Below are 111752 nucleotides of genomic sequence, written 5' to 3' on the forward strand. Positions count from 1 at the left end.
CGATCGTCAACGGCGCCGGCAAGAAGGCCGACATCGAGGCGCGCGTGGCCCAGATCAAGGCGCAGATCGAGGAAACCACCTCGGACTACGACCGCGAGAAGCTCCAGGAGCGTCTTGCCAAGCTCGCGGGCGGCGTCGCGGTGATCCGCGTCGGCGGCGCGACCGAGGTCGAGGTGAAGGAGCGCAAGGATCGCGTTGATGATGCGATGCATGCGACCCGCGCGGCTGTCGAGGAAGGCATCGTCCCCGGCGGCGGCGTCGCCCTGCTCCGTGCTTCCGAGCAGCTCAAGGGCCTGCGCACCAAGAACGACGACCAGAAGACCGGCGTCGAGATCGTCCGCAAGGCGCTGTCGGCTCCCGCTCGCCAGATCGCGATCAACGCCGGTGAAGACGGCTCGGTGATCGTCGGCAAGGTGCTGGAGAACAAGTCGTACAATTACGGCTTCGACTCCCAGACCGGCGAATATGCTGACCTCGTCAAGAAGGGCATCATCGACCCGACCAAGGTGGTCCGTACCGCGATCCAGAACGCAGCTTCGGTTGCCGCGCTGCTGATCACCACGGAAGCCATGGTCGCCGAGCTGCCCAAGAAGGGCGGCGCCGGCCCCGCAATGCCCCCGGGCGGCGGCATGGGCGGCATGGACTTCTAAGCGACGAAGTCGTCCCGGACGCGGTGCAGCGCGCAGCGGTGCACCGCAGATCCGGAATCTCGCTCCAAAAATTACGAAACCCCGGCAGCGATGCCGGGGTTTTTGTTTTGTGGGCGAACTCTCTCGTCATTCCGGGCGCGCCCCCTTTGGGCGCGCCTCGGAATGACGGTGGCCTCACTCCACCTTTCCCAGCCGCTCCATGTGCGGCTCGCCGTCTTCGTCGAGCGACCAGAAGATCCGCGTCACCTTGCCGACCAGATTGTCCATCGGCACGAAACCGAACGCCGACATCATGCGGCTGTCGGTGGAATTGTCGCGGTTGTCGCCGAGCACGAAGACATGGCCTGGCGGCACCGTGTAGACGTTGGTGTTGTCGAGGAAGCCATTGTCGACGCAGTCGTAGGTCACATAGTTCGCGCCGTTCGGCAGGGTCTCGCGCCAGCGCTTGACCTTGACGCTGCCATCCATACCGCAGGCGGTGCCGGCGAGCCCGGACTCGACCGCAACGCGCGTCACCGGACGGTCGTTGAGGACGAGCCGCCCTTCCCGCATCTGGATACGGTCGCCGGGCAGCCCGACCACGCGCTTGACGTAGTCGACCGAGGTGTCCTTCGGCGCCCGGAACACCACGATGTCGCCGTGTTCGGGGTCGGCGGCAAGGACGCGGCCCGAGATCCAGAACGGCGCGAAGGGGAAGGAATAGCGGCCGTAGCCGTAGGCATATTTGGCGGCGAAGACGTAGTCGCCGACCATCAGCGTCGGGGACATCGAGCCGGAGGGGATGTTGAACGGCTGATACAGGAAGAAGCGAAACAGGAACGGCGGCGACCACAGCACCGGGATCAGCAGGATCAGGACGACGATCGCCTTCCATTCCCGCGATTGCGCCCTGGACGGCTGGGTCATTTCCGAAACACTGGTCATGCATTTGCCCTGATCAAGTCGCCTCGCGAGATTACGCAACCTTCGCGCGCGTGCAATCCCGGCTCCGTGATTTTGGTCGCATAGGCAGCGTCACGCGTTCATGGCAGGGCGACGACAACGGATATGTGAAGGGCCGCCCGTGGGCGGCCCCTCGGTTTCATGCGCTCTCGGGCGCCTTCAGGCGCACGAGCCGGGTCAGCAGGGCATCGAGGCCCTCGCCGTTGCCGGCGTGGAGATCGATGCGGCCGACCTTCTCGACCAGCCGCTCCAGCGACTCCAGCTCCTTGAGCCGCAGCAGCAGGGGGTTCTCCTCCATGAGGCGGGCGGTGTTCAGAAGCGAACGCGTCGCCGCGGTCTCTTCCTGCCGGCGGATCAGGTTCGCCTTCGCGACCCGCTCCGCCTCCACCACCTTGTTCACCAGCTCCCGGATCTCGCCGGGCAGGATCACATCCTTGACGCCGAGCTCGGTCACCTCGACACCGGACTCCGCGACGCGTGCGCGCACGTAGTCGCGCAGCTCCGCATCCAGTGCCGCCTTCGCAGACAGCACCTCGTCCAGCGTCCGGCCCGCCACCGCCTCACGGATCGCGAACTGCACCAGGCGGTACAGCCACGCATCCACGTCGGGCACGGTCGCAACCGTGCGCTCGGGATCGACCACCCGGCGGAACGCCGTCAGCGTCACCCGCAGCGCGATGCGATCCTTGGTCAGCATCTCCTGCGCGGTGATCTCGACCGCCTGGGGCCGCAGGTCGAGGCGCTTCACCTCGATCTTGCGGCCGACGGTCCAGAAGGCGTGCCGGCCGGGCGCGAGCCGCTCCACGAGCCGGCCCTCGACATAGAGCAGGCCCGCCTCGTGGTTCTCGACCACCGTCTCGCTCACGACGGTCGAACGGTTGCGCTCGATCATGGTCAGATGCCGCGCGTCGACCTTGACATCGCTGGACACATCGATGCGCTCGACATCGATGCGGGTCACGACCTTCCAGTAGACGCGCACCTGCCAGGGCGTCATCAGATGCACGGGCCGGCCGTCGAGGCTGACGATGGCAATCTCGTCCGCCTTGGTCTCGACCGCCTCGAACAGCTCGGCGGCGAGATCAGGCCGCGCGGTCTTCAGCACCGCGTAGCGATCCGCGGAGAATTCGCTGCGGACCACGTCGAGCACCTCGGCCTTCAGCTCATGCAGGGGATCGAACAGGCGATGCTTGCCGGGCGCGAGCACGCGCACGAGCTGCCCGTTGCGCGTGAGCAACGCACGCTCGCCATCCTTCACCGTCACGTTCAGCATCAGCAACTGCCAGTTCATGGCACGCCTCCTTCGTTTGCGCCCGGCCGGATGCCGGGCAACAGGTTTCGTTTGCAAAGGAATTGAGGACGCGGACGACGCTTCCCATGACATCGGCGGACCGGGGCTTGAGCTTGCACGATGACGGGCGCACGCGCGCGATCGCGCGACGCGTGTCGAGCGGTCATGCGGAGCCACCCGGCATCGGCGCAAGCGGTATCGACCCGCGGCGCAAAGCCGGTCTCACAGTGTCTAGGTTCGGACGGAAAGCCTTGCGGCAAAACGGCCGGACTGCGACTGAAGCGCGCGTCCGGTCCTCGTCAGAGGTGTCAGTTTTTCAGGCTGACCCGTAGCGCTGGAGCGGGATTCGAACCCGCGTCACGATGATTAACGTCACCTGCTCTACCCAACTGAGCTATCCTTTGTGGAGCAAGAAATCGGAATCGAACCGATGCCTTCGGAGTTTCAGCTCCGACGCTCTCCATGAGCTACATCCTGCGTCTTCATTCGGCGGAACACGAAACCGCAGAGCGGCCCGCGCCAGTCGGGATCTCAGAGAGCCCGAACCCATGGCCTAGCGAAGGAGGGCGCTAATAGACGAAGCTCGTTCGGGTTGCAAGGGGGCGGCCAGGATTTTTTCGTCGCGCCTTGCGCACTGTGACGCGGTGAGCACAACGCAATACGACGTCAGTTGCGCGACATGTCCTGGAAACACGCCCTCACCCAGTCGATCGTCACGCGCGTTGCGGCGTCGCGCTTGAGGTGGTTTTGCACGAGCAGCCAGACGTCGCGCCGTTTCGGCAGCAGCGTGGCGCGCAGACGGCGATCGCCGAGCAAATCCGTGCAGCTATGCTCCGGCAACACGCCCGCGGCCTGATGTGCGCGGATCAAATTGCGGATGACGCGGACGTTGTCGGTGACGCAGCGCGCGCGGGCTTTCTTCGTGCGCAGGAATTGCATCTCGGGAATGGCGCCCAACTCGTCCGGATAGGCGCACAGCACCGGCTCGCCTTCGGTCGCGACCGGCTCGAAATAATAGATGCGGATGTCGCCGAGCTTCGAGATCGCGAAGTCGCCCTTGTCCGGCTTGCGCAAGCGGATGGCGAGATCGGCCTCCCAGCGCGAGAACCTGACGTTCTCGCTCGACGTCAGGAATTGCAGCGTCAGGCCGGGATTGACGCGCAGGAAATCGCTCGCCCGCGGCGACAGCACTTCTTCCGCGACCGCATTGGTGGAGGCGATGCGCAGTCGTCCCACTGGCCCAGCCAGGCTCTCGCCGACGCGGCCGATCTCGGCTGCATGCGCGGCCATCGCCTCGACATGCGCGAGCACCGCCTCGCACTGCCGCGTCGGCTTGCGGACGCCGTCGGCGGCCTCGAACAGGCGCAGGCCGAGCGCGCGCTCGATGCGCGACAGCCTGCGTCCGACCGTGGTCTCGTCGATGCGCAGCCGTGCGCTGGCGCCGGCATAGGTGCCCTCGTCCCTGACGGCGGCGATGATGCGCAGGTCGTCCCAGTTCATGGCCGAAGGCTACATCGGCCGCGAGCCGCCTGCAAGATCGCAGCCACCCGCTGCAATATCCCTGCATATCGGCAGGCATTCCCGGAGCTATGTTGGCCCAGCCTTTCGCCCCGGAGATTCCAAAGATCATGACCACCGCAAAGACCCTGCTGCAGCTCGCCGGTGCCGACCTCAACCCGCCGCGTCTTGGCGACGCCGCGCTGGTGCTGATCGACATCCAGAACGAATATCTCGCGGGCCCCCTCGCCTTGCCCGACGCCCGGCCCGCGATCGCCCGGGCAGCTGCGCTGTTGGCCCGTGCGCGCGAGGCCGGCGCCGCGATCATCCACATCGCCCATCGCGGCAAGGCGGGCAGCCTGTTCGATCGGAGCGCCGACCGCGGCGCCATCGTCGCCGAGCTCAGCCCCCGTGCCGGCGAGCTGGTGATCGAGAAGGAGCTGCCCAACGCCTTTGCCGGCACCGATTTGCAGGCCCGCCTTGCCGCGACCGACAGGAAGAACCGCGTGCTGGCCGGCTTCATGACGCATATGTGCGTCAGCTCCACCGCCCGCGCTGCGCTCGACCTCGGCTTTCGCACGACGATCGATGCCGACGCCTGCGCCACGCGCGATCTGCCCGACGGACGCGGCGGCACGCTGGACGCCCGGACCATCCACGAGGTCGCACTGGCCGAGCTTTCGGACCGCTTCGCGATCATCGCGCGCGGCGACGCACTGACCTGACGGAGTGATGCGATGCTGCAACTCTATTTCTTTCCGATGGCCTGCTCGCTCTCGAGCCGCATCGCGCTGACGGAGGCGGGCCTCGACGCGCACTATCACCTCGCCCATATCTGGACCAAGACGATCGTGGACGACGGCAGCGATTTCCGCGGCGTGTCGCCAAAGGGCGCGGTGCCGGTCCTGGTGCTGGAGAACGGCGAACGGCTGACCGAAAGCGCGGCAGTGCTGCAATACATCGCCGACCTGAAACCGGAGGCAGGCCTTGCGCCGCGGTTCGGCGATCCCGATCGCTATCGCCTCCAGGAATGGCTGAGCTTCGTCGGCGCCGAGATCCACAAGGCCTTCCTGTATCCGACCTTCTGGTACAAGGACGACGCCTCGCTCGCCAAGCCGCGTGCGAGGATCGCGCAGACATTGTCGGTGCCATCAGCGCATCTGGCGGACCGCGAATTCCTCGTCGGCGATCGCTTCACCGTCGCGGATGCCCACCTCACCTGGACCTTGCTGCTGCTCCGTCCCGCAGGCGTCGACATCGCGCAATGGCCGTCGCTGGCGGCCTATCTCGAGCGCATGCAGGCGCGGCCCGCCGTGAGGGACGCGATCGCGACCGAGATGGCGCTGCGCAAGACAGTAGCGGCTAGCGCGGCGTGACAGGTCACTGGTGGAGGTGATGGCGATTAGGCTAGATCTTGTGACCGACTGACGTTTCACAACGGGAACAAGATCATGACATCGCATGGCACGGTGAAAATCCTGGCAGGCAAGGTTGCGCTGGTGACCGGCGCAGGGCGCGGACTCGGCCGCGCCTTCGCGGAGAAGCTCGCCGCGCTCGGCGCTGACGTCGCCATCCATGGCATGCGCGAGAACGGGCCGGCGGAATATGGCGAGGGCACCACCCTCACCGCGGTGGCCGCAGAGATCGGCCAGCAATTCGGCGTCCGCAGCCAGCGCGTGCTCGGAGATCTCACCAGGGGCGAGGACATCGCGCGCGTGATTGCCGAGACGGAAGACGCGCTCGGCCCGGTCGACATCCTCGTGCACAATGCCGGCGGCGACATAGCGGCCGCCGGCGGCAAGCCCGATCCGAACGACGCCGTGAACATCAAGGAGGCCGACGTGCGCGCAGTGCTGGAGCGCAATCTGCTCTCGACCATCCTGACCTGCCAGGCGGTCGCGAAAGGCATGATGGAGCGGCGATCCGGCCGCATCGTCACGCTCGGCTCGGTCGCCGCCTTCAAGGGGCGCACCCAGGGCTCGATCTACGCTGTGTCGAAGGCCGGCGTCACCCACTACACGCGATGCCTCGCCGACCAGCTCCGCCCCTACGACATCGCGGTGAACTGCATTGCGCCCGGCGATACCCGCACCGGCCGCTTCCTCGGCACGCGCGCGGTGGACCCTGACAGGATGGTCGAGACCGGCACGCTCGACCGGATCGCAACCGTCGACGAGGTCGCGCGCGTCGTCGAGTTCTTCGCAGGTCCCATGGGCGCCTTCGTCTCCGGCCAGGTGCTGCGGATCGACGGCGGCGGACAGTGCTGGCCGGGCTGAACGCTTCCAGCGAAACGCAAAAAGAAAAAGGGCCGCTACGAGCGGCCCTTTTACATTATGCGGAATGGACTGAAATCACTCGACCCGCGCCAGCACCGCGAGCTTGCGGATGCCCTTGTTGCGGTAGGCGTCGAGGAACGCGTAGTAGTCCTTGAACGACACGCAGCCGTTGGAGTCGCCGTTCGGTCCGAGCATGAAGGTGTGCGCGAGCAGGCCGTCGCGGCCATAGATCGCGCTCTCACCGCCGACCGGGGTCAGACGCAGCGCGGGCACGCCGTGGAACAGCGCTTCGCGCGGCTTCAGCGTGTAGATGTGCGGCGGCGTCACGCCGCGCATGCGGGTGCGCTGCGAGCGCGGATCGTCGAGATTGGAGCCGAGGCCGGAATGCGCCTCGAGCTTGGTGCCATCGGGCAGGTAAACAGTCTTGGCGGTGATGTCGTAGACCGCGGTGTCGCGCTCATAGGGCGGCGCGCCACCGAACATCGGGTTCTGCTCCTTCGGCGCGATCGACGCGGTGATGCTGGCATCGGCCGAGGCATAGGCGAGCAGCCCGCCGGACGGCTCGCGCTTGCCCCAGAGCTTTTCGACCATCGACTGGCGCGGACCGGTGATCGACATCACCGCGGCCTTGGCGCGATCGGCGAACGATTTCGGCTTCGCCTCGGGCGCCGGGACGATCTCGGCCGGATCGGCCGAAGCCAGCTGCATCGACGCCTCGCCGCGCTTGGCCTTGGCTACATCGGCAACCTTCTCGGTGACCTTGGCCGCGGCCGGCTTCAACACTTCCGCGACCTTCGCGATCACGCTCTGCTTCGGGGCGTCTTTGGCCACGGCAACCTGGGTTGCGGGCGCGGCGCCCGCCGCATTCGATGCCACGCCCTGGGTCGCGGCGGCGGCAAAGCGCTCGTTGAACATCTCGCGCGAGATTGGGGCTGCGACCTGGAGCCGGTCGGGCAAGAGCGCGAAGGTTTCCCTGATGGCCTCGCCGGCCTCGCGCAGCGCGACCTTGGGGGCGCGCTTGATCACGGGCTCGTCATAGCCGCTGCTGCCGACGGTCGGATAGACGCTGGCGCCGAAGACGTTGCTGTAGATGGTCCAGCCGGCGCCCATCACGACGCAGCCGATCGCGGCGGCGCCGAGCCAATTGGTGGAGGTCATTTTCCGGGAAGATTTCCGCGAATTGCTCTTCGAGAAATTTTTGGACTTCCGTGCCGCGTTACTCTGCGCAGCGATACTCGTACTCATTCGCCTTGCGTCCAGGACGGTGTCACTCAGTCCCCCTTCAAAGTGCCGCTGGTCACGATCCGGTCACAGCATCTCGCAGAGGGTCGGAGCGTCATTAAGGCGACTTTTAGTTAAATGCGGATTAAGTTCGGGCAGATGTGGGGCAACTCGTTAACGTCGTCCCATTTTGAGAAAAAGCCCGCAGAATTACGGACTTAGACGAGACTGTTAACTATAATTCTCGGCTGGATCGGGGCGGTGAGCGGACCTCTCAAGCTGCTCCCTTAAGCGCATCCAACCAAGTCCTTTTCGTGGTCATCAATGCCACCTGAACATAGCGGTGAAGCATTGCGCGAGGCTGGCGTGCCCGCCGACATCGGCCGCGCGCGATGTGCCGGCGGGAGCTCATCTGCGGCCCCGGCTCACGCGGATCGCACATCGCACAGAGCGCTCACGCAGCACGGCGCCCTGACCGAAAGTTGATCGCGCCGCTTCTGGAAAAGGTCGCTGCGAGAAAATAGCTGCCACCTCGGCACTTTTCAGCAGCCTCTGCGTGTGATACGGTACCGTATCAACATCGCCTTGAACTGTGCCGAGCACGCAAACGGAGGCTGGCATGAGAGGTATCGCGCGCGCCGGATTTTTCGCTCTGGCATGGTCGTCATTGTTGATCGGAGGCGCGGCCGCGCAGACTGCCAGTGCGGGTTGCACCGCGTCGCCGTCCGCCGCCGGCACGCAAACCTGGCGCTGCGACAACGGCATCACAATCGTTGCGGAAAGCGGCGCCAGATTTGAACTTAAGGACGCCAACCGCGACGGACATATAGACTCCGTGGAGTTGAGCAGCAAAGCGCTGCTGATCGAGGTGCCCAGGAAGCCCGGCGGCAATCCCTTCAAGGTGCTGACGCCGCAGGCGATCGCCGCAGTGCGCGGCACCAAATGGGCTGTCGATGTCGCTGACGCCAAGACCTCCGTCTTCGTCGCCGACGGCCATGTCGGCGTGAGCCGCAGGGCTCGTGGACGCGGCGTCGTGCTCGGACCGGGCGAAGGCGTCGATGTCGAGGCAACCGGCCCGCTGACCGTCAAGACATGGGGCCAGCCGCGCGTCGACGCGCTGATGGCAAGGCTGGGTCAATGAGGCCCGACGAGATTTGGACAATTGCGAGATTTGGATAATTGGAAAATTGCAGAACGACCGCATGAGTAGCCGACGCGTCCAGATCCTGGTGGCACTCGTCCTCACCGCGCTGTGGGGCGCGGGCATCTATGCCGCTCACGCCAACGGACATCTGCGCTTTCTCGACCGGCTCGAAGCGACATTGACGGACTGGCGAACCCAGATCCGCGGCGTGCAGTCTCCCCCGGATCTCGTCACCATCGTCGCAATCGACGATACCGTGGTGAAGCGCGGCGGCAGCTATCCGCTGCCGCGCGCCGATCTCGCGCGCGTCGTCGACACCATCGTGCAATTCAAGCCGAAGGTCGTGGCGATCGACCTGCTGCTGGTCGACCGCAGCGCCGCGATCGGCGATGCAACGCTGGCAAACACGCTGGCGACCGGCCCGATGGTCCTCGCCGCGGCAGCGATCTTCCCGTCCGCCAGCGAGACGGTGGAGCCCGGCAGCCAGGGCCCCCTCGCCGTCCTGCCGCAGGCCGAGCGCTTCCTGCTGCCGTTACCGGCATTCGCCGATCATGCCGAGGTCGGCGTCGTCAACGTCGCGACGGGACAGTCGGGCTCGCCGCTCTCGGTGCCGATGCTGTTCCGGACGCGCGACAAGGTCGAGCTGTCGTTCCCTTTGCGCGTCGCGACCCGCGCGCTCGACAAGCCGCTGACGATCGCGCCGGACCATCTCATGCTCGGCGACCGCGCGGTGCCGACCGACACCGACTTCGCCCTGCCGATCACCTATTACGGCCCGCGCCGCACCATCCGCACCGTCAGCGCTCAGAGCATCTTCGACGGCACGCTCAATCGCGCGGCGATCGAGAACCGGATCGTCGTGATCGGGGCCTCGGTCGCCGGCGGCGGCGACTTCTATCCGACACCGTTCGATTCCCTGATGCCCGGCGTCGAGGTGGTCTCGACCGCGATCACCCATCTGGTCGCCGGCGACGGCATCGTGCGCGACCGCAGGGTCCATGTCGCCGACGCGCTCGCCGCGATCCTGCTGCCGATGCTGCTGGTCGGCCTGCTCGCCTGGCGGCGCAGCGCGCTCGGCATCATGGCGGCGACCGCGGTGATGATCGCCTGGGCCGGCCTCAATTTGCTTGCATTCACGCATGGCGTCTGGCTGAACGCCGCAACCACGCTCGCCGCCGCCGTGCCGCCGGTCGCGGTCTTTGCCGGCGTGCAGCTGTGGGCGGGAGGCCGCCGCACGCAATATCTCGCCGCCAAGAGCAGGTCGCTGGCGCAATTCCAGGCCCCCGCGATGCAGGAATGGCTGGCACGCGATCCGAATTTCCTGTCCAAACCCGTCCGGCAAGACGCAGCCGTGGTCTTCATCGATCTCTCCGGTTTCACGACGCTCAGCGAACGGATCGATCCGGACGAGCTGCAGGATCTGCTGAAGGCGTTCCACGCGCGGATCGACAGAGCCGCGGTCGATTGCGGCGGCATGATCACCGGATTTCTCGGCGACGGCGCCATGATCCTGTTTGGCCTGCCCGGCGCGATGCCCGATGATGCGGCGCGCGCGCTGAAATGTTCGATCGACCTGTATCGCAGCGTCGATCGCTGGATCGCTTCGCTGCCATCAGCGATGCGCGGCCAGCTCGGTTTCAAGATCGGCGCGCATTTCGGCCCGATCGTCGCCTCCCGTCTCGGCGAAAGCCACCAGCACATCACGGCGACGGGCGACACCGTCAACGTCGCAAGCCGCTTGATGGAGGTTGCCGCCCAGAACCGTGCGCGGCTGGCGCTGACCGACACGCTGCTGGATGCGGCCGACTTCCAAGGCACTGTCCAAGGCGCTCCCGACGGCATCCTGTCCGGCCCCCTGCTCACGCAGGTCCGCGGCCGCTCCGGTGTCGTGACCGTCTGGTTCTGGCGGGATCAGGACGGGCCGAGCCAGCCTGCGGCGAAGGCTGAGATGATCGACTGAATAGCCGTAGCTATCCGCCTAACACTCCGCTGTCGTCCCGGCGCAGGCCGGGACCCATACCGCGTGATCTATCGATGAGCGCCGGTGCTTGTACCGCGCGAAGTCCTGCTCACTACCAGTCTTCACCAAACCTCTCCCTGGGGGTATGGGTCCCGGCCTTCGCCGGGACGACGGTGGGGAGGCAGTGAAGCCTCCTCGCGGACCGTTACCGCGCTTCCGGCGGCGGCGAGCGGTCCAGCACGTCGCCCTTGGCGCCTTCGAGCAGATCGATGCCGTAGGTCTCGACCACGAGCGGGCCGCGCTTGCGCTGCAATTGCGCGACCTGCGTGACCTTCGCAAAGAGGTCGTTGAGGACTGGGTGACCGCCGGGCCGGAGCTCGTCGACATAGATCAGCTTGCCGGCGAGCAGCTTTGGATCCGGCTCGCCCATATTGACCCAGCGGATGCGCTGGTTCTGCTGCACCACGCAGGTGCCGCGCGGCAGATAGAAGGCGAGCCAGCCCGTGGTGCCGTAGTCCGGCGCAAGCACGCAGGTCGCATTGTTGCTCACACGCGCGGCTTCGATCCCGGCGGCGAGCTCGCGCCAGCCGACGCCGACGCTGCGCACGGTCGCATCGCGGCGATAACCGGACAGCCAGCCGGTGTTGGCCTGCACGATGAGCGCGGCAAACATCACGATGCCGACGGGCGCGGCCCAGCGCAGGCAGAAATCCACCAGACGTCGCTCGCGCGGCTTCCACTGCACGAGGTTGGCAGCGGCGGCCGCGGCGACGACGAAGGGCGGGTAGACCGGCGCGAACCAGTTGGCCTCGACGCGGGCATGCAGCGAATGCCAGACGAAATAGGCAACGATGGTCCAGAACATCGTCTCGATCAGCACCCGCGAGGCCAGCGCGCCGGCCCGGCGCCAGGTCAGCGCGTGCAGGCCCATCGCGCCGAGGATGAAGACGAGCGGGGTCGCGAACGCGATCTGGGTCGGGATCAGCTCGGCGATGAAGACCGGGCGGAAATCCTCGATCTTCGCGCGGCCGAGCTGCTTTGCGAACGAGACCCATTGATGGTCCGCGTTCCAGAGGATCACCGGCGAGAACAGCGCCAAGGCAACGAGGCCGCCGAGATACGGCCAGGGCGAGAGAAACCAGCGCCGTAGTTTCGGCACGGCGGCGAGCCAAATCAGGATCGCGAGCCCAAAGAACATCGCGGTGTATTTCGACAGCAGCGCCGCGCCGACGGCGGCGCCGACCGCAAGCCACCAGGCACCGCGGCCGGTCTCCAGCACTTTGGCGAGGAAGAACAGCACGAAGCTGGAGGCGACCAGCAGCGGCGCATCGGGCGTGACGATCATCGTGCCGACGGAGGCCAGCAGCGTCACGTTGAGCAGGATGACGCTGGTTGCAGCCACGCGCGCACCGCCGAATAGAATCGCGGCGGAACGGTAGATCGCATAGCTCATCGGCAGCGCGAGCAGGATCGAGACCAGGCGGACGCCGAGCTCGGTGTCGCCGGCGATCATGGTGCCGGCGCGGATCACATAGGCGACCATCGGCGGGTGATCGTAGTAGCCTCCGGCGAGGCTCTTCGACCACATCCAGTAATAGGCTTCGTCGAAGGTGATCGGCGTGAAAGCGGCCGCGACGAGCCGCAGGCCGACCAGCGCAAGAATCGCCAGCGCCGTGTTGCGGACGATCCGCGCGTCAGCCCCGCCCATTACCCGTTTCCTCGGCGCGCTATTTCTTGCGCCAGACGAACAGTCCGGACATCGCGTAGTTCCACACCACGCCCATCAGGGCCCCGGCCAAGCCGGCCAGCCACCAGATCGGCTCCTGGTCGTAGACCGAGAAGGCGACGCCGACATTGGCGAGCAGGCCGACGCTGCACACGATGTAGAAGGCGATCAGGCCGCGCAGCAGCGCAAACCCCTTCAGCCGCTGGTCGCGATAGGTGAGGAAGTTGTTGAGGACGAAATTGCTGGTCATGGCGACGATGGCGCCCGCGGCCTGTGCCTCCGCGAACGGGGCCTTGAACAGCTGAAGGCCGATGAACAACGTGGTGAGATGCACGACGAGGCCGATGCCGCCGACCATCGCGAACAGGATGAAGCGCAGCGAGACGATGTCGTTGCTCAGCTTCGCCAGCACGAGGCCGAGGAAGTCGAGCGCGACCATGGAATCGAGCTTGCTCTCGCCGTGCTGGCGGGCGCCGAAGGTATAGGGAATCTCGACCGCGCGCAGGGTGCCGTGGGCGGTGGCGACGAGATCGAGCAGGATCTTGAAGCCGTGCACCGACAGTTTTGGCGCGAGTTCCTCGAAACGGTCGCGGCGAACCATGAAGAAGCCGCTCATGGGATCGGCGATCTCGACCCGCAGCATCTTCCTGGCGACCTCGGTCGCCACCGCGCTGGCGCCGGCGCGCTGCTTGTTGAAACCTTCGCTCTTGTAACCCTCGATGTAGCGGCTGCCGACCACGAGCTCGGCCTGGTCGCTCGCGAGCAGCAACAGCATCTTGGGCAGCTGAGTCTCGTCGTGCTGGAGGTCGGCGTCGATCACGGCCACATAGGGCGCGCTGGAGGCCAGGATGCCTTCGATGCAGGCGCCCGACAGACCGCGCCGGCCGATGCGCCGGACACAGCGCACGCGGTTGTCGCGCTGCGCCAGCGCGCGGACGACGTCCCAGGTGCCGTCGGGCGAATTGTCGTCGACGAACACGACTTCCCAGGCGACGTTGGCAAGCGTCGCCTCCAGCCGCCGGTACAGAACCGTGACGTTGTCGCGCTCGTTGAAGGTCGGGACGATGACCGACAGTTCCGGCCCTTCTTGAGCCTGCGGCGGGGAATCGGGGCCCGGTCTGATCGCTTCGTTCATGACGCCAGCGTATATCCGCCGCGTCCCGCGCTGCCAAGAACTTGCGTGACCAAGCCGGGTTTCTGTGGGAATGGCCCCAAAAGGGGGCTTAAAATGCCAACGACCCCGGAACGGCGGACCGCGCGTACATCCGGCGCAGCCCAAGCTATTCCAAGGTCGTCCCAGCGCCGGAGTTTTCGCTCAACGTCGCCGTTACAAGCTAAATGGGGACGGCAAAACCGCTTTGCAAGGGGCCGAAGCACCCTTTTTCAGGCCCGTTACTGGTTCGGGACTTCCTTGATCACCGGACCGCGCGGCGCGGGCGCGGCGGGTGCTACCGGCGCCGCAGCCGAGGCTGGCTCGACCTTGGCCGGCTTGGGCGGCTTGCCGTACTGGCCGATCGGCCCGAAGACGACGGCGACCGCAAGCACGACCGCCGCGACGATCGCGCCCAGAATGCCACCCACCGACTCAGACGCCATGGAAACCCATCCCTGCTCCAGATGCGCCCAGTGATACCATGGATGAGCGCAGAGCCGGAAGGGCTGCCCAAGGGCGAATAGCGAATGGCGAGTAGCGAATGAGGCAACCGGCCTTCCGCCCCCATTCCCTACTTCTGCGGCGGCCGGTGCCTGACGAAGGCTGTCACGATGTCCTTCTGCGCCGACTCCACCGCCCTGTTCGCGGTGGCGAGATGGGCGCCGCCGTCGATGTTCGGATATTGCGTGGTGAGATAGTCGAGCAAGGCCACCCGGTAATATTGCCGCTCCGACGGACAGGCGCCGGCGACCGAGCGACCGAAATCCTGTTCCGACATGCCTTGATTGCTGTCGCGCGAATATTCCCGCGCCAGGCAATGCCAGTAATCGTCTCGGCCCTGCATGGCGAGCTTCTGCGCGCCCTTGTCATCGTCGTCATCGGCCATGACTGAAGACATCATGGCAGCAGATGTCATCATGACGAGCGCCGCTCCCACCATCAGCATCCGCATCTTGTTCTCCTTTTTTGCAGATCCCGCTGGCGAGCTTAGACGGGACGTCGCAACTGGCCAATCACAACTGGTTTGACTAGGATGGAGGCCCTCCCCTCCGTCGATGCGAGATCCTCCCGTGGCCAAAGCAAAAACCGCGTCAAAAAAATCCGGCAACATCTTCATCGGCATCGGCGGCTGGACCTTCGAGCCCTGGCGCGGCGTGTTCTATCCGGAAAAGCTGACGCAGGCCAAGGAGCTGTCCTATGCGGCCTCGAACCTGACCTCGATCGAGATCAACGGCACCTATTATGGCTCGCAGAAACCGGAGAGCTTTCGCAAATGGGCGAGCGAAGTGCCTGATGGATTCGTGTTCTCGGTGAAAGGGCCGCGCTTCGCCACCAATCGCCGCGTGCTCGCGGAGGCCGGCGATTCCATCAAGCGGTTCTATGATTCCGGCGTGCTGGAACTCGGCGATCATCTGGGACCGGTGCTGTGGCAGTTCGCGCCGACGAAAAAGTTCGACGGCGCCGATTTCGGCAAGTTCCTGGAGCTGTTGCCGCGCAAGCTCGAGGGGCGCGCACTGCGCCACGTCGTCGAGGTCCGCCACGACAGTTTTTGCACGCCGGACTTCGTCGCGCTGATCCGCAAGTTCGAGACGCCGGTGGTGTTCGCCGAGCACGGCAAATATCCGGCCATTGCCGACGTCGCCGGTGACTTCGTCTATGCCCGGCTGCAGAAGGGCAATGACGAGATCAAGACCTGCTATCCGCCAAAGCAGCTCGACGCCTGGGCTGAGCGCTTTCAGGCCTGGGCCGAGGGCGGTGAACCGGACGACCTGCCGAAGGTTGACAAGGCCAAGCCCGAGAAAGAGCCGCGCGACGTGTTCGCATACGTCATCCACGAGGGCAAGGTGCGCGCGCCTCACGGCGCCATGGAACTGATCGCGCGGGTGAGCTGAGGATGGTTCATGGCAAAGGCGAAAAAGCTCTTCACGATCGGCTATGAGCAGACGCCGCCCAAGGCGGTGCTCGACGAGCTGGAAGAAGCCGGCGTCAAGCTCGTGGTCGACGTGCGCGCGGTGACGTCGTCACGGCGCCCGGGCTTTTCCAAGAAGCAGCTTGCCGCGGGTCTCGACGAGCGCGGCATCGCCTATGTCCATCTCGCCGCGCTCGGCACGCCGAAGGAAGGCCGCCTCGCCGCGCGCAGCGGCCAGTACGATGTGCTGGAGAAGATCTACTCAAAGCACCTGAAGACGCCGCAGGCCAAAGAAGAGATGGACGAGCTCTCCGCGCTGGTGAAGAAGGCCGGCCCCGTCTGCCTGCTCTGCTACGAACGCGACCACACCCATTGCCACCGCCAGATGATCGCGGAGATCATCGAGGAGCGCGATGGCGTGGCGGTGAAGAATCTGGCTGGGCGGCAGGTCTGATCGGCCTCACCGTCATGCCCGGGCATGACGACGGGAAAAACTATCTCACCCCTCCCCCGCCAGCCTGAACATCCCCTCCATCATCTGCACGCAGCTGCCGCCGACATGGGCGGAGACGATCTTGCCGTCCTGCTTGCGCACACGCGTCAGCAACAGGCTCGGACGACCCATGTCAAAACCCTGGCCGACCGTCAGCTTCAACTCGCCATCGCGCGTGGGATCGAGATCGGCGAACAGCGCGGCGGCTGCGACCGTCGCGCTGCCGGTGGCGGGGTCCTCGGCGAGGCCGCCGGCGCCACGCATGAACATGCGCGCCTGGCGCTCGCTGGGCGCCTCCGAGGCGGGCACATCACGGGTATAGAACCAAACCGAGCGGGCGTCGTCGCGCGGCAATACTCTGCCGAACGCGGCCGCGTCGGGCCTCGCCCGCTTGAGAGCATCGCGCGAATGCACCTCCGCCACCAGGAACGGCGTTCCGACGCCGACGACTTGCGGCGCGTGGCGATCGATCCTGATATCATCGGCAGTCAACGAGATGCAGGCCGCGACGTCAGCGGCGGAAACTTCCGCCAATCGCGACAGCGGCTGCGGCGCGGTCAGCTCGGTGCTGATGACCCTTCCCTGCTCGCGAAAAATGTCGACCGGCACGAGACCCGCTCTCTCCTCGAACAGCAGGCGCGGCTTCGGCTCCTTCGCGAGGCTCGCCAGCACGAAGGCCGTGCCGACATTGGGATGGCCCGCAAAGGGCATTTCCCTGACCGGCGTGAAGATGCGTACCTCGGCATCATTGGCCTTGTCGCGCGGCGGCAGCACGAAGGTCGTCTCGGAATAGTTGAACTCGGTCGCGATCGCCTGCATCTGCTGTGTGGAGAGCCCAGCGGCGTCGAGCACCACGGCAAGCTGGTTGCCGCCGAAGGCGCGGTCGGTGAACACGTCGACGGTGATGTAGCGGCGCTGCATCGTCACTTCCCCATGCAAGTCGCGGCCGCGACCGGCCGCATCGCGCGGCAGTCTACAAGCCGGCGACATCGCTCGTCATGCCCCAAAATTCGGAGCAATCGGAGCAATCGCGGAAGAGATTTTAGAAGCGGAAAAGCTGATACGGCGACGCGAGCACTTGTGCACGCTCGCTCTCGTCGACGATCAGCGCGTCCAGAAACTGCCGGTTCTTGTCGTAAGCCTGCGTAGCCTCGAACCGCGTGTGCGGCCAGTCGCTGCCCCACAGCAGGCGATCAGGCCCGTAGGCCTTGCGCAGCAGCGGATAAGCCGCCTTCGCAAACTCCTCGCCCGCCGCGCCGTTGCGATACGGCGCCGAGATCTTGACCCAGACGTTTTTCGTCGCCCCCAACTTCAGCACCGACTGAAAGCCGGGATCGGCGACGCCGAGTTTCGGATCGGGCAGCGCATAGTGATCGAGCACGACGGTGACGCCGTGGTCAAGCAGCTGCGGCGCGAGCAGCGCGAGATCGGACGCGTTGCGCTGGACCTCGACCTGCCAGCCCACGGCTTTCACATGTCCGAGCAGCGCCTTCCATTCGCTCGCCGCGAGATCGGGCAAGGGCTGGCCGACGAGATTAAGACGGATGCCTGCAACGCCGGCGCGGTCGAGCGTACGCAGCTCGTCCGCAGGTACAGTGGGATCGACCACGGCGATGCCGCGCAGGCGGCCGTTCGCCGCCTTCAGGCTCTCGACCAGATAGGAATTGTCGGTGCCGAGAAAGCTCGGCTGCACCAGCACGCCATGGGTCATGCCGTTGCGGTCGAGCTGCTCCAGATAGAGCGCCAGTGGTGCGTCGTAGTCGGGCGCGTAGCGCCGGCCCGGCGCGAGCTTGAGGCCGCGGTGAAAGACATGGGCGTGGGTGTCGATCGTCGGCAAAGCCGTCTCACTCCTGGCTGTGGTCGCGCTCGCCATCACGAGCGAGGCGAGGCTCGCACCAAATTGGCGGCGCGTCAGGCCGCGCTGGACGAATGTCATGGCTCTTGCTCCCCATCCGGCGTCAGGCGCGCGTTGCCACGGCCTGTTCAAAAACCTTGCCGCGGGTTTCGGGCAGCATCAGAACCGCGATCAGCACCAGCGAATAGGCAAATGCCGCATCGATGCCGATCGCCGGTCCGAGCCCGATGTGATCGCTGAGAAAGCCAACCAGGAAGGGGAATGCGGCGGAGACGATACGGCCGAAATTGTAGCAGAAGCCGACGCCGGTGCCGCGCACGCCGGCGGGATAGAGTTCGCTGAACAGCGCCGCCATGCTGGCGGGAATGCCTGCCGAGAAGAAGCCGAGCGGGAAACCAAGCACCAGCATCTGCGCATTGGTCAGCGGCGCGAAGATATAGATCAGCACGGTGACGATACAGGCGCTGGCGAACAACGCCACGTTGGCTCTGCGGCCGATCCGGTCGCTCACGATGCCGCTGGTCAGGCAGCCGCAGAAGAAGGCGATGATGATGACGGCGAGATAGCCGCTGGAGCCCAGCACCGACAAATGCCGCACCTCACGCAAATAGGTCGGCAGGAAGGTGGTGAGCGCGGCATAGCCGCCATGGGCGCCGATGCCGAACAGGCCGCCGATCAAGGTCGAACGCAGCACGTCGCGGTGGAAGATGCCGGAGAGCGTGGCGAAGAACGGTGTCTTCTCAGCTGCCACGGCACGCGGCGGCTCCTTAAGGCCGCGGCGGATGAAGATGATGAGGAGCGCCGGCAACAGCCCCAGCGCAAACAGCAGCCGCCAGGCGATATCCGCCGGCGCATAGGTGAAGACCAGCGCCGAGAGCAGCACGGCGGCGCCCCACCCGACCGCCCAGGCGCTCTGCACCGAGCCGAGCGCCTTGCCGCGATGCTCGGCGCGGATGATCTCGGCCATCAGCACCGCGCCGCAGGCCCATTCGGCGCCGAAGCCGAGGCCCTGGATCGCCTTGAGGATCAGCAGTTGGGTGTAGGTCATCGCGAACGCGCAGGCGAAGGTCGCGAGCGCAAAGGTGGCAACGGTGATCTGGAGCGCCTTGACGCGGCCGAAGCGATCGCCGAGCGCGCCGCCGAGCCAGCCGCCGAACGCACCGAAGAACAGCGTGATCGAGCTGAGCAGGCCGGCATCGGCCTTGCTGATGCCGAACGCCGCGATCAGTGCGGGAATGGCAAGGCCGAACATCTGGACGTCGAGCGCGTCCAGCGCCCATCCGCCAAAGCTTGCCCAGAACGTGCGCCGCTCCAGCGGCGAGCTTTCACTGTACCAGTTCGACATGTTTCCTACCCCTGTACTCGTTTATTGATTGGTGTCGTTGAAAGCCGCTTCAGCGGATCTCGGCGTGATAGCGGAAGCGATCGGCCGGCCCGCGCGAGCGGCGCCATTCGATCGGCCACCGCTCGAGGTCCAGCGCGAGGCGCTCGATCACGATCAGCGGCGCATGAGGCGCGAGCCTGAGCAGGCGCGCCTGCATCTCGTTGGCGGTCTCGACGGTGAGGATTTCCTCGGCCGAGACCACCACCTCGCCGCAGCGCTCCTCGTAGAGCGGATACAGGAGGTCGCCGAACTCGGCGGTGTCGATCTGAAGGATCGGCGCGAAGCGCGACTGCTGGAGCCAGATTTCTTCGGCGAGCAGCGGCACGTCGTCGATCAGCCGCAGGCGCGACAGGCTGATCACCGGCTCGCCGACGGGAATGCGCAGCGCGGATGCGACCGCCGATGTCGCCGGCACGCTTTTGCGCCGAATGATGCGGCTTTGCGGCACGCGCCGCTCGCCGCTCTCGGACTGGAAGCGGAAGAAGCGGAACAGCGAGGAGTTGAAGCGCGCGCGCCGCACGAAGGTGCCGCGGCCCTGCTGCCGCTCCAGCACGGCATCGGCAACGAGCTGATCGATCGCCTTGCGAACGGTGCCGATGGCGACGCCGTAATGCGCAGCCAGTTCGGCCTCCGACGGGATCGGCTCGCCCGGCCGCCATTCATTGCGGTTGATCCGCGCGGCGAGGTCGTCGCGCAGGCGCTGGTAGCGTGGCAGGCGGTCGTCAAGCGGCGCTGAATTCATGTAGTCATATAGATGACTACATGAAATCCAAGTCAAGGACTACTCGGATACCTCGGGGACAGATCCTGCCGTCGCCGTCTACGACGCCGGGCTGGCTGATTTCACCAGCCCGGCGTTTGCCGAGATCGTTAGTACGAATACGGGTAGGAAGACGCCGTGTTCGGCAGGCACGGAGGCTGCTTGTAGGGTGCGGAGGCATACGCGCCCTCCGCCGGAGCCCTGACGCAGTAGTCGGCCGTCGCCTCGGTTGTGGCGCGCGGCGGGGCGACGTGGCGCGCGGATGCGGCCTGAGTCTGGGTGACGGCGGCAGCGATCAGGGCGGCCGCAACAAGGGTCAATCGGGTCATTGGCTTTCTCCGGGTGACAAGTGAAAACCGAGATGTTTCGGCTTCCACGGTGCAGGACCCGAAAGCTACCAGGGATAGTTCATCACGCGTCTTCAACGACCCGCGACTCGCTTCAACGAAACGCGATTCACATTTGAAAGCGCGCTACCCGAGTTGAAATACCGCGACCGGCTGCTCGTAGCCGCGCACCTCGACCTCGCCGAGCGCGACGGCATCGTCGCCGTCCTTACCGAGCGCTTCGCGCACGGACGCGGAGATCAGCAGCTGCGAGCCGAACTCCTTGTTCAGCGCCTCCAGCCGCGAGGCGAAGTTCACGGTGTCGCCGATGACAGTGTATTCCTTGCGCCGGGGCGAGCCGATATTGCCGGCGACCACCTCGCCGAAATGGATGCCGATGCCGATGCGCAGCGGCCAGCTGGTCTCTGCGTTGATGTGGTCCATCGCGGTCAGCATCTCGCGGCCGGCAGCAACCGCGCGATGCGCGGCGTCGGCGGCCTCCAGCGGCGCACCGAACAGCGCGAGAAAGCCGTCGCCGAGAAACTTGTTCACGATGCCGCCTTCGCGGTCGAGGATGTCGACCAGCACGGCAAAGGCGCCGTCGAGCCGGTCGACCACCTCCTGCGGGGTGCGCGTCTGCGCGCCGGCGGTGAAGCCGCGGAAATCGACGAACATCACGGCGACACGCCGGAGATCGCCGCCTGCGCTGGTTCCCGCCGTCATCAGCCGCTCCACCACCTGCGGGGAGACGTGCTGGCCGAACAGATTGGTCACCCGGTCGCGCGCGGTGGCGGCCGCGATGCTCGCGGCGAACTGCCGCCGCAATTGCGCCCCGACGGCGCCCGCCAGCACGCCGCAGATCAGGATGACGGTGCTGCGCACTGCGTGGAAGTAGATCAGGGGCTCGCCGGCGTCGCTCACCGAATTGAAATACAGCGCGACGGCCAGGAGTTCGGCCCCGGCCACGAATCCCGTGAAGGTGGACAGCCAGAAATCGAGCCGCAGGGTCGAAAGAATGACGAAGATGAAATAGACCAGTGGCAGCACGAAACCGAGCGCCTGGCTCGCGCCCATGCTGCGGATCTGCAGGATCAGGATGATCGTCGGCAGCGACGTTTCGATAAAGGCGCCGATATAGCGCCGGATCACCGGCAGGTCGCGATCGAGCTTGAGGTTTCGCCTGATCTGGCTGTGGACCCAGGCCTCGAAGAGGATGAAGCCCCCCACGAGGATGTATTCGCGGACGAGGCCCTCCGTCCCGTGCCAGACCCGGTTCACGAGAGCAGGGTCGATCAGGAAGGTCGAGGTGAGGAACAAGATCATGACGCAGCCCGTGACGATCAGTGTCCGCACCCGCAGCAGCTCGGTGCGCAGCACTTCGCGCGTGAGCTCGCGCTCGAACTCCTCAGACATCACGGCATGTTGCCGGGCCTTCCTGCTCGCAAACTTGGCCATTCCACCCCTCGATTCCGGGGCATTGTGCCTCAATCCAGCGTGCGGCGGAAGCGCGTCACGGCGATGGTCATGGCGAGCGCCATCAGGGCTGCCAGCGCCAGCGTATCGAAGCGCAAATTCTGCATGCTCGCGCCCTTCAGCATGATGGCGCGGACGATGCGCAGGTAATGCGTCAGCGGCAAGGCCTCACCGACATATTGCGCCCAGGCGGGCATGCCCGCGAACGGGAACATGAAGCCGGACAGCAGAATGCTCGGCAGGAAGAACATCATCGACATCTGCATGGCCTGGAGCTGATTCTGCACCAGTGTCGAGATGGTGTAGCCGATCGACAGGTTGGTGGTGATGAACAGCGTCGAGAGCAGCGCCAGCAGAAACAGATTGCCGAGCACGGGCACGCCGAACAGGCCGACGCCGATGCCGATGATGAGGAAGGCCTGGAGGAAGCCGACCAGCACGTAAGGGATGATCTTGCCGAACATCACCTCGACCGGCTTGATCGGCATCGACAGCAGGCTCTCCATGGTCCCGCGCTCGACCTCGCGCGTAACCGAAAGCGCCGTGAAGATCAGCATGGTCATGGTGAGGATGGTGCCGACGAGGCCCGGCACGATGTTGAGGCTGGAGGAGGCCGCCGGATTGTAGCGGGCATGCGCGCGGATCTCGAACGGCATCTCCGGGGGATCGCCGATGTAGAGATCATGCTTGAGCGCGGTCTGCACGACCATGCCGAGCGAACCGATCGCGGCGCTCGCCGCGACCGGATCGGTCGCATCGGCCGCGACCAGCAGCGCCGGCCTGTCGCCGCGCCGCACCGCGCGCTCGAAGCCGCGCGGGATCTCGACGCCGAACAGTACCTTGCCCGACTTCAGGAGATTGTCGAAATCCTCGACGTCATGCACCTCATAGAGGAAGCGGAAATAGGCGGTGTTCTCCAGCGCCTTCAGGATCGAGCGGGCGAGATCGGAATCCTCCTGGAGCAGCACCGCGCTCGGCAGATGGTGCGGCGTGGTGTTGATGGCGTAGCCGAACAGCAGCAGCTGCATCACCGGGAGCATCACGATCATCGCGAACGACACGCGGTCACGCCTGAGTTGGATGAACTCCTTGATCAGCATCGCGTAGGAGCGCCGCAGGAAGCCGAAGCGTTCCCGGATTTCGTGCGATGGCGCGGAACGATCGACGGTGCTCATTGGAAATTGTCCCTGGAGCGGCCCATCAGCTCGATGAACACGTCTTCGAGCGAGGGATGCGACTTCTGCCAGTGCAGGCCGCTTTGCTCGTGCCACGGCGCGATGCTGGCTTCGAGCGCGGCGACGTCGCGCCCCGAGACGTGCAGCGAGGTCCCGAACGGCGCCACCATGTCCACGCCGGGCTTGCCGGTGAGCGCGGCCGCGAGCTCGTTCAGGTCCTCGCCCGTGACGGTGTAGGTCGTCAGCGCGGATTTCGCGATCACCTCCTCCACCGTGCCATGCGCCAGCAGATGGCCGTAGGCGATGTAGGCGATCTCGTGGCAGCGCTCGGCCTCGTCCATGTAATGGGTCGAGACCAGCACGGTGAGGCCGTCCGCGGCGAGCGCGTGGATCTCGTTCCAGAAATCGCGCCGCGCCTTGGGATCGACGCCGGCGGTGGGCTCATCCAGCAGCAGCAGTTTCGGACTGGGCAGCGTGCAGGCACCTAGCGCCAGGCGCTGCTTCCAGCCGCCGGAGAGCTCGCCCGCAAGCTGCTCCTCCCGCCCGGAGAGTCCGAGCCGCTTGATCATGTCGCGCGCAGCCCCGCGCGCGTCAGCGAGGCCATAGAGCCGCGCGACGAATTCGAGATTCTCGCGCACCGACAGGTCCTGGTAGAGGCTGAAGCGCTGGGTCATGTAGCCGACCTGGCGCTTGATCTTTTCGGCATCGCGGCGGATGTCGTAGCCGAGGCAGGTGCCCTCGCCGCTGTCGGGCGTCAGCAGGCCGCAGAGGATACGGATGGTGGTGGTCTTGCCCGAGCCGTTGGGCCCGAGGAAGCCGTAGATCGAGCCGCGCTTCACCTGCATCGACAGATCGTGCACGACCTCGCGGCCGCCGAACGACTTGGTCAGGCCCTTGACGTCGATCGCGATGCCGTTGCCGCCGTTCATCGCTTGTCCGCCACCGGGGTCTTCGGATTGAGATAGACGTCGATCGGCTGCCCGACGCGCAAGGCATCGGGCCGCGAGGGCCGCGCCTGGATCAGATAGACCAGCTTGTTGCGCTCCTCGAGGCTGTAGATGACGGGCGGGGTGTATTCGGCCGACGTCGCTATGAAATAGATCTTGGCGGTAAGATCGGCGGCGCAATTGTCGCAGCCGATGCGCACCGTGTCGCCGATCGCAAGCTTCGGCAGCTCGGTCTCGGGCACGAAGAAGCGCAGCTTCATGTTGCCGGGCGGCATGATCGACAGCACGGGCCGCTGCGCCGCCACCATCTCGCCCTCGCGAAAATAGATCTGCTGGATGGTGCCGGCGACCGGGGCAAAGCCCTTGCGCCGCGCCATCCGCGTCTCCGACGTCACCACCCGCGCTTCCGCGACACGCAAGGACGACACGGCAGAGTCGAGATTGGCCTGCGTGCCGGAACCGGTCTTGTTCAGCGAGGCCGCGCGATCATAGGTCTGCTGCGCGTTCGCCAGCGTCGCCTTGTTCTGGTTGAGATCGGCGAGCTGGAGATCGTCGTCGACGGAATAGAGGGCATCGCCAACCTTGACTTCGTCGCCTTCGCGGACGTTGAGCTTCGTCACCCTGCCCGCTTCGTCCGGGCTGACGAAGATCATGTCGGCCTCGACCCAGCCCTGGAAGCCGGGATCGCGCTTCTCCTTGCAGCCGGCAAGTCCGGTTGCAAGCACGAGTGCCAATGCAAATGCAGAAAATACCCGCGACGACGTCATGTCGTCCTCCGTTCGCCAAAAATCAGATCGAGATGGACGCGCAGCATCTCCTGCGCATCGAGCGGCGCATGCCGCGCAAACAGGCTCTGCCAGATCACCGCGATCATCGCCGGCGCGACCAGGATCTGCGGAAAACGCGCGAGGTTCCTCTCGCGTATCTCGCCGCGGGCAATGCCGAGTTCGATCAGCGCGCGCATGCCCGCCATCCCGCGCGAGACCACCTCGCGGTAGTAGAAATCGGCCACGGCCGGAAAGCGCGGTCCTTCCGCCACGATCAGGCGCACGAGATCGCCGCGCCTGGTGCCGATGACCTCCCTCAGGAAGTTGCCGGCGAAGGCCTCGATGAGATCGCGCACCGATCCCGTCGGTGGCGGCAGCGCATTGAGCCGCGCCACGACGGGCACGATGACGATGCGCACCAGCTCCTCGAACATCGATTCCTTGTCCTTGAAGTGCAGGTAGATCGTGCCCTTGGCGACGCCGGCGCGCTTGGCGATGTCGTCGAGCCGTGTCGCGGCAAAGCCACGGGCGATGAATTCGTCCATCGCCGCTTCCACGATTGCCGCACGGCGCTCCGCCGCACGCGCCGCGCGGTTCGAGGCGGGCGCCTCTTCGCCGGCGTCGGGCGCACGGCCCTGCGCATTGGCGCGAGCGGCGGATGACGTTGCGGATTTGGTCGGCTTCCTCGTCATTCTCAATTTATGACTGACTAGTCAGTCATAGTCAAGACAGCCACGCGAACCCAATCGATCAACGAATTAGTATTGACTAATGCATTAGCCATCGCTAATTTAATTCCCATGATCGAAGCCTCCACCAACCCCGTCACGACCGTGATGCGTGCCCTCGCCGACCCGACGCGGCGCGCCGTGTTCGAGCGCGTCTTCGAGAGCAAGGAGATCAGCGTCGCCGATCTGACGCGCGGCAGTGGCGTCACCCAGGGTGCGATCTCGCAGCACCTGAAATCCCTGAAGCAGGCCGGCCTCGTCGCCGAACGCGCCGAGGGCCGCAATGTCTACTACCGCGCCGCGCCGCAAGGACTCGAGCCTCTGGTAACCTGGATGGATCATTACGGCGTGTTCTGGCGCGAGCGCTTCCAGAACCTGCGTGACCTCTTGAAGGAGATCGATCCGTGAGTGCAGCCGCGTTGAAAGCCGAGACGAAAGACATCGTGATCGATGAGGTCTTCCCTCACGCACCCGCGACGATCTGGAAGGCGCTGACCAGCGCCCAGCTGATCGCGCGCTGGCTGATGCAGCCGACCGGCTTCGAAGCCGTCGAAGGCAACAGCTTCACGTTCCAGACCACTCCGGGCGGCAATTGGGATGGGGTGATCCATTGCCGGGTTCTCGAGGTCGTGCCGAACCGCCGCCTCGTCTACGCCTGGAAGGGCGGCGACAAGCGCAACACCGGCTACGGCGCGCCGCTCGACACTTTCGTGACGTGGTCCCTCACCCCGGTCGAAGCCGGCACGCGGATCCGCCTGGTTCACGCAGGCTTCGTCCTGCCGAGGAACGAGTCCGCCTACACGGTCATGAGCGGCGGCTGGAAGAAAGTCGTCAAGCAGCTCGACGAAATCAGCGGCGAAGAGTGAGGAGTTATCGCGATGACCAACCCTTTTACCGGCGGCTGCGCCTGCGGCGCGATCCGTTATTCGATCACCGATGAGCCGCTGTTCAGCAATCACTGCCAATGCCGGGACTGCCAGCGGGAAAGCGGCGGCGGCCACGGCTCCTACATGACCTTTGCGCGCGCCGGTGTCACTGTGACAGGTGAAGCCAAACACTGGGACATGGTCGGCGACAGCGGCAATGTGAAGACGCGCGGCTTCTGCACCCAGTGCGGCGTGCCTGTCTACCTGACGTTCGCCGCAATGCCCGACATCTTCACCATCCGCGCGGCAAGCCTTGACGAGCCTGCCCGCTACAAGCCGCAAGTCGTCACCTACGCCGCACGCGGGCATGACTGGGATCGGCTCGATCCCGACCTGCCGAAGTTCGCAGGCATGCCGCCGGCGTGAGGCGCTAGCCAAACTCCAGCACCATGCGGCCGTCGATCTTGCCGGCCTTCATCCGGTCGAAGACGCCGTTGATCTCTGCAAGCGGCACCTTCGTCACCTCGGCCTTGACCTTGCCGTCGGCGGCGAATGCGATGGCCTCTTCGAGATCACGGCGGGTGCCGACGATGGAGCCGCGTACGGTGATGCGCTTGAGCACGACGTCGAAGATCGGCGTCGGGAATTCGCCCGGCGGCAGGCCGACGAGACTGACGGTGCCCTTGCGGCGCACCATCTTCAGCGCCTGGGCGAACGCGGCGGTCGAGACTGCCGTCACCAGCACACCGTGGGCTCCGCCTCCGGTCGCGGCCAGCACCTTGTCCACGGCATCGGCCTCAAGCGCATTGACCGCGAGATCGGCGCTGGCCTCACGTGCAAGGGTGAGCTTGTCCTCGGCGATATCGACGGCGGCGACCTTGAGCCCCATCGCCCTCGCGTACTGGATCGCGACGTGGCCGAGCCCGCCGACGCCCGAGATGACCACCCACTCGCCGGGCTTTGCCTCGGTTTCCTTCAAGCCTTTGTAGGTGGTGACGCCAGCGCACAGGATTGGCGCGATGCCGGCAAAATCGATCGTCGCCGGCAGCTTTGCGGCGAACGCAGCCGAGGCAATGACATATTCGGCGAAACCGCCGTTCACGCTATAGCCGGTATTGTGCTGGTGCTCGCACAACGTCTCCCAGCCGGTCTCGCAATACTCGCACGACATGCAGGCATCGTGCAGCCAGGCGACACCGACGGCATCGCCGACTTTCAGGTTCTTCACGCCGGGCCCGAGCGTGGCGACGATGCCTGCGACCTCGTGGCCTGGGATGAACGGCGGGACCGGCTTCACCGGCCAGTCGCCCGAGGCGGCGTGCAGATCGGTGTGGCAGACGCCGCAGGCCTTCACCTTGACCAGGACCTCGCCGGGACCGGGCTGCGGAACCGGCACCTCCTCGATCACCAGCGGCTTGCCGAATTGTCGGACGATTGCGGCTTTCATGGTCGGCATGGATCTGCTCCTCTGCAAGATGCGAAGCAGAATAGCCAGGCCGCGCGCCGCTCCTTTGATGGGAGTCAAACAGCACAAAGTTTGCGCAGGCACTCGCGCCATCGTGACGCCGCGATGACAACGCGGCGCGAAGCGCGGGAGCCTTGTCAGCTATGGAACTTCAAGCCATCGACGATCTTGTCGATCACCTTGCGCTCGGCGCGCATCGCGATGCCGACGAGATTGAGATCGACCCGCGCCACCGCCCTCACCGCCTCGCGGTTGGCGGCATCGTGCGTCGTCGTGAACATGTCCTCGGTATAGACCGCCGGCTTGACGTTGCGCGCAAGCGCACGATCGAGCGCGCGTGACAGCGCAGGACCATCGGCACCGTAGATCAGGATCGGCTGGCCGATCAGCGAAAGATATTTCGTGCTTGAAGCGTCCTCATAGGACTCGCCGATGCATTCGGGAAACGCAGCCGCGATGCCACTGGTGAGAAAGGCCGCGACGTTGAGCTTCTGCCAGGCCTGGAGATCGGTCCGGATCACGACGGCGATCTTGGTGTCGAACTGCATGCAATTCCTCGTATGTCATTCCTGGGGCAATGCTACGCATCGCCCCGAAATGACGGCAAGAGGAATTAGCCCTTGGCGTCGCAGGCCCAGGCGCGGATCACGCATTCCTTGCCGCCGTATTTGTAGCATTCGCGCGTGGCGGCATTGAGCGAGGCGGAAATCTTCGGCTTCACGGCATAACCATAGGCGCCGCAAGGATTGGACAGATCGACCGACATCGCCGCGCAGGCGCGCTTCATCGTCACGGTCGTGCAATCGCCCTTGCACTGCTTCTGCGCCGCGGCGCGGGCTTCGTGCTCGGCGCCATAATCAAAGGCCTGGCCAAAGGTGCCGCACTTGCCGACCGCAAACGCACCGGCCGCATGCGCATCCGTGATATGACGAGCGCCCGCGACACACACCGACAGCGCAAAGAAAAACATCGCGCAACGGCGCGCGACGACGTTCGAAGTCATGGAAAAACCCCTCCCCCCAAGGCAGGTGGAGGCGACTGTAAGCGGCGGTCGTTTCCACTTGGTGAACGAGTGGTTGAAAAGCGATGCCGGAGTAGTGATGTCGAACCTACACTTTATAGTTGTATTTTCTGATCGTGATATTTAAGGTCGTCGAGCACCTAGCGGACAGCCGGAGGAGGCGACCATGCGTCCAATCAAAACAATGCTGTTGGGAATGATAGCGTCGGCCTGTCTGATCGGACTTCCACCCGCGCGTGCGCAGGCCGTGAACTGGACCTGGACCAACCAGTACGGCTCGACCCTGGCCATCACCGGCTTCGACCAGAACTCGGGCGCGATCACGGGGACCTACACCAACAACGCAACAAGCAGCTGCGATGAGGGCAAACCGCTGCCTGTGACGGGTTGGCTGGCCTATGGCAACACAGGCACTGCGATCAGCTTCTCGGTGAATTTCGTCGGCTGCGGTTCAACCACGGTCTGGACCGGACAGCTCAACGCCGCAACGGGTTTCCAGGGATTGTGGTATCTGTCCCTCGCCGAAGCCGCCGCCTGGAACGGCATCAGCGCAGGCGCCGACACATTCACGTTCAGCAGCGCAAACAAGGCTCAGCTCACGAAGAGCGGCGTCGAACTGAAAGCCGTCGGCGTCGAGAAGCTGTCGAATACCAAGCGGTAACCCGGACGCAACGACGATCGCCGCAGGGTGGCGAATGCGAAGCGCGCCCACCAATTGCAGCGTCGTAGGGTGGATTAGCGAAGCGTAATCCACCTCCTTTGTTTCCACCGATCCACAGTGGTGGATTACGCCTTCGGCTAATCCGCCCTACGGCACCTCTATTACGGCACCTTCATCCGCGCCTTGCCGCTTCCAGCGCCTGCGGCGTGTCGATGTCGAGGAAGGCGCTCTCGCCGTCGACGGGCACTTCGGCAACCGCCTCCGTGTGCTTGGCGATCAGGTGGCGGGCGCCGACATCGCCGTCGAGCGTCATCAATTCCCTGAAGAAGCGGCGCGACCACAGCACGGGGTTGCCGCGGCGGCCTTCGCTGACGGGCACGACGATCAGGTTGCCGCGGTCCGGCGCAAAACTGTCGATCAGGCGATCGATCAGACCGGCGTCGATCAGCGGCATGTCGCCGAGGCAAACCAAGGCGCCGTCGCAAGTCTCCGGCACGGCGGCGATGCCGGCCTTGACCGAGCTTGCGATGCCGCCCGCGAAATCCGGGTTCTTGACGAAGCGCACCTTCAGGCCCTGCAGCGCCTGCTCGACCAACTCGGTCTGATGGCCGGTGACGACAATCACTTCAGACGCCTTTGAAGCCAGCGCCTGCTCGGTCGCGATCCGCACCAGCTTCTTGCCGTCGAGCTCAGCCAGGAGCTTGTTCGGCCCGCCCATGCGGGTCGAGCGTCCCGCGGCGAGCACGATGGCGGCGACCTGGCTGTTGCCTTCGGTCTCGGGCTTGGCACGCGGCTGCGGCCGCGTCACGATCTCCATCAGCAGGCCGCCGACGCCCATGCCCATCAGTTCGGACCGCGTCACCTTGATGCCGGCGAGCAGCCGCATCAGCACCCAGTCGAACCCGTTCTCGACCGGCGAGCGCGCGCAGCCCGGCGCGCCCAGCACCGGCACGCCGCCGGCACGCGCGATCAGCAGGAGATTGCCGGGATCGACCGGCATGCCGAAATGCTCGATCTCGCCGCCGATCCCGGTGACGGCCGCAGGGATCACGTCGCGGCGGTCGGCGATCGCGGACGCGCCGAAGACGATGACGAACTCGGCCCCTAACCCAAGCAATTCCTTGATCGCGGCCGACAGTGCGCGTTCGTCGTGCTGCACGCGCCGCTCGGCGATGATGCTGGCACCGGCTGGCGCGAGCCGCTCGGCGGTGACGCGCAGGGTTTTGTCGATCACCTTGGAGGACAGGCCCGGCAGCAGCGTCGAGACCACGCCGACGCGCTGGATGACGTAGGGCGCAATCGTGAGGACATCCCTGCCCGCCGCCTGCACGGCGGCATCGCGCAAGGCGCCCTCGACGCCGAACGGGATGATCTTGACGGTGCCGACCATCTCGCCCTCGACCACCGGCTTGTAGGCGGAGAGCGTCGCAAAGGTGATGGCCTCGTCGATATTGTTGATGCGGTCGACCGCAGCGCGGTCGATCACCAGCACGCCCGGACGCGCTGCGAACAGATTGGCGCGGCCTGTGAAGGCGCGCTCGACATGGATACCCTCGCCGCCGATGGCAAGCGCAATGCTGGCCGCCGCGACGTCCTCGGAGACGTCACCCGCCTCCATGCGCACCACGACGACGTCTTTGATGCCGGCGCGCGTGAGCTGCTCGACCTCGGCAGGCCCGATGGTCGTGCCTTTCTTCAGCACCAGCGGACCCTGGCGCAGGGTGTGGACGGTCACCCCGCCGATCGCATCCTTGGGGCTCGCCGGACCGAACTTCATGCCGCTTCTTCTTTTTCTTTTGGTGGCAGCCGGAGCACCGCGGTGATCTCCGCCATGATCGACACCGCGATCTCGGACGGCGAGACCGCGCCGATCGCAAGGCCAATGGGCGCGTGAATGCGCGCGATGTCGCTTTCCTTGGCGCCCTGCGCCCGCAGCCGGTCGCCGCGCTTGGCGTGCGTCTTCCGCGAGCCGAGCGCACCGATATAGAAGCAGCCGCGTTCGAAGGCATGCAGCAGCGCGGGGTCGTCGATCTTCGGATCGTGCGTCACCGCGACGAAGGCCGTGTAGGCATCCACGTTGAGCGGCGGCAGCGCCGTGTCGGGCCATTCGGCCACCAGCGGAATGTCGGGGAAGCGCTCGGGGCTCGCAAACGCCGTGCGCGGATCGACCACGGTGACGTCGTAGCCGAGCGAGCGCGCAAGCGGCGCCAGCGCCTGGCTGATATGGACCGCGCCGATGATGACGAGCTTTGCGGTCGGCGCGTAGACGTTGAGGAACAGCTTCTTGCCACCGGCCTCGACATTGGCGCTCTTGCCCATGCGAAGCTGCTTGTCCAATTCGACGCGCAGCGGGTCCCTGGCGAAGTCCGCGGCCTTCACCAGGCGCTGCTCGCCGCTCTCGGTATCGGTCACCAGGATCACCGGCCGGCGCGCGGCGCGCTCGGCATTGAGTTCGTGCAGGATTGCGAGCTTCACGGCTAGCCGACCTTCTCGACGAAGACGCGGATGGTGCCGCCGCAGGACAGCCCGACATTCCAGGCAGTCTCGTCGGCAACGCCGAACTCCAGCATGCGCGGCTTGCCGCTCTCGATCACGTCCATGGCCTCGGTGACCACGGCGCCCTCGACACAGCCGCCGGAGACGGACCCTAAGAACGTCCCCTCGTCGTTGATGACGAGGCTCGAGCCTGCCGGGCGCGGCGCCGAGCCCCAGGTCTCCACCACGGTTGCCAGCGCGACGCCACGGCCGGCCTTCTGCCAGTCCTCCGCCGCCTTCAGAATATCCTCGTCGCGATCGAGCATGGTTGGCCTCTCAGGCTGCGGAGCGGATCAGGCTGCGGTGATGCGGCGGCAGCGGCCGGGAGAGCGTGGTGATCAGCTCCTGGATCGAACTCAAATTATGCACCGGCCGGAATTCGTCAACGTGCGGGAGCATCATTTTGATGCCCTGCGCCTTGGCCTCGAAGCCGCCGAACCGCAGCAGCGGGTTGAGCCAGATCAGCCGTCGGCAGGACCGGTGCAGCCGGTCCATCTCGAAGGCAAGCTTGGAATCGGCCTCCCGTTCCAGCCCGTCCGAGATCAGCAGCACGATGGCGCCCTGGCTGAGCACGCGCCGCGCCCACAATTTGTTGAAGTTGTGCAGCGAGGCCGAGATCCGCGTGCCGCCGGCCCAGTCCTCCACCGAGGCCGAGCAGCTCGCCAGCGCCTCGTCGGGATCGCGCTGGCGCAGCGCGCGGGTGACGTTGGTGAGCCGGGTGCCGAACAGGAACACCGAGACGCGCTTGCGCGCATCGCCGATGGCATGGAGGAAATGCAGAAACAGGCGGGTGTACTCGCTCATCGAGCCCGAGATGTCGAGCAGCGCCACGATCGGCGCCGGCTTCTCGATCCGGCCGAGGCGATGAAGGTCGACGATGTCGCCGCCGGTGCGCAACGATGCGCGCAGCGTGCGGCGCAAATCGAGACGAAGCCCGCGGGGATCGGGCCGGTGCCGGCGCGTCAGGAGCTCGGCCTGCGGCAGGTTCATCCGCTCGATCGCGCGGAGTGCCTCGCTGATCTCCGCCGCGCTCATCTGCGCGAAATCCTTCTTCTGAAGGATCTCCTTGTCGGAGACCGACAGGCGCAGATCCTGCTCCTGGTGCCGCGGGGTCTCCGTCATCCGCGGCTGCGACATCGCCTCCTGGACGCGGCGCGAGCCTGCCTGCGGCTTCTTCTTGGCCTGCTCCGGCAGCGGCACCGAATCCAGCATGTGCTTCCACTCTTCGGAAGGGCGGAAGAACAGGTTGAAAGCCTGCTTGAAGATCAGCGCATGCTCGTGGCGCTTGACGAAGATCGCCTCCAGCGTGGTGAAGACGTCGGCGCGGTTGCCGATATCGATCACCTGGAGCGCGCTCATGGCATCGATGACGGCGCCTGGGCCCACCGGCATGCCCGCCGACCGCAGCGCGCGGGCGAAGCCGACGATGTTGTCGGCGAACTGCTCGGTCTGCTCTGGGGCAAGGTGGTTGATGGCCATGGTCTAGCTATCCTCCCCGTCATTCCGGGGCGCGAGTAAAACGAGCGAACCCGGAATCTCGAGGTTCCGGGTTCGATGCTTCGCATCGCCCCGGAACGACGACGATCAATTCTCGCTCGTCGCTTCCTTCAGCACCTTCTGCAGGGTGTCGCCCTGCATCCGCGTGATGTCGTCCTGGTATTTGAGCAGCGCGCCCAGGGTGTCGCCGACCACTTGCGGGGTCAGCGAGCGGGCGTCGAGCTCGGACAGCGCGGTGGCCCAATCGATGGTCTCGGCGACGCCCGGCGACTTGTAGAAATCCTGGTTGCGCAGCGCCTGCACGAAGCGAACCACCTGCTGCGACAGCTTGGCGGAGATGCCGGGCACGCGCGTCTTGACGATCGCAAGCTCGCGCTCGGCGGCGGGATAATCGACCCAGTGATAGAGACAGCGCCGCTTCAGCGCGTCATGGATCTCGCGGGTGCGGTTGGAGGTGATGATCACGATCGGCGGGCTCGGCGCCTTCACGGTGCCGAACTCGGGAATGGTTACCTGGAAATCGCTGAGGATTTCGAGCAGGTAAGCCTCGAATGCCTCGTCGGCGCGGTCGAGCTCGTCGATCAGCAGCACCGGCGGACCGGCCACATCGGGCTGCAGCGCCTGGAGCAGCGGCCGCTTGATCATGTAGCGGTCGGCGAAGATGTCGCTGGAGAGCTGCTCGCGATCGGTGTCGCCGGCGGCTTCCGCCATCCGGATCGCGATCATCTGCGCGGCGCTGTTCCACTCGTAGACGGCGGAGGAGACGTCGAGGCCTTCGTAGCACTGCAGGCGGATCAGCTTGCGTCCGAGCGCCGCCGACAGCACTTTCGCGATCTCGGTCTTGCCGACGCCGGCCTCGCCTTCCAGGAACAGCGGCCGGCCCATGCGCAGCGACAGATAGGTCACCGTGGCCAGCGACCGCTCGGCGAGATAGCCGCGCGACGTCAGCAGTTCGAGCATCGCATCGACCGATGCCGGCAAAGCACCGGAAGTATTGGCCGCTGAAGTCATCAAATAGCCAGTCTCGCTGCGCCCTCACCGGGGGGCAAGTTTGGGCCAGGCCGTGAGGTCACCTCACGCCTTGGCGTTGGCGGCGTCGAGGGCGCGCCGCGTCAGCACGCCGATGAGATGCGCGCGGTATTCGGCGCTGCCGTGGATGTCGCTGTTGAGGCCTTCCGCCGGCACCTCGATGCCGTCGAGCGCCTTGGATGCGAAGCGTTTCTTCAGCGCTTCCTCGAAGGCGGTGACGCGGAACACGCCTTCGGAGCCGGCACCGGTGACGGCGACGCGCACGTCCGACGGACGCCGCGCCACGAACACGCCGACCAGCGCGTAGCGCGAGGCCTGGTTGCGAAACTTGATGTAAGCCGCCTTCTTCGGCAGCGGGAACATCACCTTGGTGATGATCTCGTCCGCTTCGAGCGCGGTCGTGAACAGACCCTGGAAATACTCTTCGGCCTTGAGGCGGCGCTTGTTGGTGACGATGGTCGCGCCGAGCGCAAGCACGGCGGCCGGATAATCCGCAGTCGGGTCGTTGTTGGCGAGCGAGCCGCCGATCGTGCCCTTGTGGCGCACGGCGGGATCGCCGATTCCGCCAGCAAGGCTCGCCAGCGCCGGGATCGCCTCACCGACGATCGCGGAGGTCGCGACCTCGGCGTGCTTGGCGGTGGCGCCGATCACGAGCGAACGGCCCTTCATCTCGATCGTGTTGAGCCCCTCGATATGGGAGAGGTCGACCAGATGCGGGGGACTCGCGAGGCGCTGCTTCATCACGGGAATCAGCGTGTGGCCGCCGGCGATCACCTTGGCGTCTTCGTTCTTCACCAGGAGGTTGGCGGCCTGCCGAACGGTCCCGGGGCGATGGTATTTGAATTCGTACATCTGAATGTCCTGGTCGCGGAATGCGCGCGCGGTTTAGGCGAGGTCGGATTTCGCCATCGCCTTGGCGCCGGCGGAGATCGAGGCGACGATGTTCTGGTAGCCGGTGCAGCGGCAGAGATTGCCTTCCAGCTCCTCGCGGATGATGTGGTCGTCGAGCTCGTTGCCCTTGCGGTGCACGATGTCGATCGCGGTCATGATCATGCCGGGCGTGCAGAAGCCGCACTGCAGGCCATGGTGCTCGCGGAAGGCCTCCTGCATCGGATGCAGCGGCGCGCCGTCGGCGGCCAGACCCTCGATCGTCTTGACCTCATGGCCGTCGGCCATCACCGCAAGCGTGGTGCACGACTTCACGGCCTTGCCGTCGAGATGCACGACGCAGGCACCGCACTGCGAGGTGTCGCAGCCGACATGGGTGCCGGTCAGGCGCAGATTCTCGCGCAGGAACTGCACCAGGAGCGTGCGGGGATCGACATTGGCCGTGACAGGATTGCCGTTCACGATGAGGGAGATTTTTGCCATAAGCACTCTCTATCAGCGCCCCGACGGGTCCCGTCGAAGCGGTTCTTATAATTATTCCAACCCATCATATGGGCCATTATCCCCGGGGGCAACATCGCCCGGGACGCAAGGCGCCATGCTGAAAGGCGATAGCCTTCAGCTCTGTACCGCCTTGGCGAAGTTCGCGAAAAACTCGTCGGCCAGTTTCTTGGCCGCGCCGTTGATCAGGCGCTGGCCGAGCTGCGCCAACTTGCCGCCGATCTGCGCCTCGACCTCGTAGGAGAGCAGCGTGCCGCCGTCCTTTTCCGCGAGCTTGACCACGGCGCCGCCCTTGGCGAAGCCCGCCACTCCGCCCTCGCCTTCACCGGAGATCTTGTAGCCGTTCGGCGGGTCGAGATCGCTCAGCGTCACCTTGCCCTTGAAGCGTGCCGACACCGGACCGACCTTCATTTTCGCGGTTGCGCGGAAGCCGCCGTCGTCGGTCTTTTCCAGCTCTTCGCAGCCGGGGATGCAGGCCTTCAGCACCTCGGGATCATTGAGCTTGGCCCACACGGCCTCGCGCGGCGCCGCAAGCTGAACCTCGCCGTTCATTGTCATGGCCATGGGGTGCCTCCCGGATCGCGTCACTATAATGCTGTTCAAGTAACGCAGGGGCGCCGCAAAGGAAAGGGCACCCCCCGATCAAGTGCAATGCATATTCGCAACTGCAAAAAGCTTGCGCTGACGGGTTTGGGATTGGCACAGGCGGGCCATGGTGGTTAGGTCCCGCACAATATGAGCACATCCCTCTCCCCCCTGCTTGCGCCGATGCTGTCGAGCGCGGCCATGCGCGCCGTCTGCGACGACCGCTCCACCCTCCAGAACATGCTCGATTTCGAGGCAGCCTTGGCCCGGGCCGAAGCTGCCACGGGCGTGATTCCCGCATCCGCGGTGGGCCCGATCGCGGCTGCGTGCAAGGCTGATACCTTCGACATGGCTGGGCTGGCCGTGGCCGCGACGCGATCGGGCAATCTCGCGATTCCCCTGGTCAAGACGCTGACCGCCAATGTCGGCAAGCTTGACGCGGAGGCCGCCCGCTACGTGCATTGGGGCGCCACCAGCCAGGACGTCATCGACAGCGCGACCATGCTGACCCTCCGCGCCGGCATCGATGCGCTGGACGCGGACCTCAGCCGTGCCATCAAGGGCTTTGCCGCGCTGGCGCGCAGCCACCGCAACACCGCGATGGTGGCGCGGACCTGGCTCCAGCATGCACTGCCAATGCCGTTCGGGCTGAAGGCCGCCGAGTATGCCGCAAGCCTCGCCCGCTCCCGCTGCCGCCTGCGGCGGCTTCGCCGCGAGGGGCTGGCGCTGCAATTCGGCGGCGCCGCCGGCACGCTCGCCGCCCTCGGCGACAAGGGGCTTGCGGTGGCCGAACGGCTGGCGCAGGAGTTGAACCTGCCGCTGCCGGAAGCTCCCTGGCACACCCATCGCGACCGCATCGCGGAGGCCGCCTCAAGCTTCGCGATCCTCGCCGGCAGCTGCGGCAAGATCGCGCGCGACGTCTCGCTGCTGATGCAGACCGACGTCGCCGAAGCGTTCGAGCCTGCCGGCGAAGGCCGCGGCGGCTCCTCGACCATGCCCCACAAGCGCAACCCGGTCGCCGCTGCAAGCGCGCTGGGCTGCGCGACCATGGCCCCGCAGCTCGCGGCCACGATTTTTGCCGCGCAGTTGCAGGATCATGAGCGCAGCGCGGGACCCTGGCACGCGGAATGGCCGACGCTGCCGCAATTGATGCTGGTCGCCTCGGGCGCGCTTGCCGCCATCGTCGACATCGCCGAGGGCCTCGACGTCGATGCCGCGCGCATGCGCAGCAATCTCGACGCGACGCATGGCCTGATCATGGCGGAAGCGGTCACCTTCGCGCTGGCTGACAAGATCGGCAAGAGCGACGCGCATCATCTCATCGAGGCCGCGAGCAAGCGCGCCGTCGCCGAGAAGAAACACCTGCGCGAGGTTCTCACTGCCGATTCGCTGGTTACCGCGCATCTGACGCCGGAAAAAATTACGGCATTGTTCGAGCCGATGGCCTATCAAGGGGCTTCCCAAGCCCTGATCGACCGCCTGCTCGACAGCCTCGAGCGCGAATAGAGCAGCCCGAGCGGAAATAGAACGGAGACGCCCGCATGCCCATGATCGATGCCGACGGTTGCCTGCTCAACGTCTCCGTCGAGGGCCGCGACGGCGGCCCGACCCTGATGCTCTCCAACTCGCTGGGCTGCACGCTGCAGATGTGGGAGCCGCAGATGAAGGCGCTGACGCAGGTGTTCCGCGTCATCCGCTACGACCGCCGCGGCCACGGCAAGTCGAACGTGCCGCCGGGCCCCTACACGATGGAACGCTTCGGCCGCGACGTGCTCGCGATCCTCGACGACCTCAACATCGAGAAGGTGCATTGGTGCGGCCTGTCGATGGGCGGCATGGTCGGACAATGGCTGGGCGCCAATGCGCCCGAAAGGTTCGGCAAGCTCATCCTCGCCAACACCTCCTGCTATTACGCCGAGCCGACCAAATGGCTGGAACGCATCGACGCGGTGAAGAAGGGCGGCATCGCGGCGGTCGCCGACGCCGTGATCGCGGGATGGCTGACGGCAGACTTCCGCGAGCGCGAGCCTGCGATCACCGCCAAGATGAAGTCGATGCTGCTGGCCTCGCCCGTGGAAGGCTACCTCGCCTGCTGCGAGGCGCTGTCGACCCTCGACCAGCGCGAGCTGCTCCCCAAAATCAAGAGCCCGACGCTGGTGATCGCCGGCCGGCAGGACATGGCGACGCCGATCTCGGCGGGTGAATTGATCCGCTCGAAGATCCCCGGCGCCAGCATGACCATCATCGACGCCGCGCATATTTCCAATGTCGAGCAGCCGCACGCCTTCACCGACGCGGTGGTCGGGTTCTTGACGCAGCGCTGATCTCTATCACCGTCATTCCGGGACGCCTCGAAGGAGGCGAACCCGGAATCTCGAGATTCCGGGTTCGATGCTTCGCATCGCCCCGGAATGACTTGCCCCGGAGGAAACACCATGGACGACCAGAAGCGCCGCGATGCCGGCATGAACGTGCGCCGAAAGGTTCTGGGCAATGCCTGGGTCGACAAGTCGATCGCGGGTCGCAATGCCTTCAACACCGATTTCCAGGACCTGATCACGCGCTATGCCTGGGGCGAGATCTGGACACGACCGCATTTCGACGAGCGCACGCGGCGGGTGCTGGTGATCGGCACCATGGTCGCGCTCGGGCAATGGGACGAATTCCGCCTGCATGTGCGCGCGGCGCTCGCCGAGGGGGGCTTTACCCCCGACGACATCAAGGAAATTTTGCTGCAGCAGGCGATCTATTGCGGCGTGCCGGCGGCGAACCACGCCGTCAAGGAAGCCTCAGCGATTGTGCAGGAGCTCGGCCTGCTCAAGACCTAGCGGCGCGGTGGTCTCGACGGTCTTCGGCGCCGTCTCGGGCCGCTCGATCACGATCACGATGGCAGCACCGAGCAAAAGCAGGAGCTCGGTGGCATGCAGCCGCAGCGCGGACATCTCGCCGACCTTCGAGGCCATGATCATGCTCGCAAACGAGATCACGCTGCCGATCGCCAGCGCGATGCCGAGCGCCTCGTCGCTGCCGCCATTGTTGCGGGTTCGGGGAATGCACAGGAGCGCGAGGTAGATCGCGAAGAACGCCACGACCGTCAACCGTCCCAGCGCCAGCAGCCACGCGGCGCGCACCGTATCCATCCCCGCCATATTGAGATGGTCGCTGAGGAACAGCGCCACCGCAACGCTCGGCCGCTCGTAGAGGCCGTGCACGGGCGCCACCATGATGTTGAAGGCAACAAGGGTCCAGGCCGGGATGAAATAGGCCGCCAGCAGTACACCGTTGACCGAGCCGATCCGCCAATTTCCGAACATGCCGCTTCCCGCTTCGCCCGCAATGCGCCTTCGATCGGAAGGCTTTGCCGGAGCTAACTCGCATCAGACTGTGGCGGCAATTTAAACCCTTTGTTTACCTTAACTGCCCCGGCGGTCATTCCGGGATGGTCCGAAGGACCAGACCCGGAATCTCGAGCCGGCTTCGATGCTTCGCCACGCCCGGAACGACTCCCCAACAGGAAAAAAGACCCCGCCTTTCGGCGGGGCCCTCCTCACTACTCTTGGTCAGTGCCCTTGGTTCCTGGGTCACAAGCTACTTGTCCTGGCCGTGCTGGCCACCCTGCTGCTGGCCGGGACGATCGCCCTGGCGCATCGGGTCGTTCTGCTGCTGCTGTCCGGGTTTCTGACCGCCGCCCTGCTGCTGCCCTGGTTGTTGACCTGGGCGCTGCTGACCGGGGTTCTGACTCTGCTGACCCGGATTCTGGTTCTGCTGCTTCGTCATTCGGGGAAACTCCCTTGTTGGACGTCAGAGAAAGGTAATAACGGCCAACATCCGCTTTGGTTGCCTTGCGGAACCCGGTTCCTCGCACGTGCGGGAACCGGGTCCAAATGATCTCTGTACAAGCCTTTATGCGGAGGCCGACCCAGTTGCAGCCGCCAGTTCCCTGCTGTTACAAAACGGGAAGAATGCTTAGGGGCTGCCGGGGCCCAAGAAACTCACTCTCCTAAGAGCTCCCTTTGAGCCCGCGTCAGGTTTGGTACGGCAGCCCATGGATTATTTCGCCCAGCAGCTCATCAACGGTCTCGTGCTCGGCTCGATCTACGGCCTGATCGCGATCGGCTACACGATGGTCTACGGCATCGTCGGCATGATCAACTTCGCCCATGGCGATGTCTTCATGATCGGCGGCTTCATCGCCCTCATCACCTTCCTGATCCTGGTCTCGTTCGGCCTGACCGCGATCCCGATCATCCTGCTCGTGGTGCTCTTGGTTTCCATGGCGATCACCGCGCTCTATGGCTGGACGATCGAGCGCATCGCCTACCGGCCGCTGCGCCACTCCTTCCGCCTCGCCCCGATGCTGTCGGCGATCGGCATGTCCTTCGTGCTGACCAACTACTCGCAAGTGGCGCAAGGCGCCCGCGTCAAGCCGATCCCGCCCTTCATCACCGGCGGCTACACGCTGCATGAGAGCACGGACGGTTTCGTGATCCAGCTCTCCAACATCCAGATCATGGTGGTCGTCACCACCGTCGTGCTGCTGGCGCTCTTCACCTGGCTGGTGTCGAGCACAAGGCTCGGGCGCGACATGCGCGCCTGCGAGCAGGACCAGACCATGGCGTCGCTGCTCGGCGTCGATGTCGACCGTACCATCTCCATGACCTTCGTGATCGGCGCAGCGCTCGCCGCGGTCGCCGGCCTGATGTACCTGCTCTATTACGGGACGGTCGATTTCTTCATGGGCTTCGTTGCCGGCATCAAGGCGTTCACGGCCGCAGTGCTCGGCGGCATCGGCTCGCTGCCCGGCGCCATGCTCGGCGGCCTCGCGATCGGCCTGATCGAGACGTTCTGGTCGGCCTATTTCTCGGTCGGGTACAAGGACGTCGCTGCGTTCTCGATCCTGATCGTCGTGCTGATCTTCATGCCGACCGGCCTGCTCGGTCGCCCCGAAGTCGAAAAAGTCTGACGGTTTCGCGCGTGACACCCATCCCGCACAAGGCCACCCACGCAAGTCGCACCGCCGGCATTCCCTCCCTCCTGAAGACGGCCCTCATCAACGCCCTGATCGCGCTGGTGCTGTTTTCGCTGATGGTCGGTATCCGCACCGAAGCGGGCTCCGACGGCCAGCTCACCTATTGGACGCGCTTCGGCGAACTCGCATCCCTCGTCGCGGCGGTATTCGGCGGCTCGATCGTAATTGATCTGCTCCGGCAATGGATCGGTCCGACCGGCGCCGAGAAGCTGGTGCCGCCGGCAGTACAAAGCGGACTATCGTTCGTCGGCCGCTACCTCGCGCCGGCGCTCCTGATCTTCACGCTGCTCGTGCCCGTGATCTTCTATGACCAGCGGTACATCCTCGACCTCGCGATCCTCGTGCTCACCTATGTCATGCTGGGCTGGGGCCTCAACGTCGTGGTCGGCCTCGCGGGACTGCTCGATCTCGGCTACGTCGCCTTCTATGCGGTCGGCGCCTATTCCTACGGACTTCTCGCCACCAATTTCGGCTGGTCGTTCTGGATCTGCCTGCCGCTGGCCGGCATCCTGGCGGCGTTCTGGGGCGTGCTGCTCGGCTTCCCCGTGCTGCGCCTGCGCGGCGACTATCTCGCCATCGTGACGCTCGCCTTCGGCGAGATCATCCGCCTCGTCATCATCAACTGGCAGGAACTCACCGGCGGCCCCAACGGCGTCTCCGGCATTCCACGCCCCACCTTCTTCGGCATCCCGCTCGACAACAGCGACGACGGGTTAGCCGCCAAGCTCGGTATCGAGTACTCGCCGACGCACCGCATCATCTTCCTGTTCTATCTGATCCTGGCGCTTGCCCTGCTCACCAACTGGGTGACGATCCGGCTGCGCCGCCTGCCGATCGGGCGGGCCTGGGAGGCGCTGCGCGAGGACGAGGTCGCCTGCCGCGCGCTCGGCATCAACACCACCACCACCAAGCTCACGGCATTCGCGACCGGCGCCATGTTCGGCGGCTTTGCCGGCGCGTTCTTCGCCACCCGCCAGGGCTTCATCAGCCCGGAATCCTTCACCTTCCAGGAATCGGCGCTGGTGCTCGCCATCGTCGTGCTCGGCGGCATGGGCTCGCAGCTCGGTGTCGCGCTTGCCGCACTCGCCATGATCGGCGGCTTCGAGCTGTTCCGCGGCCTCGAGACCTACCGCATGCTGGTGTTCGGCATGGCCATGGTGCTGATCATGATCTGGCGGCCGCGCGGCCTGATCGGCCATCGCGCGCCGACCGTGTATCTGACCAAGGCGAAGGCGATCTCGTCCGATCTCGTCAAGGAAGGGCACGGATGAGCGGCGACAAGATTCTCAGCGTCGACCGGCTCGCCATGCGCTTCGGCGGCATCGTTGCCGTGCAGGACCTCTCCTTCGCCGCCGAGCGGAAGAAGATCACCGCGCTGATCGGGCCGAACGGCGCCGGCAAGACCACCGTCTTCAACTGCATCACCGGCTTTTACAAGCCGAGCGGCGGCACCATTCGCCTCGCCCACGATGATGGCAAGGTGATCGCGCTGGAACGGCTGAACGATTTCCGCATCGCCAAGCAGGCCAAGGTGGCGCGCACCTTCCAGAACATCCGGCTGTTTCCCGGCATGACCGCGCTGGAAAACCTGATGGTGGCGCAGCACAACGCGCTGATGCGCGCCTCCGGCTTCACCTTCCTCGGCCTCGTCGGCGCCCCCGGCTACCGCGACGCCGAAAAGCACGCGATTGATCTCGCGACCGACTGGCTCAAGCGGATCAATTTGCTCGACCGTGCCGACGACGCGGCCGGCAATCTCGCCTATGGCGACCAGCGCCGGCTCGAGATCGCGCGCGCGATGTGCACCGAGCCCGCGCTTCTGTGCCTGGACGAACCCGCCGCCGGCCTCAACGCACGCGAGAGCGCAGCCTTGAGCGAACTCCTGCTCTCGATCCGCAACGAGCTCGGCACCTCGATCCTGCTGATCGAGCACGACATGTCGGTGGTGATGGAAATCTCCGACCACATCGTGGTGATGGACCACGGGGTGAAGATCGCGGAAGGCTCCCCGCGCGAGGTCCGCGACGATCCCAAGGTGATCGCCGCCTATCTCGGCGCCGACGAGGAAGAGGCCGTGGCCGTGATGGAGAGCGGGTCGTGACTGCGGCGCCCACGCCCCTGCTCGCGATCCGCAGCCTTCGCGCCGCCTACGGCAAGATCGAGGCGCTGAAGGGCGTCGACGTCGAGATCAATGCCGGCGAGATCGTCGCGTTGATCGGTGCCAACGGTGCCGGCAAGTCGACGCTGATGATGACGATCTTCGGCAAGCCGCGCGCCCGCGCCGGCCAGATCCTGTACGAAGGCCGCGACATCACCGATGTTCCCACCCACGAGATCGCGCAATTGCGCATCGCGCAATCGCCGGAAGGCCGCCGTATCTTCCCGCGCATGACCGTGGCGGAAAACCTCCAGATGGGGGCGGACGCCACCGGCTGCACCGATGCGGAGCGCAACGCGACACTGGAGCGCGTCTTCGCGCTGTTTCCGCGGCTGAAGGAACGCTACGGCCAGCGCGGCGGAACCCTGTCCGGCGGCGAGCAGCAGATGCTGGCGATCGGCCGTGCCTTGATGAGCCGCCCCCGCCTGCTGCTGCTCGACGAGCCCTCGCTCGGCCTCGCCCCGCTGATCGCGCGCCAGATTTTCGATGCGATCCGCACCCTGAACCGGCAGGACGGCCTGACCGTCCTGATCGTCGAGCAGAACGCCAACCATGCGCTCAAGCTCGCCCATCGCGGCTATGTCATGGTCAATGGCCTGATCACGCTGGCCGGGACTGGCGCCGAGTTGTTGCAGCGCCCCGAGATTCGCGCCGCCTACCTGGAAGGCGGCCGGCACGGCTGAGCGGAGCCGGATGCGGCGGAATGTGGCGAGATATCTCCGCCAATGCCCGTATTTTGCCGGTGACTTCTCCTCGAAATCATTCAAGAATGGCGCCGGTTTGAACCGGGCATGCCCGGCAACGTCCACAGGCGACCACCCGCGAGGTATCTCATGAAATCACTGAAGCTCATCGGTCTGGCATTCGGCGCGTCGCTCGCGCTGTCGAGCGCGGCATTCGCGCAGGATGTCACGATCGCAGTCGCAGGTCCGATGACCGGCGGCGAGTCCGCCTTCGGCCGCCAGATGAAGAACGGCGCCGAAATGGCCGTGGCTGACATCAACGCCGCCGGCGGCGTCAACGGCAAGAAGCTCGCGCTCTCCGTCGAGGACGATGCCTGCGATCCCAAGCAGGCGCGCTCAATCGCCGAGAAGATCGCCGGCGCGAAAATGCCCTTCGTCGCCGGGCACTATTGCTCGTCGTCGTCGATCCCCGCCTCCGAGGCCTATGCGGATGGCAACGTTCTTCAGATCACCCCGGCCTCGACCAACCCGCTCTTCACCGAGCGCAAGCTCTGGAACGTGGCGCGCGTCTGCGGCCGTGACGATCAGCAGGGCTTGATCGCGGCGCAGTACATCGCCAAGAACTTCAAGGGCAAGAACATCGCGATCCTCAACGACAAGACCACCTACGGCAAGGGTCTCGCCGATGAAACCAAGAAGGCGCTGAACAAGGCCGGCATCACCGAGAAGATGTACGAGTCCTACAACAAGGGCGACAAGGACTTCAACGCGATCGTCTCGCGCCTGAAGCGCGACAATATCGACCTCGTCTATGTCGGTGGCTACCATCAGGAGAGCGGCCTGATCCTGCGTCAGATGCGCGACCAGGGCCTCAAGACCGTGCTGATGGCCGGCGATGCGCTCGCCGACAAGGAGTACGCCTCCATCACCGGCCCCGCCGGCGAAGGCACGCTGTTCACCTTCGGTCCCGATCCGCGCAACAAGCCGACCGCGAAGAAGATCGTCGATGCCTTCAAGGCCAAGAACATCGACCCCGAGGGCTACACCCTCTACACCTACGCGGCGATGCAGGTCTGGTCACAGGCCGCCAAGAAGGCCGGCACCACCGACGCCAAGAAGGTCATGGAAGCCATGAAGGCCGGCAAGTGGGACACCGTGATCGGCCCGATCGAGTATGACGCCAAGGGCGACATCAAGCAGATCGACTACGTTGTCTACAAATGGGACGCCAAGGGCGGCTACGCCGAGATCAAGGGCAACGGCACCTGAGCGCGCTTGACCGGCCTCAAGCCACGATTCGAACATCACCACGCCCCGGCTTCCCCCGGGGCGTTTCTTCTTGCGACGAGCTCAGACGGCGGCGGGCAGTTCGCCGCCCGCTGCGGCCTGGGCCTTGCGCAGGGCTTGCAGGAGATCGTTCGGTCGAAACGGCTTTTGCAGGCAGACCACGTTGGCGAGGTGGGGCGATTGATCCATGAAATCCAGCGCTGTCATCCCGGACACCGCAATGACCGGGAGCCCCGGCGCCCGTTCGCGCAGGATCGCGATGACGTCGACGCCATTGGTGTCGCCAAGGAAAATATCGACGATCGCCGCGTCAAAGGGGCTTTCCTCGAAAGCTTTCAGCCCGGCCGCACCGCTCTCCGCCTCGACGACCTCGAAACGATTGACCCGAAGCACAATCGCGACCATCGCGCGGACGTCCTTCTGGTCGTCGATAACGAGAACGCGGGGCATGGGGAATAACTCCCGATGTTAGATCAAATCGACTGATTCAAACCCTGGAACCCGCCGCAGCCGAGGGCATTATGACACCGTCCAGTAAAGCGCATCTTACCCGATCCCTACTCCGCGTTCTCACCAAAATTAAGTAAGCTGTAACCTTCAGTTGAGTCGCGGTCGCATCTTGCAGAATGCGAGCCCAGAACCCGTTACCATGGAGCGAGGCTGCGGGAACCCGGATGACATCGGCAAAGATGGCCAAGGCAATGGTCAAGACCGGTCTGCGAGAGGTGGACGTGCCCGCGACGATTGACCGAGGCACATTCCTTTCGACCCTGCCGGCCACCTCGACCGACCGCACCGCGGCATTGGCGATCGTCGCCGTTTCCTCGATCCTGTTCGCCCTCACTGTGCCCTTCGCAGGTACCCCGCTCTTGCCGGTTCCGGCCTTCGTGGCCGCCTATCAATCGGCCCTCGCCGTGAGCGACATCATCACGGCAGTACTGCTGCTGTCGCAGTTCGTCGTCTTGCGAACCCGCGCGCTGCAGTGGCTTTCGACCGGCTACCTGTTCACCGCCGCGGCGGCGCTGGTCCATGCCCTCACCTTCCCCGGCCTCTTCGCGCCGACCGGACTGTTCGGCGCGGGCCGGCAAACCACCGTCTGGCTCTACATGATTTGGCACGCCGGCTTCCCGCTGTTCGTGCTCGGCTATGCCTGGCTGAAGGAAAAGGACGGCGGCCCCAGGATCCGGACCGCGACAAGCAACGCGATCTACGCCAGCGTGCTCGGCGTCGTCGTCGCCATGGCCGTTTTCACCTGGATCGTCACCGCCCAGCACGATCTGTTGCCGGTGCTGCTGCGCGACGGCCGCTACACGCCGACCATGATCGGCGTCGTGTCCTTCGTGTGGTCGCTGAGCTTCGCCGCACTCGTCTCGCTCTGGTTCCGCAGGCCGCATTCGGTGATCGACGTCTGGCTCATGGTGGTCATGTGCGCCTGGCTGTTCGACATCGCGCTGTCGGCGATCGTCAACGTCGCGCGCTTCGATCTCGGCTTCTATGCCGGCCGGCTCTACGGCCTGTGCGCGGCGAGCTTCGTGCTCGCCGTATTGCTGGTGGAGAATGTCCGCCTCCAGGCGAACACGGTGGGCCTCGTCGGCCGGCTGCGCGAGCAGTCCGCCACGGAGCGCGACTTCTACGCCAAGCGTCTGGCGCTCTACGGCGCCGTCGTGGAATCCTCCAACGACGCCATCATCACCCAGTCGCTCAACGGCATCGTGACCGGCTGGAACCGCGCCGCCGAGCACCTGTTCGGCTATTCCGCCGCGGAGGCCATCGGCAAGCCGATCGACCTCATCGTACCGAACGATCGCAAGCCCGAGGTCAGGAGCATTCTCAACCGCATCAGCAGCAACGAGTCGATCGCCCAGCACGAGACGGTCCGTGTCAGAAAGGATGGCCGCGAGATCGACGTTGTCCTCAATGTCTCGCCACTGCGGGCGGAGAGCGGACAAATCATCGGCGCCTCCAAGATTGCCCACGACATCACCGAGGAGAAGCAATCCCGGGAAAAGCTGCGCCAGGAGATCGAGGAGCGCCAGCGCATCTTCGAGACCTCGCAGGACCTGATCCTGGTCACCGACGGCTTTGGCAATTTCATCCAGGTCAGCCCGAGCGTGAAGGATATTCTCGGCTTCAGCCCGGAAGACCTGATCGGGCACAGCGCGACCGAGTTCATCCACCCTGACGACCTCGATAGAACGCGGGACGAGATGCGCGCGGCGCGGCGTGGCGCGGTCAAGCGCAGCTTCGAGGCGCGCTATTATCACTACGACGGCCACGAGGTCACGCTGAACTGGATGGGCACCTGGTCGGAGCCCGTGAGGCGCCATTTCTTCATCGGCCGCGACCTCACCGAAAAGCAGGCCGCCGAGGCCCAGTTCAGGCAGGTCCAGAAGATGGATTCCATCGGCCAACTGACCGGTGGAGTCGCCCACGACTTCAACAACGTGCTGACCGTCATCACCGGCACGATCGGCATCCTGGCGGACGCGGTGGCCGACCGCCCCGAACTCGCCGCCATCACCAAGCTGATCGACGACGCCGCGGAGCGCGGCGCGCAACTGACGAAGCATCTGCTCGCCTTCGCCCGCAAGCAGCCGCTCCAGCCGCGCGAAATCGACGTCAACGCATTGACGCTCGAGGCCGCAAAGCTCCTTCATCCCACCCTCGGCGAGCAGATCACCATCATGCCGCAGCTCACCGACGATGCGTGGCCGGCACTGGTCGATCCGGGTCAGCTCTCCACCGCGATCCTCAATCTCGCGCTGAACGCGCGCGATGCCATGCCCGACGGCGGCACGCTTGTGCTCGAGACCCGCAACATCTTCCTCGACGACGGCTATGCCAGCATGAATCCCGACGTCGTTGCCGGCAATTACGTGATGATCGCGGTCAGCGATACCGGCAGCGGAATTCCAGCCGACCTGATCGAGCGGGTGTTCGATCCGTTCTTCACCACCAAGGAGGTCGGCAAGGGCACCGGCCTCGGCCTCAGCATGGTGTTCGGCTTCGTCAAGCAGTCCGGCGGCCACATCAAGATCTACAGCGAGGAAGGCCACGGCACGAGCGTTAAGATCTACCTGCCGCGCTCCAGCGGCGTGCAGGAGACCGAGTTCGAGGTGCTCCAGAACGTGCCCGTCACCGGCGGCAACGAGAAGATCCTGATCGTCGAGGACGACGCATTGGTGCGGCAATATGTCGTGACCCAGATCAAGAGCCTCGGCTATGCCGCGCTCGAGGCCGCCAACGCCGCCGAAGCCCTCGTCATCATCGACGCCGACAGGGACATCGACCTGCTCTTCACCGATGTCATCATGCCGGGCGCGATGAACGGCCGCCAACTCGCCGATGAGGCGGCCCGCCGCCGACCCGACCTGAAGACGCTGTTCACCTCGGGCTACACCGAGAACGCCATCGTCCATCACGGCCGGCTCGACTCCGGCGTGCTGCTGCTGGCAAAGCCCTATCGCAAGTCCGAGCTCGCCAAGATGCTCCGGACCGCGCTCGCCAGTTGAGCCTGCGACGTCCCTGCGCTATCGCAGAGGCGAAATCCTTTCAGCGCGCGAGGCCACATTGAAAAATCTGCTCACCGACATCGCCGGCATCCGCGTCGGCCATGCCGAGGATGCGAAGGTCGCCTCCGGCACGACCGCGATCATTTTCGACCAGCCGGCGGTCGCGGCGATCGACGTCCGCGGCGGCGGCCCCGGCACGCGCGAAGACGCACTGCTCGATCTTGCCAACACCGTCGAGCGCGTCGACGCGATCGCGCTATCGGGCGGCTCCGCCTTCGGCCTCGATACCGGCGGCGGCGTGCAGGCCTGGCTCGCCGAGCAGGGGCGCGGCCACCGGGTTCGCGAAGCGCTGATCCCGATTGTGCCGGGTGCGATCCTGTTCGACCTTCTCAACGGCGGCGACAAGGCCTGGGGACGCTTCTCGCCCTATCGCGACCTCGGCTACGCCGCGGCGGTCGCCGCCGGCACCGACTTCGCGATCGGCAGCGTCGGCGCAGGCCTCGGCGCCACCACCGCGACGTTCAAGGGCGGGCTCGGCTCGGCCTCGGCGGTGACGCCCGATGGCGTGAAGGTCGCGGCGATCGTCGCCGTCAACGCGGTGGGTAGTGTCACCGTCGGCACCGGGCCCTGGTTCTGGGCGGCGCCGTTCGAGGTGGACGGCGAATTCGGAGGACGCGGCCTGCCCGACAAGTTCACCGACGACATGCTCCGCATGCGCATCAAGGGCGGTCCCGCGGCGACCGCGCGCGAAAATACCACCATCGGCGCTGTCGTCACCGACGCGGTGCTGACCAAACCCCAGGCCAAGCGGCTGGCGATGATCGCGCACACCGGCTTCGCCCGCGCGATCTATCCGGTGCATGCACCGACCGACGGCGACGTGCTGTTTGCGGCTGCGACCTGCGAGAAGCCAATCGAGCCACTGGTCGGCCTCACCGAGCTCGGCACGGTCGCCGCCAACGTGGTCGCACGCGCGATCGCACGCGGCGTCTACAGCGCGACGGCGCTGCCATTCCCTGGCGCGCTGCCGGCGTGGAAGGACCGGTTCGGCGGATAAGGAGCACGCCCTTCTCGCCACGAATCGCACGTCATCGCCCGGCGTAGACCGGGCGATCCAGCATTCCAAAGACAGAAGTGATTGGATCGAGAGGCCGCGGCGTACTGGAAGTCCCGCCGGAGCCTGCCATCGGGCTCGCCGAAGGCGAGGCCCGGTGGCGGGGCATGACAGCGTGCGGGCGTCACACGCTCATCGACATGGACGAGCCGGCAGTCGACGAGGCGCCCTGACCCTGCCCGCCTTGCCGCTGCATCAGCTGCGCAAACAGATCATAGGCCGAATTGCGGGAGGCGCTGGAGGCGCCGGGAACCGTGGTCGACATCGTGAAGCCGTCGGCATAGGTGACGGTGGTGGTGGTCGAGCCGTCGGCAGCGGTCGTCGTGGTCGAAGTCGATCCGCCGCTCGACGACGAGGAGGAATCCGAGCCGCTGCCGGACGCATCGCCCGCGCCCTGCGCATGATGATGCCCGTGATGGCCGCCCTTCAGCGCCTTCGACATCTCGTCGAGGCTGACACTGTCGTCGGAATTCGCATCCATCTTCGAAAACACGTCGTCGGCCTGTGTGAGGTTGGTGCCGCCGGCGCCGAGCGCGTCCTCGAACTCGGATTTGGTGATCTTGCCGTCGCCGTCCGCATCGATCTGCGAGAACAGGTCCTTCAGCGCAGCCTCCCGGCTCGTCGAAGTCGAGGAGCTCGAGCTCGACGAAGTCGACGAGGTTGAGCTGGCCGTGCTGCTCGTGCTGTCCGATGACTGGCTCTGCGCCGCGAACAGCGCGTTCATCGTCTCCGGCGAGATCTGCGGATATTTGCCCGCATTGACCGACGAGGTGGCACCGGTCGTGGTGTTATTGCTGCTGTCGATCGCGAACGGATTGGTCGACGCGCTTTGCGAAGACCCCGTCTTCTGGGTCGACGAGGACGATTTCGAGTTCGTCAGCGACTGGATCGCGTCGAGCGCGCTCGATACGGCGCCTAGGGCAAACAACATTGCTCAACTCCAACCGATGCGGCATGCCGCCGCCAATGTTCTGTCGGGTGAGGTCAGCAAGCGTCGTGCCAGCGCGAAAAGCTCAATGAAATCCGCCTCCGCCGCGCTTTGCACGGCCCGGGAACACCGGCAATTCATGCCGGTCGCGGCAGAAATTTCCGCCCACAGGAAGCACACCTCCCCTGCATTGCCGACCGCGGAGGCCCATGTTAGGCGAGGCCCATCGTCTTTCGGCCGCCACGGGAAACAGCGCCATGACCCAAGCCTTCGCCCCCCGCCCCCTGGCAATCGCGCCCTCGATCCTGGCCTCGGATTTCTCCAAGCTCGGCGAAGAGGTGCGCAGCGTCGATGCCGCCGGCGCAGACTGGATCCATCTCGACGTGATGGACGGGCACTTCGTTCCGAACATCTCCTACGGCCCCGACATCATCAAGGCGATGCGTCCGCACACCAAGAAGGTATTCGACGCGCATCTGATGATCTCGCCCTGCGACCCCTATCTCGAAGCCTTTGCGAAAGCCGGCTGCGACCACATCACCGTGCATGCGGAGGCCGGTCCGCATCTGCACCGCTCGCTCCAGGCGATCCGCGCGCTCGGCAAGAAGGCCGGCGTCTCGCTCAACCCGGGCACGCCGATCAGCGCGCTCGAATACGTCCTCGACCTCGTCGACCTCGTGCTGGTGATGTCGGTCAATCCCGGCTTCGGCGGCCAGGCCTTCATCCCCTCCGCAATCAGCAAAATCCGCGACATCCGCGCCATGACGGCCGGCCGGCCGATCGACATCGAGGTCGACGGCGGCGTCGGCCCCGAGGTCGCGGGCCCCCTGGCCGCGGCCGGCGCCAACGCGTTCGTGGCCGGCACCTCCGTGTTCAGGGGCGGCACGCAGGAAGCCTACAAGACCAACATTGCCGCGATCCGCAACGCGGCGCTCGGGGCGCGCGGCGAAGCCATCTGACCGCTATTCGCGGTCCGAACCGGCCTTGCGGCCGCTACGACCAACAGGAATGGACGAAATCCGCGCCACTCCGTTTTCCACGGGCCTGCGGCGCCTGCGCGCCGAGGCCCTGCAGGACGGCGAGCAGGTGATCTGGCAGGGCCAGCCCGACGGCGTCGCCCGCATGATCATGTGGCGATTTCTGTGGTGGATCGGATTGCCCTGGCTGTTGCTGACCATCGTCGCCGTTAGAGCCGATTGGATCGACCAGGCGGCCCGACCTCTCGCGATGCTCGGGATTGCGATGGTCGCGGCCCCGCTGGTGATGCTGCTGCAAGACCTGCAGACGCTTTATCTGATCACCGATCGCCGCGCGCTGATCCTGCGAACGGCCTGGGGTCGACGGACGGTCAGCCAGACGCCGTTCGAGGCCATGGACGCAGTCTTCGAGATCCTCGACGTCGGCGACGGCGCCGGCCACCTCAACTTCGCGTCGGGGCGATCGACCCGTTCGCTCGATACCGACTACACCGGCCGCTACGGGTTTCGCTGTGTTCGCGACGCTCCGCGCCTCCGCGACGTCCTCGAAGCTGCGCGCACAGGCAAGATACCGCGGTCGCACCCGGAAAAAGCTGCGGTTATTACGGGCGCGCCGGCGCGCAATGCCTAAAATTGCAACTACGACCCGTACTCATCCGGGCTTCACTGATTCGCGCAAATCACTGCAAGTGATTCCTGCCTGTTATCGCGGGAGCACATCATGACGACGACCCTGGTTTGGACTGGCGTGGCGTTGTGGATTGGTTTTTGTGCGTTCGTTGTGTTTGGCCCAACGGCTGGACCGGTCGAAGCCCCGGTACGTTCGGCCCGTAGCATCCGTCGCGACCGCAATCGGGCCTGACGCCCATGCAGATCGCCCTCGTGAAGCGCCAGCCGAAGCGCAGGTGCCGTATTCCGCGGCGTCCGCATCCGAACCTCGACTATTTCTTCGGCCGGCTCGAACGCCCCGAAGGCGAGCGGGGCGACGACAGCGGGCTAGAAGCGGCGGACCTGGACCATCCGTTCCAGTTGCCGCGCCGGCACTGATATTCTCTTTCCGGACTTGAGCCATGAAACCGCATTGCCCGAACTGCCTGAAGGAAATGACCAAGGCATCCGCGTCGCGTAACCTGTTCAATTGCGAGCCCTGCCGCGAGATCATCCAGTATTTCGGCGGCGGCGCGGATCACGGCGAGCCCGGTCCGCAATTCTCCTGGCCGATCCGCCGCAAGCGCGCCGCCTACACCGCCCACGCGGCCTGATCCCCGAAAACGCCAGGCGCGGGCTATCCCGCCGCCTCGCCGGCGTCCGCCTCTCCGTCATCCGCCGCCATCCGCGGCGGCCGCACCACGGTGACGGTGCAGGCCGCTTCCGAGGCCACCTTGGCCGAGACGCTGCCGAGCAGCGTGCGCCTGAACGAACTCTGCCGCGCGCCGATGATGACGTGGTCGACCTGGTTGACCTCGGCAAACTCCAGCAGCGCCGCGGCCGGATCGACCGCCTCCAGCACGTGAACCGAGAGCCTGCTCTCGTCGAGCTTCAGCGGTGTCGCCCAATGCCGGAGCGCCACCAGGCGGTCGATATGCTTGTTGGAGCCCTGCTCGTCCAGCGTCCGGTCGATCGCGATCCGGTTGAGCTTGAGGACGTTGACGCAGGCAAGCCGCGCCGAGGGCAGCGTCGCGAGAATGCGCTCGGTGGTGACGCGCAGCGCCTCGTTCAGCTCCTCCGCCCCTTCCACCGTGTCGAGCGCGACCGCGAGGATCGGGCTCGAGGCGATTTGCGCGGCGACATCCGATTTCGCGCGCGGCGTCATGATGCCCTGGTTGAAGCGCCGCCGCCAGGCGACGCCCAAGGGATCCCGCTTCAACCGCTCCGAGCGCGCGGTAAGCTTGACCTGGTCCGGATGGGCGAGATCGAAGGCGAGCTGGGACGCGGTCGGATAGCGCCACACCGGCTCGATCTCCAGGCACCGCAGCACGATTTCCTGGAGCCAGGGCGGATAGTCGGCGCGCAAGCCGCGCGGCGGATACGGATCGCGCCAGAGCCTCCGCCGCATCGCGCGCAACGTCTCGCCTTCGCCGAACGGCCGCTCGCCGGTGGTGAAGAAATAGAGCAGCACGCCAAGCGAGAACAGATCGCTGCGCGGATCGTCGCGGACGCCGAGGAGCCGCTCCGGCGCCATGTAGGGCGCGGTGCCGTAAGGCAGGCGGAACTCCTCCTGCAACAAATCTGGCAGATGATCGTGATGCGACAGGCCGTAGTCGATCAGCACCGCCTCGCCGCTCTCGCGGAACATGATGCTGCTCGGCTTGATGTCGTGATGGATCACGTTCTGCCGGTGCAGATCGGCGAGCGCGGTCGCGACCTTGGCGACGAGCTGCCGCGCCTCGTCATACGGCAGCGGCAGGTCCGGCAGCCGCTTGTAGAGCGTGGTCCCGGGGATGCGCTCGATCACGACGTAGGCCTGGTGCGCGAAGTCCCCGGTGCCGAAGCTGGCCGGCACATGTGGCCCCGCGAGCCGCGGCAGGATCATCATCTCCATCTCGAAGGAGACGATCGCGGCGGGGTCCTCGCCCTCCGACACCCGCGGAATCTTCATCAGCAAGGGCATGTCGATGCCGGGATGGGTGACCGTCCACAGCGTCGCCATGCCGCCGGCATGGACGCATTCGCCGATGGTGTAGCCGTCGATCTCGGCGCCGGGCTTGACCAGGGGTTTCGGCATCGGCCTCTAGCGCCCCTGCGACAGCCGGTCGGCGAGCCAATGCGGCAGGCCGTTCTCGCGGATCCGGTTCGCGGCCGTCTCGACATCGTAGGGCGCGCGGCAATAGGTGATCTGGCACGAGACCGTGTCGTACAGCACGAAGGCCGCGGATGGATCGCTATCGCGGGGCTGGCCGACCGAGCCGAGCACCGCCAGCCATTGCCGCCCGCGCAGCAGCGGCACGGCGACGTCGGTCTTGGGCACGAGGCCCGACATCTTTGCCGTCACCGACATCGAATAGAGCTGCGGACGATGGATGTGGCCGCAGAACGTGACATGGGCAGGCGTCGCGATCAGGCTCTTGGCGGCATCCGCCGTCGAGCGGATATAGTGCCAGCTTCGGGGGCTGGAGGCCTCCGAATGCACGAACAGGCGGTCGCCGTCCTCCACCAGCATCGGCAGTTCGGCCAGAAAACGCCGCTGCGCGGTGTCGAGCCGGCCGCGGGTCCATTCGATCGCGATCTGCGCCTCGGCGTTCATGGTCTCGGTCGAAGAGCTGACCGCCTGATCATGATTGCCACGCACGGCGACGGCGCCCTGCGCAACCAGCTCCATCACGGTCTCCACGACCCATTCCGGATCGGCGCCATAGCCGACGAAGTCGCCGAGCAGGATGAACCGCTCCGCGCCCTTCGCGCGGGCCACCTTGAGGCAGGCCTCGAACGCCTGCCGGTTGCCGTGGATATCCGAGAAGACAGCTAGGAGCACACACCCTCCACCCTCCAAATCTTATTGAAGGCCGATACGGCCAAATTGAGGGAGGTCAAGAACATGCGCCAGCGCAGCGCCGTTGACCAGCAGGCCACTGCGGCGATGGTGAAGAGCCTATTGCTCGTCCTTCGGCGGCATCCGGGGCGGCGGGATCGGTGTGAACACGGCGCCTTGCGCACCGGCCGGCGGGGCGTTGAATTCGCCGGTCGAGGAATCGCCGCCGCTGGTCTCCAAAATGGTCTTGGGGGTCACATATTCCCGGACCATGTCGATGAGACTGCCATCGCCGCCGCCGAAATCGGCCGCGCGCCCGCCCTGCGGATGCCCCAACGCGATCTCGTTCTGCGCCGCATGGGTCTTGTCGGCCAGCCTGTCGTCGTAGGGCACGCGGAAGGCCCGTGGGATGCCGCTCGGGCGATTGTCTTCATCCAGCTGCTCGACCCAGAGATAGATCGAGCCGGGATCGCCCTCCAGCGAATGCGGCTCGACGATGCGGGCCTGGAGCAACTTGAAGGAGGCCGGCAGCCGGTCGGCGCTGGCCCAGCCGAGCAGTCCGCGCATTTCCGTGAAGCTGATAACGTAGAAAGCGCTGGTCACGACCACCGCGACCGCCTTCAGCGACCAATGCAGCCGCGCATAGACCAGCACGACCAGCAGCAGCGCGCCGATGACGGCGTAGGCGACCGACAGCGTCAGGATGACCGTTTGCAGGCTAATCACGGCGCACCCTCGCAGTGTTCTTGCTCACACCGGTCTTGGGATCGAGATCGCCGCCGTTGCGCCAACTGCTGCGAAACGTCTCCAGCAGCGATTTCGGCCGCTGGTCCACATTGATCACCTTGCCCTCGGTATCGAGCCGGAACCGCACCGCGGTCTTCTCGTCGCCGGTGTGGTCGAGCATGAGCTTGTTGTCGAAGACCACCTGCGCGGTCGGATTGAGCTTCTGCACCTTCACATTGGCCTGGACCGGCTCGCCCGTCGTTGCCTGGAAATGCGAGACATTGACGGTGTATTCGCCGGCGACGATGCCGCGCACCGTGACGATCTCCTCGCGGATGGGCGAAGCGATCTTCTTGCCGTTGACCATGATGAAGTCGTTGGCCCCACCGCGGTCGTCGCGATCGAGGGTGAGGAAGCCGGCCTCGCGGTGGCGATACCAGGCAATGTTGCCGGCGGGATCCTGCACGAACAGGTCGAGATCGTCGGGATGACTGTCCGGCCAGTCCAGCGTGATCATGAACTCGGCCTTGGAGTCGATCTTGCCCTCCTTGGCGTCCGGGGAGACCGCGAGCAGCGCCAGAAAGAACAGGAACGCGATCACCTGGAGCGCCTTGAACAGCATCACGCCCAAAGGATCGAACGGCTCCTCGCGTGGATAGAGACCGAAATCATCCATCATGACGGCGTTCCGGAACGCTTGATTCCAGAACCCTTGCGCTCCAGCACCGGCGTCACATAGGTCTCGGTCAGCACCACCGCATCCGAGAACACCCGCTGGGTCGCGGCGTCCAGCATGTAATACTGGATGCGGACCAGGATCGAGCCGACGAGGCCCGCCAGCGTCGTGTACATTGCGACCGCCATGCCGTCGCTCATCAGCCCCATCGAGGAGCGCATCGCGACCTTGTCGGCGGCATCCAGCCCCGCGATCGGCGCCAGCATGATGATGAAGCCGATGATGGTGCCGAGCAGGCCGAGCTTCATCAGCGTGTCCGAGACGAAGGCGCCGAACCCGTTGGAGCCGCGCAGCCGGTCGGCCAGCGTCCGCAGCAGCAGCGTCTGGTCGACCGGACGATAGTCCTGCGTCGCTGCCTTGGTGACGAGGCTCTCGATGTGGTCGCGCACCAGCCCCCGCGGCAGCGATGTTGCGCTCGCGTCGAGCGCCTTGGTGCCGTCAGGCGCCGCGAGCGCCTCGCGACAGCGCCGCGCCGCGGCCCCTTCCCGCGCGATCGCCCGCGTACGCAGGAAGCAGTGACCGCAGGTCAGGACATAGAGCAGCGCGATCACGCTGGAAATGTAGGTCCGGTCCGAGGCCAGCATCAGACGGATCAGGCCGAAGCGCCACAGCAGCACGACGGCGAAGACCGAAAGCCCGGTGAAGATCATCCAGAACAGGAGCGCGCTGCGCTCGGATGGGTCGGTCGCGGTGCCCGCGATCGGTCCAATCGTCATCGAACTCATGCTGCACCGCTCCTGGATTGCAGGGACTGGCTTGCAGGGACCGGCCTGCAACGATTCCCCCACCGATTAGATCAAAGCCGCCGCGCCCGGTCCAAAGAGCCATGCCCAATCCGGCTTGGGAAATTTGCCCGAGCTGCAATCCTGCCGCACCCCGCAATTGGCAAGGCGCGGCGGCGTTGTTAGGCTGAGCTTACCAAACGTCGGGGATGATCGCATGCGCCTCGTGCTTCAGCTTGTCGCTCGTCTGCTCCTCATCGTCGTGCTTTGCCTGGGGGCTGCGACCGTGTGGGCCACGTTCGACGCCTATCGTAGCGTCGACCGGGCGACTGCGGCCTCCGCGCAGCGGGTCGCGCAGGCACTTCAGGCGCTGTATTGGCGCGAGCTTTTGTTGCGCAGCAGCAGAGCGCGGGAGCATCTGCTGCCGGTTCCGGACTGGCGCTCGCTGGAGACGATGAAGCTGATCTCGCCCGGCGTCTGCGTCGAGTTCCAGCCTGCCGCGGCATTCGAAAAGCCGCTCTGCGGCCAGAGCGAGGGACTGGGCAAGGCGCCGCCGCGCTGGTTCGCCGCCATCGTGCCCACCTTCCTCGGCAGCCATGCCGAGGTGGTGCGGCCCGTCAGTCCCCGTGCCGTGGCCGCCGGCACGGTGGTTGCGACGCCCGATGCCGCCGCCGCGATCTCGCTCGCCTGGGAATACATCCTCAACGTGATCGACGTCGCGCTTTTGATGGCGACGGCGATCGCGCTGCTCGCCTCGCTCGCGATCGCGCATGCGTTGGCGCCGGCGCGTGCGATCGTCACCGCGCTCCAGCGCATGGCGCGCGGCCAGTATCGCACCAGACTGCCGCGCTTCCGCTCGATGGAGCTGGCGATGATCGGCAGCGCCGTCGGCGAGCTCGGCGGGCGGCTGGAGGAAGCCACCGAACAGCGCGCGGCGCTGACGCGGCGCCTGCTGGAGATCCGCGACGACGAACGCCGCGCGCTCGCCCGCGAGCTGCACGACGAGTTCGGGCAAAATCTCTCCGCGATTCTCGCCTTCGCCAACACCATCGAGACCGCGAGCACCAAGGGAAACACCGACGACGCCATCACGCAGGACGCCCGCATGATCTCGCAGGCCACCCATCACCTGATGGCCTCGCTGCGCGATGCACTGAAGCGGCTGCGCAATCCCCTTCCTGATGAGCTCGGGCTCGAGGCGAGCCTCGTCAATCTCGTCGACAGCTGGCGTTCGCAGAGTGCGGCGCGGCCGACGATCCAGCTCGATCTCAGGGGTGATCTCGCCGACATCAGCGGGCCGGCCGCCACCACCGCCTATCGCGTCGCCCAGGAATGCCTGACCAACGCGCTCCGCCACAGCGCGGCGCGCGAGATCTCGTTGCGGGTCGAGCGGCGCGTTGGCGAGGACGACGCGCTGCTGATCCGCGTCGAGGACGACGGCGGCGGCGATGCCGCGCGCGTGGCGCAGTCGGCCGGCTTCGGCCTCACCGGCATCCGCGAGCGCGTGGCGGCGGCCGGCGGATCGCTGTCGATCCTGCCCGCCACGCGCGGCCTCAGCGTCGCCGCCACCATCCCGCTCGCCGCATGAGGCCGCGATGAGCGAGGTTGCGGCAACAGGCATCTCCGTGCTGCTGGTCGACGATCATCCGATCGTGCGGCAAGGCTACCGGCGCGTGCTGGAGAGCCAGGGCGATCTCCATGTCGTGGCGGAAGCCGACAATGCCGCAGATGCCTACGGCGCCTTCAAGGCACATGACCCCGACGTCGTCGTGCTCGATATCTCGATGCCCGGCGCGAGCGGGCTGGAAGCGATCCGCAACATCCGCGCGCGCAGCCCGCGGGCCCGCATCCTCGTCTTCACCATGCACAACGAGGCCGTGCTGGTAAAAGCCGCTTTCAGCGCCGGCGCCAGCGGCTTCGTCACCAAGAGCAGCGAGCCGCCCGCGGTCGTGACCGCGATCCGCAGCGTCGCGCGCGGCGAGCGCGCCATGAGCGACGACATCGCGCATATCTTGGCCGAGGACAGCCTGTCGGCGGGCTCAGTGCTGGATCAACTGGGAGAGCGCGAGATCGAGATCCTGCGCCAGTTCGCCGGCGGCGCAACCACCGAACAGATCGCGACGCATCTCAATCTCAGTGTGAAGACAGTGCAGAACTATCACTACCTGATCAAGACCAAGACCGGCGCGCGCACGGATGCGCAGCTGGTTCGGCTTGCGGCGACGTGTGGGCTGACGAAGATTTAGCAGCAGCACTGCCGCATTCGCTGAGCGACTTTGAGCTCTTCAATCTGAAGCGCGGATTGGAACGGAAACCGTCCAGTTCCAGTTGGTAGAGGAGTGAAGGAGTAGAACGTCATGAGTAAGGGTCATCACAACGTAGACGCCCATTCCCCGATCATCACTGTAGGCGATCTCATCGACGAACTTTGCCGCCTCCCGGACACAGCCGTCGTCCACTTCCGCTGCCCCATGCTCGATCAGGAGCTGACTTTCTACCGCCTGCGCAAGCGATCAAAGGACGCCGTGGAAATCGCGGTCAACGCATACCCGCAAAGTCCGCCGGTCGTGCCATCGTCCAACCCGGCCTTCCACGCGCACAGACGCTCAACCGCCTTGCCACCGGCTCACAATGGCGCCGTTCTTGACAAGGCGAGAGGTTGATCAGCGCGCTTTAGACAGGTACCGCGGCGGCCTATTCCGCCTTCAACCCGCGCAGCAGCAGCGCGAGCGTCGCATCGACGCGCGCAGGCAGGTCGGCGTCCTTCCACTCGTCGGCATGGGCCGGATGGTGGAAACGGACGGTCGCATCGAAGATCGCGCGCGCCATGGTCTTGGTGTCGGCGACGTCGAACACGCCCTGCTTCACGCCGTCGGTCAGGATCGCCGCGATCTGGTCGATCATGGTGTCCTTGTGACACTTGACGGCCGCGCAGGCCTCGCGTGCCAGCGTCAGATAGGTCTGGAACATCTCGGGGTCGTCGAGCACGCGCGAACGCTTGGCGGCAAACAGCGTGCGCAGCCAGCGGTCGAGCCTGTCAGGCGCCGGGCCCTGCTCCTCCGCGATCGCCCGCAACGGCGCGTCGATGCGGTCCAACCAACGTTTGGCAACGGCCTCGCGCAGCGAGGCCTTGCTCGGGAAATGGCGATAGACGCTGCCGTGGCTCACATCGAGCGCACGGGCAACGTCAACCACGGTGGCCTTGGCAAGTCCGTAGCGCCGCAGAACGTCCTCGGTGACTTCGAGGATCCGCTCCGGCGTCAAGACAACGGCTTCATTCATGCCAGCACCTTGTTCCCGTTCAGGGTTCACCCGGCGATGACGCTATCTCCGAAGCGCCGTAGCCGGTCGTTTCGGAAAGCTCTCGCCTTAATGAGGCAGTTTTGCAGCCTGCGCCGCGATCTGGCGCGCCACCAGCAAATTGAGCCAATGCCCAATCGTGCCGGTGAGATTGATGATTTCGGTCGTCATTGTTCTAAGTCTCCATTCGTCCACGGTCCCCACTTCTTCAATTCGTCCCTCGATCCGGGCTTGTTTCGGATGTCGGGGCTTTACGGGGGGTGCCGCGGGACGCCCAATCGGAGCGTCCGGGAACGGATATACACGTCTCGCTGACAGATTTCAATATCTGTCAGTCAATGATCCGTGATTGACAGTTAATTTCTGTAGGCGCCCCTCCCGCCACCCCGGTGGCCAGCACTCCCGATCTCCCGGCCCGTAATTCCGCTCTGCGAAATCAGCGACCTGCCGCTACCGTAACGCTGGTGCGCCCTTGCCAGCCCGATCGGCAGATTGCTGGTCGATCGCACCAATATGCAGAAGCCCCTCGGCGGCCTCGTGCATTCGGGTTACGCTAGATTCCTCCACCCTACGAACAAGAAACGGACCCTCACCTCATGCCCATCGTCAACCGCGTCGCCGCCCTCTCCGACGAAATGGCCGCCTGGCGCCATGACTTTCACGAGAACCCGGAATTGCTCTACGAAGTCCACCGCACCGCCGGCATCGTCGCCGACCGCTTGCGCGAGTTCGGTTGCGACGAGGTGGTGACGGGAATCGGCCGCACCGGTGTGGTCGGCGTGATCCGCGGCCGCAAATCCGCCTCCGGCAAGACCATTGGCCTGCGCGCCGACATGGACGCGCTGCCGATCATGGAAACCTCGGGCGTGCCTTACGCCTCCAAGGTCCCCGGCAAGATGCACGCCTGCGGCCACGACGGCCACACCGCGATGCTGCTGGGCGCCGCCAAATATCTCGCCGAGACGCGCAATTTCGACGGCACCGCGATTCTGATCTTCCAGCCGGCCGAGGAAGGCGGCGGCGGCGGCAAGGCCATGGTCGAGGACGGGCTGATGACGCGCTGGAACATCCAGGAGGTCTACGGCATGCACAACATGCCCGGCCTGCCCGAAGGCCATTTCGCGACGACACCCGGCGCGATGCTCGCCTCCTCCGACAACATCCAGATCACCGTCTACGGCAAGGGCGGCCACGCCGGCGCGGGTCCGCATAAGTCGGTCGACAGCGTGCTGATCGGCTCGCAGATCGTCAACGCGCTGCAATCGATCGTCGCGCGCAACGTCGATCCGCTGAAGTCGGCGGTCATCTCGATCACCCAATTCCACTCCGGCACGGCCTTCAACATCATCCCGGAAGTCGCCGAGCTCGGCGGCACCGTGCGCACGCTCGATCCTGAGGTCCGCGATCTCGTCGAGCGCCGCATCGGCGAAGTCGCCGACAGCATCGCCCGCGCCTATGGCGGCTCGGCCGAGACGAAATACACGCGGATGTACCCGGTGACGATGAACCACGCCCGCGAGGCCGGCCTTGCCGCCGACGTCGCCCGCGATATCGTCGGCACCGAGCGCGTCAACGACAAGTTCATTCCGATGATGGGCGCCGAGGATTTCTCCTTCATGCTGGAAGCGCGTCCCGGTGCGATGGTGCTGGTCGGCATGGGCGACGGCAACGAGTGTCACCACCCGGCCTACGTGTTCAACGACAACATCCTCGGCCACGGCGCCTCGTTCTGGGCGCGCCTTGTCGAGACGCGGATGCCGGCGGGTTAGAGCTGCATTCGCTGCTGCCGTAGCCCGGGTGGACGACACCCGGGACTACATTCCTGCAGAAGGATTGCTTACGCGAAAACCCGTCATCAGGCCCCGGAGCGATGCCCCGTTGGCTCACCCGCCCGCAACAGGCGAGACGCGGTCTCGTCTAGCGCGAGAGGCAGGGTGAACTGGAAGACGGCGCCCCGAGGCTCGTTTGCGCCGGCCCACATCCGCCCGCCATGCGCCTCGATGATCGAGCGGCAGATGGCGAGGCCCATCCCCATGCCTGTCGGCTTGGTGGTGTAGAAGGCGTCGAACAGGCACTCCACATTCTCTGGATCCAGCCCCGGACCGGAGTCCCGCACGGTGACGTGCACGCCGTTCGATGTATCCCTGCCGGTGCTGATCAGCAACTCGCGTTTCCCCTCGCCGACAGCGGCCATCGCCTCGACCGCGTTGACGATCAGGTTGAGCAACACTTGCTGAAGTTGAACCCGATCTGCCTGAATGGACGGCAAGCCTTCGGCAAATTGCGTTTGCACCGAGACGCCGTTCTTGAGCGCTTCGCTCCGGGTCAGCGCGATGACCTCAAGCACCGCCTGGTTGATCTCCATGTCCTCCTTTTGCGGGGGCGCCTTCCTGATAAGCGCCCGGATCCGGCCGATAATGTCGCCGGCTCGCATGCCGTCACCGGTGATCCAACCGAAACTCTGTCGAACCCGCTCCAGATTTGGCGGTTGGGCCTCCAGCCAATTCAGCCCGGCCTCGGCGTTCGCCACGATCGCGGCGATCGGCTGGTTGACTTCATGGGCAATCGAAGCGGTGAGTTGCCCCATCGTGGTGACGCGATTGGCGTGCGCCAGCTCCATCAGGGCTTCACGGTAGCGCCGCTCGTGTTCGCGAGCTTCGGCTTCCGCCCGCTTGAGAGCCGTCAGATCAAGAACAAAGCCGACCCCTTGATTTGTGGCTTCTCCAAACATGGTCCCGCCGATCAGAACGGGCACACGGCTTCCATCCTTCCGCACATATTCCTTCTCGAACGGATGGGCGGTCCCGCGCCCCTTCAATTCCGCCACGGTATGTGCGTCGCGGTCGCGCCATTCCGGTGGCGTGAGGTCCGTGCGATGCAGGCGTCCTGAGACGAGGTCCTCCCGGTCGTATCCCACGATGCGCAGGAATGCATCATTGGCCTCGAGAATGCGCCCCTCGACTTCCCAGATGATGATACCGATGATGTTGGCATCGAACAGACGCCGGATCTTGATGTCTCGCGCTGCAAGATCACTTTGGAGCTTGACGTTCTCCTCCGTCGCCTGTCTCCGCCGTTTCGTTTCGATCCGCGCGAGCGCCAGCGCCGCTCCGGCCAGCGCAACGACGAGGGCAACGGCGCCGGCGATCAGCCGGGTCCAGCGTTGCTCGAATGCTTCGGCGCGCGCCTCCCGGTCGGCCAGCCGAAAGCGCTCGTGATCCACCATCTGGTCGATCTGCGAGCGGATCTCATCCATGCTGCGGATCATCGCCAGCGCCGCCAGCCCGGACGTGCCGGCCGTCTTCAGCAGTTCGTCGATCTCGCGCAGCGTTGCTGCAACGGTCAGTGCCAGATGTTCGGCCCGCAGGCCCTGCAACGGATCGTCCGCGACCGAGATCTGCAGCGCCTGCGCCTCCCGTCGTACACTTTCGTCGGAGACGCCGTAGGCCTTGAGATAGGCGGGGTCGAGGGTCATCAGATACCCGCGCCTTTCGGTCTCCAGCTCCGCAACGATCGCCCGCAGCCGATCGAGCGTTTCGAGGACCTGGCGGCTGTGCTCGATGAAGTGATGAGCTGCTTGCCGTTCCTGCCAATATTGCAGGCCGAGGAAGCTGGACGCGACAAACAGGCTCACAAGCACTGCGACCGCAAGGATCAGCGGACGCGCAAACCACCGCAAAGACAGGGCCGGAGCAGGGGCTGACATTTGCCTAGCATCATGCTCGCGTGACGGTGCGTCTTCTGGTGCCAAGGCCAGAGCATTGCTAGAATGATAGCATGGATAGGCCCGCATGGTGAGCCGGAAACCCGACTAAGGTTACATCGGCTTCGGCTCCCGTAACTCGGCTGGCGAGGGCCACAATGTCGCAGCGTGCGGCCCCGCTCACGTGTCGTGAATGACTGCCTTGGTGAAGGAGCATTGGCATGACGCAGGGTGAAAACTCGCTGAACCGTCAAACGCCGGCCAGCCGGCGCAGTTTCGTCAAGGGATTGAGCGCGGCGGGGGCGTTGCTACCGGCCCTTGGCGTGCTGCCGCGGTTGGGTTTTGCCCAGGATGCCGCCGCGATCCACGCCAACGCCGCGATCGACTGGAAGCAATTTGCGGGACAGACGATCGCGCTTTCGGGCGCGATCCATCCATGGTCGAATGCGATCGCGCCGCTGTTGCCGGAGTTCACCATACTCACCGGCATCAACGTCACCATCGATTTCCAACTGGAAACCACCTACCTCGGCGCGCTGCCGATCAGGCTCGCCCGCGGCAGCAGTACGCCCGACGTCTTCATGTTCACGACCTATGGCCAGGGCATCTCGAACGGATGGCTGGAGCCCTTGAACGGCTATTATTCCAACAGGTCGCTGACCGACCCGGCCTGGTATGACGAGAGCGACCTGCTCAAGACGGCCCGAGCCTTCCCGCTGTGGTCGGACGGCGAACGGTACGCCGTTCCGATTACCTCGGAGGCGATGACCCTGTTCATCAACGGGGATGCGCTGGCAGCCAAGGACCACCCGATTCCCCAGACGTTCGAAGACCTGCTTGTTACCGCCAGGGCGGTCAAATCCAATGCGATGTCCGGGATCACCATGCGCGCCCAGGCTGGCGGCAATTCCTCGCCACCAGCCATGGGCTTCGTGTTCTCCTATGGTGGGGCCATGGTCGAGCACAACAAGGTCGTTTTCGCGAGCCCGGAGGCGATCGCGGCCGTCGAGATGTACGGACGGCTGCTCAGTGAAGCAGGACCTGCCGGCGTCGGCAGCTATGAATGGTACCATGTGCTGGACGACTTCCTGCAGGGGCGGACGGCCATGGCAATCGACAGTAGCAACTTCGCGACCGATATCTCCAATCCAGCGAAAAGCCGCGTCGCCAAGCAGGCCGGGTTTGCAACCTTCCCACATCTCGCCGGTCGCGGCCCCGTCCCCTTCATGTCGCACTGGCAGGCGTGCATCAATTCCAGATCTCGAAACAAGCGGGCGGCCTTCCTGTTCCTGCTCTGGGCGACGAGCAAGGCGACCTCGCTGCGGACTGCTGCGGCGGGGCTGGCGACGACACGCGTGTCGGCCTGGTCGAGCGAGGGCTTCAAGAAGGCGTTCGGCTCGCAAGCCGCCGAGGCGGCGCTGACCAATTTGCAGAATGCCGATGTCGACCGCGCCAAGGCGATCCTTTTTCATCCGCAATCGAGACCGATCCTGGACGCCTTCATGATCGGCGTCAATGAAGTGGTCAACGGTGCGAAATCGGCGAAGGATGCGATGACGGGCGCAGCCGAAAGAGCCAATGCGGCGATCCGTGGATAGCCGCGAGGCGCCGCGCTTGTAGCCGGGTGAGCGACCTGTCCGCCGTAGCTCAAGGAGCGAAGGCGGAAGCGACACCCGGTACAACTCTCCCCGGATTGCAGCAAGGTCCCGGATATCGCTGCGCTCGTCCGGGCTACGGTGCTTGGTCAGATCAGTTGCTGCATCGAAAGATAGTCTCGCTCGCCCACCTACCGATCAGTTGCAGATTTCAGCGGGTAATTTGTAGGCGGGATTGGAAGGATGACTGGCTGTTCCGAGCCGGCACCCCTTGGCGATCGGCCTGCATCCGGCGTTGTTGCAGATCATCTGTCCCGATGCCTGCGGCGCTGCTGGCGCGGCCTCCGTTTGTTTTCGATCGGTATCCCGCCTCCGCGAATCCTCGCGTGTCGCGACCGGCTTCTTCTCCTGGACCTTCTCGCATTCATTGTCGTCGCTGACGCGGTAGCCGGCACGGCAGGTGATCTTGGTGCATTGATCGCCGTCGGCTCGAAACCCGTGATTGCAGATGAGGGGGCAGACGCGCCCCGGCTTCGCCCTCAATGCGTCGAGCGCATCGCCACTCGCCAGTCCTACGTCAAAGTTCGTGCCGGCATATTTGTTGAACAGCGTCAGCGAACGCTGCGATGTCGCGTTCCAGTCGCCGTCGGCGCCGCCGGACAGGCAGCCGACACGGCGCAATTCGCTCTGCACGGACTTGGCCAGTTCGGTGGCTGATAAAGCAGGAGCCGGCGCAGGCGAGAGCGCGGCGACTTTTTGGTTCTCGACCTCAGGCATCTGTCGGTCGGCCGCCGGCTTTGCGGCCTGCTCCGCTCTCTGGGCAGCTTGCCTCGCGGCAACCTCGGCCTTGGCCTTCTCTGCCGCCTGCTTCTCTGCCAGCGCTTTCGCAGCCGCGGCCTCGGCGATCTTGCGCTCGCGCTCGGCCGCTTCGGCCTTCGCTTGCTCGACCTGCTTCTGCTTCTCCGCCGCGATGCGCGCCTCCTCGGCGGCCTTGGCCGCAGCTGCCGCCTTCTCCTGCTCGGCCTTCTGGGCGCGCTCGGCAATGAGCCTCGTCTTTTCCTGCTCGGCCGACTTGGCCTTTTGTTCGGCCGCAGCGCGCGTCTCTTCGGCAGCGATCTTGTTCAACTGCCCCTTGGCGAGGTTCGCGTAGAAGCCCTCGGGATATTGCGCCAGGAATGCCTCCCAGCCGTCGCGGGTAGCGAGTTGGAGCGCAAGTTCGTAGTCTCGCCTGAGTTCTGACTGTGGATTTGCCTGCGGACCCGTTGCGACCGGCTTGGCAGGCACCAGCGGCACGTCATCGCCGCCCAGCGAGCCGTATACGAAGGGTTCCTGCTTGTTCGCGGTGCTCCTCAGCACATCGTCTCGAACGAACCCGAACGCCTTGCGCAGGTCGAGCCCGGGTTTCGGCAGATGGTCGCTCAACGCCACCGCAAACGGGCTGTTGCGGGAGTCGCCATCGGACGCCGTCGAGCCGGCCTTGGCCGCGAACGCGATCATGGTGTTCGGGCTGGTCGGCTCGACCTTGGCAAGCCCGCGCCCGATCGCGCGCGAGGCCACGGTGCGCTTCATCGTCTTGGCGAAGGGATTGTCACGGCAGGCATCGAGGATGACGAGCCGAAGCTGCTTGGCAGGCTCGATGCTCACCAGCACGCGGTCGATCGGCAACGCCTCGTCGTAGACGTCGGTGTCGGTCTCGAGCGCGGCATCGATCGGGACCAGATAATTGGTGCCGTCCACCTCGATGCCGTGACCTGCGTAGTAGACAATTGCGACATCGGCATCCCGCGTCCGCGCGCCGAACTCACGCAGTGCCTTGCGCATTTCCGGCGCGTTCAAGTCCTGCCTGACGTCGATCGTGTCGAAGCCGGCCTTCGTGAACATGCCGCCGATCAGGATCGCGTCGTTCACGGGATTGCCAAGTTTGGGTGCGCTCTTGTAGGCGGAATTGCCGATCACGAGCGCGACACGCTTCTCGGCCTGCGCTGGCACCAAAGCGAGCCAGGTTGCAAAAATCAAAAATGCAATGAATCGATATGCGCTCAATCGCAGACTTCCTTCGTCCGGCCAGCCATCACGGAGCTCGCATCACCGGTGGCGGTTATTCTGCATCCCTTGCCGACAGGACGGCAGCCAGCGGAGTTGCAGAATATCTGGCCAGATGCCTGCGGCTTGGATGGCGCTGCCTCCGTTTGTTTACGGTCAGTATCCCGCTTCCTCGACTCTTCCCGCGTCGCGACCGGTTTTTTCTCCTGGATCTTCTCGCATTCGTTGTCGTCACCGACGCGATAGCCGGCACGGCAGGCGATCTTGACGCACTGGTCGCCATCGGCCTTGAAACCGAAATTGCAGACGAGCGGGCAAACCCGCCCCGGTTTCGCCTTCAGCGCCTCGAGCGCGTCGACGCTTGCGAGCTTCACGTCGAACTGGGCGCCGGCATATTTGTTGAACAAGGTCATCGAACGTTGTGCGGCCGACGTCCACTCGCTCTCCGCAGCCGACGCAAGGCAGCCGACGCGGCGCAATTCGCTCTGCACGGATTTGGCGAGATCAGCCGCGGACAATGTTGATGCCGGCCCGGGCGAGAGCGCGGCCACTTTCTGGCTCTCGACCTCGGGCATCTGCCGGTCGGCCGCCGGCTTTGCGGCCTGCTCCGCTTTCTCGGCAGCCTGCTTCGCAGCAAGCTCCGCCTTGGTCTTCTCCGCCGTCTGCCTCTCGGCCAATGCTTTCGCGGCCGCAGCCTCGGCCACCTTGCGTTGCTGCTCGGCGGCGTCGGCCCTCGCCTGCTCGATCTGCTTCTGCTTCTCCGCCGCGATGCGCGCCTCTTCGGCGGCCTTGGCCGCAGCTGCCGCCTTCTCCTGCTCGGCCTTCTGGGCGCGCTCGGCAATGAGCCTCGTCTTTTCCTGCTCTGCCGCCTTCGCCTTTTGTTCGGCCGTAGCGCGCGTCTCTTCGGCGCCGATCTTGTTCAACTGGCCCTTGGCAAGATTTGCGTAGAAGCCGTCGGGATATTGCGCCAGAAACGCTTCCCAGCCGTCGCGCGTCGCAAGCTGGAGCGCGAGCTCGTAATCCCTGCGAATGGCCTCCTGCGGGTTGGCCTGCGGACCGGTCGCGGCCGGCTTGACCACCAACGGCACGTCGTCGCCGCCAAGCGAGCCATAGACATACGGCTCCTGCTTGTAGCCCGTGCTCTTGAGCACGTCGTCGCGCACGAAGCCGAAGGCCTTGCGCAGGTCCAGGCCGGGCTTGGGCAGATGCTCAACCAGCGCGGTGGCGAACGGGCTGTTTCGGGCATCGCCGTCGGACGCCGTCGATCCCGCCTTGGCCGCGAAAGCAATCATCGTGTTCGGGCTGGTCGGCTCGACCTTGGCGAGCCCGCGCCCGACGGCGCGTGAAGCCAGCGTGCGTTTCATCGACTTGGCGAACGGGTTGTCGCGGCAGGCGTCCAGGATGATCAGGCGCAGCTGCTTGGCCGGCTCGACCGCAAACAGCGCTCGCTCGACCGGAATGGTCTCGTCGAGAACGTCGCCATCCGTCTCCAGCGTGGCGTCGGTCGGAATGAGATAGTTGGCTCCATCGAGCTCGATGCCGTGGCCGGCGTAATAGATCACCGCCATGTCCGCGTCGCGCGTCCTGCCGGCGAACTCACGCAGCATACGCCGCATCTCGCTGGCGCTGAGATCCAGCCTGACATCCACTGAATCGAAGCCGGCTTTCTTGAACATGCCGCCGACCAGGGTGGCATCGTTCACGGGATTGCCGAGCTTGGGCGCGCTCTTGTAGGCGGAATTGCCGATGACGAGTGCGACCCGCCGGTCGGCATGCGCCGATCTGCAGGCAAGGCCCATCACAAAAATCACCAAAACAAATAGCCGAAACGGAATCACTTGCGTCCCCCCGGATGCAATTCCATGAGACTATTCGGAGCATGGCAGAATGCCAATTCCCCCCTATGTGACTATTGTCACACAAGGTGTCCGGGACGCTCGTTGATCATGCGACGAGCGCCGCCCTTCGGTCCGACGGGGCCCAGGACTGGTCCAAGCCCTGACGTCGTCTCACCTCCTGTGGTTGCACCAGCACGTCGGCTCACGAAAATCGCGTGCCACTCACCCCTGATATTGCAGCACGTGCATGCCGGCATTCCAGTCGGAGACGAACATCAGCCCGTCGGGCCGGACATAGGCGTCACAGGTCTTGGCGGCGAGCGCGACGTTCGGGCGAGGGTCGATGAGCTTCTTCGGCGTCGGCGGCACCCAGTACGCGATCTCCTTCGGCGCAAAGGCGTCCTTGATGTCGAACACCCTGACGCCGGCATTGTTGTAGGTCGCGAAGATCGTCTCCTCGCTCTGGAACGCGCCTGGGCGGTTCTCGTGCAGATTATGCGGGCCGAAGGTGCCGTTCGTGCAAAAATCGCGGTCGCGCGGCGTCGGCAGCGTTGCGATCGGCACCGGGTTTTGCGGCGCGCGCACGTCAAGCACGAATGTGTGGAACAGACCCTTGGCGCATTGGTCCGCATTCGCTTCATCCGCGACGATCGCGAGCTGTCGCTTGGGCAGCGGCAGCGGCGTATGCGTGCCGCCGGCGAAGGGCGGCGACCAGTTGATGTGCGACAGCAGCTTTGGATTGGCGGGATCGCTGATGTCGTGAATGGTGAAGCCGCCATCGCGCCAGGCGGCATAGCCGCGATCACCCGCCGTGATCATGTGATGGAGCGCAAAGCGCTTGCCCTTCGGCGTCGCCGGCTCACCAGCCGCGCGGTTCATGCCCGGCAGCCACCATTTCGCGACGATCTCCGGCTTCGTGATGGTCTTGAGATCGACCACGCACAGGATGTGGTCGGTGAACCCGTCGAAATGCGCCGACACATAGGCATAGCGGCCGCCCGGCCACCACAGCCGGTTGATGCCGAAGCCGGGCATTTCGAGGAACGCGATCTCGCGCATCTCGTTCGGTTTCGAGATGTCGTGGATCGAGAGCCCGGAGCGGAATTTCTTGGCCTTGGTGATGCTGTCGACCAGCGTGTTCTCGAAATAGCCGCGCATGTTGTCGTAAGACTGCATCGCGACGATGTTGGCGCCGTTCGCGAGCAGCATCATGTCTTCCGCCACCTGGAGATGGTGGGTGCGGGTGTATTGCCCCGCGGTGAAGAAATTGACCGGCTTCAGCGCACGCGGATCGGACGCATCAAGGATGGTCACGCCGTCGCTGAACATATGCCCGACATAGACGTGCTGCCGGTTGAACATCACCTGCACGCTGTCGGGCCGGCCGCCGATGTCGCTGTAGGAGATATGCTTGATGCCTTTGCCGATGCCCTCGGGCGGAATGTCCGCCTCTGAAGCCGATGCCGGTCTCGACCAGGCTGACAGCGCGGCGGCCCCGAACGCACCCGACAATTGCTGAAGGTGGCGACGGCGAGAGAGTTGTAGCATCGATGTCCCCCCAAGTTTTTTGGGTGGATGATGCGCGCTTGCGGCGAGGCGTGCAAGCCTCGCGTCGCCCCTCTAAGCTACCCTTGTAAGTTTCCCTTGTAAGCTACCCTTGCACCACCTCGTGCCGCATCACGAACGGTGCGAGCAGCGCGTGCACCTCGCCGGCGACGACGTCGCGCTGGTCCGGCGGCAGACCTGCAAGCGTCACGGTGGCGATCGAGCCGTGACTGCCGTGGGCGCCGACCTTCACCTTGCAGTCGATGCCGCGCTCACTGAGCGGCGACAGCACCTTGCTGAACACCCGCTCGGCGGCGTCCCAGCGCAGCTGCGGCTTGAACACCTTGCCGACGCCTGTCACCGGCATCGGATCGATCGGGATGACCTGCACCGGAACGGCGGCGCGCTCCGGCGTGCGCTCGCGCACCCAGGTCTCGAGCTCGCCCGGCTCGATGGTCGCGCCGGGCTTCAGCTGCACGTAACCGACGGGCAGCTCGCCCGCATAGGCATCAGGCTGGCCGACCACCGCGGCGAAGCCGACGGCGGGATGGCGGAACATGATCTCCTCGATCGGAGCCGGATCGATGTTGTGGCCGCCGCGGATCACGAGGTCCTTGGCACGGCCGGTGATCCAGAGATAGCCGTCGGCATCGAGCCGGCCGAGATCGCCGGAATTGACCCAGACCTCGTCGACGAAGGCGCCCTTGTTGTGCTCGTCGTTGAGATAGCCGCCGAACACGCCGGGCCCGGCCATGATGACGACGCCGATCTCGTCCGGCTTGCAGTCGCGGATCCGGCGGCCATCGGCATCGAGCTGCACGATGCGCACGCGCGCGTAAGGCATCGGCAAACCGACCGAGCCGAGCCGGATCGGCCGCGAGGTATAGGCGAGCGTGTGGACGCTCGAGGTCTCGGTCATGCCGTAGACCTCGACCACCGGTAGCTTCAGCTTGTCCTGGATGGCCGAGCCGACCGCGACCGGTATCGCCGAGCCACCACCGGCGGCATATTTGAGGCTGGAGATGTCGGCGCTGCCTGATGGCACCGCGAGTGTTGCGGCCAAAACCGTCGGCACGCTCGACAGCGCCTCGGGCTTGAAGCGCTCGACCAGGTGCCAGATGTTCTTCACCGCATTCGGATTGCGCCAACCGCTCGGCGACAGCACGACCAGCGAGCCGCCGGCGGACAGCGTCGTCAGGACCTGCGTCAGCGATCCTCCGACGTGAAACAGCGGCATGCCGAACAGCATGTTGGCACCTGGCTTCGACTTCAGCAGCAGATTGAGCGCCCAGGCCTGATAGACCTGGTTGGCATGGGTGTGCCGCACCAGCTTCGGCGTGCCGGTGGTGCCGCCGGTGTGGAAATAGGCCGCGATGTCGCTGCCGGGAATCTTGCGCCCGCTGACAAGCCGGTCAGCCGGCTGCTGTTTGATCAGGTCGCCAAAGGCAAAGATTCCCTGCGCCGGATCGCCGCCGCCGAACACCTGCACGATCGCCTTGAGGTGCTTCAGTTGCGGCCTGATCTGCTCGACCTTCTGCCAGATGTCGGTGCCCGGCATCGGTCCGAGCGCCACCAGGATTTTCGTGTTCGCAGCCTCCAGGATCTCTGCGATCTGATGCGGCTCGAGCAGCGGATTGACGGGATTGGCGATGCCGGCGGCCTCCGCGCCGAACAGCGTGACGAAGGCGTCGGGCATCAGCGGCAGCATGAAGCTGATGACGTCGCCCTTCTCCGCGCCGAGCGCGTGAAACATGTTGGCGGCCTGCGTGACGCGCGCAATGAAATCGCGGTAAGTGATCACCAGCGGCGTGTCGGCGGGATCAGCATTTTGCAGAAACTGGATCGCGGGGCCGTCCGGGTTGCGCGCCGCACCAAGCTTGATGGCGTCATAGGTGCTCTCGGCCGCGATGCGATCGGCGTATGGGACCTGCTCGAAGGCTCGGACCTCCGCGTCCGTCGCCAGGTCCGGATAGTCATTGCCGATGAGCCGATCGAGCGCGTGGATGCCCGCCATGGAATTCCGTCCTCCCTCAGATTTCCCCGCCCCCTGTCTTTTGACATTTTGGTTTGGCGAGACCCGACCGATGGCCGGCCGGGCGGGAACACAATGAGGGATGATTTGGCGTTCGTCCATTGCCCAGCGGCTGCGGCGACACGGCCCGGGTCGAACGGAATTTGAACCTCCGAACCCGATCCGGGGACCAAGAACTGGCATCAGATTCGACCGCCAGCGTCCTGCCGCAAGACTTGAGGTCATCATGAGCACGCCCCTGCGGAACCGCATTGCAACGCTGATCCTCGCGCTCGCCATGGCGTCGGCGGTCACCCTGCCCCACACAGCGCTCGCCGCGGACAGCCAGCTCGAGAAGATGCGCGCCAAGATCGCGGCCTTCATCGGCGACAAGATGGAGAAGCTGGGTGGGTCGCGCATCGTTTACAAAGTGGACGCCGATGGCTTGCGCGAGAGTACCGTCACGGACCTCCGCGATGACGTCTACAAGACTCTGCGCGAGGGCAAGATCGCCTTCTCAGGCCTTGCGATCCGCGACGGTGCCGTCGAGGTGAAGGTTGCGGACGCCAAGGGCCGCGACGAGCTGAAGCGCAAGCTCGCGGCCGCTGCGGAGGGTTTGCCCGCGCATGCGCTCACCGTGACCGACGGCGGCGACGGGCTGGTCAGGCTGACGCCGACCGATGCCGCATCCGCGGCGCGGCTGCACGACCTGGTGGAAGACGCCATCGCCATGATCGAGCAGCGCCTCAAGGATGCCGGCATCAAGCTCGCCAGCGCCCAGCCGGACGGCACCGACCGCATCCGCATCTTCGTCCCGGGGATGATGGAGCCCGAGCGCGTCACCGCGATCTTCACCACGAAGGTCAAGGTCAGCTTCCGCCTGGTCGACATCTCGATGCCGGCGGAACAGGCGCAGTCCGGCACACCGCCCGCGGGCACGGAAGTCCTGCTCGGCTTCAAGGACAAGCGCCCCTATCTCGTTGCCAAGGACAGCGCGCTCGACGGCAACGACATCAGCTATGCAGGCCCGGGGTTCGCAAGCAGCACGAACGAGCCGATCGCCTCGTTCCGCTTCAACGGACGCGGCGCGCGGCGCTTTGCCCATATCACCGAGGAGAACATCGGAAAGCCCTTCGCCATCGTGCTCGACGACAAGGTGATCTCCGCCCCCGTGATCCGCGAGCCCATCACCGGGGGCTCCGGCCAGATATCAGGCAATTTCACCCTGGAGGAAGCAAGCAGCGTCGCCATGTTGCTGCGCGCCGGGGCACTGCCCGGGCACCTTGACCTGCTCGAACAGCAGGTGATCCAGCCCGCCGCCAAGCCCTAAGCAAGCCCTAAGGCGGAGATCGCCCCCACACCTCGCCGGGGCGCCCAGGTCCGTCCACGACGCCAAAGCCCGTACCCGGCCCCCGAATCACGGGCGCGCCGAAGCCATACGCGCAACCAACGGGCAATTGCCGAAACGCCCGATCAGGCTAAAATTTGCCTCTTGCGACATGACGGCCGAAGGCTTCATTCAAGCGGTCGTCATTCGAATTCGGCTATACGAATACCGAGCAGGACTGAAGACCTTACGCGGGGTTAGTACCATGCCGTCCGGCAGTGCAGACATTTCCTCGATCCTCGACCGCATTCTCGACGCGGCCACCGACAACCTCAGGATCGCAAAAATCCTGGTCCAGATGGGCCTCGATCCGAACAACGTCACCTACGACGCGATCTTCAATCGGATGCTCGAGATCTTCGTCCAGAACATCACGCTGGCCAATCTGTTCGCCGCGGTCGGCGCCGGCTTCTTCGTCGCCACCCTCTTGATGCGGACCATGGTGCCCCTGCGTGTCGCGAACATGATCGGCTGCGCGCTCTTCGCCGTGTTCGGCGCGCTGTCCGCCAACGTCTCGACGTTCCTGCTCTATCTTCTGCTGCTTCCGATCAACGCCCTGCGCCTGCGGCAGATGCTCAAGCTGGTCAAGAAAGCGCGCCATGCCGCCGAAGGCGACATGTCGATCGAATGGCTCAAGCCGTTTATGACCGAGCGCAAATATCGCTGCGGCGACACGCTCTTCAAGCTGGGCGATCCAGCCAAGGAGATGCTCCTCACGGTCACCGGCAAGTTCCTGGTCAAGGAGATCAACGTCGAGATCCTGCCGGGTGCGCTGATGGGAGAGCTCGGCTTCCTGACGCCGGACAACCGGCGCACCGGGACGATCGAATGCATCGAAGACGGACAGGTGCTCACGATCACCTATGACCGGCTGCTCGAGATCTATTTCCAGGACCCGCAGTTCGGGTACTACTTCTTGGTGCTGACCAGCCAGCGCCTGCTGCAGAACATCGATCGCCTGCAGAAGCAGCTGGCCACCGCGCGGGCCCCCACCACGAACAGAATCGCGTGATCGCCGCTCAGCTGAGCAGCAGCGCCATGCCCGGATCGCCCTTCTCCATCGCGCGCCGGTAGGCCGGACGCGCACCGATGCGGCCGAGATACTTCACCACGTTCGGACAGCGCTGGAGATCATAGGGCTGGAAATAGCGCATCGTGGTGAGCGAGAAGCCCATCATGATGTCGGCGGTGGTGAAGGTGTCGCCGGCGAGATATCTGGCATCACGAACGCGCGCGTCGACCAGATCGAAGGCGCGGTCGACGCGCCCCCTGGTCGCGGTCAGCATCGGGTTGTCCTCGGCGAGCTTGAGTCGGTTCAGGATCATCAGCCGGCCCATGCCGGCTTGCAACGTGCCGTTGGCGAAGTGAAACCAGTACAGGAACTGTGCGAAACCAGGATCGTCAGGGCCGAGCACGAGGCGGCCGTTACCGTATCTGGCCATGATGTAATCGACGATGGCGCCGGACTCGGCGAGCGCGAGATCGCCATCGGTGATGACGGGCGCCGCCCCGATCGGGTGCAGCGCCTTGTAGTCTTTAGGCGCCAGCATGGTGACGGGGTCGCGTGTGTAGCGTTTCAGCTCGTAGGGAAGTTCGAGCTCCTCGCAGAGCCAGACGATCCGCTCGGACTGCGACTTGCCGAGGTGGTGGACGGTGAGCATGGCGCCTCCTGCGATCCTTGAGTTGGACCAGGCGTGACGGCGCACCCTAACCCGTCGTGACGCGCGCCGCATCTCGCTCTCGTGCCCCGGACGCAGCGCAGCGTCACTTCGACGATGCGCTGCAGAGCCGGGGCCCATACAGTCGAGAGCAAGCCTTGCTTGGGTCCCGGCTCTGCGCAGCAACGCTAAGAGGCGTTGCAGCGCGTCCGGGACACGAGAGAGCCGAACACCCTACCTCTCGTCCGCCACCATCCGCGCCACCACGCGGTCGCGGCGGATGAAGTGGTGCCAGAGGGCGGCGACCACGTGAACCGCGATCAGGGCGAGCAGCACATAAGCAAAGAGGATGTGGCGGTCCTCGTATGCGCGCGCGGCTTCGCGGTCGGCAGAGGTGAATTGCGGCACGTGAAACAGGCCGAAGACATCCGAATAATCAGGCGTGTGCGCACCCGAATGCGCCCAACCGAGCATGATGACGACGACGACGGCAAGATACAGCGCGCCATGGCTGATGCGGGCGGCGAGCCTCTGCCAGGGCTGGCTGTCGGCCGGCAGCGCCGGCGTCGGATTGATCACGCGCCAGACCAGGCGCAGCACCGTGAGCAGCAGGATCAGATAACCGATATCGGCGTGGATCGAGCGGTAGAAGAAGCGGTCGGGACGCGCCGGTATGTGGTTCATCCACCAGCCGAAGCCGATCATGCCGATGATGGTCAGCGCCAAAATCCAGTGCAGCCACCGGGAAACGCTGCCCCAGCCGTGACTGGTGTTTCTGATCATGTCGGTCCCCCGGAGTTTTGCGGATATGTCGCCGTCCGCAGCGCAGGCATAGCTGCTGATAGCGGGAAGATGCGGCAATCGCGAAATTGAATCACTCCAAATGCCGGCCGGGGCCGCCCCGCCGCAAAACCGCCCCAAAAACCGAATGGTAACCATGACACCCTTAAGGTAGCGACGTGACCAATTCTCCGACGATCCTGGTGTTCGATTCCGGCCTTGGCGGCCTCACGGTCCTGCGCGAGGTCGTGGCCGCGCGCCCGGACGCGCATTACGTCTACGTCGCCGACGACGCCTTCTTTCCCTACGGCCACCACAGCGAGGACCAGATCATCGCCCGCGTCGTGCCGCTGATGGGGGAATTGATCGGCGCCCATGATCCCGATCTCGCCGTCGTCGCCTGCAACACGGCGTCCACTCTGGTCCTATCTCACTTGCGCGCCGCCTATTCCCTGCCCTTCGTCGGCACGGTGCCGGCGATCAAGCCGGCCTGCGCGCAGTCGAAGACCCGTCGCGTCTCGGTGCTCGGCACCAAGGGCACGGTGAAGCGCGAATACACGAAGGCGCTGATCCGCGATTTCGCGCAAGGCTGTGAGGTGACCCTGGTCGGCTCGCCCGAGCTCGCCTCGCTGGCTGAAGCCGAGCTCAATGGCGCTTCCGTCAGCGACGGCGACATCCTGGCCGAACTCGCCCCCTGCTTCGTCGGCGATGCCGGGGACGCCACCGCGCGCACCGATACGGTGGTGCTCGCCTGCACGCATTATCCGCTGCTGCTCGACCGGCTGAAGCGGCTGGCGCCCTGGCCGGTCGACTGGATCGACCCGGCACCGGCGATCGCCCGCCGCGTCTCGGATCTGCTCGGCGCGCGCCGCGGCAGCTTCGCGCAGTCCGGCGCAGAGATGATCTTCACCTCGAACCGCGCACACGGCCTTTCGGCCATGTTGACGCCGTTCTTCGGCGGCCGCGCGCTGGCCTGACTTGCGTAGCGACGGCGCGCTGCTAGGTTTCGCCGTCGTCACTTTTCCGCAGGTCTTCTCATGTCAGTCCCGACTGCGCCGCTCAACCGCCTCCGCCAGTTGTGGCGCGAGGGCCGCCCCGCCTTCGGCGCGATCGCGACCATCCCGAGCGTGCAGACCGTGCAGATCATGGCGCGCACGCTCGACTGGATCATCGTCGATCTCGAGCATGGACCGATCGGGCTCACCGAAGCGCATGCGATGATCGCCGCGACGACAGGCACGCCGTGCACGCCCCTGGTGCGGATCGCGGCAAACGAGCCGTGGCTTGCGAAAGCGCCGATGGACATCGGTGCCTTCGGCATCAACTTTCCGATGATCACCACGCCTGCCGAAGCAGAGAAGGCGGTCCGCAGCGTCCGCTACCCGCCGCGCGGCGACCGTTTGTGGGGGCCGTTCCACGCGCCGTTCCGCTGGGGCCAATCGATGCCGGACTACATGGCCAGCGCCGACGACGAGATGATCTGCATGATCACCATCGAGCACGTCGATGCGGTCAATCGCATCGACGAGATCATGGCGACGCCGGGCATCGATGTTGCGGTGATCGGCCCCGGCGATCTCGCCACCTCCATCAACAAGCGCGGCCAGATGGACGATCCGGAGCTGCTGGAGCTCGTCGCGCGCGCCGAGGCCGGCATCCTCAGAAGCGGCGTGCCGATCGGCGGTGTGGCCCGTACCGCCGACCAGGCCAACGCCCTGATCGACCGCGGCTACCGCGCCATCGCGCTCGGCTTCGACTGGTCGCTGTTCCAGCGCGGCATCATGGCGGCGTTCGAGGGGATCAGGCGCTGAGTCATTGAATCCAATATAAGATATTGAAAAGAATAAATATTTCTTCGAATCAGGTCGCTGGTGGTGTCAACGCCCTGATGCGGCGAACCGACCGGCCCCAAGCGGGTTGGTTCGTGCTAGACCGGGCCTTGAGCGGGAACCCCGCTCGCTGCACATATTTTAATCCAAGGGAACTGAAACAGCGATGCGCGGGACGCCAAAGACCATTTCGCTGCGGCGCCGCCTGATCTGCGACCTCATGCACGCCTCGATGGGCGTGCCGTTCGTTTCGCTGTCCCGTTCACTCAATATCCACCCCCTGCTGGAGGCTCGCGCCGGCGCCATCGCGCCCGCCGGCTGGGCGGCGATATTCGTCAAGGCTTTCGCCCTGGTGGCCACGGACGAGCCGGTGCTGCGCACCGTCTACGCCAAATGGCCCCGGCCGACGCTCTACGAGCTGCCGAAGAGCGTGGCGACGGTGGCCATTGCCCGGGTCGAGGACGGCGAGGAATGCGTGCTGCCGCAGCGGATAGCAGCCCCGGAGGCCCTTTCGCTGGCCGCGGTCGATGCGGAGATCCGGCGCGGCAAGACGGCTCCGATCGAGGACGTCCCCATGTTCCGCAAGATCATGCGGGCGACCCGCCTGCCGCTGCCGCTCCGGCGCCTGTCCTGGGCGATCGGGCTCAATTTCGGCCGGCAGCGGGGCAACTGGTTCGGCAGCTTTGCGGTGAGCTCGGTGGCCGCCTATGGCGGCGGCGAGCTCCATCCCATCACGCCCGGCCCCTTCATCGTCAGCTATGGGGTGGTGGAACCCGACCAGACCATCCACGTCGTGATCCGTTGGGACCACCGGGTCACCGACGCCGCCCCCATCGCCCGGGTCCTGACCCGGCTGGAACAGGTGCTGAACACTGAAATCGCTGCCGAATTGCGGGCGGCAGGCTCGAAGCCGATCCGGGCCGTAAGGACCTGATTTCGCAGCTATTCGCATTGACAGCGAACCCCAAACTCACCTAAAAGCCGCCTGCTCGCGGGCCGATTTCGGCCCGCGAAGCGTTTCGCGACCCGTGGTCCTCTCCCTTAAGCTTTGGGGATCGGACCTGTCAGTGCCGGGCTAGCCCGTCACACAGGAGGGCGCGTTTCCTCAAACCATGCAACCGAAGAGGACGCGATGACTAAGCGCAGTGAGGCGAAGTACAAACTCGATCGCCGTATGGGCCAGAACATCTGGGGCCGCCCGAAGAGCCCCGTGAACCGCCGCGAGTACGGCCCCGGCCAGCACGGCCAGCGCCGCAAGGGCAAGCTCTCCGACTTCGGCGTGCAGCTGCGCGCCAAGCAGAAGCTGAAGGGCTATTACGCCAACATTTCCGAGCGCCAGTTCCACGGCATCTATGTCGAGGCGAGCCGTCTCAAGGGTGACACCGGCGAGAACCTGATCGGCCTGCTGGAGCGTCGTCTCGACGCGGTCGTGTACCGCGCCAAGTTCGTCTCGACGATCTTCGCTGCCCGCCAGTTCATCAACCACGGCCACATCAAGGTGAACGGCCGCAAGGTCAACATCTCGAGCTACCAGCTCAAGGTCGGCGACGTGATCGAGGTCAAGGAAGCCTCCAAGCAGCTCGCCCACGTGCTTGAAGCCAGCCAGCTCCCCGAGCGCGACACCCCCGACTATCTCGAAGTCGACCACGGCAAGATGACCGCGAAGTACACGCGCATCCCCGGCCTCTCCGATGTGCCGTTCCCGGTGCAGATGGAGCCGCATCTGGTCGTCGAATTCTATTCGCGCTAATATCTGAATATCGAAAGGCCCCGGTTCGCCGGGGCCTTTTTGCTTAAGAGCCACAGTTCAGTGGCCGCAATGCCTGAGGAGCCGTCGCATGCTCTACACCCCTCCCCCGATCGATCCCAAGGCGCCACCGGTGCGCATCAACCTGCTCTCGGATACGCAGACCAAGCCCACGGCTGCGATGCGCGAGGCGATGGCGCGCGCCGAGGTCGGTGACGAGCAGGTCGGCGACGATCCGACCGTGAATGCGCTGTGCGCGCGCGTTGCGGATTTGCTCGGCAAGGAAGCCGCGGTCTACATGCCCTCCGGCACGATGTGCAACGTCACCGCGACGCTGGTGCATTGCCGTCCCGGCGACGAGATCCTCGCGCATGAAACCGCGCACATCATCGCCCGCGAAGGCGGCGCGCATGCCGCGATCGGCGGCTTCCAGGTCACGCAGCTCAAGGGGCCCGACGGCCAGTTCACGCCGGAGACGTTTCGCAAGGCGCTTCATCCGCGCACGCGCTACCAGCCGCCGCAGACCGTCGTCAGCGTCGAGCAGACCGCCAATATCGGCGGCGGCACGATCTGGAAGAAGGCCGCACTCGACGAGATCGTCGCGATCGCCAAGCAACATGGGCTCGTCACGCACATGGACGGCGCGCGCCTGCTCAACGCCACGGTGGCCAGCGGCATCTCTCCGCGCGACATGACCGCAGGGTGGGATTCGGCCTGGATCGACTTCTCGAAGGGCCTCGGCGCGCCGATCGGCGGCGTGCTCGCGGGCTCGCGCGCCTTCATCGACGCGGTGTGGCAGTGGAAGCAGCGCCTCGGCGGCTCGATGCGGCAGGCCGGAATCTGCGCGGCCGCCTGCATCTACGCGCTCGACCATCACGTCGATCGCCTCGCCGACGACCACGCCAATGCGCGTGCACTTGCCCGCGGACTGTCGCAAATCTCAGGCGTTGAGGTGCAGGAGCCCGAGACCAATCTCGTGTTCTTCAAGCCCGACGGCGCCGGCGTTGCCGGCGACAAGATGGTCGCGGCGCTGCGCCAGCGCGGCGTGACGCTCGCGATGATGGACGGCCGCATCCGCGCCTGCACCCATCTCGACGTCAATGCGGCCCAGGTCGAGGAGACGATCGGATACGTGCGCGAGATCGTGCGGGGCGCGTAGCTACCGCCCCATCGCCTGATAGATCAGCGTCTTCAACGCCAGTTGAATCCGGCCGCGCTGCGACGGGGTCTGCACCATGAAGATCCCGAACAGGTCGTCTTCGGGATCAATGAAGAAGAAGGTGCCGCCGACGCCGTCCCAGCGATACTCGCCAAGCGGCCACGAGGTAGCAGGCGGCACCGAGGTGCGCACCGCAAAGCCGAGGCCGAAGCCGGAACTCCCGCCCGGATAATAGTTCTGGTCGCGCGCGATCTTCGTCTCCGGCCCGATGTGATCCGACGCCATCAGCGCGATGGTCTCGGGCTTGAGATAGCGCCGGCCGTCATAGCTGCCGCCGTTCAGCAGCATCTGCGCGAAGCGGGCGTAGTCGCCGACTGTGCCGACCATTCCGCCGCCGCCCGATTCCCATTTCGCAGGCCGCCTGATATCGCGGACCTGCGTCGTCGGATTGATGTTGCGATCCTCCGGCATCGGCTCGGCGATGCGCGGGAATTTGGTGGGATCGGCGACAAAGAACGCCGTCTCGGTCATGCCGAGCGGATCGAGCAGCCGCTCCTTCTCGAACTGAAGCAGCGTCTTTCCCGAGATCACCTCGACGACGCAGCCGAGCACGTCGGTGGAGAAGCCGTAGTCCCACACCGTGCCCGGCTGCTCGACCAGCGGCAGCGTGGCGATTTTCGCGGCGAAGTCGGCATTGCTGAGATTGCTGTTGAAGAGATTGGCTTCGGCATAGAGCTCGCGCACTGCGCCGCCGTCATGATAGCCGTAAGGCAGCCCCGAGGTGTGGCGCAAGAGGTCCTTGATCATGACGGGACGCTCCAGCGGCTCCAGCGCCAGAGCGACCTTGCCATCCTCGGCCTTCTTTTCCACGCCGACCTTCATGTCGGCGAAAGCAGGAATGTATTTCGAGACCGGATCGTCGAGCGCGAGCTTGCCCTCCTCGACGAGCATCATCGCCATGACGGACGTGATCGGCTTCGACATCGAATAGAGACGGAAGATCGTGTCCGCGCTCATCGAACTCTCGGTCGCGACGTCGCGGACGCCGAAATTCTCGTAGTAGACCGGCTTGCCATGCTGCTGGAGCAGCAGAATGGCGCCGGGAATCTTGCCGGTCACGATCTCGTTGCGGATGTAGTCGGAGACCTTCGCCAGCCCTTCGGGCGAGAAGTTGCGCGCGGCGCGCTCGGAGCCTGCCTGCGCACTCACGGCACCGAACAGAAAGACGAGCGCCGCGATGAAGGAGCGACGCCCGGTCATGTCACTTCTCCATGGCTTCATAGACCAACTGCTTCAATGTCCGCTGCACGCGCTGGCGCTCGGTGGGGGTCTGCTCCAGCAGAACGAAGAACATGTCCTGCTTGGGGTCGATCACAAAATAGCAGCCGGAGGCGCCATCCCACTTCAACTCGCCGAGATCGCCGGGCGGCGGCGGCTTGGCGTTGCCGGGATCGGTGCGGACCGCGAGGCCGAGGCCGAAGCCGAAGCCGTCGCCGGGGAAATAGAAATAGTCACGATCGACGCCGGAGTTTGGGCCGACCTGATCGGTCACCATCAGCTTGAACGTTTCAGGCTTGAGAATGGTCTTGCCGTCGAGGCTGCCACCATTGAGCAGCATCTGCGCAAAGCGCTCGTAATCGGCCATGGTCGTCACCATGCCGCCGCTGGCGAACTGGATCTTCTTGACCACCGTCGGATCGTTGATCCGGCCGACCCGGAAATCGCTGTCGTTCGGCACCGGCTGGGCCAGAAGCTTCTGCTTCTCGGGGGCCGTGACGAAGAAGCCGGTATCGACCATGCCGAGCGGGTCGAGCAACTTCTCCCGCATGATTTCTATCAGCGGCTTGCCGGTCGCGATCTCCATCACCCGCGCCAGGACGTCGGTGGAATGGCCGTACTGCCAGAGCGCGCCCGGCTGGTTGTGCAGCGGCAATTTGGCGATGCGCTCGGCGAATTCGGCGAGGTCGAAATCGCCGGCATAGATGTTGGCCTCGCGATAGGCCTTGCGCACCAGGCTGTCGCCATAGAAGCCATAGGTGATGCCGGAGGTGTGGCGCATCAGGTCGAGCACCGTCATCGGCCGCGTGGGCGGCACCAGCTCGAGCGATTTGGTGCCGTCATCGGCCTTCTTCTCGACCCCGACCTTCACGTTGGCGAACGAGGGAATGTATTTCGAGACGGGATCGTCGAGCTTGATCTTGCCGTCCTCGATCAACCTCACCGCGACGACGGAGGTGATCGCCTTGGTCATTGAGAACAGGCGGAAAATGGTCTTGTCCGTGATCGGCGCCTTGCTGACCACGTCCTGCACGCCGAAGGCTTCGCGGTAGACCGGCTTGCCGTGCTGCTGGATCAGGACCGTCGCGCCGGCGATCTTGCCGGTCGCGACCTCGTTCTTGAAGAAGTCACCGACCTTGGCGAGCTTGTCCTGGTTGAAATGCGCGCCGGCCGGAATCTCGTAGGTGCCCTCTGCCCGTGCGAACGACATCGCACCCAGCGACACGATTGCGCCGCAGGCGAGCGCACGCAGTCCAATACATGAAATCATATCCCCTCCCCGGAACATGGCCCGGCGGAGTGTACTGACCGCGCCATCAGGCACAAGGGCTGCCGTAGCGCTCAAGCGCCTCGGCATGGAGGGTCGCGCTCGGCTCGGAGAAGCAGCAGAACACGACGCGGGCCAAGGACGGCGCGACAGCGAGCCCTTCGACCGTCGTGCGCACGCCGATATCTGCGGCCCGGTCGGCAGGAAAGCGGAAAATGCCGGTCGAAATCGCGGGAAAGGCCACCGAGGTCAGTTTGTGCTTCCCGCACAACTCCATCGAACGGCGATAGCAGGAGGCGAGCAGATCGTCCTCGCCGAGCGTGCCACCGTTCCAGACCGGCCCGACGGTGTGGATCACATGCGCGGCCTTGAGCCGGTAGCCCTTGGTGATCTTGGCGTCGCCCGTCTTGCAGCCGTGGAGCATACGGCATTCGGCGACCAGATCGGGCCCGGCCGCCCGATGGATCGCACCATCGACGCCGCCTCCACCAAGGAGAGACGAATTCGCGGCGTTGACGATGGCGTCAACGCTCAGTGTGGTGATGTCAGCGACAATGACCTCAAGCTCTGCGCCGCCAATCCGGCGCGTCAGCTGGGTCATTTCTCAGGCCGCGACGACGACGCCCTTCTCGGAGAAGAGCTGCTGCAATTCGCCGGCCTGGAACATCTCGCGGACGATGTCGCAGCCGCCGACGAACTCGCCTTTCACGTAAAGCTGCGGGATGGTCGGCCAGTTCGAGTATTCCTTGATGCCGTTACGCAGCTCGGCGGATTCGAGCACGTTCAGGCCCTTATAGCCGACGCCGATGTGATCGAGGATCTGGACGACCTGGCCGGAGAAACCGCACTGCGGAAATTGTGGCGTGCCCTTCATGAACAGAACCACGTCGTTTGCCTTCACTTCGTTGTCGATAAATTCCGCGATGCTCATATCCGTGTCCTTCCGGGGCGGAGCCCTCACAAATCGCTTCGGGCCGGCTCAGCCGATCTAACCCGATACCTGCCCATATATGTAGCCCAAACCGTTGTGCATCCAAAGTAAAATGGCGGCGAACGGTCCCGGCCTGGCCTTGGCCCTGCCCCTGGGCGGACTGGTCTCCCGCAGCGCCGGCCCATTGCATGACGGCACGAATATCATCGCCGGGGAGGACTTTCATACCGTAACGGAGCCCCTATCTAGGACAAACCCAGGTTTTGGAACCGGGCAACGCCAACAACGTTCTCTTGTCCTGTCTGGAGAAAAACGTGACGAAACAAGCCTCCGCTACGGCCACCGCCCCGCTTTCGTCACCGTCGGCCGATCTGGGCGGTCTCGCCCGGAGGCTTCAGGACGCATTTCTCACCGTCCGCAACGAGACCGAGCGCCGGGCAGCGCCGCTCTCGCCCGAGGACCAGCAGATCCAGTCCATGCCGGACGCGAGCCCGACGAAATGGCACAGGGCGCATACGACCTGGTTCTGGGAGCAATTCCTGCTCGGCGAACACGCGGCCGGCTACCGGCCTTTCCACCCCGACTTCGCCTTCCTGTTCAATTCCTATTACGTCAGTGCCGGCCCGCGTCACGCCCGCAATCATCGCGGCGACATCACGCGTCCGAGCGCCGATCAGATCGGCGCCTATCGTAGATATGTCGATGCGGCCGTCGTCAAATTCTTCCGCGAGGCCGGAGAAGACGAGATTCGCGCGATCGCGCCGCTGGTCGAGGTCGGGCTCAACCACGAGCAGCAACACCAGGAATTGATGTTCACGGACATCCTGCACGCCTTTGCGCAAAACCCGGTCTATCCGGCCTATGACCCGGACTGGCGCTTCCCGGCCGCGACACGCACCGGCGATGACTGGCTGACCCTGAACGAAGGCATCCACACCGTCGGCCACGTCGACGACAGTTTCCATTTCGACAACGAGAGGCCCGCCCATCGTGCCCTCGTCGGCCCGGTCAAGGTCGCCCGCAATCTCGTCACCAACGGCGAATGGCTCGCCTTCATGCGCGACGGCGGCTACCGGAACGCAACGCTGTGGCTGATGGACGGCTTTGCCGCCGTCAGCAAGGAGGACTGGCAGGCTCCCGGCCATTGGCGCGAGATCGAGGGCCAGTGGCACATGATGACGCTGGCCGGCGTGAAGCCGGTCGATCCCGACGCGCCGGTCTGCCACATCAGCTATTACGAGGCCGACGCCTTTGCGCGCTGGGCCGGAGAGCATGTGCCGACCGAGATGGAATGGGAGGTTGCGGCCCGCACGGGCCAGCTCAACGATGCCTTTGGCATCGTCTGGCAGTGGACCCGCAGCTCGTACTCACCCTACCCCGGCTATCGCGCGATCGAAGGCGCGCTTGGTGAATATAACGGCAAGTTCATGGTCAACCAGTTCGTACTGCGTGGCTCCTCGCTTGCAACTCCGGAGGACCACAGCCGTATTACCTATCGTAACTTTTTCTACCCGCATCATCGCTGGCAGTTCACGGGACTGCGGCTCGCCGACTACTAGTTCTTATCCGACGACAAATGCGCGCCGGACAGCGCGTTCAGGAGAGTATCATGAATGTGCACGCCAGCGCTTTGGCCGAAGCCCATCTCCCCGACGAGCAGACCACTGCCTTCGCCCGCGAGGCTATCGTGGACCTCTCGCAGCAGCCGAAAAAGCTGTCGCCGAAATATTTCTACGATGCGACTGGATCGGAGCTGTTCGAGGCGATCACGAAGCTGCCGGAATATTATCCAACGCGCACCGAGCTCTCGATCCTGAAGGAGCGCGGCAGCGAGATCGCAAAGATCATTCCGGAGCATGCGGCGCTGGTCGAGTTCGGCGCCGGTGCGACCACGAAGGTCCGCCTGCTGCTGGACCACTGCAAGTTCGCGGCCTATGTGCCCGTCGACATCTCCGGCGATTTCCTGGCGGCGCAGGCGAACGGGCTGAAGCGCGACTTCCCCTCGCTCGGCATCTATCCCGTGGCGGCCGACTTCACCACGCCGTTCGAGCTGCCCAAGGCAGTGGCCTCGATGCCCAAGGTCGGCTTCTTCCCCGGCTCGACCATCGGCAATTTCGAGCCGGATGAGGCCCAGGCTTTCCTGAAGAGCGCGCGCCAGATCCTGGGCAAGGGCGCGCAGATGATCATCGGCGCGGACCTCGAAAAGGACGAGCGCGTGCTCTTCGATGCCTATAACGATGCCGCCGGCGTCACCGCGCGCTTCAACCTCAATGTGCTGGTGCGGATCAACCGCGAGCTCGGCGGCAATTTCGACCTGTCCGCCTTCACCCATCGCGCGATCTACAATCGCGAGCGGCACCGCATCGAGATGCACCTGATCAGCAAGAAGAGCCAGACCGTGCGCCTGCTCGGCACCAGCTTCTCGTTCCGTCCGGGCGAGAGCATCCACACCGAGAACAGCTACAAATACAGCATCGAGCGTTTCGCTGCGCTGGCGCAGGGCGCCGGCTGGCGTGTGCGCGAGAGCTGGACGGATGCGGCGAAGATGTTCTCGGTGCATGCGCTGCAAGTGGCGGAGTAACGCTCCGGCGCTGCGGCGCATCCTTCGAGACGCCCGCTTTAGGCGGGCGCCTCAGGATGAGGACGGAGCTCGCGGCGACAGTTTCAACGGGCACCGATGCTGAATAGCCTCATCCAGAGGAGACCGCCACCGGGTCCGCGCTAAGCGCGGCCCGATGACAGGCTCCGCGGTCGTCTCGAAGGACGAGGCGTGCGCTCAGACCGCTCCAGATCAACGTTCCTCGGCTTCTTCCGGCGTCGATCCCAGCGACACCGACTCCCACACCGCGACGACGATCATGATCGCGCTCGTCGCCACCGACAGCCAGAGCGGCGAGAGGTCGGCGGCAAACCACCACAGCAACAGCAGCAAAATGATGCCGATGCCGTGCGAGAGCTGGAGGAAGCCGCGGATCGCATGCTTGAACAGGATGGTGCCGACCAGGAACACCAGGGGCCCGCCGATCGTGCTGACGATGGTGCGGATGTCGGAATGTCCGGTCGGATGCTTCAGCACCAGTTCGTCCGACACCGCGGTCAGGATGATGCCGGCGACGATCGGCATGTGCAGATAGGTGTAGGCGAGACGTGCCAGATGGCCGGATTCGGCGGATTTCGAGATACGCTCCGAACCGGCCTCCGCGCCCTTGTGAAAATAGACCCACCACATCGCGACGGCACCGACCAGCGCAGAGACGAAGGCCAGAATATTATCCGCCGTCCACTCCAGCTCGGCGAAGGTCGCGCCGTTGACGACGATGGCTTCGCCGAGCGCGATGATGATGAAGCCGGCGCAGCGCTCGGCCATGTGGCCGCCTTCGACGGCCCAGGCCTCGACCGACGAGAAGCCCAGCTTCGGGACCCAGAAGCGGGCAGCGGGCGCGATATACTCCCAGGTGACCGCCGCGATCCACAGCCATAGCCGCGTCTCGCCCTCGGACAGGCCGCCTGCGATCCACAACACCGCGGAGATCACGAGCCACGTCAGAATGCGGATCGCATTGTGCCGCACCAGAATGCGATGACGCGGCGTTGCAAACATCCAGAACGCGGTGCGTCCGACCTGCATCGCGGCGTAGGCGATCGCGAACCACAGGCCGCGTCCCTCGAACGCGGCGGGGATTGTCGTCGACAGCACGAGGCCGCCCAGCATCAGCAGGAAGAGCATGACGCGGACCGGCGTCAGCTCGGGATTGAGCCAGTTGGTGACCCAGGCGGTGTAGACCCACACCCACCATACCGCCAGAAACAGCACCGTGACATGCACCGCGCCGAGCGGCGTGAAATGGTGCAGCAGCGTGTGCGAGACCTGCGTGATCGCGAACACGAAGACGAGGTCGAAGAACAGCTCGGCATTGGTGACGCGGCTGTGCTGGTTCGGCACGATGACGCGAAACATCGCGCCGCGCGGATTGTCCGCAGCCATCATCGTGCCCCCGTCGCGGTCAGGTCAGGTGCCGGGTACGCCGGTTTGCAGCGCCAGCGCATGCAGGACGCCGCCCATCTGGCCGCGCAGGGACTGATAGACGATCTGGTGCTGCTGGACGCGAGACTTGCCGCGGAAGGATTCCGAGATCACGGTCGCGGCATAATGGTCGCCATCACCGGCGAGGTCACGGATGGTCACCTCGGCATCGGGGATTGCTGCCTTGATCATCGCCTCGATATCGTGGGCGTCCATGGGCATTCGGGTCTTGCTCCTGTCTCGTCGAATCGCGCCGGGGTCCCCTCTCCGGCAGGTCCAAACTTAGCGTGAACGGCCTTCTACGTCACGCACTCAGGCACTATATCCGTGATCCCATCAGGATAAAGGCACGACAAAGTGCCGCGCGCGGCAGATTGATCGAAAAGGCGTGAAATCATGAAGCTTCCAGGGCCCGACCACCCCATCACCATCACCCAGAACCCCCGCCGCGTCCGCGTCACGGCGGGCGACATCGTGATCGCCGAGACCAGCAAGGCGCTGACCTTGAAGGAGGCCAAATATCCGGCGGTGCAATATGTGCCGCGGGAGGATGCCAACATGGCGCTGCTCGAGCGCACCGACCGCGTCACCCATTGCCCCTACAAGGGCGATGCGAGCTACTACAGCGTCAAGGCCGACGGCAAGACGCTCGACAACGCGATCTGGACCTACGAGACGCCCTTCCCGGCGATGACGGAGATTTCCGGCCACCTCGCCTTCTATCCGGACAAGGTGAAGATCGAGGAAGTGGGGTAGTTGCGGATGCTGTCATTCCGGGGCGGTCCACAGGACCGAATCTCGAGATTCCGGGTCTGGTGCTAACGCACCATCCCGGAATGACGAAAATTGCTACGCCCTGAAGATCGTGAGCCCCAGGATCAGCAGCACCAGGAAAATCGCGACGAAGACGTAGAACAGGAAGCGGGCAATATCGGCGGAGGCGGCCGAGACGCCGGTGAAGCCGAGCACGCCGGCTACGATCGAGACCAGTAGGAAGATCAGCGCCCATTTCAGGATCGTCATCGCCAGCTCCGAAATTGGAGCCGCTGGTCGCGGCCCTCATGCCCTTTTTCGCGAACGCTAACTTGGATGCGGGGAACTGGTTCCTAATGGTGCCGGGGCTGCAGGTCCGGCTCAAACGACCCTTGCTCAATCCGGTTCCGGGCGGCACAGTCAGTGCGGGACAGGAGCGCAATCGGGGCGGCCATGATCACGATGTCACATTCAGCGACGATCGGCGCGGAGGCGCATGCCGCGCCGAAGAGCAAGGCGCGCAACCAGGCGCTCGATCGTGCCCGTACCTTCCTGACGCTGGTGGTGCTGCTGCACCATGCCGTCATCCCCTATACCTACTTCGGTCATACCGACCCGAAATTCTTCTTCGGCTTCGACATGATCGTGCTGGCCACCGACAGCTTCTTCATGGCGATGTTCTTCTTCCTGTCGGGCTTGTTTGCGTGGTCGGGCATCGCCCGCAAGGGAGCGCTGAACTATTTGGCAGATCGCCTGCTCCGGCTTGGCCTGCCGTTCGTGATCTGCGCATTCACGATCATTCCGCTCGCCTATTACGCCATCTCGCTCCGGCACCATCCCGAGATCGGCTTTTCGGAATACTGGTGGAATATGGTCACGAAGGGCCCGTGGCCGAGCGGGCCGATCTGGTTCCTTTGGGTCCTGCTCGGTTTCGACGTGATAGCCTGCATATTGCACCGGCTGTCGCCCACCCTGCTCGATCCGATCAACCGCCTTTCGCTGTACGGCTGCCGTCGGCCCGAAGTGTTCTTTGCTATCATGCTTGCCGTCACCGCGGCGTTCTATGTTCCCGGGCTGATGTATTATGGACCAAGCAGCTGGTTCGAATTCGGGCCGTTCTCGGTGCAGCACGGGCGCGTGATGCTCTATGCGAGCTACTTCTTTTTCGGTGCCGGCATCGGCGTCGCGAATATCGATCGCGGCCTGCTCGCGGCAGACGGCCGGATGGCGAAGGTCAGCTGGGACTGGATGGTCTTGGCGATCGTTCCGTATTGCCTGCTCTGGGTGCTGATCTTCATCAAGCGCGAAATACTTGGAAATCCGTCGCCGCTGCCGAACTGGTATGAGGGGCTCTACGCCATCTGCTTCGCTGTCTTCAGCGTGGCGGTCATGTTTTTGATCCTGGCCTTTTTCCAGAGGTTCAGACAATCAGGCTCAGCCAAGCTACTCGATCCGATGCAGGCGGACGGCTACGGCATATTTTTGGTGCACTACCCGATCGCGCTTTGGCTGCAATACTGGCTGTTCGACTATGACCTGCCTGCGATCGTCAAGGCGACGATCGGGTTCGTGCTGACGGTCGCGTTCAGTTGGGCGCTAACGCGCGCCTTGCGCCAGATCCCCGGGGCAGCGAAGGTGCTGTGACCCCGTGGCCCGGATGAACAAAGCGACATCCGGGGTTCGGAGTTTGTGGAGGCGCCTTACGCCGCCTTGCCGCCCATATACTCCGGTAGCCAGCGCTCGAACGACTTGCGCAGCGCATCGATCGTCACAGGCGCCTCGCCGGCGATCGCGATCGCATCGCCACCGGTGGTGCCGATCCGCACGCAGGGCACCTCGCAGCCGCGCATCTTGGCGAGCACGCGGCCGGCTTCGGTTTCCGGCACGGTGACGAGATAGCGCGCCTGGTCCTCGCCGAACCAATAGGCCTGCGAGACCAGCGAAGTCGGCGCCGCCAGCAGCTTGGCGCCGATGCCGCTCGCCATCGCCATCTCCGCGAGCGCGATCAGGAGGCCGCCATCGGAGAGATCGTGCACCGCGGTCGCAGTGCCCGCATGGATCATGCCGCGCACGCAGTCGCCGTTGCGCTTCTCGGCGGCGAGATCGACCGGCGGCGGGGCGCCTTCTTCGCGACCGCAGATGTCGCGCAGGTAGACCGACTGGCCGAGCCAGCCGTGAGTTTCGCCGACCAGCAGGATCGCCTCGCCTTCGGCCTTGAAGGCGAGTGACGCCGACTTGGTGAAGTCGTCGAGCAGGCCGACGCCGCCGATCGAGGGCGTCGGCAGGATCGCGCGGCCGTTGGTCTCGTTGTAGAGCGAGACGTTGCCGGAGACGACCGGGAAGTCGAGCGTGCGGCAGGCCTCCGAGATGCCCTTCAGGCAGCCGACGAACTGGCCCATGATCTCGGGCCGCTCGGGGTTGCCGAAATTGAGATTGTCGGTGATCGCGAGCGGCTTGCCGCCGACGGCGGTGATGTTGCGCCAGGCTTCCGCCACCGCCTGCTTGCCGCCCTCGAACGGATCGGCCTCGCAATAGCGCGGCGTGACGTCGACGGTCAGCGCGAGGCCCTTCGGCCCGTCCTGCACGCGCACCACGGCGGCGTCGCCGCCGGGACGCTGCATGGTGTTGCCGAGGATGACGTGGTCGTACTGCTCCCAGACCCAGCGCTTGCTGCACATGTCGGGCGTGCCGATCAGCTTCTCCAGCGCGGCACCGAGGCCCATTGGCGCTACCACCTCGCGCGCATGCACGACCGGCAGCGCGGCGGACGGGACATGCGGGCGATCGTACAGCGGCGCCTCGTCGCCGAGCTCCTTGATCGGCAGATCGGCCATGACGTCGCCGCCATGCTTGACCACGAAGCGCTTGCTTGGCGTGGTGTAGCCGACCACGGCGAAGTCGAGGCCCCACTTCTTGAAGATCGCCTCGGCTTCCTTTTCCTTCTCGGGCTTGAGCACCATGAGCATGCGCTCCTGGCTTTCCGAGAGCATCATCTCGTAGGCGCTCATGCCGGTCTCACGGGTCGGCACCGCATCGAGATCGAGGTCGACGCCGAGGTCGCCCTTGGCGCCCATCTCGACCGCCGAGCAGGTCAGGCCCGCCGCGCCCATGTCCTGGATCGCGATGACGCAGCCCTTCTCCATGATCTCGAGGCAGGCCTCCAGCAGCAGTTTTTCGGCGAAGGGATCGCCGACCTGCACGGTCGGGCGCTTCTCCTCGGACTTGTCGTCGAACTCGGCCGAGGCCATCGAGGCACCATGGATGCCGTCACGGCCGGTCTTGGAGCCGAGATAGACGATCGGCATGTTCACGCCGGAGGCGGCCGCATAGAAGATCTTGTCGGCGTCGGCGAGGCCGACCGCCATCGCGTTGACGAGGATGTTGCCGTCATAGCGGGTGTGGAAGCGCACCTGGCCGCCCACCGTCGGCACGCCGAAGGAATTGCCGTAGCCGCCGACACCGGCGACGACGCCGGAGACGAGATGCCGGGTCTTGGCATGCTCGGGCGCGCCGAAGCTCAGCGCATTGAGGCAGGCGATCGGGCGCGCGCCCATGGTGAAGACGTCGCGCAAAATGCCGCCGACGCCGGTGGTCGCGCCCTGGTAGGGCTCGATGTAGCTCGGGTGGTTGTGGCTCTCCATCTTGAAGACCACGGCCTGGCCGTCGCCGATGTCGATCACGCCGGCATTCTCGCCCGGGCCCTGGATCACCCAGGGCGCCTTGGTCGGCAGGCCGCGCAGATGGATGCGCGACGACTTGTACGAGCAATGCTCGTTCCACATCGCCGAGAAGATGCCGAGCTCGGTGAAGGTCGGCTCCCGCCCGATCAGCTTCAGGATGCGCTCGTACTCGTCGGGCTTGAGCCCGTGGGCGGCAACCAGTTCAGGGGTGATCTTGGGTTCATTCTTCATGGATTCGGGGCTTTCGGCGGCGGTTGGCCGTTCTTAGGAACATCGGAGGCTCGCGAAAAGCCCTTTATGGCGCATTTTCCCGCTGTCCCACGTTTTGCGGCAGGTCGGCGCAGGAACAGGAATTGCACCGCGCTGACGGATCGGATTTAAGGGCAAAAGACCCGCAATTGAAGGCCCATTTCCGTGCACGAATTGACCAAAACGGCCCCTTCCCCCCGCCCCGACCTGCATGTCGCGACCGAGGGGGAATTTGCGGGCTGGCAGACCTGGATCCGCGACAGCTTTGAGAACCATATCGGCCCCTTCTGGCACCGCCTGGAGGCCGATGGCCGCGTCCGCTGCGCCTTCCGGGTCGAGAAGAAGCACCTCAACGGCTCCGGCAACGTCCATGGCGGCTGCTTCATGGCATTCGCCGATTACAGCCTGTTCGCCATCGGCCGTCACGCACTGAACGGCCGGGGCGTGACCATCAACTTCTCCTGCGAATTCCTCGACGCGGGACACGAGGGCGAATTGATCGAGTGCACCGGCGAGGTCACCCGCGCCGGGGCCTCGCTGATCTTCCTGCGCGGCCAGATGGCCTCCGGCGACCGCCGGCTGTTCACGTTTTCCGGGACGATCAAGCGGGCGAAGTGGAAGTCGGCACCTCAGCCAAACGCATAGCTCGGCGCCTTCCCTTTTCGCGCCCCCTCGCCCAGACTTGCGGCAAGCGCGTTCGCGCCGGGGAGCAGGAACAAGGTGCCGCAGAGCACATCGCGAGCGGGTCGCACGGCGGCCTCCGCATCAACGCCGCCATCGACCATGCCCGCCACCGGCGCCCGCAACTGGCGCGACTACGCGCTGCTGTTCGCGCTCGCCTGCTGCTGGAGCTCCACTTACCCGCTGGCCAAGCTCGCGCTGGACACGATCCCGCCTGTCACCTTCATCTCCGCGCGCTCGCTGATCGCAGCCGCCTTCCTGTTCGCGATCCTGTGGATGCGCGGCGCCAGGATCCCGACCGACGCGAAGGCCTGGAAACTGTTCGCGACCCAGCAATTGATCAATTCGACCTTCCCGTTCCTGGTCATCACCTGGTCGCAGCAATTTGTGCCGGCCTCGAATACGGTGGTGCTGGCCTCGACCACGCCGATCTTCGCCTTCCTGATCACCTCGCTGATCACGCGCCACGAGCCGGCAACGCTGCTGAAACTCGCTGGCGCGATCCTGGGCCTTGCCGGCACCGTCGCCATCGTCGGCCTCGATGCGCTGCGTGGGTTCGGGAGCGAGATCGTGGCGGAGATCGCGATCCTGCTCGCCACCATCTCCTTTGCTTGCGCGACCATCTTCGGCTTGCGGCTGTCCGACTACGACCCGATGGTGGTCGCCGCCGGCTCGCTGTTGTTCGGCGGCCTCATCCTGCTGCCACCCTCGCTGATCATCGACCAGCCCTGGACGCTGCACCCGACGCCGACCGCGATCGTTGCCACTATCGTCATGGGCATCGTCTCCAGCGCATTGGGCCTGATGCTGTTCTACGTCTGCCTTGGCCGGCTCGGCACGCTGACCACGAATGCGCAAGGGTACTTGCGCATTCCGATCGGCGTGGGTCTTTCGGTGCTGCTGCTCGGCGAGAGCGTGCCGTCGAACCTGGCGCTGGGCCTGTTGCTGGTCATGGCCGGCGTTGCGGCCATGACCATACCGGCGGAGCGGCTGAAGCTGCGCTAGGCAGCCACGTTCGGTTGCCGGAAGGCCGCTTCCATCTCGCGGCGTACCCGCACCGCGAGACTGTCGGGATCGTACTCGACATCAGCCCATTTCAGGCGCTGGCCTGGCTCGATATCGGTCTTGAGCTTGACATGGTGGGCAAGGCCGAGCGGCAGATACCCCTGCTTCAGTGAAGCGTCGGCCGGGGTCTGCTTGCCCCAGACGCAGAAGCCGCCTTCGCCGTCGAGCATCTCGCCGGCCTTCAGCTTGCGCTTGGCGGTCGCGACCACGTCGGAGTTGAACACGATCGGCGCGCCGGTCGGCTCCTTGCGCAGCGCCGCGGAGGCGACGGAGATGCCGAGCTCGAGCCCGATCATGTGGATGGGACGATACAGCGAGGCATATTTGCCGGTCTTGTCCGGCAGCATGCTGTATTCGCGGAAACACTCCTCCGAATAGGCACTGTCGGTCTCGAACACGACATAGGTGCCCATCACGAGGCTTTGCGGAACGTCGGAGCCGTCGCGATAGACCGACGAGGTCACCTCGGTGACGCTCGATTTCTCCAGCGTGCCGCCGTCGGATTTCGGCTTGCATATCTCGGCGTGCTCGAAGCGCGTGGCGGGCGGGAACGACAGGCCCTCGCTCTGCGCATGCAGCCCGGTCGCATTGCAGACCGCGGTCATCTCGATGCCCGATTTGGTGCCGTCGACGAACGAGTTGAACATCTTCGGATTGATCGAGTTACGATCCTTGATCTTCATGTATTTGTCGAGGATGTCCCAGACCGTATCCGGCGTCGACTGGTGATAGGTCGGGTGGTAGCGTGTTCCCTTGCCGGCGGCGACGACCTTGAAGCCGGCGGCGCGCGCCCAGTCGACGTGATCGGCGATCAGCGCCGGCTGGTCGCCCCAGGCCAGCGAATAGACGACGCCGGCCTGCCGCGCCTTGCGCGCCAGGATCGGACCTGCGACCGCATCGGCCTCGACATTGACCATCACGATGTGCTTGCCGTTCTCGATCGCCTTCATCGCAAAGCGGATGCCGGCGCCGGGATCGCCGGTCGCCTCGATAATCACCTCGACCGCCGGATGGGTGATCAGCGCGTCGGCGTTGTCGGTGACAACAGTGCTACCGTGCTTGAGCGCGTCGTCGATCGACGTTGCCGCGTATTGCTCTTCCGGCCAGCAACCGAGCTTGAGCTGCGCGCGGGCGCGGGCCGTGTTCAGGTCGGCGACGCCGACGAGATGCATGCCGTCGGTCTGGCGCACCTGCGACAGGAACATCAGGCCGAATTTTCCGGCCCCGATCAGGCCGATGGTCACAGGTTTGCCGGCGGCCTTGCGCTCCAGCAGCATGCGATGGAGATTCATCTGGATTTCCCTAAACGTTCCTCGGGTGACGGCGATCGTTGCAGCCGTGAGGTCCGGCCGTGCTCGCCTTGCAAGGAAACGTTAGGCAGCTGCGAATCCGGGGGCAATTCAGATTATCTGCCGCGACGATGTAGACGCGCTAAACAATCCGTGCGGCTTGCTGCTCATTCCAGCTGTCACGTTCCCCGCGCAGCCAGTCGAGGAAAGTGCGGGTCTTGCGATGGCGCAGATGGCCGTGCGGACAGACGATCCACTGTGTGGTCAGTACGACGTCCGGCGGATTTTTGACCGGACAGACCAGGCGGCCGTCGCGCAATTCGCGCCAGGCCAGCAGCTCGCTTTCGAGGCCGATGCCGAGGCCGTCGACGGCGGCATCGATCGCCATGTGGCTGCGGTCGAACAGCACGCGCTTCCAGCGTTCCGCAGGCTCGATGCCGGCCTGCGCGAACCAGCGCGGCCATTGCATCTGCGATTTCACCGAATGGATCAGCCTGTGCTTGAGCAGGTCCTGGGCGGATAGGCTGCCCGCCGCAAAGGATGAAGGCGCACACAGAGGAAAGAACCGCTCTTTGCCGAGGCTTTCGACGAACAGGCCGGCCCAGCCGCCTTCGCCGTGCCGGATCTCCAGGTCGACATTTTCCTTGCGGAAGTCGGTCGGCTCATTGGTGCCGTCGAGCCGCAATTCGATGTCGGGGTTGGCATCGACGAAGCTCGCCAGCCGCGGCAGCAGCCATTTGCTCGACACGCTCGGGGCTGCGCGCACCGTCAAGGTGGTGGCGGAGCGGATGCCGCGGACATGCTGCGTCACGTCGGTGACGTGCTCGATCTCGCGGCTGATCATCTCGAAATAGCGCTCGCCGGCTTCGGTCAGCGTGATGTTGCGGCCTACCCGCGAGGTCAGGGCGGTGCCGAGGTGCAGCTCCAGCGCCTGGATCTGCTGGCTGACGGCCGATGGCGTCACCCGCAGTTCGTCCGCCGCACGGGAAATGCTGCCCGCACGCGCCACCGCGTGGAAGACAATGATGGCGCGGAACGGTATCTGCATCAGAAAACCTTTTAGGCCAGCTAAAGTGACGAAGAATATAATTCAATTGTCGTGCATGGCCAGCGATCTAGGCTTCAGGGTCAAGGCAGCCCGCGACAGACGGGCGCCGATCGAGGAAACAGGACGGCCCAGAGCGCCGATCCGCCCGGGGGAAGGAACGCAAGGCTTAAGCCCTTTCACCAGACAAGCGACTTTGACGACACCGCCGCAGGGCTTGCGCGCGGCAATGAACAAACGCGCGCGTCGAAAAAGGCGCGGCAAATGAGCACCAGGGGAGGACGAACGATGTCGGGTCAGCGCCACACCATCTCGCGCCGCAATTTCATGACTGCTGCCGCGGCCATACCTCTGGTCGCGATCCGCACCAGGCCGGCGCAGGCGGCCGAGTTCGAGTACAAGCTCGCCACCGGCCAGTCGCTGACGCAGCCGATCAACACCCGGCTCGACCAGGCCGTAAAGCGGATCAAGGAAGCCAGCGGCGGTCGGCTGGAGATCAAGTTCTTTCCGGCCTCGCAGCTCGGCTCCGACACGGATCTGTTGACCCAGATCCGCAGTGGCGGCGTCGATTTCCTCAACATCGCCGGCTCCGTGCTGTCGACGGTGTCGCCGGTGGCCGGAATCGCGAACGTGGGCTTCGCGTTCTCCGATTACACCCAGGTCTGGAACGCGATGGACGGCGATCTTGGAAAGCTGATCGCGACCCAGATCGAGAAGACCGGCGCGCTGGTCGTGGCCAAGCCTGCAGACAACACGTTCCGGCAAATTTCCTCCTTCACCAAGCCGATCAAGACGCCGGGCGATCTCGCCGGCTATCGCATCCGCGTACCGGTGTCGCCGATCTTCACCTCGCTGTTCAAGTCGCTGGGTGCCAACCCGACCTCGATCAACTTCAACGAATTGTACACGGCGCTGCAGACGCACCTGGTCGACGGGCAGGAGAACGGCCTTGTCACGATCGAAGCCGGCAAGATCTATGAGGTGCAGAAGTACATTTCCGAGACCAATCACATCTAGGATCCGTTCTTCATCCTCGGCAACCGCCGTTCGGTGAAAGCGCTGCCCGACGATCTGCAGGCGCTGGTCCGCAAGGAGTTCGACCAGGCCGCGATGGAGCAGCGTGCCGACACTGCAAAGCTCAATATGACACTGAAGGATCAGCTGGTCGCCAAGGGCATTACCTTCGAGGCGTCCGACAAGGAGGCCTTCCGCAAAGGACTGTCGAGCGCCGGATTCTACAAGGAGTGGCGCGGCAAGTTCGGCGAGGACAATTGGAAGACGCTCGAGGCCGCCGTCGGGGCGCTCGCGTGAGCGCCGTCGTCGGGATGCCCGAGGCGGTCACGCTCGGCGACGCCCGGCCGATCCGGGGACGCTGGCCGGAGCAGGTGCTGCGCTGGCTGGTGGAGATCCCGGCGGCGGTCGCCGTCGTCGCGGAGGTCGTCATCCTGTTCGCCGGCATCGTCGCGCGCGGCGTCTTCCATCGACCGATCATCTGGACGGACGAGCTCGCCTCGATCCTGTTCCTGTGGCTGGCCATGCTCGGCAGCGCCATCGCAGTGCAACGCTCGGCGCATATGCGCCTGACCTTCTTCACCTCCCATTTGTCACCTCGCGCGGAGGCGTGGACCTCGACGCTCGCAGCCGGCTCCGTCGCGCTGTTCCTCGCGATCATCCTGCATCCGGCGCTGGACTATGTGGAAGACCAGGCGTTCGTGGAGACGCCCGCGCTCGGCTGGTCCGGCGTGGTCCGTGCCGCTGCGATTCCGGCCGGCTGCATCATTGCGCTGGCCAGCATCTGCCTCACGCTGGTCAAGCGTTCGGCCAGGGACCTGTTGGCGGTTGGACTATTGTTCGCCGCAATCGCCGGTGCACTCTATTTCGCCGGGCCTTCGCTGAAATCACTCGGCAACTGGAACCTGCTGATCTTCTTCGTCGGGCTGCTCGGCTGCGCCGTGATGGCCGGCGTGCCGATCGCATTTTCCTTTTGTCTTGCGACCGTCGCTTTCCTGCTGACGACGACGCGGACGCCGCTCCTCGTCGTCGTCGGACGGATCGACGAGGGCATGAGCTCGCTGATCCTGCTCGCGGTGCCGCTGTTCGTGCTGCTGGGGCAATTGGTCGAACAGACCGGCATGGCGCGCGTCATGGTCGCTTTCCTCGCCTCCGTGCTCGGTCATGTCCGAGGCGGGCTATCCTACGTGATGCTCGGCGCCATGCTGCTGGTCTCGGGCATCTCCGGCTCCAAGACCGCCGACATGGCGGCGATCGCGCCGGTGCTGTTTCCCGAAATGCGCAAGCGCGGCATGAAGGATGGCGAGCTGGTGTCGCTGCTCGCGGCGTCGGGCGCGATGAGCGAGACCATCCCGCCGTCGATCGTTCTGATCGCGATCGCCTCCGTCACCGGCGTGTCGATCGCGGCCCTGTTCACCGCCGGCATCCTGCCGGGAATCGTGCTGGCGATCGTGCTCGCCTTCGTCGCGCGTTATCGGGCGGGCACTGAGGAGAATGCCGGGGTCAAGGTCGCGCGCGCCCCCCTGTCCGTGGTCGCAAGAACGCTCTGGGTAGCGCTTCCCGCGCTCGCTTTGCCGTTCCTGATCCGCAGCGCCGTGGTGGAAGGCGTTGCGACAGCAACCGAAGTCTCGACGATCGGCATCGCCTACTGCCTCGTGCTTGGCCTGATCATTTACCGCGGCAGCCTGACATGGAAGAACGTGCTGCCGATGCTGGTCCAGACCGCCTCGCTCTCCGGCTCGATCCTGTTCATCGTGGGCGCCGCAAGCGCGATGGCCTGGGCGCTGGCGCAATCCGGCTTCTCGCACGATCTGGCGGCGCGCATGGCCGGCGTGCCCGGGGGCGCTTACGGTTTCCTGCTGATCTCGGTGGTCGCCTTCATCGTGCTCGGCAGCGTGCTGGAGGGCATCCCGGCCATCGTGTTGTTCGGCCCGCTGCTCTTCCCGGTGGCGGCGCAGTTCGGCATCCACGAGGTGCACTATGCCATGGTGGTGATTTTGGCGATGGGTCTCGGCCTGTTCGCGCCGCCATTCGGCCTCTGCTACTACGCCGCCTGCATCATCGGCAATGTGCCGCCGGACGCCGGCATGCGCAGGATCTGGATCTATCTCGCCTGGCTATTCCTGGGCCTGCTGCTGATTACCTTCGTGCCCTGGATATCGCTGGTGTTCCTATGAAGCTCCCGGCCCCCCCGCTCAGGCCGATATCTGCTGCTCGGCGATCGACAGCCATTCGGCCTGCGCTTCGCGCAGATATTTCGGCGCTCGGCGCATCTGGATCAGGAGCTCGTTGAAGACCACGCGCGCCTCCGCAGTACGGCCGACCATCTGGAGCAGCATGCCGTAGCGCACCCGCGCTTCGGCGCCTCCGAGCCGCGGCCGACGCCGCAACTACTTGGCGTCGTCCGCCAGCATCTTCCGATACTTCTCGACGTCGCGCGTCACGAGCTGCTGCAGCAGCTCCGGCGTATGCTCGTTTTCGTCGGGCGCCACCGTCGACAAATCGGCAAAGCGCTTCTTCACCGCATCGGTCTCGACGGCGGTGCGCGCGGCGGCATTCAGCCTGGCGATCACGGCCGGCGGGGTGCCCTTGGGTGCGAACAGGCCGTTCCAGCCCTGCGCCTCGAAGTCAGGCAGACCGGCTTCCGCCGACGTGGGCAGATCGGGCAGCGTGGCAAGCCGCACGGTCGAGCCGACCACGAGGCCGCGCACCAGCTTCTCGTTGATCGATTGCGAGACCGAGGCGGCCGCATCGCAGACGCCGTCGATCTGGCTGCCGATCGCATCGGTCAGCGCAGGCGCGGCACCGCGATAGCCGACCAGCGTTGCGTCGATCCCGGCGGCGGTCACGAAGCTCTTGCAGATGAGGTAGTTCGAGGAACCGACGCCGGCATGGCCGAGATTGATCTTGCCCGGATTGGCCTTGGCGTAGGCGATGAACTCTTTCAGGTCCTTCGCCGGAAAATCCTTGCGCAGCGCGATGATGCCGAACGTCTTCGCCACCATGGCGATCGGCACGAAGGAGTCTGGCGTGAACGGCAGCTTGGGATAGATCGTGTAGGTCGCCGCATTGGTGCCGGCATTGCCGATCGCGATGGTGTAGCCGTCGGGCTCGGCGCGGGAGGCGCGCGCCAGGGCGGTCGAGCCGCCGGCACCCGCAACGTTCTCGATCACGATGGTCTGGCCGAGCGCGATGCCCATCTGCTCGGCCACCGTGCGCGCGATCACGTCGGAGGTGCCGCCCGCCGCGAACGGCACGATCATGGTAACAGGACGTTTTGGGAAATCCTGCGCGAAGGCGCCAGTTGCGAGCGACAGCGCCGCGATCGCGGCGAGAGCGCGCCTCAACACGAACGAAATCACGCGGCGTTTTCCAGATGCGCGGTGAGGCCTGCAAACAGGCCGCGGCCGTCGGTGCAGCCCATGATGTCTTCGACGTGGTTTTCCGGATGCGGCATCATGCCGAGCACGTTGCCCTTGTCGTTGACGATGCCGGCGATGGAATGCGCCGCGCCGTTGATGTTATGCGCCTCGTCGACGACACCCTCGGCGGAACAGTAGCGATAGAGCACCCGCCCCTCGCCTTCGAGCCGCTTGATGGTCTCTTCGTCCGCCTCGTAATTGCCCTCGCCATGGGCGACCGGCACGCGGATCACCTGCCCGGCATTGTAGCCGCGGGTGAACGGCGTGTCGGAGCGTTCGACGCGCAGATGCACGTCGTGGCAGATGAATTTCAGCCGCGCGTTGCGCATCAGGACGCCCGGCAGGAGGCCGGATTCGCAGAGGATCTGAAAACCGTTGCAGACGCCGAGCACGAGGCCGCCCTTGGCCGCATAGTCGCGCACCGCATCCATCACCGGGGCGCGCGCCGCGATTGCGCCACAGCGCAGATAATCGCCATAGGAGAAGCCGCCGGGCACGACCACGAGATCGGTGCCAGGTGGCAGCGACGTCTCGGCGTGCCAGACCATCGAGGGCTCGCTGCCCGAGATCAGCCTCAGCGCGCGCGCCATGTCGCGCTCGCGGTTGATTCCGGGAAAGACGAGGATGGCGGCTTTCATGGCAGAGGTTCCGGCGGTGGTGGGAATCGGGGCTGGCCGACGGGCCAATTCGTGAGGAGACATAGCCATTTGACGAGGATTTTACCAGTGCTAGCCTCGCCGGACCGCCTTGTGCACAGGCCATAGCCACGGCACCTCGCCGCGCGATTTACCCGGGATCGAAGCCATGAATGTCCCGTCGCTGCCCGCATCCCCCTCCGAGCCGGTATCCACCGAGGGCATCGTCGCCGCCGGCGCCTATGTCGACGGCCGGCGCGTCGCCAATATCGCCATCAGCGAGGCCTCGAGCTGGCGGGCCAAGCCCGGCCACGTGGTCTGGATCGGCCTGCACGAGCCCGACATGGCGCTGCTCGGCGCGGTCCAGAAGCAGTTCGACCTGCACGAGCTCGCGATCGAGGACGCCGACCACGCCCATCAGCGGCCGAAGATCGAGCAATATGGCGAGGCCCTGTTCATCGTGGCGCGCACCGCGCAACTGATCGAGGGCCGGATCGCCTTCGGCGAAACCCACATCTTCGTCGGCGACGGCTATCTGGTCTCGGTGCGCCACGGCGCTTCAACGTCCTATACGCCGGTGCGCGAACGCTGCGAAAGCTGCCCGCGGGCGCTCGCGCGCGGCGAGGACTACATCCTCTATGCCATCCTCGATTTCATCGTCGACAATTACTCGCCCGTGCTCGAGAGCATTCACGAAGAGGTCGAGGAGATCGAGGACGACGTGCTCGCGCACGCGATCACCAAGGCGCAGATCGAGCGGCTTTATATGCTGCGCCGTGACCTCCTGCGGCTGCGCAACGCCATCGGGCCGCTGGTGGAGGTGTGCCGCCGTCTCGAGCATGACGAGCTGTCGATGGTGCGGCAGGCCATGCAGCCGCTGTTCCGCGACGTCACCGACCACGTCCGCAACATCCAGGAGCGCATCGATTCCATGCGCGAGGTGCTGGCCTTCGCCTTCGAGGCCAGCCTCTTGGTCGGCCAGGCGCAGGAAACGGCGGTGTCGAAGAAGCTCGCCTCGTGGCTGGCGATCATCGCCATCCCGACCGCGCTCGCCGGCATCTACGGCATGAACTTCAAGCACATGCCGGAACTGGACTGGGAGTACGGCTACTACATGCTGCTCGGCGTCATGCTGACGGCGTGCGCCGCGCTGTATTGGCGCTTTCGGCGCGTCGGGTGGTTGTGAGCGAATTGCTTCGTAGCCCGGATGGAGCAAAGCGAAATCCGGGCTACGACTACAGGCGGGCCTAGACGATCTCGACCCGATAATTCTCGATCACGGTGTTCGCCAGCAGCTTGTCGGCGGCGTCCTTCAGCGCCGCCTCGGCCTTGGCCTTGTCCGCGCCGGCGAGCTCGATGTCGAATACCTTGCCCTGGCGGACGCTGGCGACGCCGTCGACGCCGAGCGACTTCAGCGCGCCTTCGATGGCCTTGCCCTGCGGATCGAGGATGCCCGTCTTCAAGGTAACGGTGACACGTGCCTTCACGTCAAAATCCTCTTCAGCTCTTCACCAGCACCGGGCCAGAGCCCTGCGGACGCTCGTTCTCCATGAGGATGCCGAGACGCTTTGCGACTTCGGTATAGGCCTCGAGCAGGCCGCCGAGATCCCTGCGGAAGCGGTCCTTGTCGAGCTTCTCGTTCGACTTGATGTCCCACAGACGGCAGCTATCCGGCGAGATCTCGTCGGCGACGATGATCCGCATCATCTCGTTCTCGAACAGGCGGCCGCACTCCATCTTGAAATCGACGAGGCGGATGCCGATGCCGAGGAAGAGACCGGTGAGGAAATCGTTGACGCGGATGGCGAGCGCCATGATGTCGTCGATCTCCTGGGGCGTCGCCCAGCCGAAGGCGGTGATGTGCTCTTCCGACACCATGGGGTCGTTGAGCTGGTCGTTCTTGTAGTAGAATTCGATGATCGAACGGGGCAGCTGCGTGCCCTCCTCGATGCCGAGGCGCTGCGACAGCGAGCCGGCGGCGACGTTCCGCACCACCACTTCCAGCGGCACGATCTCGACCTCGCGAATCAACTGCTCGCGCATGTTGAGGCGGCGGATGAAGTGGGTCGGCACCCCGATGTCGTTGAGGTGCTGAAACAGGTACTCCGAGATCCGGTTGTTGAGGACACCCTTGCCCTCGATCACCTGATGCTTTTTCGCATTGAACGCGGTCGCGTCATCCTTGAAGTGCTGGATCAGGGTACCGGGCTCGGGACCTTCATACAGAACCTTTGCCTTGCCTTCATAAATGCGACGCCGACGGCTCATGGGGATGTACCGTGTTTTGTTGAAATCCATGAATTTGGTGTGCTCCGGTTGACTAGGATTACGACCCACAGCGGAGCTGCCGTGAACAGCAGGGAACCCATCTATAACCCAAGGAAACACCAAGGAAACAGAACGGGAACCAAGCCTTCAGGCAACCTATCCGATTGGCTGACCGAGCACAATCGATCCGGCCGTCCGGCACCAACTTATACCGTCTTGCCTGCGGCTTAACGGCCCGTTGTTTTGCCGATTCGTGCTCCTTATCTAGGCATGCGCCGGCGCCATCGCAACGAGGGCGGCCGGGTCCAGTCAGCAGGGAATTGGAAAAGGCATGAGCGAGATCAACAAGCGCGAGGAAGGTTTCGAGAAGAAATTCGCCCTCGACGAGGAGCAGAAATTCAAGGCCGAAGCCCGCCGCAACCGGCTGCTCGGGCTGTGGGCGGCCGAAAAGCTCGGAATCACCGGCGATGCCGCCACTGCCTATGCCAAGGAGGTCGTCGCGGCCGATTTCGAGGAAGCCGGCGATGCCGACGTCCTGCGCAAGATCACGGGCGATTTCGCCGCCAAGAGCGTCGCCGTCACCGAACAGGCGATTCGCGCCAAGATGAGCGAGCTGCTCGCTGTCGCCGCGGCCGATGTGAAGGCCGGGAAATAGACCCCATAAATAGTCCAATGGCGGGTGGCGAAGGGAGCAATTCCGTTCGCTACCTCGCCGCGCGCTTTCCCGAAAACTCCCGCCGGATGATGTCCAGGAGGCGCCGCGAGGCGGCACTCAGGAAGCCGTCGCGCCTGACCACCGCGACGACGTCGTGAGTTGCGGTGAGATTGCCGACGCGGACCGTCGCGATCGTGCCCGCCCCCAATTCCTCTGCCGCGTTGCTCTGTGACAGCAATGCGATGCCGAAACCGGCTTCGACCAGGCGCTTCTGCGCGGTGAGGCTGTCGACCGCCGTCCATTCGATCTCGCCGAACCCTGCGGTCTTGAACAGCGCGAAGACGTGCGAGGCCGTGATCTCGCGGCGTCCCGGCACTTCCGGAAACGCGATCCATTTCTCGCCGCCGAGATCAGCGAGCTTCGCCACCCGCTTGCCCGCCAGCGGATGATCCGGCGCGCACACCACCTGCAGCGGCTCGGCAAACAGCAACTCGCAATCCAGATCCGCCGAACGGTCGCGGTCGTAGCGCAGGCCGATGGTCGCCTCCCCACGCCGGATGAGATCGCTGACCTCGGCGCTGGTCGCCGTGCGCAGCGTCAGCGCGACATCGCGATGCCGGGCGGCGAAGCGTTTCAGCACCCGGGAGAGCCTGCCGCCCGCGAGCGTGCCGGTCACCGCCAGCGAGACCGGCCCGGCGCTGTCGCGCAGCAGCGCGCGCACCGCGTTCTCGGCGTCCTGCGCCGCCGCCACCGCACGTTCGGCATAGGGCACCATGACGCGGCCGGCATCGCTGAGCCGCGTCTTGCCCGCGACCCGCTCGAACAGGGGCACGCCGAGCTCCTGCTCCAGAAGCGCGATGCGCCGTGAGATCGCCGGCTGCGAGCGGTGCAGCGCCTTCGCGGCGTTCGAGATGCCGCCGCGACGATGCACCACCAGGAACGTGTTCAGCGCGTCGCTGTCCATGCCGGACCTCATGCAAAAAGCTGATGATATCGAGAGAAATAACAAATTTGTCTGATGGAGGAAACCGCCCTATCGCTGCTGCCGCGACAGCAGACCGACAGGAGCCCTCATGCGCACCCAGGCCGACAAGGCAGCACGATTTCGCGAACTGCATCAGCGCCCCGGCGCCTTCATCATCCCGAACCCCTGGGATGCCGGCACCGCAAAACTGCTGGCGTCGATGGGGTTCGAGGCGCTGGCGACGACGAGCCTTGGCCTTGCCAACACCCTCGGCAGCACGACCGTCAGCCTCGACGCCATCATCGAGAACTGCCGGGTCATCGCCGAGGCGACCGACCTTCCCGTCAATGCCGATCTCGAAAATTGCGGTGCCGATGATCCCAGGACCGCGGCGAAAGCCATCACGCGCGCGGCGGAGGCCGGCTGCGTCGGCGGCTCGATCGAGGATTTCACCGGCGATCCCCGCAAGCCGATCTACGATTTCCAGCTCGCGGTCGAACGCGTGCAGGCCGCCGTCGAGGCGGCGCGCGCGCTGCCCTTCCCGTTCATGCTGACGGCCCGCGCCGAGAACCTGCTCAAGGGCAAGAACGATCTCGACGACACGATCCGGCGGCTGCAGGCCTTCGAGGCCGCCGGCGCCGACGTGCTGTATTCGCCGGGGGTCCACGACATCGACACCATCCGCACCGTCGCCTCGTCGGTGAAGAAGCCGTTCAACCTGGTGATGGGCTTTGCCGATCCGACGCTGACCGTCGAGCAGATCGCGGAGGCCGGCGTCAAGCGCATCAGCGTGGGCGGCGCCATGGCCCGCGTGGCCCTTGCGGCGTTCCTCAAATGCGCCCGCGAAATGAAGGATCAGGGCGCCTTCACCTATGTTCGCGAGATGGCGCCGATCAAGGAGGTGCGGGCGGCGTTTGGCTGACCGCCGCCCGGCCAGCCCGGAACATGCTGGCGCCGCCTCGGACCGGCAGGGGAGGAATGTGGACGGATGTGCCATGATGGCGCCCCGGGGCCGGCTCGCGGCTTGCAGTCGGCCCCCGGCAATGCCAAATGAGCGCCATGACCCAGGATCACATCTCGAACGTCCTCGCCGAACGCTATGCCTCGCCCGCCATGCGCGCCATCTGGAGCGGCGAAGGCAAGGTCCGCCTCGAGCGCGACTATTGGATCGCCGTGCTGAAGGCCCAGCGCGATCTCGGCATTGCCGTGCCGGACGGCGTGATCGAAAGCTATGAGCGCGTGAGGGACCAGATCGATCTGGCCTCCATCATGCGGCGCGAGCGGATCACCCGCCACGACGTCAAGGCGCGCATCGAGGAGTTCTGCGATCTCGCCGGTCACGAGCACCTGCACAAGGGCATGACCAGCCGCGACCTCACCGAGAACGTGGAGCAGCTGCAGGTCTACCGCGGGCTCCAGCTGATCGAGACCAAGAGCATCGCCGCGCTGATCCGTTTTGCCAGGCACGCAAAGCAGTTGCGCGACATCCCCTTCACGGCCCGCACGCATAACGTCGCCGCGCAGGTCACCACGCTCGGCAAGCGCATCGCGATGTTCGGCGAGGAGATGCTGCTGGCGCACCAGAGCCTCGTAAATGTGCTGGATACCTATCCCGCGCGCGGCCTGAAGGGCGCGGTGGGCACGCGGCTCGACCAGATCACCCTGTTCAACGGCGATGCCGGCAAGGCCCGTGCGCTCGAACAACGCATTCTCGTTCACCTCGGCCTGCCCAGGAGTTTTGACGCCGTCGGCCAGGTCTATCCGCGCAGCCTCGATTTCCGCGCGGTCAGCGTGCTGGTCGATCTCGCCAGCGGTCCCGGCAGCTTCGCCAAGACGCTGCGCCTGATGGCGGGCCACGAGCTCGCCAGCGAGGGCTTTGCCAAGGGCCAGGTCGGCTCGTCGGCGATGCCGCACAAGATGAACAGCCGCTCCTGCGAGCGCATCAACGGCCTGCATGTGGTGCTGAAGGGCTATCTCGCGATGGGCGCAGGCCTCGCCGGCGACCAGTGGAACGAAGGCGACGTTTCCTGCTCGGTCGTCCGCCGCATCATGCTGCCCGATGCCTTCCTCGCCATGGACGGCCTGCTCGAAACCCTGCTCTCGGTGCTCGACCAGATGGAAGTGTTCGACGCCGTCGTCGCCACCGAGCTCAACCGCTATTTGCCGTTCCTGCTCACCACCACGGTGATGATGGAAGCGGTGAAGAAGGGCGCCGGCCGTGAAGGCGCGCACGAGGCGATCAAGGAGCATGCGGTTGCGGCCATTCGCGACCTGCGCACCGGCAAGATCGTGCAGAACGACCTCTTGCAGCGCCTCGCCGCCGACCAGCGCCTCGGCCTCAGCGAGGCCGAGTTGCAGCGCGTACTCGATCACGGCCGAGCCAATTCCGGCGACGCGCCCGCCCAGGTCGATCACTTCGCCGAGCAGGTCGACGCGCTGGCCAAGGCCAAGCCGGAAGCGGCCAAGTACACGCCGGGCGCGATCCTGTAGCGAATGGTGCGTGGCGAATAGCGAATGGAAAAGAATCCATTCGCTGCTCGCATTGCGCCCTCTTATTCCTCTTTAAATCCGTACTCCGGCACGTTGCCGCTGGCGCCGTAATATTTGTACGGCAGGAATTTGCCCGACATCGTGATCTTGACTCGATCGCCCTTGGGATTGGCGACGCGCTCGATGCCCATGTCGAAGTCGATCGCGGACATGATGCCGTCGCCGAATTCTTCCTCGATCAGCGCCTTCCAGGCCGGACCGTTCACCATCACCATCTCGTAGAAGCGGTAGATCAGCGGATCGGTCGGCGGCATCGGCGTGCCGGTGCCGCGCATCGGCACCTCGTTGAGCATCGCGGTCTCGGCCTTCGAGAGGCCGAACAGCTCGGCGGCATTGGCGGCCTGCGGCTTCGTCAGCTTCATCTGCCCCATGATCGCGCCGACGATCAGCACCTCCGAATAGCCGCCGATCTTCTCGCAGATGTGCTTCCAGCTCCAGCCCTTCTCGCGCTTGATGTCGAGCAGCTTCTCGGTGAGGTCTTCGCGTTTCATGTCAGGGTCTCCCTTCAAAAGCATGATCCGGAAAAGCGTGAAGCGGCTTTCCGAAGATCATGCGTCTACAAAATCAGGCGCTTAATCCGGGATTGGTCCCGGATACCCAGGTCTGTCGTGGCTCTTCGCCGTTTGATGCGATCGTCAGTCCAGGCTTGCCGATCTGCACCACGGGCACCTTGCGCGGATCGTGATCGGGCTTTTCAGTGGTGAACGTCTTGCTGCGCGTCACCAGGAAATCGATGATGTGGTTGCGCAGCGCATAATACAGCGGATGGCGGTGCAGATCGGTACGGCCGCGATCCCTCGGCAGCGGGTTCTCGACGACTTCGGCGAGCACCGCGCCCGGACCGTTGGTCATCAGAAAGATCTTGTCGGCGAGATAGATCGCCTCGTCGACGTCATGGGTGATCATGAACGCGGTCTGCCCGGTCTCCAGGCAGATCCGCCGCACCTCGTCCTGGAGCGTACCGCGCGTCAGCGCGTCCAGCGCCGAGAACGGCTCGTCCATCAGCATCATTTTCGGCGTGATCGACAGCGCGCGCGCAATGCCCACGCGCTGCTTCATGCCGCCCGAGAGTTCCGACGGCCGCTTGTGCTCGGAGCCGGTGAGGCCGACGAGATCGATGAAGGTTTGCGCATGCGCCTTGACCTTGGCGCGATCCCAGCTCCGCCATTTCGAGCTCACCGCATAGGCGACGTTGCCGAGCACGGTGCGCCAGGGCAGCAGCGCGTGGCTCTGGAAGATCACGGCGCGGTCGAGGCTCGTGCCTGAAATCGCCTGCCCGTCGACGATGACGGCGCCCTCGCTCGGCGCGTCGAGGCCGGCCAGG

At 65.1% G+C, this 111752-nt stretch carries 112 protein-coding genes, 2 tRNA genes and 3 pseudogenes (1 of these 117 running past the window's edge); 50 read left to right on the forward strand and 67 right to left on the reverse strand.

All coding sequences use genetic code 11. The features are described from left to right. On the forward strand, window positions 1-650 hold a 650-nt coding region (locus RAD15_RS29670), incomplete at its 5' end, for a TCP-1/cpn60 chaperonin family protein (RefSeq protein ID WP_458181762.1). 174 nt (window positions 651-824) lie between these two features. On the opposite strand, the gene lepB is transcribed toward RAD15_RS29670, so the two are convergent. From lepB to RAD15_RS29695, 5 genes are all read right to left on the reverse strand, one after another. After that, entirely contained in the window at window positions 825-1574 is a 750-nt protein-coding gene (gene lepB / locus RAD15_RS29675) for a signal peptidase I (protein WP_458181763.1), read from the reverse strand. Between the two features lie 157 nt (window positions 1575-1731). Next, a complete protein-coding gene (locus RAD15_RS29680) occupies window positions 1732-2883 on the reverse strand; it encodes a slipin family protein (RefSeq protein WP_458181764.1) in 1152 nt (383 codons plus the stop codon). Window positions 2884-3215: 332 nt separating this feature from the next. Continuing rightward, window positions 3216-3282: transfer RNA gene (locus RAD15_RS29685), tRNA-OTHER, on the reverse strand. 5 nt (window positions 3283-3287) lie between these two features. Beyond that, window positions 3288-3361 (reverse strand) — tRNA-Phe (locus RAD15_RS29690). Window positions 3362-3549: 188 nt separating this feature from the next. Then, window positions 3550-4383, reverse strand: coding sequence for a LysR family transcriptional regulator (locus tag RAD15_RS29695; protein ID WP_458181765.1), 834 nt, complete (start codon window positions 4381-4383; stop codon window positions 3550-3552). A 128-nt stretch (window positions 4384-4511) separates the two neighbouring features. On the opposite strand from RAD15_RS29695, the gene RAD15_RS29700 reads away from it, so the two are divergent. The 3 genes from RAD15_RS29700 to RAD15_RS29710 all read left to right on the forward strand — a co-directional run bounded on the left by RAD15_RS29700 (window position 4512) and on the right by RAD15_RS29710 (window position 6656). Next, window positions 4512-5105 (forward strand): cysteine hydrolase family protein, encoded by a 594-nt coding sequence (locus tag RAD15_RS29700; RefSeq protein ID WP_458181766.1) that lies wholly within the window; start codon window positions 4512-4514, stop codon window positions 5103-5105. Between the two features lie 12 nt (window positions 5106-5117). Beyond that, window positions 5118-5756: a glutathione binding-like protein gene (locus RAD15_RS29705; protein ID WP_458181767.1), complete on the forward strand. Its 639-nt coding sequence runs from the start codon at window positions 5118-5120 to the stop codon at window positions 5754-5756. Between the two features lie 75 nt (window positions 5757-5831). Continuing rightward, window positions 5832-6656 carry an SDR family NAD(P)-dependent oxidoreductase gene (locus tag RAD15_RS29710; RefSeq protein WP_458181768.1) on the forward strand — a complete coding sequence of 275 codons (825 nt, stop codon included), beginning with the start codon at window positions 5832-5834 and terminating at the stop codon, window positions 6654-6656. A 75-nt stretch (window positions 6657-6731) separates the two neighbouring features. Here the strand turns inward: RAD15_RS29710 and RAD15_RS29715 are convergent, their stop codons facing one another. Further along, window positions 6732-7814, reverse strand: a complete 1083-nt coding sequence (locus tag RAD15_RS29715) for a DUF2778 domain-containing protein (protein ID WP_458181769.1) — start codon at window positions 7812-7814, stop codon at window positions 6732-6734. Between the two features lie 682 nt (window positions 7815-8496). On the opposite strand from RAD15_RS29715, the gene RAD15_RS29720 reads away from it, so the two are divergent. Next, window positions 8497-9018: a FecR domain-containing protein gene (locus tag RAD15_RS29720; RefSeq protein WP_458181770.1), complete on the forward strand. Its 522-nt coding sequence runs from the start codon at window positions 8497-8499 to the stop codon at window positions 9016-9018. A 61-nt stretch (window positions 9019-9079) separates the two neighbouring features. Beyond that, entirely contained in the window at window positions 9080-10981 is a 1902-nt protein-coding gene (locus tag RAD15_RS29725; RefSeq protein ID WP_458181771.1) for a CHASE2 domain-containing protein, read from the forward strand. A gap of 205 nt (window positions 10982-11186) precedes the next feature. Here RAD15_RS29725 and RAD15_RS29730 read toward each other — a convergent pair whose 3' ends face one another. The 4 genes from RAD15_RS29730 to RAD15_RS29745 form a co-directional block, all read right to left on the reverse strand. Continuing rightward, entirely contained in the window at window positions 11187-12689 is a 1503-nt protein-coding gene (locus RAD15_RS29730) for a glycosyltransferase family 39 protein (RefSeq protein ID WP_458181772.1), read from the reverse strand. A 19-nt stretch (window positions 12690-12708) separates the two neighbouring features. Further along, window positions 12709-13842, reverse strand: a complete 1134-nt coding sequence (locus RAD15_RS29735; RefSeq protein ID WP_458181773.1) for a glycosyltransferase family 2 protein — start codon at window positions 13840-13842, stop codon at window positions 12709-12711. A 257-nt stretch (window positions 13843-14099) separates the two neighbouring features. Then, a complete protein-coding gene (locus RAD15_RS29740; protein ID WP_458181774.1) occupies window positions 14100-14303 on the reverse strand; it encodes a hypothetical protein in 204 nt (67 codons plus the stop codon). A 128-nt stretch (window positions 14304-14431) separates the two neighbouring features. After that, window positions 14432-14812, reverse strand: a complete 381-nt coding sequence (locus tag RAD15_RS29745) for a hypothetical protein (RefSeq protein ID WP_458181775.1) — start codon at window positions 14810-14812, stop codon at window positions 14432-14434. Window positions 14813-14915: 103 nt separating this feature from the next. Between RAD15_RS29745 and RAD15_RS29750 the strand changes: the two genes are divergently transcribed. Continuing rightward, entirely contained in the window at window positions 14916-15752 is an 837-nt protein-coding gene (locus RAD15_RS29750) for a DUF72 domain-containing protein (protein ID WP_458181776.1), read from the forward strand. A gap of 9 nt (window positions 15753-15761) precedes the next feature. Next, window positions 15762-16223, forward strand: coding sequence for a DUF488 domain-containing protein (locus RAD15_RS29755; RefSeq protein ID WP_458181777.1), 462 nt, complete (start codon window positions 15762-15764; stop codon window positions 16221-16223). Between the two features lie 45 nt (window positions 16224-16268). On the opposite strand, the gene RAD15_RS29760 is transcribed toward RAD15_RS29755, so the two are convergent. From RAD15_RS29760 to RAD15_RS29805, 10 genes are all read right to left on the reverse strand, one after another. Next, window positions 16269-17183: a PhzF family phenazine biosynthesis protein gene (locus RAD15_RS29760; protein WP_458181778.1), complete on the reverse strand. Its 915-nt coding sequence runs from the start codon at window positions 17181-17183 to the stop codon at window positions 16269-16271. Between the two features lie 121 nt (window positions 17184-17304). Beyond that, window positions 17305-18198, reverse strand: a complete 894-nt coding sequence (locus RAD15_RS29765) for an amidohydrolase family protein (RefSeq protein WP_458181779.1) — start codon at window positions 18196-18198, stop codon at window positions 17305-17307. Between the two features lie 22 nt (window positions 18199-18220). Beyond that, window positions 18221-19462 (reverse strand): MFS transporter, encoded by a 1242-nt coding sequence (locus RAD15_RS29770; protein WP_458181780.1) that lies wholly within the window; start codon window positions 19460-19462, stop codon window positions 18221-18223. A 49-nt stretch (window positions 19463-19511) separates the two neighbouring features. Continuing rightward, entirely contained in the window at window positions 19512-20243 is a 732-nt protein-coding gene (locus RAD15_RS29775; protein WP_458181781.1) for a GntR family transcriptional regulator, read from the reverse strand. A 128-nt stretch (window positions 20244-20371) separates the two neighbouring features. Continuing rightward, window positions 20372-20590: a hypothetical protein gene (locus tag RAD15_RS29780; protein WP_458181782.1), complete on the reverse strand. Its 219-nt coding sequence runs from the start codon at window positions 20588-20590 to the stop codon at window positions 20372-20374. 144 nt (window positions 20591-20734) lie between these two features. Next, window positions 20735-22042, reverse strand: coding sequence for an adenylate/guanylate cyclase domain-containing protein (locus tag RAD15_RS29785; protein ID WP_458181784.1), 1308 nt, complete (start codon window positions 22040-22042; stop codon window positions 20735-20737). A gap of 29 nt (window positions 22043-22071) precedes the next feature. Continuing rightward, a complete protein-coding gene (locus RAD15_RS29790) occupies window positions 22072-23235 on the reverse strand; it encodes an ABC transporter permease (RefSeq protein ID WP_458181785.1) in 1164 nt (387 codons plus the stop codon). Continuing rightward, window positions 23232-24164, reverse strand: a complete 933-nt coding sequence (locus RAD15_RS29795) for an ABC transporter ATP-binding protein (RefSeq protein ID WP_458181786.1) — start codon at window positions 24162-24164, stop codon at window positions 23232-23234. Before RAD15_RS29795 ends, RAD15_RS29790 begins: the two co-directional genes overlap by 4 nt. Further along, window positions 24161-24949, reverse strand: a complete 789-nt coding sequence (locus RAD15_RS29800) for an HlyD family secretion protein (RefSeq protein ID WP_458181787.1) — start codon at window positions 24947-24949, stop codon at window positions 24161-24163. The genes RAD15_RS29795 and RAD15_RS29800 overlap by 4 nt, the downstream gene beginning before the upstream one ends. Next, entirely contained in the window at window positions 24946-25641 is a 696-nt protein-coding gene (locus RAD15_RS29805) for a TetR/AcrR family transcriptional regulator (protein ID WP_458181789.1), read from the reverse strand. Before RAD15_RS29805 ends, RAD15_RS29800 begins: the two co-directional genes overlap by 4 nt. A 108-nt stretch (window positions 25642-25749) precedes the next feature. Here RAD15_RS29805 and RAD15_RS29810 point away from each other — a divergent pair, with 108 nt between their 5' ends. The 3 genes from RAD15_RS29810 to RAD15_RS29820 are packed head-to-tail and all read left to right on the forward strand — an operon-like array spanning window position 25750 to window position 26969. Next, window positions 25750-26085, forward strand: a complete 336-nt coding sequence (locus tag RAD15_RS29810) for an ArsR/SmtB family transcription factor (protein WP_458181791.1) — start codon at window positions 25750-25752, stop codon at window positions 26083-26085. Then, complete coding sequence (locus RAD15_RS29815) at window positions 26082-26543, forward strand: SRPBCC family protein (protein WP_458181793.1); 462 nt, start codon at window positions 26082-26084, stop codon at window positions 26541-26543. Before RAD15_RS29810 ends, RAD15_RS29815 begins: the two co-directional genes overlap by 4 nt. Window positions 26544-26555: 12 nt before the next feature. After that, window positions 26556-26969, forward strand: coding sequence for a GFA family protein (locus tag RAD15_RS29820; protein ID WP_458181795.1), 414 nt, complete (start codon window positions 26556-26558; stop codon window positions 26967-26969). Window positions 26970-26973: 4 nt separating this feature from the next. On the opposite strand, the gene adhP is transcribed toward RAD15_RS29820, so the two are convergent. The 3 genes from adhP to RAD15_RS29835 all read right to left on the reverse strand — a co-directional run bounded on the left by adhP (window position 26974) and on the right by RAD15_RS29835 (window position 29011). After that, window positions 26974-27999, reverse strand: coding sequence for an alcohol dehydrogenase AdhP (gene adhP / locus RAD15_RS29825; RefSeq protein ID WP_458181796.1), 1026 nt, complete (start codon window positions 27997-27999; stop codon window positions 26974-26976). A 146-nt stretch (window positions 28000-28145) separates the two neighbouring features. Beyond that, window positions 28146-28556 carry a DUF2000 family protein gene (locus tag RAD15_RS29830; RefSeq protein ID WP_458181798.1) on the reverse strand — a complete coding sequence of 137 codons (411 nt, stop codon included), beginning with the start codon at window positions 28554-28556 and terminating at the stop codon, window positions 28146-28148. Between the two features lie 65 nt (window positions 28557-28621). Continuing rightward, window positions 28622-29011, reverse strand: coding sequence for a DUF4189 domain-containing protein (locus tag RAD15_RS29835; RefSeq protein ID WP_458181800.1), 390 nt, complete (start codon window positions 29009-29011; stop codon window positions 28622-28624). Window positions 29012-29195: 184 nt separating this feature from the next. On the opposite strand from RAD15_RS29835, the gene RAD15_RS29840 reads away from it, so the two are divergent. Continuing rightward, window positions 29196-29690 (forward strand): avidin/streptavidin family protein, encoded by a 495-nt coding sequence (locus RAD15_RS29840; protein ID WP_458181802.1) that lies wholly within the window; start codon window positions 29196-29198, stop codon window positions 29688-29690. A gap of 172 nt (window positions 29691-29862) precedes the next feature. On the opposite strand, the gene RAD15_RS29845 is transcribed toward RAD15_RS29840, so the two are convergent. From RAD15_RS29845 to RAD15_RS29880, 8 genes are all read right to left on the reverse strand, one after another. After that, window positions 29863-31467, reverse strand: a complete 1605-nt coding sequence (locus RAD15_RS29845; RefSeq protein WP_458181803.1) for an NTP transferase domain-containing protein — start codon at window positions 31465-31467, stop codon at window positions 29863-29865. Further along, complete coding sequence (locus RAD15_RS29850) at window positions 31464-32165, reverse strand: XdhC family protein (RefSeq protein ID WP_458181805.1); 702 nt, start codon at window positions 32163-32165, stop codon at window positions 31464-31466. The genes RAD15_RS29845 and RAD15_RS29850 overlap by 4 nt, the downstream gene beginning before the upstream one ends. A gap of 2 nt (window positions 32166-32167) precedes the next feature. Further along, window positions 32168-32491 (reverse strand): XdhC family protein, encoded by a 324-nt coding sequence (locus tag RAD15_RS29855; RefSeq protein ID WP_148751517.1) that lies wholly within the window; start codon window positions 32489-32491, stop codon window positions 32168-32170. A gap of 10 nt (window positions 32492-32501) precedes the next feature. Further along, complete coding sequence (locus RAD15_RS29860) at window positions 32502-33704, reverse strand: vWA domain-containing protein (RefSeq protein WP_458181807.1); 1203 nt, start codon at window positions 33702-33704, stop codon at window positions 32502-32504. A 105-nt stretch (window positions 33705-33809) separates the two neighbouring features. After that, window positions 33810-34733, reverse strand: a complete 924-nt coding sequence (locus tag RAD15_RS29865) for an AAA family ATPase (protein WP_458181809.1) — start codon at window positions 34731-34733, stop codon at window positions 33810-33812. Window positions 34734-34796: 63 nt separating this feature from the next. Next, entirely contained in the window at window positions 34797-35603 is an 807-nt protein-coding gene (locus RAD15_RS29870; RefSeq protein ID WP_458181811.1) for an FAD binding domain-containing protein, read from the reverse strand. 33 nt (window positions 35604-35636) lie between these two features. Further along, the gene (locus RAD15_RS29875; protein WP_458181813.1) at window positions 35637-36122 is read right to left on the reverse strand and encodes a (2Fe-2S)-binding protein; all 486 of its coding nucleotides are present in this window, start codon (window positions 36120-36122) and stop codon (window positions 35637-35639) included. Between the two features lie 135 nt (window positions 36123-36257). Further along, window positions 36258-36704: an SRPBCC family protein gene (locus RAD15_RS29880; RefSeq protein ID WP_458181814.1), complete on the reverse strand. Its 447-nt coding sequence runs from the start codon at window positions 36702-36704 to the stop codon at window positions 36258-36260. A gap of 171 nt (window positions 36705-36875) precedes the next feature. On the opposite strand from RAD15_RS29880, the gene RAD15_RS29885 reads away from it, so the two are divergent. The 3 genes from RAD15_RS29885 to RAD15_RS29895 all read left to right on the forward strand — a co-directional run bounded on the left by RAD15_RS29885 (window position 36876) and on the right by RAD15_RS29895 (window position 39553). Next, window positions 36876-38231 (forward strand): 3-carboxy-cis,cis-muconate cycloisomerase, encoded by a 1356-nt coding sequence (locus RAD15_RS29885; RefSeq protein WP_458181815.1) that lies wholly within the window; start codon window positions 36876-36878, stop codon window positions 38229-38231. 35 nt (window positions 38232-38266) lie between these two features. Next, the gene (gene pcaD / locus RAD15_RS29890) at window positions 38267-39049 is read left to right on the forward strand and encodes a 3-oxoadipate enol-lactonase (protein WP_458181816.1); all 783 of its coding nucleotides are present in this window, start codon (window positions 38267-38269) and stop codon (window positions 39047-39049) included. A 111-nt stretch (window positions 39050-39160) separates the two neighbouring features. Next, entirely contained in the window at window positions 39161-39553 is a 393-nt protein-coding gene (locus tag RAD15_RS29895) for a carboxymuconolactone decarboxylase family protein (RefSeq protein ID WP_027548693.1), read from the forward strand. Here the strand turns inward: RAD15_RS29895 and RAD15_RS29900 are convergent. Together RAD15_RS29900 and RAD15_RS29905 are read right to left on the reverse strand one after the other, a co-directional pair. Next, entirely contained in the window at window positions 39515-40039 is a 525-nt protein-coding gene (locus tag RAD15_RS29900) for a hypothetical protein (RefSeq protein ID WP_458181817.1), read from the reverse strand. The two genes, RAD15_RS29895 and RAD15_RS29900, sit on opposite strands and share 39 nt — an antisense overlap. A 274-nt stretch (window positions 40040-40313) precedes the next feature. Further along, on the reverse strand, window positions 40314-40502 hold the full coding sequence (locus tag RAD15_RS29905; protein ID WP_458181819.1) for a hypothetical protein: 189 nt from the start codon (window positions 40500-40502) through the stop codon (window positions 40314-40316). 268 nt (window positions 40503-40770) lie between these two features. Between RAD15_RS29905 and RAD15_RS29910 the strand changes: the two genes are divergently transcribed. From RAD15_RS29910 to RAD15_RS29930, 5 genes are all read left to right on the forward strand, one after another. Continuing rightward, a complete protein-coding gene (locus tag RAD15_RS29910; protein WP_458181820.1) occupies window positions 40771-41688 on the forward strand; it encodes an ABC transporter permease subunit in 918 nt (305 codons plus the stop codon). 59 nt (window positions 41689-41747) lie between these two features. Further along, on the forward strand, window positions 41748-43025 hold the full coding sequence (gene livM, locus RAD15_RS29915; RefSeq protein WP_458182018.1) for a high-affinity branched-chain amino acid ABC transporter permease LivM: 1278 nt from the start codon (window positions 41748-41750) through the stop codon (window positions 43023-43025). Continuing rightward, the gene (locus RAD15_RS29920; protein ID WP_458181822.1) at window positions 43022-43855 is read left to right on the forward strand and encodes an ABC transporter ATP-binding protein; all 834 of its coding nucleotides are present in this window, start codon (window positions 43022-43024) and stop codon (window positions 43853-43855) included. Before livM ends, RAD15_RS29920 begins: the two co-directional genes overlap by 4 nt. Beyond that, window positions 43852-44595 (forward strand): ABC transporter ATP-binding protein, encoded by a 744-nt coding sequence (locus tag RAD15_RS29925; RefSeq protein ID WP_458181824.1) that lies wholly within the window; start codon window positions 43852-43854, stop codon window positions 44593-44595. The genes RAD15_RS29920 and RAD15_RS29925 overlap by 4 nt, the downstream gene beginning before the upstream one ends. 150 nt (window positions 44596-44745) lie before the next feature. Further along, window positions 44746-45864 (forward strand): branched-chain amino acid ABC transporter substrate-binding protein, encoded by a 1119-nt coding sequence (locus tag RAD15_RS29930; protein WP_458181826.1) that lies wholly within the window; start codon window positions 44746-44748, stop codon window positions 45862-45864. An 81-nt stretch (window positions 45865-45945) separates the two neighbouring features. Here the strand turns inward: RAD15_RS29930 and RAD15_RS29935 are convergent, their stop codons facing one another. Beyond that, window positions 45946-46332, reverse strand: a complete 387-nt coding sequence (locus tag RAD15_RS29935; protein ID WP_458181827.1) for a response regulator — start codon at window positions 46330-46332, stop codon at window positions 45946-45948. A gap of 224 nt (window positions 46333-46556) precedes the next feature. Between RAD15_RS29935 and RAD15_RS29940 the strand changes: the two genes are divergently transcribed. Both RAD15_RS29940 and RAD15_RS29945 read left to right on the forward strand, forming a co-directional pair. Continuing rightward, complete coding sequence (locus RAD15_RS29940) at window positions 46557-49394, forward strand: PAS domain S-box protein (protein WP_458181828.1); 2838 nt, start codon at window positions 46557-46559, stop codon at window positions 49392-49394. A 58-nt stretch (window positions 49395-49452) separates the two neighbouring features. Next, window positions 49453-50451, forward strand: coding sequence for a P1 family peptidase (locus tag RAD15_RS29945; RefSeq protein ID WP_458181829.1), 999 nt, complete (start codon window positions 49453-49455; stop codon window positions 50449-50451). A 181-nt stretch (window positions 50452-50632) separates the two neighbouring features. On the opposite strand, the gene RAD15_RS29950 is transcribed toward RAD15_RS29945, so the two are convergent. Beyond that, on the reverse strand, window positions 50633-51439 hold the full coding sequence (locus tag RAD15_RS29950) for an EF-hand domain-containing protein (protein WP_458181831.1): 807 nt from the start codon (window positions 51437-51439) through the stop codon (window positions 50633-50635). Window positions 51440-51693: 254 nt separating this feature from the next. Here RAD15_RS29950 and rpe point away from each other — a divergent pair, with 254 nt between their 5' ends. From rpe to RAD15_RS29970, 4 genes are all read left to right on the forward strand, one after another. Further along, window positions 51694-52395 carry a ribulose-phosphate 3-epimerase gene (rpe, locus tag RAD15_RS29955; RefSeq protein ID WP_458181833.1) on the forward strand — a complete coding sequence of 234 codons (702 nt, stop codon included), beginning with the start codon at window positions 51694-51696 and terminating at the stop codon, window positions 52393-52395. A gap of 49 nt (window positions 52396-52444) precedes the next feature. Continuing rightward, entirely contained in the window at window positions 52445-53044 is a 600-nt protein-coding gene (locus RAD15_RS29960; RefSeq protein WP_458181834.1) for a hypothetical protein, read from the forward strand. 236 nt (window positions 53045-53280) lie between these two features. Further along, window positions 53281-53460 (forward strand): hypothetical protein, encoded by a 180-nt coding sequence (locus RAD15_RS29965; protein WP_458181835.1) that lies wholly within the window; start codon window positions 53281-53283, stop codon window positions 53458-53460. A 23-nt stretch (window positions 53461-53483) separates the two neighbouring features. Continuing rightward, on the forward strand, window positions 53484-53675 hold the full coding sequence (locus RAD15_RS29970) for a hypothetical protein (RefSeq protein WP_458181837.1): 192 nt from the start codon (window positions 53484-53486) through the stop codon (window positions 53673-53675). Between the two features lie 23 nt (window positions 53676-53698). On the opposite strand, the gene RAD15_RS29975 is transcribed toward RAD15_RS29970, so the two are convergent. The 5 genes from RAD15_RS29975 to RAD15_RS29995 form a co-directional block, all read right to left on the reverse strand. After that, window positions 53699-55138: a serine/threonine protein kinase gene (locus RAD15_RS29975; protein ID WP_458181838.1), complete on the reverse strand. Its 1440-nt coding sequence runs from the start codon at window positions 55136-55138 to the stop codon at window positions 53699-53701. Window positions 55139-55144: 6 nt separating this feature from the next. Further along, entirely contained in the window at window positions 55145-55885 is a 741-nt protein-coding gene (locus tag RAD15_RS29980) for a metallophosphoesterase family protein (RefSeq protein WP_458181840.1), read from the reverse strand. Between the two features lie 117 nt (window positions 55886-56002). Beyond that, the gene (locus RAD15_RS29985; RefSeq protein ID WP_458181841.1) at window positions 56003-56608 is read right to left on the reverse strand and encodes a hypothetical protein; all 606 of its coding nucleotides are present in this window, start codon (window positions 56606-56608) and stop codon (window positions 56003-56005) included. Continuing rightward, window positions 56601-57287: a hypothetical protein gene (locus tag RAD15_RS29990; RefSeq protein WP_458181843.1), complete on the reverse strand. Its 687-nt coding sequence runs from the start codon at window positions 57285-57287 to the stop codon at window positions 56601-56603. Before RAD15_RS29990 ends, RAD15_RS29985 begins: the two co-directional genes overlap by 8 nt. Continuing rightward, a complete protein-coding gene (locus RAD15_RS29995; RefSeq protein ID WP_458181845.1) occupies window positions 57284-58069 on the reverse strand; it encodes a MotA/TolQ/ExbB proton channel family protein in 786 nt (261 codons plus the stop codon). The genes RAD15_RS29990 and RAD15_RS29995 overlap by 4 nt, the downstream gene beginning before the upstream one ends. A gap of 214 nt (window positions 58070-58283) precedes the next feature. Between RAD15_RS29995 and RAD15_RS30000 the strand changes: the two genes are divergently transcribed. The 3 genes from RAD15_RS30000 (at window position 58284) to RAD15_RS30010 (ending at window position 60729) form a co-directional block, all read left to right on the forward strand. Next, a complete protein-coding gene (locus RAD15_RS30000; protein ID WP_458181847.1) occupies window positions 58284-59654 on the forward strand; it encodes a histidine kinase in 1371 nt (456 codons plus the stop codon). A 7-nt stretch (window positions 59655-59661) separates the two neighbouring features. After that, entirely contained in the window at window positions 59662-60312 is a 651-nt protein-coding gene (locus RAD15_RS30005) for a response regulator (RefSeq protein ID WP_458181849.1), read from the forward strand. Between the two features lie 111 nt (window positions 60313-60423). Then, window positions 60424-60729: a hypothetical protein gene (locus tag RAD15_RS30010; RefSeq protein WP_458181850.1), complete on the forward strand. Its 306-nt coding sequence runs from the start codon at window positions 60424-60426 to the stop codon at window positions 60727-60729. A gap of 31 nt (window positions 60730-60760) precedes the next feature. Here RAD15_RS30010 and RAD15_RS30015 read toward each other — a convergent pair whose 3' ends face one another. Next, complete coding sequence (locus RAD15_RS30015; RefSeq protein ID WP_458181852.1) at window positions 60761-61348, reverse strand: TetR family transcriptional regulator; 588 nt, start codon at window positions 61346-61348, stop codon at window positions 60761-60763. Window positions 61349-61962: 614 nt separating this feature from the next. On the opposite strand from RAD15_RS30015, the gene RAD15_RS30020 reads away from it, so the two are divergent. Then, entirely contained in the window at window positions 61963-63135 is a 1173-nt protein-coding gene (locus tag RAD15_RS30020; RefSeq protein ID WP_458181853.1) for a M20 aminoacylase family protein, read from the forward strand. Window positions 63136-63221: 86 nt separating this feature from the next. On the opposite strand, the pseudogene RAD15_RS30025 reads toward RAD15_RS30020, so the two are convergent. Both RAD15_RS30025 and RAD15_RS30030 read right to left on the reverse strand, forming a co-directional pair. Beyond that, window positions 63222-64514 (reverse strand): annotated as a pseudogene (locus RAD15_RS30025) (sensor histidine kinase); the annotation flags it as partial. A 45-nt stretch (window positions 64515-64559) separates the two neighbouring features. Continuing rightward, window positions 64560-65159 (reverse strand): annotated as a pseudogene (locus RAD15_RS30030) (CHASE3 domain-containing protein); the annotation flags it as partial. Between the two features lie 131 nt (window positions 65160-65290). Between RAD15_RS30030 and RAD15_RS30035 the strand changes: the two are divergent. Next, on the forward strand, window positions 65291-66667 hold the full coding sequence (locus RAD15_RS30035) for an ABC transporter substrate-binding protein (protein WP_458181855.1): 1377 nt from the start codon (window positions 65291-65293) through the stop codon (window positions 66665-66667). A gap of 195 nt (window positions 66668-66862) precedes the next feature. Here RAD15_RS30035 and RAD15_RS30040 read toward each other — a convergent pair whose 3' ends face one another. From RAD15_RS30040 to RAD15_RS30055, 4 genes are all read right to left on the reverse strand, one after another. Beyond that, window positions 66863-68707 (reverse strand): caspase family protein, encoded by a 1845-nt coding sequence (locus RAD15_RS30040; RefSeq protein ID WP_458181857.1) that lies wholly within the window; start codon window positions 68705-68707, stop codon window positions 66863-66865. Then, window positions 68704-70506 carry a caspase family protein gene (locus tag RAD15_RS30045; RefSeq protein ID WP_458182020.1) on the reverse strand — a complete coding sequence of 601 codons (1803 nt, stop codon included), beginning with the start codon at window positions 70504-70506 and terminating at the stop codon, window positions 68704-68706. The genes RAD15_RS30040 and RAD15_RS30045 overlap by 4 nt, the downstream gene beginning before the upstream one ends. Before the next feature lie 261 nt (window positions 70507-70767). Next, window positions 70768-72093, reverse strand: coding sequence for an LVIVD repeat-containing protein (locus tag RAD15_RS30050; protein ID WP_458181858.1), 1326 nt, complete (start codon window positions 72091-72093; stop codon window positions 70768-70770). Between the two features lie 103 nt (window positions 72094-72196). Then, the gene (locus tag RAD15_RS30055; protein WP_458181859.1) at window positions 72197-74104 is read right to left on the reverse strand and encodes an acyl-CoA synthetase; all 1908 of its coding nucleotides are present in this window, start codon (window positions 74102-74104) and stop codon (window positions 72197-72199) included. A gap of 244 nt (window positions 74105-74348) precedes the next feature. Here RAD15_RS30055 and RAD15_RS30060 point away from each other — a divergent pair, with 244 nt between their 5' ends. Together RAD15_RS30060 and RAD15_RS30065 are read left to right on the forward strand one after the other, a co-directional pair. Further along, window positions 74349-75431, forward strand: a complete 1083-nt coding sequence (locus tag RAD15_RS30060; protein ID WP_458181860.1) for a SecDF P1 head subdomain-containing protein — start codon at window positions 74349-74351, stop codon at window positions 75429-75431. Window positions 75432-75693: 262 nt separating this feature from the next. Next, window positions 75694-76500: a Crp/Fnr family transcriptional regulator gene (locus tag RAD15_RS30065; protein ID WP_458181861.1), complete on the forward strand. Its 807-nt coding sequence runs from the start codon at window positions 75694-75696 to the stop codon at window positions 76498-76500. A gap of 7 nt (window positions 76501-76507) precedes the next feature. Here RAD15_RS30065 and RAD15_RS30070 read toward each other — a convergent pair whose 3' ends face one another. Together RAD15_RS30070 and RAD15_RS30075 are read right to left on the reverse strand one after the other, a co-directional pair. After that, window positions 76508-77149 (reverse strand): glutathione S-transferase family protein, encoded by a 642-nt coding sequence (locus RAD15_RS30070; protein ID WP_458181863.1) that lies wholly within the window; start codon window positions 77147-77149, stop codon window positions 76508-76510. Between the two features lie 231 nt (window positions 77150-77380). Further along, window positions 77381-77929: a cytochrome b gene (locus tag RAD15_RS30075; RefSeq protein WP_458181864.1), complete on the reverse strand. Its 549-nt coding sequence runs from the start codon at window positions 77927-77929 to the stop codon at window positions 77381-77383. A 176-nt stretch (window positions 77930-78105) separates the two neighbouring features. Between RAD15_RS30075 and murI the strand changes: the two genes are divergently transcribed. The 5 genes from murI to RAD15_RS30100 all read left to right on the forward strand — a co-directional run bounded on the left by murI (window position 78106) and on the right by RAD15_RS30100 (window position 82661). Then, a complete protein-coding gene (murI, locus tag RAD15_RS30080; RefSeq protein WP_458181866.1) occupies window positions 78106-78903 on the forward strand; it encodes a glutamate racemase in 798 nt (265 codons plus the stop codon). A 60-nt stretch (window positions 78904-78963) separates the two neighbouring features. Beyond that, complete coding sequence (locus tag RAD15_RS30085; RefSeq protein ID WP_458181867.1) at window positions 78964-79737, forward strand: HpcH/HpaI aldolase family protein; 774 nt, start codon at window positions 78964-78966, stop codon at window positions 79735-79737. 184 nt (window positions 79738-79921) lie between these two features. Next, entirely contained in the window at window positions 79922-80689 is a 768-nt protein-coding gene (locus RAD15_RS30090; RefSeq protein WP_458181869.1) for an acyltransferase, read from the forward strand. 198 nt (window positions 80690-80887) lie between these two features. Further along, window positions 80888-81505 carry a 30S ribosomal protein S4 gene (gene rpsD / locus RAD15_RS30095; protein ID WP_458181870.1) on the forward strand — a complete coding sequence of 206 codons (618 nt, stop codon included), beginning with the start codon at window positions 80888-80890 and terminating at the stop codon, window positions 81503-81505. Between the two features lie 88 nt (window positions 81506-81593). Beyond that, window positions 81594-82661, forward strand: coding sequence for a threonine aldolase family protein (locus RAD15_RS30100; RefSeq protein ID WP_458181872.1), 1068 nt, complete (start codon window positions 81594-81596; stop codon window positions 82659-82661). Here RAD15_RS30100 and RAD15_RS30105 read toward each other — a convergent pair whose 3' ends face one another. Genes RAD15_RS30105 through grxD form a run of 4 tightly spaced genes read right to left on the reverse strand, consistent with a single transcriptional unit; the run spans window position 82662 to window position 86137 of the window. After that, window positions 82662-83921, reverse strand: coding sequence for a serine hydrolase domain-containing protein (locus RAD15_RS30105; protein WP_458181873.1), 1260 nt, complete (start codon window positions 83919-83921; stop codon window positions 82662-82664). 1 nt (window position 83922) lies between these two features. After that, window positions 83923-85209, reverse strand: a complete 1287-nt coding sequence (locus RAD15_RS30110; protein WP_458181875.1) for a serine hydrolase domain-containing protein — start codon at window positions 85207-85209, stop codon at window positions 83923-83925. A gap of 46 nt (window positions 85210-85255) precedes the next feature. Then, a complete protein-coding gene (locus RAD15_RS30115) occupies window positions 85256-85807 on the reverse strand; it encodes an O-acetyl-ADP-ribose deacetylase (RefSeq protein ID WP_458181876.1) in 552 nt (183 codons plus the stop codon). A 3-nt stretch (window positions 85808-85810) separates the two neighbouring features. Next, window positions 85811-86137: a Grx4 family monothiol glutaredoxin gene (gene grxD, locus RAD15_RS30120; RefSeq protein ID WP_128965515.1), complete on the reverse strand. Its 327-nt coding sequence runs from the start codon at window positions 86135-86137 to the stop codon at window positions 85811-85813. 263 nt (window positions 86138-86400) lie between these two features. On the opposite strand from grxD, the gene egtB reads away from it, so the two are divergent. Beyond that, window positions 86401-87696, forward strand: a complete 1296-nt coding sequence (gene egtB / locus RAD15_RS30125) for an ergothioneine biosynthesis protein EgtB (RefSeq protein ID WP_458181877.1) — start codon at window positions 86401-86403, stop codon at window positions 87694-87696. Between the two features lie 50 nt (window positions 87697-87746). Further along, entirely contained in the window at window positions 87747-88718 is a 972-nt protein-coding gene (gene egtD / locus RAD15_RS30130; protein ID WP_458181878.1) for an L-histidine N(alpha)-methyltransferase, read from the forward strand. 210 nt (window positions 88719-88928) lie between these two features. Here the strand turns inward: egtD and RAD15_RS30135 are convergent, their stop codons facing one another. Both RAD15_RS30135 and RAD15_RS30140 read right to left on the reverse strand, forming a co-directional pair. Further along, window positions 88929-90122, reverse strand: coding sequence for a low temperature requirement protein A (locus tag RAD15_RS30135; RefSeq protein WP_458182022.1), 1194 nt, complete (start codon window positions 90120-90122; stop codon window positions 88929-88931). A gap of 24 nt (window positions 90123-90146) precedes the next feature. After that, a complete protein-coding gene (locus RAD15_RS30140) occupies window positions 90147-90383 on the reverse strand; it encodes a BolA family protein (protein ID WP_011088461.1) in 237 nt (78 codons plus the stop codon). Between the two features lie 174 nt (window positions 90384-90557). Between RAD15_RS30140 and RAD15_RS30145 the strand changes: the two genes are divergently transcribed. Continuing rightward, window positions 90558-90917 (forward strand): DUF427 domain-containing protein, encoded by a 360-nt coding sequence (locus RAD15_RS30145; protein ID WP_453953813.1) that lies wholly within the window; start codon window positions 90558-90560, stop codon window positions 90915-90917. A gap of 93 nt (window positions 90918-91010) precedes the next feature. Here the strand turns inward: RAD15_RS30145 and RAD15_RS30150 are convergent, their stop codons facing one another. After that, a complete protein-coding gene (locus tag RAD15_RS30150; RefSeq protein WP_458181881.1) occupies window positions 91011-91184 on the reverse strand; it encodes a DUF1328 domain-containing protein in 174 nt (57 codons plus the stop codon). A 183-nt stretch (window positions 91185-91367) separates the two neighbouring features. Between RAD15_RS30150 and RAD15_RS30155 the strand changes: the two genes are divergently transcribed. After that, window positions 91368-92558: an acyltransferase family protein gene (locus RAD15_RS30155; RefSeq protein ID WP_458181883.1), complete on the forward strand. Its 1191-nt coding sequence runs from the start codon at window positions 91368-91370 to the stop codon at window positions 92556-92558. Between the two features lie 56 nt (window positions 92559-92614). Here RAD15_RS30155 and purL read toward each other — a convergent pair whose 3' ends face one another. Continuing rightward, window positions 92615-94825 carry a phosphoribosylformylglycinamidine synthase subunit PurL gene (gene purL / locus RAD15_RS30160; protein WP_458181884.1) on the reverse strand — a complete coding sequence of 737 codons (2211 nt, stop codon included), beginning with the start codon at window positions 94823-94825 and terminating at the stop codon, window positions 92615-92617. A 183-nt stretch (window positions 94826-95008) separates the two neighbouring features. On the opposite strand from purL, the gene RAD15_RS30165 reads away from it, so the two are divergent. After that, the gene (locus tag RAD15_RS30165; RefSeq protein WP_458181885.1) at window positions 95009-95488 is read left to right on the forward strand and encodes a PaaI family thioesterase; all 480 of its coding nucleotides are present in this window, start codon (window positions 95009-95011) and stop codon (window positions 95486-95488) included. A 75-nt stretch (window positions 95489-95563) separates the two neighbouring features. Then, window positions 95564-96529 carry a DMT family transporter gene (locus RAD15_RS30170; protein ID WP_458181886.1) on the forward strand — a complete coding sequence of 322 codons (966 nt, stop codon included), beginning with the start codon at window positions 95564-95566 and terminating at the stop codon, window positions 96527-96529. Here the strand turns inward: RAD15_RS30170 and RAD15_RS30175 are convergent. Further along, a complete protein-coding gene (locus RAD15_RS30175) occupies window positions 96526-97881 on the reverse strand; it encodes an NAD(P)H-dependent oxidoreductase (RefSeq protein ID WP_458181888.1) in 1356 nt (451 codons plus the stop codon). The two genes, RAD15_RS30170 and RAD15_RS30175, sit on opposite strands and share 4 nt — an antisense overlap. A 139-nt stretch (window positions 97882-98020) precedes the next feature. Further along, window positions 98021-98926, reverse strand: coding sequence for a LysR substrate-binding domain-containing protein (locus RAD15_RS30180; protein WP_458181889.1), 906 nt, complete (start codon window positions 98924-98926; stop codon window positions 98021-98023). Window positions 98927-99211: 285 nt separating this feature from the next. Between RAD15_RS30180 and RAD15_RS30185 the strand changes: the two are divergent. Next, a pseudogene (locus RAD15_RS30185) lies at window positions 99212-100234 on the forward strand (TRAP transporter substrate-binding protein). A gap of 14 nt (window positions 100235-100248) precedes the next feature. Next, complete coding sequence (locus RAD15_RS30190) at window positions 100249-102111, forward strand: TRAP transporter large permease (protein WP_458182024.1); 1863 nt, start codon at window positions 100249-100251, stop codon at window positions 102109-102111. 18 nt (window positions 102112-102129) lie between these two features. Here RAD15_RS30190 and RAD15_RS30195 read toward each other — a convergent pair whose 3' ends face one another. Genes RAD15_RS30195 through purQ form a run of 3 tightly spaced genes read right to left on the reverse strand, consistent with a single transcriptional unit; the run spans window position 102130 to window position 103994 of the window. Next, on the reverse strand, window positions 102130-102324 hold the full coding sequence (locus RAD15_RS30195) for a hypothetical protein (RefSeq protein WP_458181890.1): 195 nt from the start codon (window positions 102322-102324) through the stop codon (window positions 102130-102132). Further along, window positions 102325-103296 (reverse strand): tripartite tricarboxylate transporter substrate binding protein BugD, encoded by a 972-nt coding sequence (locus RAD15_RS30200; protein WP_458181892.1) that lies wholly within the window; start codon window positions 103294-103296, stop codon window positions 102325-102327. After that, a complete protein-coding gene (gene purQ / locus RAD15_RS30205) occupies window positions 103293-103994 on the reverse strand; it encodes a phosphoribosylformylglycinamidine synthase subunit PurQ (RefSeq protein WP_458181894.1) in 702 nt (233 codons plus the stop codon). The genes RAD15_RS30200 and purQ overlap by 4 nt, the downstream gene beginning before the upstream one ends. Window positions 103995-104160: 166 nt before the next feature. Between purQ and RAD15_RS30210 the strand changes: the two genes are divergently transcribed. Further along, window positions 104161-105177 carry a magnesium and cobalt transport protein CorA gene (locus tag RAD15_RS30210; RefSeq protein ID WP_458181896.1) on the forward strand — a complete coding sequence of 339 codons (1017 nt, stop codon included), beginning with the start codon at window positions 104161-104163 and terminating at the stop codon, window positions 105175-105177. A gap of 61 nt (window positions 105178-105238) precedes the next feature. Here RAD15_RS30210 and purS read toward each other — a convergent pair whose 3' ends face one another. Then, on the reverse strand, window positions 105239-105478 hold the full coding sequence (gene purS, locus RAD15_RS30215; RefSeq protein ID WP_148773046.1) for a phosphoribosylformylglycinamidine synthase subunit PurS: 240 nt from the start codon (window positions 105476-105478) through the stop codon (window positions 105239-105241). A 13-nt stretch (window positions 105479-105491) separates the two neighbouring features. Next, entirely contained in the window at window positions 105492-106259 is a 768-nt protein-coding gene (purC, locus tag RAD15_RS30220) for a phosphoribosylaminoimidazolesuccinocarboxamide synthase (protein ID WP_173015815.1), read from the reverse strand. 331 nt (window positions 106260-106590) lie between these two features. Between purC and RAD15_RS30225 the strand changes: the two genes are divergently transcribed. Then, window positions 106591-106914, forward strand: a complete 324-nt coding sequence (locus RAD15_RS30225; protein ID WP_458181898.1) for a DUF1476 domain-containing protein — start codon at window positions 106591-106593, stop codon at window positions 106912-106914. A 49-nt stretch (window positions 106915-106963) separates the two neighbouring features. On the opposite strand, the gene RAD15_RS30230 is transcribed toward RAD15_RS30225, so the two are convergent. After that, window positions 106964-107878 (reverse strand): LysR family transcriptional regulator, encoded by a 915-nt coding sequence (locus RAD15_RS30230; protein ID WP_458181900.1) that lies wholly within the window; start codon window positions 107876-107878, stop codon window positions 106964-106966. Window positions 107879-107987: 109 nt separating this feature from the next. Here RAD15_RS30230 and RAD15_RS30235 point away from each other — a divergent pair, with 109 nt between their 5' ends. Both RAD15_RS30235 and purB read left to right on the forward strand, forming a co-directional pair. After that, on the forward strand, window positions 107988-108800 hold the full coding sequence (locus RAD15_RS30235; protein ID WP_458181901.1) for an isocitrate lyase/PEP mutase family protein: 813 nt from the start codon (window positions 107988-107990) through the stop codon (window positions 108798-108800). Window positions 108801-108928: 128 nt separating this feature from the next. Next, the gene (gene purB, locus RAD15_RS30240; RefSeq protein ID WP_458181903.1) at window positions 108929-110368 is read left to right on the forward strand and encodes an adenylosuccinate lyase; all 1440 of its coding nucleotides are present in this window, start codon (window positions 108929-108931) and stop codon (window positions 110366-110368) included. A 62-nt stretch (window positions 110369-110430) separates the two neighbouring features. Here purB and cynS read toward each other — a convergent pair whose 3' ends face one another. Both cynS and RAD15_RS30250 read right to left on the reverse strand, forming a co-directional pair. Beyond that, window positions 110431-110919 (reverse strand): cyanase, encoded by a 489-nt coding sequence (cynS, locus tag RAD15_RS30245; RefSeq protein ID WP_458181905.1) that lies wholly within the window; start codon window positions 110917-110919, stop codon window positions 110431-110433. Window positions 110920-110992: 73 nt separating this feature from the next. Then, window positions 110993-111752: the 3' portion of an ABC transporter ATP-binding protein gene (locus RAD15_RS30250; RefSeq protein ID WP_458181906.1), read on the reverse strand. 161 nt of this gene lie beyond the right edge of the window; the window shows 760 of its 921 coding nt (coding positions 162-921); its start codon lies off the right edge, out of view; the stop codon is at window positions 110993-110995.

Source organism: Bradyrhizobium sp. 14AA (assembly GCF_054185205.1).

Bases quoted from the DNA above. Each gene is read 5' to 3' on its own strand.
- RAD15_RS30100 (WP_458181872.1), top strand. From the start codon at position 81,594: ATGCTCTACACCCCTCCCCCGATCGATCCCAAGGCGCCACCGGTGCGC.
- purC (WP_173015815.1), bottom strand. From the start codon at position 106,259: ATGAGCCGTCGGCGTCGCATTTATGAAGGCAAGGCAAAGGTTCTGTAT.
- RAD15_RS29920 (WP_458181822.1), top strand. From the start codon at position 43,022: ATGAGCGGCGACAAGATTCTCAGCGTCGACCGGCTCGCCATGCGCTTC.
- RAD15_RS30035 (WP_458181855.1), top strand. From the start codon at position 65,291: ATGACGCAGGGTGAAAACTCGCTGAACCGTCAAACGCCGGCCAGCCGG.
- rpe (WP_458181833.1), top strand. From the start codon at position 51,694: ATGACCCAAGCCTTCGCCCCCCGCCCCCTGGCAATCGCGCCCTCGATC.
- RAD15_RS29840 (WP_458181802.1), top strand. From the start codon at position 29,196: ATGCGTCCAATCAAAACAATGCTGTTGGGAATGATAGCGTCGGCCTGT.
- RAD15_RS30210 (WP_458181896.1), top strand. From the start codon at position 104,161: ATGAATGTCCCGTCGCTGCCCGCATCCCCCTCCGAGCCGGTATCCACC.
- RAD15_RS29995 (WP_458181845.1), bottom strand. From the start codon at position 58,069: ATGAGTTCGATGACGATTGGACCGATCGCGGGCACCGCGACCGACCCA.
- RAD15_RS30075 (WP_458181864.1), bottom strand. From the start codon at position 77,929: ATGATCAGAAACACCAGTCACGGCTGGGGCAGCGTTTCCCGGTGGCTG.
- RAD15_RS30155 (WP_458181883.1), top strand. From the start codon at position 91,368: ATGATCACGATGTCACATTCAGCGACGATCGGCGCGGAGGCGCATGCC.
- RAD15_RS29865 (WP_458181809.1), bottom strand. From the start codon at position 34,733: ATGACTTCAGCGGCCAATACTTCCGGTGCTTTGCCGGCATCGGTCGAT.
- RAD15_RS29725 (WP_458181771.1), top strand. From the start codon at position 9,080: ATGAGTAGCCGACGCGTCCAGATCCTGGTGGCACTCGTCCTCACCGCG.
- RAD15_RS29810 (WP_458181791.1), top strand. From the start codon at position 25,750: ATGATCGAAGCCTCCACCAACCCCGTCACGACCGTGATGCGTGCCCTC.
- RAD15_RS29830 (WP_458181798.1), bottom strand. From the start codon at position 28,556: ATGCAGTTCGACACCAAGATCGCCGTCGTGATCCGGACCGATCTCCAG.
- RAD15_RS29930 (WP_458181826.1), top strand. From the start codon at position 44,746: ATGAAATCACTGAAGCTCATCGGTCTGGCATTCGGCGCGTCGCTCGCG.
- RAD15_RS29780 (WP_458181782.1), bottom strand. From the start codon at position 20,590: ATGACCCGATTGACCCTTGTTGCGGCCGCCCTGATCGCTGCCGCCGTC.
- RAD15_RS29770 (WP_458181780.1), bottom strand. From the start codon at position 19,462: ATGTCGAACTGGTACAGTGAAAGCTCGCCGCTGGAGCGGCGCACGTTC.
- RAD15_RS30150 (WP_458181881.1), bottom strand. From the start codon at position 91,184: ATGACGATCCTGAAATGGGCGCTGATCTTCCTACTGGTCTCGATCGTA.
- RAD15_RS29855 (WP_148751517.1), bottom strand. From the start codon at position 32,491: ATGCTCGATCGCGACGAGGATATTCTGAAGGCGGCGGAGGACTGGCAG.
- RAD15_RS29785 (WP_458181784.1), bottom strand. From the start codon at position 22,042: ATGGCCAAGTTTGCGAGCAGGAAGGCCCGGCAACATGCCGTGATGTCT.
- RAD15_RS30005 (WP_458181849.1), top strand. From the start codon at position 59,662: ATGAGCGAGGTTGCGGCAACAGGCATCTCCGTGCTGCTGGTCGACGAT.
- RAD15_RS29970 (WP_458181837.1), top strand. From the start codon at position 53,484: ATGAAACCGCATTGCCCGAACTGCCTGAAGGAAATGACCAAGGCATCC.
- RAD15_RS29950 (WP_458181831.1), bottom strand. From the start codon at position 51,439: ATGTTGTTTGCCCTAGGCGCCGTATCGAGCGCGCTCGACGCGATCCAG.
- purB (WP_458181903.1), top strand. From the start codon at position 108,929: ATGAGCGCCATGACCCAGGATCACATCTCGAACGTCCTCGCCGAACGC.
- RAD15_RS30180 (WP_458181889.1), bottom strand. From the start codon at position 98,926: ATGCAGATACCGTTCCGCGCCATCATTGTCTTCCACGCGGTGGCGCGT.
- RAD15_RS29900 (WP_458181817.1), bottom strand. From the start codon at position 40,039: ATGTTCGGAAATTGGCGGATCGGCTCGGTCAACGGTGTACTGCTGGCG.
- RAD15_RS30010 (WP_458181850.1), top strand. From the start codon at position 60,424: ATGAGTAAGGGTCATCACAACGTAGACGCCCATTCCCCGATCATCACT.
- RAD15_RS29765 (WP_458181779.1), bottom strand. From the start codon at position 18,198: ATGACATTCGTCCAGCGCGGCCTGACGCGCCGCCAATTTGGTGCGAGC.
- RAD15_RS29695 (WP_458181765.1), bottom strand. From the start codon at position 4,383: ATGAACTGGGACGACCTGCGCATCATCGCCGCCGTCAGGGACGAGGGC.
- RAD15_RS29895 (WP_027548693.1), top strand. From the start codon at position 39,161: ATGGACGACCAGAAGCGCCGCGATGCCGGCATGAACGTGCGCCGAAAG.
- cynS (WP_458181905.1), bottom strand. From the start codon at position 110,919: ATGAAACGCGAAGACCTCACCGAGAAGCTGCTCGACATCAAGCGCGAG.
- RAD15_RS30055 (WP_458181859.1), bottom strand. From the start codon at position 74,104: ATGGCGGGCATCCACGCGCTCGATCGGCTCATCGGCAATGACTATCCG.
- RAD15_RS29705 (WP_458181767.1), top strand. From the start codon at position 5,118: ATGCTGCAACTCTATTTCTTTCCGATGGCCTGCTCGCTCTCGAGCCGC.
- RAD15_RS30230 (WP_458181900.1), bottom strand. From the start codon at position 107,878: ATGGACAGCGACGCGCTGAACACGTTCCTGGTGGTGCATCGTCGCGGC.
- purL (WP_458181884.1), bottom strand. From the start codon at position 94,825: ATGAAGAATGAACCCAAGATCACCCCTGAACTGGTTGCCGCCCACGGG.
- pcaD (WP_458181816.1), top strand. From the start codon at position 38,267: ATGCCCATGATCGATGCCGACGGTTGCCTGCTCAACGTCTCCGTCGAG.
- RAD15_RS30135 (WP_458182022.1), bottom strand. From the start codon at position 90,122: ATGGCTGCGGACAATCCGCGCGGCGCGATGTTTCGCGTCATCGTGCCG.
- RAD15_RS29775 (WP_458181781.1), bottom strand. From the start codon at position 20,243: ATGAATTCAGCGCCGCTTGACGACCGCCTGCCACGCTACCAGCGCCTG.
- RAD15_RS29940 (WP_458181828.1), top strand. From the start codon at position 46,557: ATGACATCGGCAAAGATGGCCAAGGCAATGGTCAAGACCGGTCTGCGA.
- RAD15_RS30105 (WP_458181873.1), bottom strand. From the start codon at position 83,921: ATGACCGGGCGTCGCTCCTTCATCGCGGCGCTCGTCTTTCTGTTCGGT.
- RAD15_RS30090 (WP_458181869.1), top strand. From the start codon at position 79,922: ATGCGCGGGACGCCAAAGACCATTTCGCTGCGGCGCCGCCTGATCTGC.
- RAD15_RS30225 (WP_458181898.1), top strand. From the start codon at position 106,591: ATGAGCGAGATCAACAAGCGCGAGGAAGGTTTCGAGAAGAAATTCGCC.
- RAD15_RS30045 (WP_458182020.1), bottom strand. From the start codon at position 70,506: ATGGGCCTTGCCTGCAGATCGGCGCATGCCGACCGGCGGGTCGCACTC.
- purQ (WP_458181894.1), bottom strand. From the start codon at position 103,994: ATGAAAGCCGCCATCCTCGTCTTTCCCGGAATCAACCGCGAGCGCGAC.
- RAD15_RS29965 (WP_458181835.1), top strand. From the start codon at position 53,281: ATGCAGATCGCCCTCGTGAAGCGCCAGCCGAAGCGCAGGTGCCGTATT.
- RAD15_RS30065 (WP_458181861.1), top strand. From the start codon at position 75,694: ATGCCGTCCGGCAGTGCAGACATTTCCTCGATCCTCGACCGCATTCTC.
- RAD15_RS29820 (WP_458181795.1), top strand. From the start codon at position 26,556: ATGACCAACCCTTTTACCGGCGGCTGCGCCTGCGGCGCGATCCGTTAT.
- RAD15_RS29740 (WP_458181774.1), bottom strand. From the start codon at position 14,303: ATGGCGTCTGAGTCGGTGGGTGGCATTCTGGGCGCGATCGTCGCGGCG.
- RAD15_RS29715 (WP_458181769.1), bottom strand. From the start codon at position 7,814: ATGACCTCCACCAATTGGCTCGGCGCCGCCGCGATCGGCTGCGTCGTG.
- RAD15_RS29795 (WP_458181786.1), bottom strand. From the start codon at position 24,164: ATGAACGGCGGCAACGGCATCGCGATCGACGTCAAGGGCCTGACCAAG.
- RAD15_RS29760 (WP_458181778.1), bottom strand. From the start codon at position 17,183: ATGCAGCGCCGCTACATCACCGTCGACGTGTTCACCGACCGCGCCTTC.
- RAD15_RS29805 (WP_458181789.1), bottom strand. From the start codon at position 25,641: ATGACGAGGAAGCCGACCAAATCCGCAACGTCATCCGCCGCTCGCGCC.
- RAD15_RS29960 (WP_458181834.1), top strand. From the start codon at position 52,445: ATGGACGAAATCCGCGCCACTCCGTTTTCCACGGGCCTGCGGCGCCTG.
- RAD15_RS29730 (WP_458181772.1), bottom strand. From the start codon at position 12,689: ATGGGCGGGGCTGACGCGCGGATCGTCCGCAACACGGCGCTGGCGATT.
- RAD15_RS30110 (WP_458181875.1), bottom strand. From the start codon at position 85,209: ATGATTTCATGTATTGGACTGCGTGCGCTCGCCTGCGGCGCAATCGTG.
- egtD (WP_458181878.1), top strand. From the start codon at position 87,747: ATGAATGTGCACGCCAGCGCTTTGGCCGAAGCCCATCTCCCCGACGAG.
- grxD (WP_128965515.1), bottom strand. From the start codon at position 86,137: ATGAGCATCGCGGAATTTATCGACAACGAAGTGAAGGCAAACGACGTG.
- RAD15_RS30145 (WP_453953813.1), top strand. From the start codon at position 90,558: ATGAAGCTTCCAGGGCCCGACCACCCCATCACCATCACCCAGAACCCC.
- RAD15_RS29720 (WP_458181770.1), top strand. From the start codon at position 8,497: ATGAGAGGTATCGCGCGCGCCGGATTTTTCGCTCTGGCATGGTCGTCA.
- RAD15_RS29905 (WP_458181819.1), bottom strand. From the start codon at position 40,502: ATGACGAAGCAGCAGAACCAGAATCCGGGTCAGCAGAGTCAGAACCCC.
- RAD15_RS29710 (WP_458181768.1), top strand. From the start codon at position 5,832: ATGACATCGCATGGCACGGTGAAAATCCTGGCAGGCAAGGTTGCGCTG.
- RAD15_RS29860 (WP_458181807.1), bottom strand. From the start codon at position 33,704: ATGGCCATCAACCACCTTGCCCCAGAGCAGACCGAGCAGTTCGCCGAC.
- RAD15_RS30190 (WP_458182024.1), top strand. From the start codon at position 100,249: ATGCCCGAGGCGGTCACGCTCGGCGACGCCCGGCCGATCCGGGGACGC.
- RAD15_RS30060 (WP_458181860.1), top strand. From the start codon at position 74,349: ATGAGCACGCCCCTGCGGAACCGCATTGCAACGCTGATCCTCGCGCTC.
- RAD15_RS29845 (WP_458181803.1), bottom strand. From the start codon at position 31,467: ATGAAGTTCGGTCCGGCGAGCCCCAAGGATGCGATCGGCGGGGTGACC.
- RAD15_RS29870 (WP_458181811.1), bottom strand. From the start codon at position 35,603: ATGTACGAATTCAAATACCATCGCCCCGGGACCGTTCGGCAGGCCGCC.
- RAD15_RS30015 (WP_458181852.1), bottom strand. From the start codon at position 61,348: ATGAATGAAGCCGTTGTCTTGACGCCGGAGCGGATCCTCGAAGTCACC.
- RAD15_RS29880 (WP_458181814.1), bottom strand. From the start codon at position 36,704: ATGGCCATGACAATGAACGGCGAGGTTCAGCTTGCGGCGCCGCGCGAG.
- RAD15_RS29755 (WP_458181777.1), top strand. From the start codon at position 15,762: ATGGCAAAGGCGAAAAAGCTCTTCACGATCGGCTATGAGCAGACGCCG.
- RAD15_RS30020 (WP_458181853.1), top strand. From the start codon at position 61,963: ATGCCCATCGTCAACCGCGTCGCCGCCCTCTCCGACGAAATGGCCGCC.
- RAD15_RS29680 (WP_458181764.1), bottom strand. From the start codon at position 2,883: ATGAACTGGCAGTTGCTGATGCTGAACGTGACGGTGAAGGATGGCGAG.
- RAD15_RS30235 (WP_458181901.1), top strand. From the start codon at position 107,988: ATGCGCACCCAGGCCGACAAGGCAGCACGATTTCGCGAACTGCATCAG.
- RAD15_RS29975 (WP_458181838.1), bottom strand. From the start codon at position 55,138: ATGCCGAAACCCCTGGTCAAGCCCGGCGCCGAGATCGACGGCTACACC.
- RAD15_RS30115 (WP_458181876.1), bottom strand. From the start codon at position 85,807: ATGACCCAGCTGACGCGCCGGATTGGCGGCGCAGAGCTTGAGGTCATT.
- RAD15_RS30000 (WP_458181847.1), top strand. From the start codon at position 58,284: ATGCGCCTCGTGCTTCAGCTTGTCGCTCGTCTGCTCCTCATCGTCGTG.
- RAD15_RS29835 (WP_458181800.1), bottom strand. From the start codon at position 29,011: ATGACTTCGAACGTCGTCGCGCGCCGTTGCGCGATGTTTTTCTTTGCG.
- RAD15_RS29745 (WP_458181775.1), bottom strand. From the start codon at position 14,812: ATGCGGATGCTGATGGTGGGAGCGGCGCTCGTCATGATGACATCTGCT.
- RAD15_RS30140 (WP_011088461.1), bottom strand. From the start codon at position 90,383: ATGCCCATGGACGCCCACGATATCGAGGCGATGATCAAGGCAGCAATC.
- RAD15_RS29750 (WP_458181776.1), top strand. From the start codon at position 14,916: ATGCGAGATCCTCCCGTGGCCAAAGCAAAAACCGCGTCAAAAAAATCC.
- RAD15_RS29910 (WP_458181820.1), top strand. From the start codon at position 40,771: ATGGATTATTTCGCCCAGCAGCTCATCAACGGTCTCGTGCTCGGCTCG.
- RAD15_RS30070 (WP_458181863.1), bottom strand. From the start codon at position 77,149: ATGCTCACCGTCCACCACCTCGGCAAGTCGCAGTCCGAGCGGATCGTC.
- lepB (WP_458181763.1), bottom strand. From the start codon at position 1,574: ATGACCAGTGTTTCGGAAATGACCCAGCCGTCCAGGGCGCAATCGCGG.
- RAD15_RS29935 (WP_458181827.1), bottom strand. From the start codon at position 46,332: ATGCCCCGCGTTCTCGTTATCGACGACCAGAAGGACGTCCGCGCGATG.
- RAD15_RS29800 (WP_458181787.1), bottom strand. From the start codon at position 24,949: ATGACGTCGTCGCGGGTATTTTCTGCATTTGCATTGGCACTCGTGCTT.
- RAD15_RS30050 (WP_458181858.1), bottom strand. From the start codon at position 72,093: ATGCTACAACTCTCTCGCCGTCGCCACCTTCAGCAATTGTCGGGTGCG.
- adhP (WP_458181796.1), bottom strand. From the start codon at position 27,999: ATGCCGACCATGAAAGCCGCAATCGTCCGACAATTCGGCAAGCCGCTG.
- RAD15_RS29700 (WP_458181766.1), top strand. From the start codon at position 4,512: ATGACCACCGCAAAGACCCTGCTGCAGCTCGCCGGTGCCGACCTCAAC.
- rpsD (WP_458181870.1), top strand. From the start codon at position 80,888: ATGACTAAGCGCAGTGAGGCGAAGTACAAACTCGATCGCCGTATGGGC.
- RAD15_RS29875 (WP_458181813.1), bottom strand. From the start codon at position 36,122: ATGGCAAAAATCTCCCTCATCGTGAACGGCAATCCTGTCACGGCCAAT.
- RAD15_RS30175 (WP_458181888.1), bottom strand. From the start codon at position 97,881: ATGAATCTCCATCGCATGCTGCTGGAGCGCAAGGCCGCCGGCAAACCT.
- RAD15_RS29990 (WP_458181843.1), bottom strand. From the start codon at position 57,287: ATGATGGATGATTTCGGTCTCTATCCACGCGAGGAGCCGTTCGATCCT.
- RAD15_RS29735 (WP_458181773.1), bottom strand. From the start codon at position 13,842: ATGAACGAAGCGATCAGACCGGGCCCCGATTCCCCGCCGCAGGCTCAA.
- RAD15_RS29790 (WP_458181785.1), bottom strand. From the start codon at position 23,235: ATGAGCACCGTCGATCGTTCCGCGCCATCGCACGAAATCCGGGAACGC.
- RAD15_RS30085 (WP_458181867.1), top strand. From the start codon at position 78,964: ATGTCAGTCCCGACTGCGCCGCTCAACCGCCTCCGCCAGTTGTGGCGC.
- RAD15_RS29885 (WP_458181815.1), top strand. From the start codon at position 36,876: ATGAGCACATCCCTCTCCCCCCTGCTTGCGCCGATGCTGTCGAGCGCG.